Origin of the sequence: Sphingobium sp. LB126, from assembly GCF_002795205.1 — a bacterium.
Lineage (GTDB): Bacteria > Pseudomonadota > Alphaproteobacteria > Sphingomonadales > Sphingomonadaceae > Sphingobium > Sphingobium chungbukense.
On the sequence record NZ_NETV01000002.1, the window covers coordinates 864,902 to 980,244 of the forward strand.

Annotated in this window: 88 protein-coding genes (2 of these 88 running past the window's edge); 45 read left to right on the plus strand and 43 right to left on the minus strand. The window is 62.0% G+C overall.

Annotation, left to right across the window (positions count from 1 at the left end):
* The 6 genes from CAF53_RS20020 to CAF53_RS20045 form a co-directional block, all read left to right on the plus strand.
* Positions 1 to 747, plus strand: the 3' portion of a protein-coding gene (locus tag CAF53_RS20020; protein ID WP_100239338.1) for an NADPH:quinone oxidoreductase family protein. The gene continues 261 nt to the left of window position 1, outside the view; 747 of the gene's 1,008 nt are visible here — the last part of the coding sequence; its start codon lies off the left edge, out of view; its stop codon occupies positions 745 to 747.
* 42 nt (positions 748 to 789) lie between these two features.
* Positions 790 to 1,815 carry an NADP-dependent oxidoreductase gene (locus tag CAF53_RS20025; RefSeq protein WP_100239339.1) on the plus strand — a complete coding sequence of 342 codons (1,026 nt, stop codon included), beginning with the start codon at positions 790 to 792 and terminating at the stop codon, positions 1,813 to 1,815.
* Positions 1,816 to 1,880: 65 nt separating this feature from the next.
* A complete protein-coding gene (locus tag CAF53_RS20030; RefSeq protein WP_100239340.1) occupies positions 1,881 to 2,783 on the plus strand; it encodes an SDR family NAD(P)-dependent oxidoreductase in 903 nt (300 codons plus the stop codon).
* A 43-nt stretch (positions 2,784 to 2,826) separates the two neighbouring features.
* Positions 2,827 to 5,307 (plus strand): CoA transferase, encoded by a 2,481-nt coding sequence (locus CAF53_RS20035; RefSeq protein ID WP_100239341.1) that lies wholly within the window; start codon positions 2,827 to 2,829, stop codon positions 5,305 to 5,307.
* Between the two features lie 43 nt (positions 5,308 to 5,350).
* Positions 5,351 to 5,980 (plus strand): glutathione S-transferase family protein, encoded by a 630-nt coding sequence (locus tag CAF53_RS20040; protein WP_100239342.1) that lies wholly within the window; start codon positions 5,351 to 5,353, stop codon positions 5,978 to 5,980.
* A gap of 68 nt (positions 5,981 to 6,048) precedes the next feature.
* Entirely contained in the window at positions 6,049 to 7,020 is a 972-nt protein-coding gene (locus CAF53_RS20045) for a nitronate monooxygenase family protein (RefSeq protein ID WP_100239578.1), read from the plus strand.
* A 54-nt stretch (positions 7,021 to 7,074) separates the two neighbouring features.
* Here CAF53_RS20045 and CAF53_RS20050 read toward each other — a convergent pair whose 3' ends face one another.
* From CAF53_RS20050 to CAF53_RS20060, 3 genes are all read right to left on the minus strand, one after another.
* A complete protein-coding gene (locus tag CAF53_RS20050) occupies positions 7,075 to 8,862 on the minus strand; it encodes a CocE/NonD family hydrolase (RefSeq protein ID WP_100239343.1) in 1,788 nt (595 codons plus the stop codon).
* A gap of 176 nt (positions 8,863 to 9,038) precedes the next feature.
* Positions 9,039 to 11,279 (minus strand): TonB-dependent receptor, encoded by a 2,241-nt coding sequence (locus CAF53_RS20055; RefSeq protein ID WP_100239344.1) that lies wholly within the window; start codon positions 11,277 to 11,279, stop codon positions 9,039 to 9,041.
* 199 nt (positions 11,280 to 11,478) lie between these two features.
* A complete protein-coding gene (locus tag CAF53_RS20060) occupies positions 11,479 to 11,958 on the minus strand; it encodes an Lrp/AsnC family transcriptional regulator (RefSeq protein WP_100239579.1) in 480 nt (159 codons plus the stop codon).
* A 116-nt stretch (positions 11,959 to 12,074) separates the two neighbouring features.
* On the opposite strand from CAF53_RS20060, the gene alr reads away from it, so the two are divergent.
* Entirely contained in the window at positions 12,075 to 13,202 is a 1,128-nt protein-coding gene (alr, locus tag CAF53_RS20065; RefSeq protein ID WP_100239345.1) for an alanine racemase, read from the plus strand.
* The gene (locus CAF53_RS20070) at positions 13,199 to 14,464 is read left to right on the plus strand and encodes a D-amino acid dehydrogenase (RefSeq protein ID WP_100239346.1); all 1,266 of its coding nucleotides are present in this window, start codon (positions 13,199 to 13,201) and stop codon (positions 14,462 to 14,464) included. The genes alr and CAF53_RS20070 overlap by 4 nt, the downstream gene beginning before the upstream one ends.
* A gap of 183 nt (positions 14,465 to 14,647) precedes the next feature.
* Here the strand turns inward: CAF53_RS20070 and CAF53_RS20075 are convergent, their stop codons facing one another.
* Entirely contained in the window at positions 14,648 to 15,154 is a 507-nt protein-coding gene (locus CAF53_RS20075; RefSeq protein WP_046764412.1) for a MarR family winged helix-turn-helix transcriptional regulator, read from the minus strand.
* Between the two features lie 119 nt (positions 15,155 to 15,273).
* Between CAF53_RS20075 and CAF53_RS20080 the strand changes: the two genes are divergently transcribed.
* Entirely contained in the window at positions 15,274 to 16,173 is a 900-nt protein-coding gene (locus CAF53_RS20080) for an alpha/beta hydrolase (protein ID WP_100239347.1), read from the plus strand.
* Positions 16,174 to 16,294: 121 nt separating this feature from the next.
* Complete coding sequence (locus CAF53_RS20085; RefSeq protein ID WP_197707493.1) at positions 16,295 to 17,956, plus strand: FAD-dependent monooxygenase; 1,662 nt, start codon at positions 16,295 to 16,297, stop codon at positions 17,954 to 17,956.
* Positions 17,957 to 18,035: 79 nt separating this feature from the next.
* Here the strand turns inward: CAF53_RS20085 and CAF53_RS20090 are convergent, their stop codons facing one another.
* From CAF53_RS20090 to CAF53_RS20105, 4 genes are all read right to left on the minus strand, one after another.
* The gene (locus tag CAF53_RS20090) at positions 18,036 to 19,082 is read right to left on the minus strand and encodes an aromatic ring-hydroxylating dioxygenase subunit alpha (protein WP_100239349.1); all 1,047 of its coding nucleotides are present in this window, start codon (positions 19,080 to 19,082) and stop codon (positions 18,036 to 18,038) included.
* A gap of 43 nt (positions 19,083 to 19,125) precedes the next feature.
* Positions 19,126 to 20,160: an aromatic ring-hydroxylating dioxygenase subunit alpha gene (locus tag CAF53_RS20095; RefSeq protein WP_100239350.1), complete on the minus strand. Its 1,035-nt coding sequence runs from the start codon at positions 20,158 to 20,160 to the stop codon at positions 19,126 to 19,128.
* 99 nt (positions 20,161 to 20,259) lie between these two features.
* Positions 20,260 to 21,183, minus strand: coding sequence for a fumarylacetoacetate hydrolase family protein (locus tag CAF53_RS20100; RefSeq protein ID WP_100239351.1), 924 nt, complete (start codon positions 21,181 to 21,183; stop codon positions 20,260 to 20,262).
* Positions 21,184 to 21,320: 137 nt separating this feature from the next.
* The gene (locus CAF53_RS20105) at positions 21,321 to 22,244 is read right to left on the minus strand and encodes a LysR substrate-binding domain-containing protein (protein WP_046764292.1); all 924 of its coding nucleotides are present in this window, start codon (positions 22,242 to 22,244) and stop codon (positions 21,321 to 21,323) included.
* A gap of 232 nt (positions 22,245 to 22,476) precedes the next feature.
* On the opposite strand from CAF53_RS20105, the gene CAF53_RS20110 reads away from it, so the two are divergent.
* The 4 genes from CAF53_RS20110 (at position 22,477) to CAF53_RS20125 (ending at position 28,355) form a co-directional block, all read left to right on the plus strand.
* On the plus strand, positions 22,477 to 24,102 hold the full coding sequence (locus tag CAF53_RS20110; protein ID WP_157801314.1) for an FAD-dependent monooxygenase: 1,626 nt from the start codon (positions 22,477 to 22,479) through the stop codon (positions 24,100 to 24,102).
* Positions 24,102 to 24,908 carry an alpha/beta fold hydrolase gene (locus CAF53_RS20115; RefSeq protein ID WP_100239353.1) on the plus strand — a complete coding sequence of 269 codons (807 nt, stop codon included), beginning with the start codon at positions 24,102 to 24,104 and terminating at the stop codon, positions 24,906 to 24,908. The genes CAF53_RS20110 and CAF53_RS20115 overlap by 1 nt, the downstream gene beginning before the upstream one ends.
* A gap of 35 nt (positions 24,909 to 24,943) precedes the next feature.
* Positions 24,944 to 25,726: an SDR family oxidoreductase gene (locus tag CAF53_RS20120; RefSeq protein ID WP_157801315.1), complete on the plus strand. Its 783-nt coding sequence runs from the start codon at positions 24,944 to 24,946 to the stop codon at positions 25,724 to 25,726.
* 382 nt (positions 25,727 to 26,108) lie between these two features.
* Positions 26,109 to 28,355, plus strand: a complete 2,247-nt coding sequence (locus tag CAF53_RS20125; protein ID WP_100239355.1) for a TonB-dependent receptor — start codon at positions 26,109 to 26,111, stop codon at positions 28,353 to 28,355.
* A gap of 312 nt (positions 28,356 to 28,667) precedes the next feature.
* On the opposite strand, the gene CAF53_RS20130 is transcribed toward CAF53_RS20125, so the two are convergent.
* The 4 genes from CAF53_RS20130 to CAF53_RS20145 all read right to left on the minus strand — a co-directional run bounded on the left by CAF53_RS20130 (position 28,668) and on the right by CAF53_RS20145 (position 34,079).
* Positions 28,668 to 29,867, minus strand: coding sequence for a cytochrome P450 (locus CAF53_RS20130; RefSeq protein ID WP_046764294.1), 1,200 nt, complete (start codon positions 29,865 to 29,867; stop codon positions 28,668 to 28,670).
* Positions 29,868 to 30,107: 240 nt separating this feature from the next.
* Complete coding sequence (locus CAF53_RS20135; protein ID WP_046764295.1) at positions 30,108 to 32,366, minus strand: TonB-dependent receptor; 2,259 nt, start codon at positions 32,364 to 32,366, stop codon at positions 30,108 to 30,110.
* A 60-nt stretch (positions 32,367 to 32,426) separates the two neighbouring features.
* Positions 32,427 to 33,389 (minus strand): fumarylacetoacetate hydrolase family protein, encoded by a 963-nt coding sequence (locus tag CAF53_RS20140; protein WP_100239356.1) that lies wholly within the window; start codon positions 33,387 to 33,389, stop codon positions 32,427 to 32,429.
* A gap of 90 nt (positions 33,390 to 33,479) precedes the next feature.
* The gene (locus CAF53_RS20145; RefSeq protein WP_100239357.1) at positions 33,480 to 34,079 is read right to left on the minus strand and encodes a VOC family protein; all 600 of its coding nucleotides are present in this window, start codon (positions 34,077 to 34,079) and stop codon (positions 33,480 to 33,482) included.
* A gap of 316 nt (positions 34,080 to 34,395) precedes the next feature.
* Here CAF53_RS20145 and CAF53_RS20150 point away from each other — a divergent pair, with 316 nt between their 5' ends.
* The 8 genes from CAF53_RS20150 (at position 34,396) to CAF53_RS20185 (ending at position 41,917) form a co-directional block, all read left to right on the plus strand.
* A complete protein-coding gene (locus CAF53_RS20150; protein WP_046764416.1) occupies positions 34,396 to 34,695 on the plus strand; it encodes an antibiotic biosynthesis monooxygenase in 300 nt (99 codons plus the stop codon).
* On the plus strand, positions 34,695 to 35,777 hold the full coding sequence (locus CAF53_RS20155) for an amidohydrolase family protein (protein WP_197707494.1): 1,083 nt from the start codon (positions 34,695 to 34,697) through the stop codon (positions 35,775 to 35,777). The genes CAF53_RS20150 and CAF53_RS20155 overlap by 1 nt, the downstream gene beginning before the upstream one ends.
* The gene (locus tag CAF53_RS20160) at positions 35,774 to 36,826 is read left to right on the plus strand and encodes an aldo/keto reductase (protein ID WP_100239358.1); all 1,053 of its coding nucleotides are present in this window, start codon (positions 35,774 to 35,776) and stop codon (positions 36,824 to 36,826) included. The genes CAF53_RS20155 and CAF53_RS20160 overlap by 4 nt, the downstream gene beginning before the upstream one ends.
* A gap of 211 nt (positions 36,827 to 37,037) precedes the next feature.
* Positions 37,038 to 37,742, plus strand: coding sequence for a CoA transferase subunit A (locus CAF53_RS20165; RefSeq protein WP_100239359.1), 705 nt, complete (start codon positions 37,038 to 37,040; stop codon positions 37,740 to 37,742).
* Positions 37,743 to 37,752: 10 nt separating this feature from the next.
* Positions 37,753 to 38,397: a 3-oxoacid CoA-transferase subunit B gene (locus CAF53_RS20170; RefSeq protein ID WP_100239360.1), complete on the plus strand. Its 645-nt coding sequence runs from the start codon at positions 37,753 to 37,755 to the stop codon at positions 38,395 to 38,397.
* A 64-nt stretch (positions 38,398 to 38,461) separates the two neighbouring features.
* Positions 38,462 to 39,625 (plus strand): thiolase domain-containing protein, encoded by a 1,164-nt coding sequence (locus CAF53_RS20175; protein ID WP_100239361.1) that lies wholly within the window; start codon positions 38,462 to 38,464, stop codon positions 39,623 to 39,625.
* 15 nt (positions 39,626 to 39,640) lie between these two features.
* On the plus strand, positions 39,641 to 40,810 hold the full coding sequence (locus CAF53_RS20180; protein WP_100239581.1) for an alpha-hydroxy acid oxidase: 1,170 nt from the start codon (positions 39,641 to 39,643) through the stop codon (positions 40,808 to 40,810).
* 96 nt (positions 40,811 to 40,906) lie between these two features.
* Positions 40,907 to 41,917 carry an amidohydrolase family protein gene (locus CAF53_RS20185; RefSeq protein ID WP_100239362.1) on the plus strand — a complete coding sequence of 337 codons (1,011 nt, stop codon included), beginning with the start codon at positions 40,907 to 40,909 and terminating at the stop codon, positions 41,915 to 41,917.
* Between the two features lie 82 nt (positions 41,918 to 41,999).
* Here the strand turns inward: CAF53_RS20185 and CAF53_RS20190 are convergent, their stop codons facing one another.
* From CAF53_RS20190 to CAF53_RS20200, 3 genes are all read right to left on the minus strand, one after another.
* Positions 42,000 to 42,365 (minus strand): antibiotic biosynthesis monooxygenase family protein, encoded by a 366-nt coding sequence (locus CAF53_RS20190; protein ID WP_100239363.1) that lies wholly within the window; start codon positions 42,363 to 42,365, stop codon positions 42,000 to 42,002.
* Positions 42,362 to 43,261: a VOC family protein gene (locus CAF53_RS20195; protein WP_242443536.1), complete on the minus strand. Its 900-nt coding sequence runs from the start codon at positions 43,259 to 43,261 to the stop codon at positions 42,362 to 42,364. The genes CAF53_RS20190 and CAF53_RS20195 overlap by 4 nt, the downstream gene beginning before the upstream one ends.
* A 495-nt stretch (positions 43,262 to 43,756) precedes the next feature.
* Positions 43,757 to 44,485: an FCD domain-containing protein gene (locus CAF53_RS20200; protein ID WP_100239364.1), complete on the minus strand. Its 729-nt coding sequence runs from the start codon at positions 44,483 to 44,485 to the stop codon at positions 43,757 to 43,759.
* A gap of 113 nt (positions 44,486 to 44,598) precedes the next feature.
* Between CAF53_RS20200 and CAF53_RS20205 the strand changes: the two genes are divergently transcribed.
* Genes CAF53_RS20205 through glcF form a run of 3 tightly spaced genes read left to right on the plus strand, consistent with a single transcriptional unit; the run spans position 44,599 to position 48,573 of the window.
* Complete coding sequence (locus CAF53_RS20205; RefSeq protein ID WP_100239582.1) at positions 44,599 to 46,080, plus strand: FAD-linked oxidase C-terminal domain-containing protein; 1,482 nt, start codon at positions 44,599 to 44,601, stop codon at positions 46,078 to 46,080.
* Positions 46,081 to 46,082: 2 nt separating this feature from the next.
* Positions 46,083 to 47,252 carry a glycolate oxidase subunit GlcE gene (glcE, locus tag CAF53_RS20210; protein WP_242443538.1) on the plus strand — a complete coding sequence of 390 codons (1,170 nt, stop codon included), beginning with the start codon at positions 46,083 to 46,085 and terminating at the stop codon, positions 47,250 to 47,252.
* Positions 47,242 to 48,573 carry a glycolate oxidase subunit GlcF gene (gene glcF / locus CAF53_RS20215; protein ID WP_100239365.1) on the plus strand — a complete coding sequence of 444 codons (1,332 nt, stop codon included), beginning with the start codon at positions 47,242 to 47,244 and terminating at the stop codon, positions 48,571 to 48,573. The genes glcE and glcF overlap by 11 nt, the downstream gene beginning before the upstream one ends.
* Before the next feature lie 145 nt (positions 48,574 to 48,718).
* Here the strand turns inward: glcF and CAF53_RS20220 are convergent, their stop codons facing one another.
* From CAF53_RS20220 to CAF53_RS20230, 3 genes are all read right to left on the minus strand, one after another.
* The gene (locus CAF53_RS20220; RefSeq protein ID WP_100239366.1) at positions 48,719 to 49,348 is read right to left on the minus strand and encodes a TetR/AcrR family transcriptional regulator; all 630 of its coding nucleotides are present in this window, start codon (positions 49,346 to 49,348) and stop codon (positions 48,719 to 48,721) included.
* Positions 49,345 to 50,346 carry a nitronate monooxygenase family protein gene (locus CAF53_RS20225; protein ID WP_046764309.1) on the minus strand — a complete coding sequence of 334 codons (1,002 nt, stop codon included), beginning with the start codon at positions 50,344 to 50,346 and terminating at the stop codon, positions 49,345 to 49,347. Before CAF53_RS20225 ends, CAF53_RS20220 begins: the two co-directional genes overlap by 4 nt.
* Before the next feature lie 169 nt (positions 50,347 to 50,515).
* Positions 50,516 to 51,853, minus strand: a complete 1,338-nt coding sequence (locus tag CAF53_RS20230; protein ID WP_197707495.1) for an alginate export family protein — start codon at positions 51,851 to 51,853, stop codon at positions 50,516 to 50,518.
* A gap of 450 nt (positions 51,854 to 52,303) precedes the next feature.
* On the opposite strand from CAF53_RS20230, the gene CAF53_RS20235 reads away from it, so the two are divergent.
* Positions 52,304 to 53,776: an MFS transporter gene (locus CAF53_RS20235; protein ID WP_242443539.1), complete on the plus strand. Its 1,473-nt coding sequence runs from the start codon at positions 52,304 to 52,306 to the stop codon at positions 53,774 to 53,776.
* An 838-nt stretch (positions 53,777 to 54,614) separates the two neighbouring features.
* Here the strand turns inward: CAF53_RS20235 and CAF53_RS20245 are convergent.
* Both CAF53_RS20245 and CAF53_RS20250 read right to left on the minus strand, forming a co-directional pair.
* On the minus strand, positions 54,615 to 55,769 hold the full coding sequence (locus CAF53_RS20245) for a YdcF family protein (RefSeq protein ID WP_100239586.1): 1,155 nt from the start codon (positions 55,767 to 55,769) through the stop codon (positions 54,615 to 54,617).
* 11 nt (positions 55,770 to 55,780) lie between these two features.
* Complete coding sequence (locus tag CAF53_RS20250; RefSeq protein WP_100239368.1) at positions 55,781 to 58,261, minus strand: TonB-dependent receptor; 2,481 nt, start codon at positions 58,259 to 58,261, stop codon at positions 55,781 to 55,783.
* 127 nt (positions 58,262 to 58,388) lie between these two features.
* Between CAF53_RS20250 and CAF53_RS20255 the strand changes: the two genes are divergently transcribed.
* Positions 58,389 to 59,501: an ROK family transcriptional regulator gene (locus CAF53_RS20255; RefSeq protein ID WP_100239369.1), complete on the plus strand. Its 1,113-nt coding sequence runs from the start codon at positions 58,389 to 58,391 to the stop codon at positions 59,499 to 59,501.
* A 38-nt stretch (positions 59,502 to 59,539) separates the two neighbouring features.
* Here CAF53_RS20255 and CAF53_RS20260 read toward each other — a convergent pair whose 3' ends face one another.
* Genes CAF53_RS20260 through CAF53_RS20275 form a run of 4 tightly spaced genes read right to left on the minus strand, consistent with a single transcriptional unit; the run spans position 59,540 to position 64,156 of the window.
* Positions 59,540 to 60,670 carry an NADH oxidase gene (locus CAF53_RS20260; protein ID WP_100239370.1) on the minus strand — a complete coding sequence of 377 codons (1,131 nt, stop codon included), beginning with the start codon at positions 60,668 to 60,670 and terminating at the stop codon, positions 59,540 to 59,542.
* 29 nt (positions 60,671 to 60,699) lie between these two features.
* On the minus strand, positions 60,700 to 61,872 hold the full coding sequence (locus CAF53_RS20265; RefSeq protein ID WP_100239371.1) for an acetyl-CoA C-acyltransferase: 1,173 nt from the start codon (positions 61,870 to 61,872) through the stop codon (positions 60,700 to 60,702).
* A gap of 46 nt (positions 61,873 to 61,918) precedes the next feature.
* A complete protein-coding gene (locus tag CAF53_RS20270) occupies positions 61,919 to 62,695 on the minus strand; it encodes an SDR family oxidoreductase (protein ID WP_100239372.1) in 777 nt (258 codons plus the stop codon).
* 6 nt (positions 62,696 to 62,701) lie between these two features.
* The gene (locus tag CAF53_RS20275; RefSeq protein ID WP_100239373.1) at positions 62,702 to 64,156 is read right to left on the minus strand and encodes an aldehyde dehydrogenase family protein; all 1,455 of its coding nucleotides are present in this window, start codon (positions 64,154 to 64,156) and stop codon (positions 62,702 to 62,704) included.
* 239 nt (positions 64,157 to 64,395) lie between these two features.
* On the opposite strand from CAF53_RS20275, the gene CAF53_RS20280 reads away from it, so the two are divergent.
* The 7 genes from CAF53_RS20280 (at position 64,396) to CAF53_RS20310 (ending at position 74,082) form a co-directional block, all read left to right on the plus strand.
* Complete coding sequence (locus CAF53_RS20280) at positions 64,396 to 65,658, plus strand: TetR family transcriptional regulator (RefSeq protein ID WP_100239374.1); 1,263 nt, start codon at positions 64,396 to 64,398, stop codon at positions 65,656 to 65,658.
* 228 nt (positions 65,659 to 65,886) lie between these two features.
* Positions 65,887 to 68,217 (plus strand): TonB-dependent receptor, encoded by a 2,331-nt coding sequence (locus CAF53_RS20285; protein WP_100239375.1) that lies wholly within the window; start codon positions 65,887 to 65,889, stop codon positions 68,215 to 68,217.
* 78 nt (positions 68,218 to 68,295) lie between these two features.
* On the plus strand, positions 68,296 to 69,825 hold the full coding sequence (locus CAF53_RS20290) for a class I adenylate-forming enzyme family protein (protein ID WP_242443540.1): 1,530 nt from the start codon (positions 68,296 to 68,298) through the stop codon (positions 69,823 to 69,825).
* A gap of 39 nt (positions 69,826 to 69,864) precedes the next feature.
* Complete coding sequence (locus CAF53_RS20295; protein WP_100239377.1) at positions 69,865 to 70,755, plus strand: SDR family NAD(P)-dependent oxidoreductase; 891 nt, start codon at positions 69,865 to 69,867, stop codon at positions 70,753 to 70,755.
* 193 nt (positions 70,756 to 70,948) lie between these two features.
* On the plus strand, positions 70,949 to 72,028 hold the full coding sequence (locus tag CAF53_RS20300; protein ID WP_100236968.1) for a transposase: 1,080 nt from the start codon (positions 70,949 to 70,951) through the stop codon (positions 72,026 to 72,028).
* A 602-nt stretch (positions 72,029 to 72,630) separates the two neighbouring features.
* Entirely contained in the window at positions 72,631 to 73,038 is a 408-nt protein-coding gene (locus CAF53_RS20305) for a RidA family protein (protein WP_100239378.1), read from the plus strand.
* Between the two features lie 144 nt (positions 73,039 to 73,182).
* Positions 73,183 to 74,082, plus strand: a complete 900-nt coding sequence (locus CAF53_RS20310) for a LysR family transcriptional regulator (protein ID WP_100239379.1) — start codon at positions 73,183 to 73,185, stop codon at positions 74,080 to 74,082.
* Between the two features lie 133 nt (positions 74,083 to 74,215).
* Here the strand turns inward: CAF53_RS20310 and CAF53_RS20315 are convergent, their stop codons facing one another.
* Entirely contained in the window at positions 74,216 to 75,226 is a 1,011-nt protein-coding gene (locus tag CAF53_RS20315) for an alpha/beta hydrolase (protein WP_157801316.1), read from the minus strand.
* On the opposite strand from CAF53_RS20315, the gene CAF53_RS27180 reads away from it, so the two are divergent.
* The gene (locus CAF53_RS27180) at positions 75,225 to 75,497 is read left to right on the plus strand and encodes a hypothetical protein (protein WP_157801317.1); all 273 of its coding nucleotides are present in this window, start codon (positions 75,225 to 75,227) and stop codon (positions 75,495 to 75,497) included. The genes CAF53_RS20315 and CAF53_RS27180 overlap by 2 nt on opposite strands.
* Positions 75,498 to 75,611: 114 nt before the next feature.
* On the opposite strand, the gene CAF53_RS20320 is transcribed toward CAF53_RS27180, so the two are convergent.
* From CAF53_RS20320 to CAF53_RS20365, 10 genes are all read right to left on the minus strand, one after another.
* Positions 75,612 to 78,062, minus strand: coding sequence for a TonB-dependent receptor (locus CAF53_RS20320; RefSeq protein WP_197707496.1), 2,451 nt, complete (start codon positions 78,060 to 78,062; stop codon positions 75,612 to 75,614).
* Positions 78,063 to 78,234: 172 nt separating this feature from the next.
* Positions 78,235 to 79,155, minus strand: coding sequence for an alpha/beta hydrolase (locus CAF53_RS20325; RefSeq protein WP_100239382.1), 921 nt, complete (start codon positions 79,153 to 79,155; stop codon positions 78,235 to 78,237).
* A 55-nt stretch (positions 79,156 to 79,210) separates the two neighbouring features.
* Complete coding sequence (locus CAF53_RS20330; protein WP_100239383.1) at positions 79,211 to 80,707, minus strand: NAD-dependent succinate-semialdehyde dehydrogenase; 1,497 nt, start codon at positions 80,705 to 80,707, stop codon at positions 79,211 to 79,213.
* 10 nt (positions 80,708 to 80,717) lie between these two features.
* Positions 80,718 to 82,463: an acetolactate synthase catalytic subunit gene (locus CAF53_RS20335; RefSeq protein ID WP_100239384.1), complete on the minus strand. Its 1,746-nt coding sequence runs from the start codon at positions 82,461 to 82,463 to the stop codon at positions 80,718 to 80,720.
* A gap of 355 nt (positions 82,464 to 82,818) precedes the next feature.
* Entirely contained in the window at positions 82,819 to 83,586 is a 768-nt protein-coding gene (locus CAF53_RS20340) for an IclR family transcriptional regulator C-terminal domain-containing protein (RefSeq protein WP_100239385.1), read from the minus strand.
* A gap of 69 nt (positions 83,587 to 83,655) precedes the next feature.
* Complete coding sequence (locus CAF53_RS20345; RefSeq protein ID WP_100239386.1) at positions 83,656 to 84,462, minus strand: 3-ketoacyl-ACP reductase; 807 nt, start codon at positions 84,460 to 84,462, stop codon at positions 83,656 to 83,658.
* 66 nt (positions 84,463 to 84,528) lie between these two features.
* Positions 84,529 to 85,491 (minus strand): cyclase family protein, encoded by a 963-nt coding sequence (locus CAF53_RS20350; RefSeq protein WP_100239387.1) that lies wholly within the window; start codon positions 85,489 to 85,491, stop codon positions 84,529 to 84,531.
* Between the two features lie 49 nt (positions 85,492 to 85,540).
* Entirely contained in the window at positions 85,541 to 86,968 is a 1,428-nt protein-coding gene (locus CAF53_RS20355) for an aldehyde dehydrogenase family protein (RefSeq protein WP_100239388.1), read from the minus strand.
* A 27-nt stretch (positions 86,969 to 86,995) separates the two neighbouring features.
* Positions 86,996 to 87,850: an alpha/beta hydrolase gene (locus CAF53_RS20360; RefSeq protein WP_100239389.1), complete on the minus strand. Its 855-nt coding sequence runs from the start codon at positions 87,848 to 87,850 to the stop codon at positions 86,996 to 86,998.
* Between the two features lie 59 nt (positions 87,851 to 87,909).
* Positions 87,910 to 90,363 (minus strand): TonB-dependent receptor, encoded by a 2,454-nt coding sequence (locus CAF53_RS20365; RefSeq protein ID WP_157801318.1) that lies wholly within the window; start codon positions 90,361 to 90,363, stop codon positions 87,910 to 87,912.
* A 273-nt stretch (positions 90,364 to 90,636) separates the two neighbouring features.
* Between CAF53_RS20365 and CAF53_RS20370 the strand changes: the two genes are divergently transcribed.
* Together CAF53_RS20370 and CAF53_RS20375 are read left to right on the plus strand one after the other, a co-directional pair.
* On the plus strand, positions 90,637 to 92,259 hold the full coding sequence (locus tag CAF53_RS20370) for an AMP-binding protein (RefSeq protein ID WP_100239391.1): 1,623 nt from the start codon (positions 90,637 to 90,639) through the stop codon (positions 92,257 to 92,259).
* A 5-nt stretch (positions 92,260 to 92,264) separates the two neighbouring features.
* The gene (locus tag CAF53_RS20375; protein ID WP_046764333.1) at positions 92,265 to 92,894 is read left to right on the plus strand and encodes a 2-hydroxychromene-2-carboxylate isomerase; all 630 of its coding nucleotides are present in this window, start codon (positions 92,265 to 92,267) and stop codon (positions 92,892 to 92,894) included.
* A gap of 234 nt (positions 92,895 to 93,128) precedes the next feature.
* On the opposite strand, the gene CAF53_RS20380 is transcribed toward CAF53_RS20375, so the two are convergent.
* Positions 93,129 to 95,537 (minus strand): TonB-dependent receptor, encoded by a 2,409-nt coding sequence (locus tag CAF53_RS20380; protein WP_100239392.1) that lies wholly within the window; start codon positions 95,535 to 95,537, stop codon positions 93,129 to 93,131.
* 429 nt (positions 95,538 to 95,966) lie between these two features.
* Between CAF53_RS20380 and CAF53_RS20385 the strand changes: the two genes are divergently transcribed.
* Genes CAF53_RS20385 through CAF53_RS20395 form a run of 3 tightly spaced genes read left to right on the plus strand, consistent with a single transcriptional unit; the run spans position 95,967 to position 99,252 of the window.
* Positions 95,967 to 97,301 (plus strand): LLM class flavin-dependent oxidoreductase, encoded by a 1,335-nt coding sequence (locus tag CAF53_RS20385; protein WP_100239393.1) that lies wholly within the window; start codon positions 95,967 to 95,969, stop codon positions 97,299 to 97,301.
* Positions 97,298 to 98,878, plus strand: a complete 1,581-nt coding sequence (locus CAF53_RS20390; RefSeq protein ID WP_100239394.1) for an FAD-binding protein — start codon at positions 97,298 to 97,300, stop codon at positions 98,876 to 98,878. Before CAF53_RS20385 ends, CAF53_RS20390 begins: the two co-directional genes overlap by 4 nt.
* Positions 98,875 to 99,252 carry a ferredoxin family protein gene (locus CAF53_RS20395; RefSeq protein WP_046764337.1) on the plus strand — a complete coding sequence of 126 codons (378 nt, stop codon included), beginning with the start codon at positions 98,875 to 98,877 and terminating at the stop codon, positions 99,250 to 99,252. The genes CAF53_RS20390 and CAF53_RS20395 overlap by 4 nt, the downstream gene beginning before the upstream one ends.
* Before the next feature lie 353 nt (positions 99,253 to 99,605).
* Here the strand turns inward: CAF53_RS20395 and CAF53_RS20405 are convergent, their stop codons facing one another.
* Together CAF53_RS20405 and CAF53_RS20410 are read right to left on the minus strand one after the other, a co-directional pair.
* A complete protein-coding gene (locus CAF53_RS20405; protein WP_100239396.1) occupies positions 99,606 to 100,412 on the minus strand; it encodes an alpha/beta hydrolase in 807 nt (268 codons plus the stop codon).
* Between the two features lie 55 nt (positions 100,413 to 100,467).
* Positions 100,468 to 102,084 carry a CocE/NonD family hydrolase gene (locus CAF53_RS20410; protein ID WP_197707497.1) on the minus strand — a complete coding sequence of 539 codons (1,617 nt, stop codon included), beginning with the start codon at positions 102,082 to 102,084 and terminating at the stop codon, positions 100,468 to 100,470.
* Between the two features lie 230 nt (positions 102,085 to 102,314).
* On the opposite strand from CAF53_RS20410, the gene CAF53_RS20415 reads away from it, so the two are divergent.
* The 3 genes from CAF53_RS20415 to CAF53_RS20425 all read left to right on the plus strand — a co-directional run bounded on the left by CAF53_RS20415 (position 102,315) and on the right by CAF53_RS20425 (position 106,618).
* Entirely contained in the window at positions 102,315 to 104,519 is a 2,205-nt protein-coding gene (locus tag CAF53_RS20415; RefSeq protein ID WP_197707498.1) for a TonB-dependent receptor, read from the plus strand.
* Between the two features lie 45 nt (positions 104,520 to 104,564).
* Positions 104,565 to 105,788, plus strand: a complete 1,224-nt coding sequence (locus CAF53_RS20420) for a serine hydrolase domain-containing protein (RefSeq protein ID WP_100239399.1) — start codon at positions 104,565 to 104,567, stop codon at positions 105,786 to 105,788.
* 98 nt (positions 105,789 to 105,886) lie between these two features.
* A complete protein-coding gene (locus tag CAF53_RS20425; RefSeq protein ID WP_157801319.1) occupies positions 105,887 to 106,618 on the plus strand; it encodes a helix-turn-helix transcriptional regulator in 732 nt (243 codons plus the stop codon).
* Positions 106,619 to 106,712: 94 nt separating this feature from the next.
* On the opposite strand, the gene CAF53_RS20430 is transcribed toward CAF53_RS20425, so the two are convergent.
* The 4 genes from CAF53_RS20430 to CAF53_RS20445 all read right to left on the minus strand — a co-directional run bounded on the left by CAF53_RS20430 (position 106,713) and on the right by CAF53_RS20445 (position 111,913).
* Positions 106,713 to 108,365, minus strand: a complete 1,653-nt coding sequence (locus CAF53_RS20430; protein WP_100239401.1) for a fatty acid--CoA ligase — start codon at positions 108,363 to 108,365, stop codon at positions 106,713 to 106,715.
* A 69-nt stretch (positions 108,366 to 108,434) separates the two neighbouring features.
* Complete coding sequence (locus CAF53_RS20435) at positions 108,435 to 109,406, minus strand: VOC family protein (protein WP_100239402.1); 972 nt, start codon at positions 109,404 to 109,406, stop codon at positions 108,435 to 108,437.
* Positions 109,403 to 110,398, minus strand: coding sequence for a fumarylacetoacetate hydrolase family protein (locus tag CAF53_RS20440; protein ID WP_100239403.1), 996 nt, complete (start codon positions 110,396 to 110,398; stop codon positions 109,403 to 109,405). Before CAF53_RS20440 ends, CAF53_RS20435 begins: the two co-directional genes overlap by 4 nt.
* Before the next feature lie 12 nt (positions 110,399 to 110,410).
* Positions 110,411 to 111,913 (minus strand): bifunctional 3-(3-hydroxy-phenyl)propionate/3-hydroxycinnamic acid hydroxylase, encoded by a 1,503-nt coding sequence (locus CAF53_RS20445; RefSeq protein ID WP_100239404.1) that lies wholly within the window; start codon positions 111,911 to 111,913, stop codon positions 110,411 to 110,413.
* Positions 111,914 to 112,371: 458 nt separating this feature from the next.
* Here CAF53_RS20445 and CAF53_RS20450 point away from each other — a divergent pair, with 458 nt between their 5' ends.
* Positions 112,372 to 114,150 carry a tetratricopeptide repeat protein gene (locus tag CAF53_RS20450; protein ID WP_100239587.1) on the plus strand — a complete coding sequence of 593 codons (1,779 nt, stop codon included), beginning with the start codon at positions 112,372 to 112,374 and terminating at the stop codon, positions 114,148 to 114,150.
* Positions 114,151 to 114,311: 161 nt separating this feature from the next.
* Positions 114,312 to 114,479 (plus strand): DUF6771 family protein, encoded by a 168-nt coding sequence (locus tag CAF53_RS27600; RefSeq protein ID WP_197707499.1) that lies wholly within the window; start codon positions 114,312 to 114,314, stop codon positions 114,477 to 114,479.
* Between the two features lie 170 nt (positions 114,480 to 114,649).
* Here CAF53_RS27600 and CAF53_RS20455 read toward each other — a convergent pair whose 3' ends face one another.
* Positions 114,650 to 115,343, minus strand: the 3' portion of a protein-coding gene (locus CAF53_RS20455) for an MBL fold metallo-hydrolase (RefSeq protein ID WP_046764347.1). The gene runs 176 nt beyond the window's last position; 694 of the gene's 870 nt are visible here — the last part of the coding sequence; the start codon falls outside the window, past its right edge; the stop codon is at positions 114,650 to 114,652.

Genomic DNA, 115,343 nt, shown 5'->3' on the forward strand with positions numbered 1-115,343 from the left:
ACCTTATCCCAATCCAGCGGGGGTCTTGCCGAATATGCGGTTTGCGATGCCAAGGACGCGTTCAGGATTCCCGAAGGACGGGATCCAGTAGAAGCCGCCGGGCTTCTGCTCACCTACGCCACCACCATACATGCCCTGGCGGATCGCGGCGACCTGAAAGAGGGCGAGACCTTGCTGGTCCTCGGAGCGGCCGGCGGCGTCGGCCTTGCGGCGATCGAAGTCGGGAAGGTCATGGGCGCTCGCGTCGTGGCCGCGGTATCCAGCGAGGAGAAAGCCAAGGTCGCCCTCGCCGCCGGAGCGGATGATGCCATGGTCTACGATCGGGCGCCGTTCGACAGGGATCAGGCGCGCGCATTGGGACAGGCATTCAAGGATTTGGCGGGGCCGGAAGGCGCGCATGTCATTTATGATCCGGTCGGCGGCGATTATGCCGAACCGGCACTTCGCTGCGTCGCATGGGAAGGCCGCTATCTGGTCGTCGGCTTCCCCGCCGGCATCCCCAGAATTCCCCTGAATCTGCCGCTTCTCAAGTCCTGCGATATTCGCGGCATTTTCTGGGGAGGTTTCGCCCAGCGCGCGCCCGACCATAACCGGCGCAACGTCATGCGCTTGATCGACTGGTGGAGCGCCGGCCGGATCAGGCCAAGAGTGGATCGGGTCTTCCCCCTTGCCCGGGGAGGCGAGGCGATCGCCAGGCTGGCGAGCCGATCCGCCGTCGGAAAAGTCATCGTCGCGATGGACGCCTGATGAAGAAGATGTCCTGAGGCGAACCGTTGGAGAAGCCCTATAATGAGCAGTAAATTTCAGGCGTGGACGCTGATCGCGCGACCGGAAGGGTTGCCGACCCGCGATCTTTTCGAGCTACGCGACTTTGAGGACGCGCCGCTCGCCGATGGGGAAGTCAGGGTTCGCAACGACTGGCTCACGGTCGGCCCGGCCATGCGGGTGCGGATGTCCGCGCAAACGCGCGGATATCTTCCGCCTTATGCGTTGGGCGCCCCGATACCGGGATGGGCGGTGGGCGAAGTCATCGCTTCGCGCGCCCCCGACTTCAAGCCGGGGGACATGACCCTTCACCAATTCGGCATGCGCGACTTCGGGCAAGGACCTTCGGCCGCGTTCGAAAAGCTACCTTCGATCGGTTCGCCCGAAGATTATCTGAACGCCATGGGATCGACAGGCTTCGTCGCCTATTTCGGATTACTGGAAATCTGCAAGGCGGAGCCGGGCGAAACCCTTTTCGTGTCCGGCGCGGCGGGTGCAGTCGGCAGCACGGCCGTGCAGATCGGCAAGGCCATCGGCCTGAAGGTTATCGCCTCCGCCGGCGGCAGCGACAAATGCGCGCTTCTCAGGAACATCGGGGCAGACGCCGTCATTGACTATAAATCACCCGGATCGCTGGACGAAAAGCTGGCGGCGGCCGCGCCCCAGGGCATCGATGCCTATCTGGACAATGTCGGAGGCGATCATCTTGACGCTGCGCTTGCCAACGCAAACCCGCGAGCAAGGTTCGCGATCAGTGGCATGATCGGCAGCTATAACCAGGACCAGGTCGCCGAGACGATGCGCCACCTCAACCGGATCGTGACGCAACGGATCCGGATCGAAGGCTTTCTGCCCTATTCCGACCGCGCCGACCTTCTCGTCGCATTCCGCGAACGGATGGCGGCGTGGATCGCGAAGGGGACGGTTCGCCCATGGCAGGAAGTCCGCACTGGCCTGGGAAGCGTACCGAACGCCATCCAGGACCTTTTCGCCGGAGGTTTCACCGGCAAACCCCTTATCCGCCTTCATGCCGACGTTGCGCCCCTGTGAAGGGGTTTCGTCGCCCCCATGCCGCCGCCGCAACCGGCGGGCATAGTCATTGCAAAGGATGATCCATGACAGCCTCCCGCATTTCCCTCTCCCCTCGCGTCGCTCTTGTCACGGGCGCGGGACAAGGGCTGGGGCGCGCCCACGCCCTCGCGTTGGCCCGGCACGGCGCCATTGTCGCGGTGAACGATCTGTCATGTGAGGATGCGCAAAGCGTTGCACAGGAGATTGTGGGATCGGGTGGACAGGCGATGGCGTGCCCTGCCAACGTCGCCGACCCGGACTCCGTGAACGCGATGATCGATAGCGTCATGACCCGCTATGGACGGATCGACATCCTCGTGAACAATGCGGGCATCCTGCGCGACCGGACCTTCGCGAAATCGACGATCGAAGATTTCCGCGCCGTGATCGACGTGAACCTTATGGGATCGGTCCACTGTACGCACGCCGTGTGGAACCTGATGCGGGAACGGCAATATGGCCGGATCGTCTTCACCACCTCTTCGTCAGGACTATACGGGAATTTCGGTCAGGCCAATTACAGCGCGGCCAAGATGGGGCTGGTCGGCCTGATGCAAACATTGGCGATCGAGGGGGAACGCCATGGCATTCATGTCAATTGCCTGGCCCCCAGCGCCGCGACGGGCATGACCAGCGGCCTTTACGACAGCGGCGACCTTGCTCGTCTCGGAAGCGGCATGGTGGCTCCCGCCGTGGTCGCGCTGTGCGCGCAAGAGGCGCCGACCCGCGCGATCGTCCTTGCCGGTGCCGGCCGCTTTGCCCAGGCCCATGTCACCATGACCAGGGGCACCTATCTCAACGGCGAGCAGGATATCGCAGCCGCTGTCCTTTCGCATATGGACAGGATCGGCGACCGCGACGGCGATCATGTGCCCGCATCCGGGCCGGAGCAGCACCAGATGGAGGTCGCGGGGCTGAAACACTTCGCGAATGTCCCCCTCATCTGATGCTCTTGCAGTCTTCATCCTTTGGCGTCGGAAATAATATGGCATGACCCGATATGGCGAAGGGTTTCTGAAGCCCTACAAAGTGCTCGACCTGTGCGATCATCGCGGCCTGTTGGCCGGCCATATGTTCGCGCAGATGGGCGCGGACGTCGTGCAACTGGAACCGCAGGGCGGCAACCCCGCGCGTCGGCTTCCCCCCTTCGCAGATAGCTGGCCGTCCGGGGAGAATTCGCTATTCTGGGCGGCCTATGCCGCCGGCAAGCGATCGATCGTCGCAGATCCCGGTGCGGAGCCCGCACTGTGGGACCAGCTCCTGCAATCATGCGATATCCTGATCGAGTCCGCCACGCCGGCCGGAGGTCGCCCCTCCTGGCTCGATCCCCGCGCGCTGGCGGAGCGCTATCCGCGCCTCATCCATATCTCGATCACCCCGTTCGGACTGGAAGGACCAAAGCACGACTGGCCGGACAGCGACATCACCCTTTGGGCCGCGGGCGGTCCCATGTGGCTGACGCGCAGCCATGACGACCGGCCGCTTCGCATCAGCGTTCCGCAATCCTATCTGCACGCCGGGGCGACGGCCGTGGGCGCCGCCCTGATCGCGCTCGCCGACCGGGTCAGGAGCGGAATGGGCCAGCATGTCGATCTGGCCGTTGTGCAGACCCTTCCACAATGCACGCTCGGCGCGGTGCTGGCGGAGGGCGTGGGGCATGACGACTTCGTGCCGCGCCCAAGACCCGGCGGCGAACCCGTACTGGACCTGAGCGGCAGCGGATCGGTGACGCGAAAGTCCAAATGGCCGCTGTCCGACGGAATGGCCGAGTTGCACCTGGGCATCGGACCCGCCGCCGGCCCGGCATCCAACAAGCTGATGGCCTGGATGCGCGAGGAAGGCTGGTATCACCCGATCTACAGCAACTGGGACTGGAGCGGGCTGCACGAGCGGATCATCGGCGGGGAGATAGGCAGCGCGGACCTCGATTCCGTCCGCTGCTGGGTGCAGTCCTTTCTCGACACGCGGCGCAAGGATGAACTGGTGGAGGTCGCGATCCGCCGCGGCGTTCGCATCGCGCCGATCCTGACCATCGCTGATCTCATCGACAGCCCGCAATTCGCGGCGCGGGACTTCATGGAGACCATCGAGGGCCCCTGTGGCCCCTACAAGACGCCCGGAGCCTTTGCCCGTGGCTGCCCCGACGCTTTCGTCCCGCCTTCCCCGGCGCCCCGGCTGGGCGAGCACGACGCGGAAGTCCGCCGCCAATGGACGGGCCAAGTGGCGGCTCCCGCGCCGGTCCCCGATTTCGGCGAGGCTGGTGATGGGCCGCTGGCGGGGCTGAAAGTGCTGGATCTTGCCTGGGTCGTGGCGGGACCGCTGGTCGGCCGCACCCTGGCCGATTTCGGGGCGACCGTCGTCCGGGTCGAATCCTCGCGCCGGGTGGAAACCGCCCGTGTCATAGGACCGTTTCCGAACGGCGATCATGACGTGCAGCAATCCGGGCTGTTCGAAACCTGCAATGCGGGAAAACTGGGACTGTCGCTCGATCTCTCCAAGGCTGCGGCGCGCCAGGTCGTTCGCGACCTCGCACAATGGGCCGATGTCGTCGTCGAATCCTTCACCCCCGGCCAAATGGCCAAATGGAACCTGTCCTATGACCAGTTGCGTGACGTGAACCCCGCACTGGTCATGGTCAGCACGTCGCTTTCGGGACAGGATGGACCTCATGCGCATTATTCCGGCTATGGGAACCATGGCGCGGCGCTTTCCGGCTTCCAGCATATCGTCGGCGAACAAGGCGGCCCTCTGGTCGGCCCTTACGGCCCCTACACGGATTTCATCGCGCCACGGTTCGGGCTGACTGCCCTGCTGGCCGCCCTGGATCATCGGCGGCGCACCGGGAAGGGATGCCATCTCGACATATCGCAGATCGAGGCAGGCGTTCAGTTCCTGGCGCCGCAGGTCGCGGCCCATTCGGTGACAGGCGCGGTGCAGGCGGCGATGGGCAACAGAGACGCCGCCATGGCGCCCCATGGCGTGTTCCGTGCGGCGGGCGACGATCAATGGATCGCCATCGCGGTGGAAAATGACGCGCAATGGCGGACATTCGCGGAGTTGATAGGCGGGGCGGCCCTGGCCGCCGACCACCGCTTCGCGACCGTGGAAGCGCGCCACGGCCATGTCGAGGCGCTTGAGCAGATCGTCGAGACGTGGACGAAGGACCAGAATGTCGAATGGCTGGAGAAGAGTTTGTGCCTGCGCGCCATCCCGGCCCATCGGGTCCAGTCCATCTACGGACTCGGCGCCGACCCGCAAATGCGCGGTCGCGAGCATCTGATCCGCATCGACCACCCCCTCTCCGGGACGACCATGATAGAGGCGGCACCGTTCCGGATGTCGCGCACGCCTGCGCGATACGCGGTCTGTGCCCCACCCTATGGCCGCGACAACGACCATGTCCTCGCCGAAATACTTGGCTACGGGAAGGACAGGCTCGAAGCGTTGGCGGAAGCGGACGCGTTGATCTGATGGCCAGCCGAATCACGACGCGCCAACGGCACGAGGAATCGCTGTGATCGAATTATATCATTGCGACGGCGCGCGATCGTTTCGCGCGCTCTGGATGCTGGAAGAGCTTCACCTCGAATACAGGCTGCACATGCTGCCCTTTCCACCCCGGTTCCGCGCGCGTGAATATCTTGAGATAAACCCGTTGGGCACCATCCCGTTCATGATCGTGGATGGGACGGGGATGAGCGAGTCCGCGGCGATCGTGCACTATCTGGCCGATACGAACCCGGAGGCAGGATTGTCCGTCGCTCCGGTCGATCCTGCCTATCCCGATTATCTGAACTTCCTCCACATGGGCGAAGCGACACTGACTTTCCCGCAGACGCTCTACCTGCGGTACACCGTGCTGGAACCGCAGCATCGCCGCAATCCACAGGTCGCGGGGGATTATCGACGCTGGTTCTTCAAACGGCTCGATGGCGCGATGCGCATGATGGCGGGACGAGACTATGCCTGCGGGGATCGCTTCAGCGCGGCGGACATATCGATGGGCTATGCCATCAAATTCGCACGCGCCCTTGGCCTGGGCGACGATCTGCCACCACCCGCCGTCGACTATTTCACACGGCTCGCGGCGCGCCCGGCCTATCGGCGGGCCCTCTCGATCGAGCAGGAGAACGCCGTGGAGTGACGGAAACCTCCACGCTCTCGCTGCGCACCAGGCGGCGCCTCACACATTCACCAAGCCGGGACATCACAATGCAGACGCGCATCACCCAATTATTCGGTATCCAATATCCCATCATGCAGGGCGGCATGCACTATGTGGGCAAGGCCGAACTGGCTTCGGCCGTGTCTGAGGCCGGCGGCCTGGGCATACTCACCGCGCTGACGCAGCGGACGCCCGCCGATCTGGCGGCCGAGATCGATCGTTGCCGCGCCATGACCGACAAGCCCTTTGGCGTCAATCTGACATTCCTGCCGGTCGTGAACGCTCCCGACTATCCTGGCTATGTGCAGGTCATCCTGGACAAGGGCGTCCCGGTCGTGGAAACGGCCGGCAACAATCCCGTCGAATATCTGCCGATGCTGAAAGCGGCGGGGGTGAAGGTCATCCACAAATGCACCGCGATCCGACATGCGTTGAAGGCACAGGCCATCGGCTGCGACGCGGTGAGCGTCGATGGCTTTGAATGCGGCGGGCATCCGGGCGAGGATGACGTGCCGGGCCTGATCCTGCTGCCTCTCGCTGCGAAGGCATTGTCGATTCCGTTCATCGCGTCCGGCGGCATGGCGGATGGCCGGTCGCTCGTCGCCGCGCTCGCGCTGGGCGCCGACGGCATCAACATGGGCACCCGCTTCGTCGCGACGCGGGAAGCACCCGTGCATGATCGGGTCAAGCAGGCGATCGTGCAGGCAGGCGAACGCGACACCCGGCTTATCATGCGCGCCCTGCGCAATACGGAGCGGGTCTTGCGCAATCCTGCCGTCGACCGGATTGTCGACGTGGAGCTGGCCCTCGGCGACGATGTGCGGTTCGAGCATATCGCCGAGCATGTCGCCGGCGTCTATCACAGGGTAATGGTCGAAGGCGAGGTGGAGTCAGGAGCCTGGAGTTGCGGCATGGTGGCGGGGCTGATCGACGACGTGCCCACCGTCAGGGACCTGATCGACCGCATCGTCGACGAGGCGAGAGCCATTGCAACGGAGCGCCTGAAGGCCGTCTTCTGACGGCACCGCGAGCAACATCGTGCGGCCGCCGCCGCGCGACGCCGGCGAGGTCGCTCAATCCGTCGCCGGGATGATCGGCAGCAAAATGCGGGAAGGATGCGCATCGTCGTGGAGCACATGCTGATGCGCGACCTTGGCGTCGGCCAAGGTGCCGCCCCATTCATCCCAGATATTGAGGTTCCGCGCCCAACGCGGGAAACAGCTGCTGGTGACGTCCAATCGCAATCGGTGCCCCGCCTTGAACAGGTTGCTCGTCGGCAGAAGTTCGATCCGCAGCAGATAAGGCCGGCCGGGTTCCAGGGGCGCTGCTGAAGCGAGACCCTCCGGATCGTCGCGATACCGGGCGCGAAGGATGCCATCGGTGATGAGGCGCGCGGTCCCGTCCGGATGAACGTCGATCAGCCGGGCCACGAAATCGGTGTCGACCACGTCCGTCATGATCCACAACTCTACCCAGGGCGTGCCGGTGACCTCGATATCCTCCAACAGGATATCGGACCTGTAGACCAATATGTCATCGCGCTTCCCGATCGCATTCTGGTCGCTGCCCCCCGGCACGCAGGTCACGCCAAACACGGCGCCGCCGCGCGTCGGCACGGGGTCGGCCGGATCGTAGATGAAACTGTCGGGTGCTCCCCCTGCGCCCGGCCGGGTCGACAGGGTGCCGTCCCCTCCGCTGGAATTGGCGCGACCGCCGCTGGAGAGATACCAGGGCGACACCTGAGTGCGCGCGATCGGCCATTCATATTCGTCGCGCCACCTGTCCGCGCCCATCACCCAGATTTTGACGGGCGCGTCCGTGTCGGCACCCTCATCCAATGCCGTGAAATAACGGGCGGCCAGCCCCATATGACCAAAGGGGTTGAGCGCCTGGATCGCGGCCGAGCCGGGCGAAATCCGTTCGCCGGTCATCTTGCCCTGGGGATGATGCGCCCAGGGACCGACGATCAAGCGGCTTTTCGTCCGCGCCGCATCGCTACCCCCCCTGGCGCGCATCCCAACGAACTGATCGATCGAACCCCTGATGAATATGTCGTACCACCCAGCGACGACCAGCGCCGGAACGGTGATAGCCTCATAATCGTTCGCCCGCATCGTCGCGGCCATACATGGGGCATTGTTCCCGTCCGCCAATAGGTCGAAAAGCTGGCCGCCCAGCGCGCTGCTTGCCACCGGCTCGAAGCCGCTGAGCGGAAGATGGACGTAGCCATGGTCCCGCGCCAAGGCTTCGAGCGAGGCACTCGCCCGTGCGATCGCCTCGCTCCTGGCTTCCGGAGAGTCCCACTCGCGGCGCAGAATGGCTTCGAGCCCGATCATCGTCCACCAATAACCGTTCAGTTCAAGTTCGAGAACGCCGCCGCAATAGATGAAGGACCGCTTGAACGGCCCCACCGGGACGATCGGATTGATGGCATGGAGCGAAGGCGGGCGTTCGGCGGCCGCCGCCCATTGCACGAAGCCGAGATAGGAAGGCCCGCTCATATGGACCTTTCCATTGGAATAGGGCAGCGCAGCCGCCCATTCGATCGCTTCCGCGCCGTCCCTCCCCTCGTCGACCCAGGGACGGAAATCCGCTCCGCCGTCCGATGTCCCCCGCCCCCGCACATCCTGGATGATCGTCACATAACCATGCCGGGCGCCGTGCGTCAGGTCTGTCGTGAAGCCCGGCGCCACGGCTTTGCCGTAGGGCGTCCGCGCGAGGATGACAGGCCACTGCCCCTCACCTCCCGGCCGGGCGATATCCGCCCGAAGAACCGTTCCATCGCTGAGCCGGCACGGCACGTCATAGTGGATGATGACGTCCTGCGGCACTGCAGGCCGGTCGGCGGATGGCATATTCATGAAAAACCCCGGCAATGTTGCACCGTCATCATCCTGATCCAAGGACGTCTCGGCCTGTACTCGAAAGGTCGCGCTCCGCCGAACGCCGAAAATCCCGGCCGGCAAGGCATGGGCTCTTCATGCAGCTTAGCCGACCAGGATCTTCCGTCACACAAATCCGAAACGTTCACGCTCCACTAGAAATGATAGCCAAAGGACATGCCCAGTTGACGCCCCGGCTGATATTGGCCGAGCGCGAGGGAACCGATGATCGAAGACACGACGATGACGTTACCCTTCACCTGCTCGTTCGTTACATTCTTGGCGAAGAGGCTGCCCGTGAAGCGTCCGTCTTCACTCTCATAGTTCAGGAACAGGTTGAGCTTGCCCACCGCCTTCTGCGAGGAGATGGGAAGGTTGAACTCGGTGAAATATACGCGCGATTTCCAGTCGTAGCGGGCGCCCAGCGTGACCTTCCCCGACGCCAGCGGAACATCGTAATAACCGCCCAGGCTGCTGGTATATTTCGGCGACTGGGGCAGCGCGTTTCCGGACAGGTCCAGCGAACAGGGAACCGTACCGACTCCCGTCCCCGGATCGCAACTATTGGGCCGGGAAGAATCCGCTGTCCGGAACTCATCGAAGGTCGCATTCAGATAGGCGGCGGACCATTCGATCCGCAGCGCATCGTTCAGGCGAAGCGATGTTTCCAGCTCCGCGCCATAGACCGTCGCCTTGGCGGCGTTGGTGACGGAGGAGGAGACACCGACGATCTGGTTCACCTGCAAATCGTCATATTTCATGTAAAAGATCGCAAGGTTGGCCTGCAAGGCCCGATTGAAGAAGTTGCCCTTCAGTCCGGCTTCATAGTTTGCGTTCGTCTCGGGCCTGAACGAAGGTGCCAGCGTACCGGCGGAATATCCGCCGCCTTTGAACCCTGTCGAATATTTCAAATAGCCATCGAGCGTTTGGTTGAACGCGTAGGACGCACCGATTTCATAGGTCAATCTGTTCCAGCTCGACGATGAAGACTGGAGCGTCCCTCCGTTGATGAAGTTGTTGTACTGCACGATCGATTTCTTGTCGTGCGTGTATCGCAAACCGGCGAACAGTTTGAAGTCCGGCGTGAACGCATATTGCGCGCGCCCGAAAGCAGCATAGGACGTCGTGATCAGCGGAACCGCGCCGCCGAACACCGTTATGTCGTTGAGGACGACGCCGCCACCCAACGGCGCCTCGGCAATGGGAACCTCGATCGCCTGCTCCAGACGTTCCCGAAAATAGTTCGCACCCAGCAGATAGGTGAACGGCTTGGAATTGTCCGAGGTGTAGATCAGTTCGTCATAGGTCTGCCGGGCCTTGTTGGTGAAGGAGGCATAAGTGTCCTCCGCGGCCGTGCCGTCGCCGTCCGACACATTGACGAGCTTTGAGTCGGCGTAGGACAGGAGCGCTTTCAGATTGCCGCCGCCAAGAGCCCAGTTGAGGGTGAGGTTGGTGTTGAAGGAATGCACCTTCCGATAATTGATGTTCGCGAACACTTCCCGCTTGCCGACATCGCCGCGCGACTGGCCGATGAGGATGGAGGGCAGCGGGATGGTCGGATCGGGTGTTCCCTCAAGGAAACTCGCCGGCCCGTTCGAATCGTCATTCGCATATTCCACCAGCAGGCGCGCATCGAACATGTCCGACGGCTTCCACTTGATCTGGCCGCGCACCGACTGGTTCTTGGCATCGTCCAGGCGGTTCGGCCCATTGGGAAGGAGGTTACGGGTATAGCCGCGATTATAGCTTTGCTGGGCCGCGACCCGACCGCTCAGAGTACCCGATTCATTGAGCGAACCGTTGATGAAGCCGGAAAGCTGGAACAGGGCGGGATCGACCCCCGCCGTCAGATCGACACCATAATGGGTTTCAGCCGTCGGCTCGTTCGGCACCACGTTGATCACGCCGCCCGTCGCATTGCGCCCGAACAGCGTGCCCTGCGGACCGCGCAATATCTCCACCCGCGCGAGATCGAGGAAGGTGGCGAGGGTCAGGGACGGCTGACCGATGTAGGCGCCGTCCGCGTGAATGGCCACGCCCGAATCCTGGCCTGCGTTGATCTGCTGATTGCCGATACCGCGGATCGTGATGTTCGAGGAATTATAGGAATTGCCGATCTGTATGTTCGGGCTTGGGCCGACAAGGTCGTTGAGGCTCTTCGTCTGCGCCGCTTCCAGCTTCTGTCCCGCATAGGCAGACACGGCGATCGGCGTTTTCCGAACCGTATCGCTTCGGCGTGACGCGGTCACGATGATATCACCCAGGCTTTGCCCGGATGCATCCCGCGCGTCTTGCGGTGCTTCGCCATGCGGACGCGCTGGCGACATTGTGGTCTGTGCGATCGCCGCGTGCGACACGAATGCCCCGCAAATGGCGACAAAATAGGAACCTCTCATTTTCCCCTCCTTATCTTGTGCCCCTTTTTAGAAGCTTTCCATGTTCCCCCGGAATGATGGTTCCTTACAAAGGGCGGGTGTTATTTTCACGCAGCGTCGCGGTTTGCAGGATTGACAACGGGAAGGCACGATTAAGCCGAAATTTATCACATGATTTCAGTCCACCGCTCGGCGGTCACTTTGACGAACCGGATCGGCCCTAAAATCGCTTACCTCTTTTCGATCGCGGTGGGCCCAGGGCGTCACGCATGGCGATGCTGCTGTTGATACGGGTGACGCCGGGCATTCGGGACAATATCTCGCTGTGGATCGCCTCATAGGCGGTGACGCTTTCGGTCCGCACGCGCAGCCAGTAATCCACCCCTCCCGTCATCAGGAAACATTCGCGGATTTCCGGACATTGCCGCACCGCATGTTCGAAACGGGCGAGATAATCTTCGGTCTGGCGGTCCAGCGTCACCTGCACCAGCACGTCGACGGCACGGCCTTCCTGCTCGATGGGCGCGGTGACGATGGTATAGCCGCGGATGACGCCGGCATCCTCCAGCAGGCGGATGCGGCGGTGGCAGGCCGAAGGCGACAGACCGACCTCCGCAGCGATCTCAGAATTGGGTCTGCGGGCGTTCAGGCGCAGCAGGCGGATGATCGAGCGATCCGTGGCGTCGAGCGATTCTGACATTTGTTCGATTTCCTGTGAATGATCATCCAATAATTCGCCATAAATAGATTATTCTTCGAATATATGGGAGCCCATTCGTATAGCGTCGCGATAGCTTTCCGGCGAGGGGAGGCATCATGTCGTCTATCGATACTGCCGGAGCCGTGCTGCGCATCGATCTGGAAGCGCTGGCCGAAAATTATCGGATCATCCAGCGCCAGGTCGCGCCCGCGACGGTCGCGGGGGTGATCAAGGCCAATGGCTATGGTCTGGGCGCCGAGCATGTCGCGGCCACGCTGATGGATGCGGGATGCCGTCATTTCTTCGTCGCATTGCTGGGCGAAGCGGTAGCGCTGAAGCCGGCCTTGCGGGACGGCGTTTCGCTGTTCGTGCTCAACGGCCTGCAACCGGGGGCGGAAGGTGATTGCGCGGCAATCGACGCGATCCCCGTGCTGAACTCCCTCGATCAGATAGTGCGCTGGGCGCGGCAGGCACGGACGCTGGGGCGGCGCCTGCCTGCCGTGCTTCAGGTCGACAGCGGCATGTCGCGGCTGGGACTGTCACCGGAGGAAGTCGCAACCCTTGTTGCCGAGCCTGAGCGGCTGGATGGCATCGACCTGAAGCTCCTCATGAGCCATCTGGCCTGCGCCGACGATCCCGACGCGGCGTTCAACGACGAGCAGCGCGAGAATTTCGAGGCCCTGGCCCGGCATTTCCCCGATGTGCCACGCGCGCTGGACAATAGCGGCGGCGCTTTCCTGAAGCGCGGGCATTTCGACCTGGTGCGGGCAGGGATCGCACTCTACGGCGGGGCGCCGCAGGGCTCCCCCAATCCGATGCGCGCCGTGGTCGCGCTGGAGGCGCGGATCACCCAGTTACGCAATGTTCCCGCGGGTGCGGGCGTCGGTTATGGCCTGACCCATGGCTGCGACCGGCCCACGCAGATCGCGACCATTCCGGTGGGCTATGCCGACGGCTGGCCGCGTCATCTGAGCAATGTCGGCTCTGCCTTCATCAAGGACATCAGAGCGCCGATCATCGGGCGGGTGTCGATGGACAGCATCACGCTGGACGTGACCGATGTGCCCGACATCTTGCTCTATCCCGGCGCGCCGGTGGAACTGTTGGGACCGCATCAGACGATCGACGCGGTCGCCGACGATGCCGGGACCATTGCCTATGAAATCCTGACCCAATTGGGGCAGCGCTATTGCCGCGTGGTGGACGCGGCGGCTGTCCCCCATAAGCGGAGCATCACAGCATGAAGGTCGTTATTCTCGGCAGCGGCGTGATCGGCGTCACCTCCGCCTGGTATCTGACGCAATCCGGGCATGAAGTGACGGTGATCGACCGGCAGGATGGCCCGGCGCTCGAGACCAGCTTCGCCAATGCGGGCGAGATTTCGCCCGGTTATGCCTCGCCCTGGGCGGCGCCGGGAATACCGATGAAGGCGCTGCGCTGGCTGTTCATGAAGCATGCGCCGCTGATCCTGCGGCCGCAGATCGACATGGCCATGCTGCGCTGGATGGCGGCGATGCTGGGCAATTGCAATGAGCGATCCTATGCGATCAACAAGAGCCGGATGGTGCGGCTGGCGGAATATAGCCGCGACCGGCTGATAGATTTGCGGCACGAGACGGGCATCGCTTATGATGAGCGGTCGCAGGGCACGTTGCAACTGTTCCGCGAGCAGAAGCAGTTGGACGGCATAGCCAAGGACATTGCCGTGCTGAAGGCCGACGGTGTGCCCTTCGAAGTGCTGGATGCGGCGGGCTGCATCGCGGTGGAGCCGGGGCTGGCGGGCAACGGCGTGCCGTTGGCCGGTGGGTTGCGACTGCCCAATGACGAGACCGGGGATTGTTTCAAATTCACCAATGCGCTGGCCGATATGGCGAAGGCGAAGGGCGTGACCTTCCTCAACGGGCGGACCGTCGGGCGGATCGCGGTGAAGGACGGCCGGGTCAGTCATGTCGAAACCGACAAGGGTCATATCCATGCCGACGCTTTCCTGGTGGCGATGGGAAGCTATTCGCCCTTGATGCTGGCGCCGCTGGGGATCAGGCTGCCGGTTTATCCGGTGAAGGGCTATTCGATCACCGCGCCGATCGTGGAAGAAACGCGAGCGCCGGTGTCGACGCTGCTCGATGAAAGCTACAAGGTCGCGATCACGCGGCTGGGCGACCGGATCAGGGTCGGCGGGATGGCGGAGCTGTCGGGCTATTCCAAGGGTCTGCCCAAGGCGCGGCGGGATACGCTGGAATATTCTGTGGGGTCGCTGTTCCCCGGCGCGAGCGATCTGTCGCGTGCCAGTTTCTGGTCCGGACTGCGGCCGATGACGCCGGACAGCACGCCGGTGATCGGGGCGACGAAAATCCCGAACCTGTTCCTCAATACGGGCCATGGCACATTGGGGTGGACCATGGCCTGTGGGTCGGGCCATGTGATCGCGGACATCATCGGCGGGCGGAAACCGGCCATCGAAACCGCCGACCTCGCCATCAGCCGCTATTCGGCATCGACCGTCTAGATTAGGGTGTGTGGCAGCGTCAGCCGATGAGGCGCGCTTCTCTTCTGGCTCCTCGCAGATGCAAGGAGCCAGAAGCGACTTCAAATTTCTGTATCTTGGCCAGTGTCAGGGCGTCCTCCCGGCAATCGCCATGAACTGCGCGATCTTGATCGACATGAGCGGGACGAAGCGGCGGTAACGATCCTATTCTTGCTCATCGACGACAGGTCGGGCCTGTGTCCGATAGGTCGCATCTTGCGCGATCCAGCCAGGGGTATCCAGCCGAATGGGCGTGGAACCCACAAGCCTGGCCAGAATTTCTTCGAGTTTCCGAAGGTCGGCGCTGCCGATCTCCTTTTCCCATTGGGCCCGCAATTCCTCGAAAATCGCCTCGCCCTGCTTCATCATGGCATGGCCGCGCGGGGTGACTTGCAGGCGCTTGCGCCGTGATACCCCGGCGGTTTCGAATGAGACATAGCCGCGCTGTTCCAGCATCGCGACCGTCTTGGCCGCCGCCTGTTTGGTCACCGCCAGCCGACGGCCAAGTTCAGACGCGTTGCCCGCGCCCCCCGCGATCGCCCGGAGTGCGAATTCATGGGCGGGCCGCACATCGTCGAACCCGCGCCGGGACAGTTCGGCGGTCGCGGCATCGGCCATCGAGCGAAAACCACCAAGGAGAAGCAATGCGAGGTCTGCGCCGGATCGAGCCATCGCCCCAAGCATAAGGTGGCAGCAGAAAAAGACAATATAGTTGTCGAAAAGCCATAGACAACGACAACATGGTTGTCTATTTAAAAGGACAACCATGTTGTCTAACGCGGAGACCCTCCATGCCTATCGAGCCCATCGGCAGAACGCTGCCCGGCGTCACCCATCACCGCATCGCCGTTAACGGAACCGAGCTTCACTATGTATCGGCGGGGAGCAGCGGATCACCCATTCTGCTGGTCCACGGATTTCCCGAAAGCTGGTGGGCGTTTCACAAACTTCTTCCCCTGCTGGTGGAAAAGCATCGCGTTTTCGCCGTCGACCTGCGAGGCTTCGGTGATTCCGATTGCGCGGAAGCCGGGCATGACAGCAGGGTTGCCGCGGAAGATCTTCATGCTCTGGTGCAGGCGCTGGCTGTTGGGCCTGTCCATCTGACCGCTCAGGATATTAGCGGTGGGGCCGCTTTCCGCTTTGCCGCCACCCATCCGGGCGATCTTCTCAGCTTCACGGCGATCGAAATGGGTCTGGCCGGGTTCGGGCTGGAAAATTTCGCCGATGTCGCCAAGGGCGGTGCATGGCATATCGGCGTCATGGCGGCTCCCGGCATTCCGGAAATGCTGCTTGCCGGGCGTGAAAAGGCGTTTCTTGGCGACTTCATGTTTCCCGCAATGTGCGCCACGCCGGACGCGATCGGGGAGGAGGATATTGAGGAATTCGCCCGCGGCTATACGCGGCCGGATGGCTGGAGCGGCGCGGCAGGCCTTTATTCCTCCATGCTGAAAGAGGGCGGCGAGATGGTGGAAATCGCGCAATCTCGAACGCTGGCCGCACCTGTCCTTGCCGTCGGCGCGGGCGGCGGCGGGTTCACCGCGCACACCATGACGAACGCCGCGCCCGGGCAGCAAATCCGCTCCGTCTTGTTGGAGGGGGTTGGCCATTATGCGGCGATGGAGGCGCCTGAAAAGGTGGCGGATGCCCTCCTGGACTTCATAGAGGGCGTCGAAGCGGGGAAATTTTCCTGAATGCATCCTCGCGGACGCACCAGATGATACTCGGCAAAGATCGGATAGCCATTTTTGCTATCCTCCTAAGCCGCGTGTTCCATCGTAGAAACGCCGGTAGAAACAGGACAGGATTATTGCGGTGGAGAGTGGGGATATAAATCCGGCGGTCATCATTGTCGGCGCCGGTCCATCCGGGCTCTCGCTGGCGGTCGAGCTTGGAAGCCGCGGCGTCTCATGCCTCGTCGTCGAAAGGAACGATCGCACCGGCTATGCGCCCCGTGCCAAGAACTGCAATGTCCGCACCCGGGAGCATTTCCGTCGCTGGGGCATTGCCGAACGTCTGGCTGACGCCGCCCCCTTCGGCATCGATTACCCGGCCAATGTGCTGTTCGTCACGCGACTTGGCGGTCATCTGATCACCCGTTTCGAAGATGCGTTCGACGGCAATCGGAAGCGTGACCATCGCTATTCGGAACATGCGCAGTGGATCCCGCAATATAAGGTCGAAGCCGTGTTGCTGGAACATCTGCGTTCCCTGCCCTGCGTGACTGTCGAATTCGGGCAGGAACTGGTGAAGATCGCGCAGGACGGCTCAGGCGTTTCCGCACATGTCCTCAATCTGGAAACCGGCACCATGCGCGAGCTTTCGGCTCAATATCTGGTGGGAGCGGACGGCGGCCGCAGCACCGTGCGCGAGCAGGTCGGCATCAGGATGGTCGGGGATTACGGGCTTTCGCGAAACAACATGACCATCTTCCAGGCGCCGGGCCTGGCGGACGCGCAACCGCATGGCCCCGGCATCCAGATATGGCAGTGCAACGACGAAGCGCCCAGCTTCATCGGGCCGATGGACACCGACGATCGCTGGTTCTTCGCGCCGACCGGCATCGCGCCGGATGCGGTGTTTTCCGAGGAGGATGTGCTGGGCATGATCCGGCGGTCCACCGGGCTCGACCTGCCCTATAAAATCCTGAGCAACGAAATCTGGACGATCCACCGGCTGTTGGCCGAACGCTATTCCAGCGGCCGGGTGTTCCTGACCGGCGACGCCTGCCATCTCCATCCACCCTTCGGCGGCTTCGGGATGAACATGGGCATATGCGACTCCGTCGACCTGGGCTGGAAGTTGGCCGCCACAGTGCAGGGCTGGGGCGATTCCGCCTTGCTCGACACCTATGAAATGGAGCGCAGGCCAATTCACCATTATGTGCTGGACGAGGCGGAAGCGAACCACAGCCTGGCGCCCAATCAACTGGCGCGTGAAGGGATCGAGGAGGATTCCCCACGCGGCGAGCAGGTGCGCCAGGAAGTGGCGGAACTTATCTGGGCGACCAAGCGGCCCGAATTCTACAGCCTGGGCGTCGTGCTGGGCTATCGTTACATGGACTCACCCATCATCGTCGAAGAGACCAGCCCGAAACCCTGGAACAAGGCGATCGATTATACGCCGTCAGCCGCGCCGGGCAGCCTTGCCCCGCATCAATGGCTGGAAGACGGCAATTCGCTTTACGATCATTTCGGGCAGGGCTTCACCATGCTGGTACTCGCGCCCGAGGCGCGGGCCGAAGCCGGGAAAGCGAGAGAGCAGGCCGAGCGCCTCCATATACCCTTCGAGATGTTCGAGACGTCGGACAAGGCGGTGATCGACCTTTATCAACAGCCGCTCGCCCTCATACGCCCCGACCAGCATGTCGCCTGGCGCGGAACCACGGTTCCCGATACGCTGATGTCGACCGTCACCGGCCATATGTTCGGACGAAACCGCAAGGGTCGGGCGCAGCTCACCCAAGCCGCGTCATAAGGGTTGGCGGCGAGCACGCAAATCCCCCCCTCGCCGGATGTCTCACCTGCCGTTCCGACGGCGACGAGACATTCGCGGGTCACTGCAAGGCCGACTCCATCGCTTTCTTCTCCGCTTCGACAAGACGGCGATAGATGCGGCGGGCGCGGGTCGAGGCATTGTCGATCGAAATCAGGGCCGGACCGCATTCGAGAAGATCGGCTTTGCCGATCCGCGCCTGCTGCGCCTCGATCATAGGCTTGTCCTCGCCCCCGAACGCCATCGCCAGCCCGGCGGCGATACCCTGGTTATATTCCGCATCGTCGGTGCGGTAATTGCGTGAATTACAATAGAAATAATGCGTCGTCGTGGCGGTTTCGGGCGTCATGACATGCGCGTTGCGTGTCACGATCTCCACACCGGCCATGCCATTGGCCGAGGTCAGAATGCCATCCAGCAGCATGACGCCCGAAGGATGCCAAAGAACCTCCGTCGTCATATCCACCATCATGTCGGGATCCGGCAGTTCCGGTTGCCAGATCGGTATGGCCTTCTCGTTCTTCGCCGACCAGCGGACGAAAACAGTGTCTCCCCGCTCTTCTACCTTCACGCCCGCGCGCGTGAAAGACCCGCCTCCCAGAGTTTCCGCATGCAGATAGTCGCCGTGGCTGAGGTCGAGAATATTGTCTTCCAGCAAGCGATGGTCCGCCGCCGTCGGCATATATCCCCCACTGAAAGCGTGCCGCGGCGCGCTATCGGCAAAGGACAGGTCCGGAATAGCATCCTCATCCGCGCGATCCTGTTCCCCCATCCAGATCCAGAGCGCCTTGTGGCACTCCGCCAGGGCATAGGCTCTTACCGCCAGCGCGGTCGTGATGGGGCCGTGGGGGTTATGGATGCACCGCCCCGTATTGCCGTCAAATGCCAGGCCATGATAGCCGCAACGCACGATATCCCGCTCGATCCGTCCCATGCTGAGCGGCGCGAGGCGGTGGGCACAGCGGTCGACGAGAGCCCGCGCTCTGCCTTCTCCATCGCGCCAGAGAAGGAGTGGCACATCTATGATCGTTCGGGTGAGGTTCGAACCGGGCGGAAGTTCATCCGCCCAGGCCGCCATATACCAGCAATTTCTCAGCCACTCGGCCATTCGCTCTTCTCCTGCTCATGCCGGTCCGGAAAAGGCCTAAGGATCAGTTCCGCGCTTCCTCGGCAGCGATCATCCTCGCCAGCACCTGACGAGCCCGCCCCCCACCGGCGTCGCCCGGCAGCAATATCGGCTGGAGCGACATGAAGTCGGCGTCGCCGATCATGGCCTGCTGCGCCTCTATCACCGGCAGATCCTCCTCGAGGAACGGGCTGCGGACAGCCTCCGTCTGCTCATCGGCGCGTCGCTGCGCGCCCTCCCCCATGCTTCTGGGACAGCACATCCCATAGAAATAATGCGTCGTCTTTTCGGTTTCCGGGGTGAAGAAATGGACGCTGGGTGCCTCACGCCCCTCCTCGCGCGGTCGGCCGGTCGGCGTCGCCCCACTATAGAGTTCGATCAGGGCCGGCGCCTGCCAGCGGCAGTCGAGCCAGCGGTCGGCCGGCGCCCCCGGCTTCAGAAAGAATATCTCCTCCAGAAAGGAAGGCAGGCTGTCGTTGCTGATGAACCGCTTCGACCAGACGACATCGCCTTCCTGAGACGAGGATGTCTTGCCCCGCCGGACCGCCTCGGTGGAAAAGAGCGGGTGCAGGAATTCGATATGGCTGAGGTCCATGATATTGTCGGACTCCAGCTCATAATGGGCGTTGACCTTGAGGTAGCCGTGGCCGACGGCATAATCGTCCGGCTCCAGGACCGGAAAATCGGGCACGGCGGCAGGGTCTGCCCTTTCCGGATCGCCCATCCAGATCCAGACGATGCCGTATTTCTCCGTGGTCGCAAAGGCGGGCACCCTCGCCGCCTTGGGGATCGCGCCGTTGCCCTGCGGGTTGAACATGCAAGCGCCATCCGCACCGAAGCGCAGGCCGTGATATTTGCACTCGACGGCATTGCCGACCTGCTGGCCGATGTGGAGCGGGGCGAAACGGTGCGGGCATCGATCGCCAATGGCATGGATCTGCCCATTCTCGTCGCGGAAGAAGAGTATATGCTCACCGATGATCTGGCGATGAAACAGCTTTCCCTGCTCGATCTCCTCCGGCCAGGCGGCCATGTACCAGATATTTCTCAACGCCCGCATTGCTATCTCCCTGCTGGCTCTGGCTCTAGCCGCCATGATCGAAACCAGTCCCGTCCAGCTTTTTCATAATGAAGAGGCGCCATCCAGCGCCTCTTCCCATTACACCGGTTCGCTTGAAAGCAGTTTTTGGATTCTGCTTTCCTCCAGATCGGGAAATCTCTTGGCCCTGCTCTCTATGACCTTGTTCTCGATCGCGCCGATATTCTCGATCTCGCACCGCACGACATCGCCCGGCTTGAGATGCATTTGGGGAATCATGGCGTGACCGACACCCTCGGGCGTTCCGGTCAGATAAAGGTCGCCCGGTTCAAGCTCGAACGCGGTCGAGAGATATTCGATCTGCTCCCAGATAGAGTAGATCATATCGCTCGTATTGCTTTTCTGGCGCAGTTCGCCGTTCACATAGCAACGCAATTCCAACTTGTGCGGATCGCCGATTTCGTCAGGCGTCACGATCCAGGGACCGATCGGGCCGAATGTTTCGAAGGATTTGCCGATCGTCCAGGTATTGGCATGCAACTGCCAGTCGCGAGCGGATACGTCGTTCGCCACGAAATAACCGAATATGTGGCCCGGCGCCTCCTCCGGCGATACATAGCGGGCCGCCTTGCCGATCACGAAACCCAATTCCACCTCATAATCGAGCTGCTTGGTGACGCCGGGATCGATGTCGGCATGGGGCGGAGACACGCAATTGGTCGCCTTGTTGAACCAGACCTGAAAGCGGGGTGGCATCACGCCCAGGCGTACGCCCTCCTCGGCATGTTTCTTGTAGTTCATGCCGAGCGCCATGAAATGGCCGGGACGCTCGATCGGGGCAAGCAATTTCACGCCTTCCAGCGCAACCGTTGGCTGAGCGGTGGCCAGCTTGTCGGCAAGCCTGGCAAGCGCCTCCGGCCCAGCGGCTGCGAGCTGTCGCATCTCGACGAATTCGGGAAGGAGGTCGGCCATGCGAACGATCCCATCACCGGATACGACACCGATCACTGGCTGCCCGTCTGCCTCGAAGCGTAACAGTTTCATGCGTAAGCTCTCCTCGTTTATCTTACAGGGTTCGGATCGCTTGTAACGGATCCGCTCGATAACGAGGCGATCAGAAAGTGGGCGCGCTGATACCTGTACCGGTTCTGGTTTCCGGCACTCGCATCATGAACGGCAAGCTAAAGATCCTGCATCTGCATGTTCAACGTATAATTGTGCGCGGCCTTTCTGATGAGGTCGCTCAACCGCTCGGCAAGCGGCGTGAGGGGCAGGCCCAACCTGTATACGAGGCAAATCGGATCGGAGGATAGAGGCGGAATATTTTCCAACGGCGCGCAGAATTGGGCGATCGGCATCAACTGGAACATCTGATCGGGCAGGAAGGTCAGCAGATTCGTATTGGCGACCGTCAGCAAAATAGACAGCATCGAAGAGGATTCGACCGCCACCTTCGGCAGAGGCAATCCCCGCGCGGTGAAGATTTCCTCCAGATCGCTTTCGGCGCTTCGATCGTCGAGCGAAGGGCGCACCCAATTGGCGCCGACCAGATCGTCGAAGCTCTTCGCATCCAACAAGGGATGACCTCTGCGAGCCGCGATGCGGCGATCATGTTGCATGAGAAGCTCGACGGTAAATCGTTGGGAAATACTGTCCTTCTGTATCGAACCGATCCAGAAATCGAGCGTGCCCTCCAACAGTTTCTGCTCGACCGGCTTGAACAAAGTCACCTGCATCTTGGTGACCGCATCCGGATATTGGCGGTTGAACGTGGAAATGGCCGGCGGCCACAGCGTCATGCAGGTCAGGGGCGACAGGCCGATCGACACTTGACCGGTATAGTCGCCGGCCCATTGCGACACTTCTTCCTTGGCGCGCTGGATTTCGCTCTGGACGCTCTCGATCCGGCGCACGAACCTTTCGCCCACCGGCGTCAGCGTCGCGCCTTTGGAATGACGCTCCAGCAGAACCTGGCCCAGTTCATTTTCCAATTCCCTGATGCTTCGTGTTATGACGGGCTGCGCGATGTTGAGATGCCTGCTCGCCGCGCGGAGGCTGCCAGTCTGAACAACGGCAAGCAGATCCCGGAAATGGGTGAGTTTCATGTCTTCTCCCCTATGTCATTTTCGTCATTGATACTGATTCGCTGAACGCAATGCGAGTTTTAAGTTCCTCGTGCAGCGGTCGCAGGTATCGCGAAGCTTCTCTTGTCATCTGGTAGCGGCCCTTGGCGCCGACTAGCCACAATGCCGTCGGCTAAGGCCAATGCCACCGAACAGATGGGCGCAAAAACCTGGCTCCGCAACAGCAAGACCGGGATTGCAGTGGAGGGTGATCGTGGACAGCAAAGCGAGTGAATATCAGGTTATCGTCGCGGGCGCAGGACCCTGCGGCATGGCGGTGGCGATCGAGCTGGGGCTGCGCGGCATCCGCACGCTGATCTGCGAACCTCGCGCCTTCACCGACTATGGCATCGCCAAGGTGAACCTGGTGAATGGCCGCTCGATGGAGCATTTCCGTCGCTGGGGCATTGCCGATCGCCACCGCGCCAACGATCCGGTGCCTTCCGAAGTCGCCCGCGACCTTGTATTCTCCACCCGAGCCAACGGAAAGATCCTGTTCAAAGCCGAGGGCGCCTATGAATGGCGCGAACGCATGCCGATCGCTTCGGAAACCCCGGAATGGGCGCCGTTCGAGGCTATCGAGAAGACGCTTCGCGACAGGATCGGTGAACTCGGCACGGTGACATTCATCGAACATTCCAAAGTGATCGATTTCACGCAGAATGGCGATGGGGTCGAAGTCGTCTACGAAAAGGACGGAGAACGGATCACGGCGGGCGGCGACTATTTCATCATCGCCAACGGTCCCCATTCGCCGCAGCGCCGCAAGATCAACCTGCGGCTCGAAGGCGGCACGTTGTTCGACAATATTTCCTGGCGCTTCCATGCCCCGGAACTGAAGACTTTGTTCAAGGACACGCATCTCTGTTCGATGACGTTTTTCCTGAACGAAGACGCCTATGGCGATATATTGGTGCCCTATGGCAACGATTATTGGGGATATTACGTCTCTCCCATGCCGGAGGACATCGACCCCATGGACTGGTCCAAGGTCCGCGAGATGATGTTCCGCTCGGTCGGCCAGCGCTTCGAGACGAGCGACGAGCGCGGCTGGGTCTGGGGCAGCCATGCGCGCATGACGCGATCCTTCCATTTCGGCCGCGCCTTCCTGATCGGGGACGCCGCGCATCTGACCCCGCCCTTCGGCGGCTTCGGCATGAACATGGGCGTGGGCGATGCCGCCGACCTGGGGTGGAAGTTGGCCGCGATGCTGGAAGGTTGGGGCGGACCGAACCTGATGGAGAGCTACACGCTGGAGCGCTATCCGGTGTGCAAGTTCATCATCGAAGGATCGGCCCATAACAATACGGTATGGGGCAAGGCGATCGTCCGCCCGCATATGGAAGAGGATAGCGAGCGCGGCGAACAGATACGCGAGGACATCCGCAAATTCATCGTCGAGGAAAAAACGCAGCAATTCCGCAGCCACGGCGCGCAGTTCGGCTATCGCTACGCCGGTTCGCCCATCGTCATGGGCGACGGCGCCGAACCGCCGCCGATGACCTATGGCGATTATGTGCCCTCGTCAGTGCCGGGCTGCCGCGCGCCGCATGTGTGGCTGGGGAAAGACGATTCCCTTTACGATCATTTCGGCTGGGGCTTTTGCCTGCTGAAGCTGGATGCGCGGGCCGACACCGCGCCGCTGGAAAGCGCCGCGGCCGCGGCTGGCCTGCCGCTCAAGATCCTCGATCTGTCCGACCGGCCGGACGTCGTCGAACAATATGAGCGCAAGCTGACGCTCATCCGCCCCGATCAGCATGTCGCCTGGCGCGGGGACGAGGCACCCGACGATTGCGCCTATCTTGTCGACGTCGTGCGCGGCGCCGCGAGTTACGTGTGATGAAGGCGTATAAGCTCGACATCGGCGGTATCGACTATGCCTGCGTCGAGGCGGGGGAAGGACCGCTGCTGCTGCTCTGCCACGGCACGTTCGGGGGCAAGCGGCTCATGTTCCCTCAGCTCGAATATCTCAGCCGCCATTTCCGCTGCGTCGCGCTGGACTGGCGCGGGCATGGCGGATCGGGCCATACGCCCGGCGGCTGGACGGCCAACGATCTGGTGGAGGATGTCGCCGCGATCATCGGCGCCCTGGGCGAGAAGCGGGCGATGATCGCGGGCGTTTCCCAAGGCGGCGCTGTCGGCATGCGCGTTGCGCTGAAATATCCGGAGAAGGTGCGCGCGTTGGTGAATATGTGTGGGGGACCGGGAGGTCCTCCGCCAGCGGCGATCCGGCGTCTTTACGACCTTGCCGCGTTTTTCGCGGAGGAGCGGGACGAAGCCGTGCGCCGGGCAGCGGTGGTCGAATTCGCCGCCAGCTATTTCCACGCGCCCAGCTTCATCACACGCGAGCCGGAACGCTTTGCAGAGGAAGTCGACGTCATACTCTCCCACCCCCGCGAAAGCATCAGGCTGCTTCCTTGCGTACCGGAGAGCTATGTGGACATCACGCCCCGGCTGGGCGAAATCGCCTGCCCCACCCTGATCATCTGGGCGTCGGAGGAGGCGCGGAAGACGATGGGCGCCGATCTGGCCGCCGCCATTCCGGGCGCGGAACTGGTGACGATCCCGGATGCGGGCCACCATGTGAATGTGGACCAGCCCGAAGCGACGTCGGAAGCGATAGAGCGATTTTTGCTCCGCCACTGAATGAGCGAAGCGGGATGGTTCGACAGGAGAGCGGAATGGCCACAAGCGGTGATATTCTGGCAGGCAAGACCATTATCCTCATCGGCGGCGGAGGCGATATAGGAACGGCGACGGCACGGTTGCTGCTGTCGCGCGGCGCCGGGGTCGCGCTGTTCGACCGTTCGGCCGAAGCCCTGGAAAGGCTGCGCGCCGATGCGGGTGGGTCCGACAGGCTGTTTATCAGATCATGCGACGTCACCGATGAAGCAGACGTCCGATCCCGCTTTGCCGACGCGCACAGCCATTTCGGCGGCGTGCACGGCATCGTCAACGCGGCCGGCATCGAAGGGGCGCGCGGCCCGATCCACGAATGCGCGACCGCAATGTTCGACGCCGTGATGGCGGTGAACGTGAAAGGCGTTTTCCTGGGCATGAAACATGGCATCCCGCTGCTCCGGGAAAGCGGCGGCGGAGCGATCGTCAACGCCTGTAGCACAGCCGGCATCAAGGGCGTCGAGGGCATGGCCCCCTATGTCGCGAGCAAACATGCGGTGCTGGGACTGACGCGGAGCGGCGCGCTGGAATGGGGGCGCTATGGCATCCGGGTCAATTGCGTGGCGCCCGGCCCGGTGCAGGGGCGAATGCTGGAAGCGATCTATGCCCGGCATGCCGCCGACCCCAATTGGCCGAGCCTGGAGAGCCGCAAGGCGCTGAACCCATCGGGGCGCTTCGCCCGACCGGAAGAGATCGGTGAAGTCATCGCGTTCCTGCTGTCCGATGCGTCCAGCTTCATCAACGGAGCCTGCTATTCCGTCGATGGCGGCGTGTCGGCGCTTTGATGTATCGTCCATGCGCCGGCTGTTGATCGATGGCGGGTCCGAAGAAGCAATCTACGCTGATCGCATCGCTCCGCTTCAGGTATCGCCAAGTGTTTATTGCTATCTGACACCGCCTCACCTCTGGCGATAATATCTTCCACAAGACCAGTCCCGGATCATCGACGGAGGGTGAATGGCAGGAGGCTGCTTTCCCGCATTTGCCGGTTCGCAAAGTTCATCGAAGCGCCTACCGCTTGGGTGACGCCTCAGACTGACCAAGCGACTTATGAAGTTGGCGACGCTGGGCGCCATCCCGATGATGCGCATGCGCAGATCATTGGTGAACCCCATCTTTTCAGATATTTATCACGACCAACAGAGACAATAAACCGGGAGGACCTGAATGAAACCAATATTTCTTACAACGGCATGCAGCGTCGCCTTGATGGTGCCGGCGGCTCAAGCGCAGGATCAGACGACCGCCACCGCGCAGGCGATGCAAGGTGCCGAAGGCAAAAGCTCCGATCTGGGTATCGCAGACATCGTGGTCACTGCGCAGCGCCGATCCGAGCGCTTGCAGGATGTTCCCGTCGCGGTCACCGCAGCCACAGGTGATCGGCTGGCCGCGGTCGGCATTCAATCCTCGCAGGATCTGAGCGTCATCACCCCAGGTCTCACCATTCCGCAAACGTCGGGCTATTCCCAGCCGCGTATCCGCGGCGTCGGCACTTCGTCAAATGGGCCGGGCATCGAAAATCCCGTCGCCACCTATATTGACGGGGTCTACATTGCCAGCGCGCCCAGTTCCCTGCTGACGCTCAACAACATCCAGCGGGTCGAAGTACTCAAGGGGCCTCAAGGCACCCTGTTCGGACGCAATGCGACTGGCGGCCTGATCCAGATCGTCACCAAGGACCCGACGCATGACGCTGGCGGGGCGGTCAACCTCTCCTATGGCAATTATCAAACGGTCATTGCGGACGCCTATGTCACCGGCGGGCTTTCCGACACCATCGCGGCCGACCTTGCGGTCCGCTACGAACATCAGGACAAGGGCTTCGGCACCAACCTGTTCAACGGCAAGGAGGTCGGCAAGCTGGACCATGATTTCGCCGGGCGGATGAAGCTGCTGATCGAACCGAGCGAGCGGACGCAAATCCGCCTCGCCCTCGATTATGAATCCCGCGACAGCGACCGCGACATCCAGCATCTGGACACGACCCAGCAGCCCTTCAGCCCCTTCTATCTCGGTTTCGGCCCCTTCCCGCTGGGCGGCACCTACGACGTCAACCAGAATTATGAATTCCGCAACAAGCTGGAAGCGGGCGGCGTCTCGCTTCAGGTCGACCACGATCTGGGCGGCGTCGCGCTGAAGAGCATCACCGCCTATCGGAAATCGAAGTTCCAGTTCAACCTGGACCTGGATCTGCTGCCGATCGATGGCTTCACCGCATTCAGCATCGCCAAGTTCAATCAGTTCAGCCAGGAATTGCAGCTTTCCTCCAATGACTCCGGTCCGCTGAAATGGGTCGCCGGCCTTTATTATTTCCATTCGAAGGATGGTTGGCAGCCGATCGACATCGGCATCGGGCCGCTAGTGAATGTTCAGGCGCCAGGCGTTCCGTTTCACGTCATCGACGAGAATTATCAGAAGACCGACGCCCTCGCGGCCTATGCGCAGGCAAGCTACGAGATATTGCCCCGTACGAACCTGACATTGGGCGGCAGGTACAATTATGAGCATAAGAGCGTCAGCGGAACGGAATCCTACACGGCGTTCGGCGCGCCCGCGGGAAGCGTGCCCTTCCCGGACACATCGCCTCCCGCTTCCGTGCCGACTAAGGCGACCTTCAAGCGCTTCAACTATCGCATCGCGCTCGATCATAAATTCGGCCCGGATATTCTTGGCTATATTTCCTATAATAGCGGGTTCAAGAGCGGCGGTTTCGTGCTTGCGAAGCGCGATGCCCAGCCGTTCAAGCCGGAGGACATCAAGGCGGCCGAAGTCGGCCTGAAGACCCAGTTCTTCGATCGCCGGGTGCGCCTCAACATCTCCGCCTTCCATTATGATTACAAGAATATCCAGGTGCAGCGGTTCGACGCCGGCAGCCAGTTGATCTATAACGGCGCCAAGGCCAGAATGTACGGCGTCGATCTGGATGGCGAGATCGTGCTCGCACATGGCCTGTCGCTGAACGGCGGCCTTTCCTACATCCATGACCGGTTCAAATCATTCCCCCTGGCGGATTCCAATGCGCCAAGGCCGGGCTGCCCCACCCCACCGCTGGGCGGCGTCGTGCAGTGCGAAGCGGCCGGCAACAAGCTGGCCCAGACGCCGACCCTGTCGTTCAATATCGGCGGCGATTATTCTATCGACACCAGCATCGGCACGTTCGCGCTGAATGCGACCTATTTCCGCCAGAGCAAGGTCTATGCGGCAGCGGATAACATCGCCTTTCAGAAAGCTTATGACCTGATCAATACGTCGATCTCCTGGACCGACAAGAGCGATCATGTCACGGTCAAATTGTGGGGCAGGAATCTTGGCAAGACGGTCTACACGACGTCCCTGATCGAAGGCTTCACCGGGCTGGACGTCGCTTACGGCTATCCTCGCACCTATGGCGTGACCGCCGGTTTCAAATTCTAGGGCATCGTGCGCGAAAACGGGAACCGGTTTTGCGTTTAGAGCGGATTCCGATCTGATTGAATCAGATCGGAATCCGCTCTAAGTCTTTTATTTACCGCGATTTCTTAACCGTCAGATGATGCCATCTGACTGGAAATCGCTCTAAAAGGATGCGATGAGAAAGAAGTAGAGAGCGCGACTTGCGTCCGATTTACGCAGCGCGCTCTCGGTCAGGAGGAACCGGACCCTTTCCCTCTCACCGCAAGCGCGGCGGGATGGATTTTCTTTGGCAAGATCGGCCACAAGAAAACGAACCGCCTACCGCAATTTGCCTCAGGCCGGATCGACGTTCAGGATAAGCCGGTCACGGCCACGGATCAGATTGTGCATGACCATCTCCTCCTCGACGAGATGGAAACGCTTCACGCGCCGGACCAGCACGTCGAGCATCGTCCGGATTTCCAGTTTGGCAAGATGCATGCCGGCACATAAATGCATGCCATAGCCGAAGGCGACATGATCCCGCGCATCGCGCGCGATGTCGAATTTTTCCGGATCCTCATACCGCCGCTCATCGCGGTTGCCGCTGGCATAGACCATCAGCGCCCAATCGCCCCTATGCATGTGGGCGCCGCCGTCCATATCATAATCCCGCGTCAGTCGGCGGCCAAATGCCCGCACGGGCGATTCCAGCCGCAAAGCCTCCTCGATCGCCCTGTTCTTCAATTCCGGATCACTGCGCAGCCGGTCCCATTGTTCCGGATGCCGGGCAAAAAGCGACAGGGCATTGCCAAGTCCGTTGATCGTCGTGTCGAGGGCTGGGCCCGTATAGTCCATCATCATCTTTCGGGCCTCGTCATGCGACAGGTCGCCCGCATCGGCGGCGCGGAACAGCCCCGCAGCCCATCCCTGCGGGTCGAGCGCCTCGCGCGGCAGGTTGTGCAGATAGGTGAAGGCCTCGATCGCTATCTCGATACCCGACAATGTTCGGGGATGTCCTTCGGGACCGAGCGCGTCGAAAAGCCCACCCGCCCAACGCAGCATGTTTGCCTTGCCCTCGTCCGTCAGGCCGACAAGGTCCGTGACGACCGTCAGCGGCAGGAACTGCGCAAGCTCGGGGATCGCATCGAACGCCCCCTTCGCGACGAGTTGGTCGACCCTCTGCTCGGCAAGCCCAGTCAATCGGTCCTTCAACGCGTTCAATGCGCCTGGCAGCAGCGGCCGGTTGAACACGCGACGCAGGCGGGCATGATCCGGATCGTCCGAAAAGATCATCACGCCTTCGCTGTTCTTGTTAGCCTCGGCGTTCATGCCGATCCCCGCCGTGGACGTGAAGGCTTCGGAAGCAAGGAGCGCCTCGCGCAATTCCTTGTGCCGGACGATCGCCCAGCATTCGTGGCGGGCGAGCCAGACCGCGGGGCCCAGATCGCGCAACTGATCATAATAGGGATAGGGGTTCGAAACGACCTCGTCCGACCAAAAGTCGATTTCGGAAACTGGAGTCCTGCTTTCGGTGGGTTGCGACACTTCCATGGCATCAATCTCCTGTTTACATGGCGATCAGGCGTGGGGTCCGTTGCGATCACATTGAATCGGAACAGGCCCCGTTATCCTTTTTTGCGCGATTTCCGAGCCGGGATATGTTCCATTTCATTCAAAATCACTCCAACAAACGACAATGTCGATCAGGACCCTTGATCCTGATCGACATAGGTTGAGAGCCCCGCTCGTCCCGCTCCATTTCAAGGAACACAGAGACCGGGAATATTATATTCAGAACGTCCTGGTCACGCTCAGGCCAAAGGTACGGGGCGCACCATAAGCAACCGTTCGAGAAAAGCCGAGCAGGCCCAAATTGGTGTTTGCCCCGGCGAAATAGGTGTCGTCGGTCACATTCTTGATGAAGGCGGTGGCCGACCATGCCGCGCCGGGTGAGGTCCAGCCGAGATAGAAATTCACCATGGTCCGGGACGGTTGGGACATTTCGACCGTGTTGAAGTGATTGAAATACACCCGGTCGAACCACGTCACATTGACACGCGGCGTGATGTCCCCGAAACCGGTCCCGATCCTGTATCCGACTTCGCCGCCCACCTGATATTTCGGTGCGTCAGGCAATTGGTTGCCCTTGAGGTTCTGCGAGCCCAGGTCGGCAAAGGCCGGATCGATGTCCCTGAATTCCTTGAACTTGCCATCGAGATAGGCCGCGTTGAGTTGCAGCGTCAGCGCGTCGGTGGGCTTCGCCGTAATTTCCGCCTCGATACCGCGAACACGCGCCTTCGTGGCATTTTTGGTGACGATATTGATCCCGTCGATGATGCTTTCCTGCAAATCCTTATAGTCATAGTTGAACGCCGACAGATTGATGCGGAGCCGACGGTCGAACAGGTCGGCCTTGATCCCCGCCTCGTAATTGGTCAACTTTTCCGGCCGGAATGCCGGTTGTATGCCACCGACATTATAACCGCCCGCCTTGAAGCCGCGCGAATAGGTGGCGTAGAGATAGATGCCGGAGCCCGCCTTGTAGCTGAGCGTGACCTTGGGATCGAACGAGTCCCAGCTTGCCGACTGCGAACCCGCGCCGTTTCCGAACAGGCCGTTGGCGGGGTCGAATCCCGGACGAAGGGCATTGTCGAGTATGAAGGGGCTGAGAACGTCCACCTGATGCTGCTCGAAAATCACCTTCTTCTCGTCGCTGTAGCGTGCGCCGACGTCCAGCTCGAGCTTTTGGGTCAGTCGGATATTGGCCTGCGCGAACACCGCCTTGGCATTGGTCTTCACCCGCCCGTAGGAACCGTAAAATTCGTAAAGCGCATCGGGATCGACCAGTCCGTCGACGTGGAATGCGGCGCCGAATACGCTGCCCTTGAACGGCACCTGGTTGGTGGCGCTGTTCCGTTCATGGAAATAATAGGCGCCGATGATGATGTCCGCGAAATCGCCAATCTTCTGGGCCAGACGAAGCTCGGTCGAGAAGACGTTCGATGCCTCGTCGATATACATTTGCGACAACTCGGCGGCGGACCCGTCGATATTGGTCCTCTGCGAAGCCGTGAAGTGACGATAGGCGGTCAGCAAGGTCATGGTCGTGCTGTCCGACAGGTCCAGGTCCGCCTGACCCGAAAAGCCATAGGTCTCGATCCGCCGGCGCGGGCCGAAACCGGCGGCATCCTGCGGATCGTCCGGAACCTCCGCGCCCAGCAGTTCGACCGATGTCGGAATGGCCGAATTGCCCCGCCCGGCATAGCGATAGCCGCCGTCATTCTCTCGCGAAATGCTGTAATCGCCGGTCAGCCTGACCGTGAGCGTGGAGCCGGGATCGAACTTCAGCCTTGCGCGGACGCTGCGGGAATTCTCGTCATTCACGTCCGCGCCGGTCGTAATGTTCCTGCCATAGCCGTTGCGGTCGACGGTCCGGAAGGAAATCCGCGCCTGGACCGTCGGGGACAGCGGGCCGCCCACCGCGCCTTCCGTGCCGATCAGGCCATAATTGCCGACGCTGCCGGTAAAATAGCCGTTCAGGCTGTCGCCCGGATCACGGCTGAGCACATTGATCGTTCCGGCGATCGCGTTGCGTCCATAAAGCGTTCCTTGCGGCCCGCGCAGCACCTCCACGCGATCTATGTCGTAGAAGCCGAGCAATGCCGCCTGGTTCCGCGCCAGATAGATGCCGTCCTGATAAAGTGCGACGCGCGGTTCGCCACCGGGGGAAATGGCATTATAGCCGATACCGCGAATGGAAATCTTCGCATCGCTGCTGACACGATTGAAATTCAGGTTCGGAATATTGGAACTGAGGCTTTCGATATTGGTGATGTTCTTCTCGCGCAGCGCTTCGCCGCCCACCGCCGAAATCGCGATAGGCGTGGTCTGCACCGAAGACAGGCGCCGCTCCGCCGTGACGATGATGTCGATAATTCCGCTTTGCGCGGGCCCGGTCTGCGCTCCGGCGGATTGGTCTTGCGCGATGGCCGCGCCGTGCATCGCCACCGATACGATCGCGACGGTCGAAAGCAAAATCCCTCTCATCATTTCCCTCTCCCCTGTTAGGGTCCGTTTTCATTATCGTTTGGTTATCGAGTTGGATCGGAACTAGTGCGCGCGAACCACCCGGTTCCTAAGAATACCGATCTTCTCGACCTCCAGTTCGACGGTATCGCCCGCGGACAAGGACCGCCCCAGCTCGAAACCGCAGCCGCCCAGCACTGTGCCGGAGCCAAGCACCTCGCCGGGCAAAATGGTCTTTTCACGGCTGAATTGCGCGATGGCGTCTTCGAACTTGTGATACATGGAACCGGTGTTGCCGCGGGTCCATTGCTCGCCATTGATCGTCGCGGTCATGACCAGATCATAGGGATCTTCCATCTCGTCCGGCGTGGCGATGCACGGCCCCAATCCCCAGCTCCCCGGAAAATCCTTGCCCTCGCCCGGCCCGTTCATGGTGTACATCAGCGGCATCTGCACATCGCGGGCCGACCAGTCATTGAGAATGGTATAGCCGAAGATATGCTCTCTCGCCCTCTCCCGCGAGACATCCCTGGCCGGTCGGCCGATGACGCAGGCCCATTCCAGTTCGAAGTCGATATAGTCCGAATAGCTTGGCCACAATATGTCCACGCCCGTCCCGCTCACCGACGTGTGGTCCGCGTTGTAATAGACGCACTGCTTCTTGAAAGTCGGGTTGAGATGATATTTGCCGGACGCGATCAACCGATCATAGGCCGCTTCGGGATCGCCCTCCTCGGCCGCCGCCCGTCGCGCCATCTGTTCCAGTACGATTTCCATATGCTCCAGCATGAGGCTGCAATCGCGCAGGCGGACGGGCTGTGGCAGCGGCGCCAGGATCGACACATCCGCCAAGGCGCGCAGGGCGCTGGCATCCGCTTTGCCGATTGTGGCGCGCGCGGCGTCCCACGCCTGCGGACCTGCATCGATCAGGATCTGCATCGACGCGAATGCCGGAACCGGGTTCGCCGCCGCCAGATCGAGCAGCTGGTCCTCCACCAGCGCGCCTAGCCGCTGTCCGTCCTGATTGGCAAAGGTAACCAGCTTCATGACAACTCCATGGAGTAGGGTTTTCGAACCCGCCCCCGGCAGGATCGAATGACATCTCGCCCGCGTCAGCGCCGATACGGCGCGCTGCGACTATTCGGGAAAGGGCGGCGGCATGACTTTCGCGATGTCGACGCGCCACTGCCGGATCGATTTGAAACCGGGACTGGAACGGCACATATCCTCGGTTTCCCGAATGATCTCTTCGTCGCTCTTGTTCAAATCGAGCGGGACGTAAAATGGCTGGTCGGCATACCAGTCGGTATCGACGAAGAATTCGATATAATTGCCCTCCGGATCATGCGCGTAGACGCTCCACGCATTGCCGTGCGTCGCGGCGGTGATCTCCGTCGCGCTGCTTGCTTCCAGCCGATTTTTCATGTCGCGCAAGTCGGCAAGGGACGGCATCTTGAAGGAGATCTGCTGGATGACCGGCCCGAATTTGGGATTGATCGTGTTCCTGGGCAAATGTACCGGGCGGCCGTTCGTCAACACGATCTGGTGATGGTCCTCCGGATCGCGCGACATGAAAACGACCTTGAGATCGCCGAAATCGCCCTGGTCGGTAATCGCAAAACCGAGCACATCGACATAGAAGCGCGCCATCATGTCCACGTCGGTCGCGACCAGGCCGATGTGCGAAAATTTCAGCATCGGCGGGGATTTTGCGGTAGCTCCGGCTTCTTGTGTCATAGCTCTCCTCCCGGCTGCTTGTCGCATGCCGCCTGTCCTCTCTTCTATGCAGACGGCGAAGAGCCGTCAGATGAGAAGTCCCCTACCCCGATACCCAGAATAGCGACCTCGCCCTGCCAATGCTCGATTTTCCGCGTGAAACAGCGGCGCGGCATCCGGCCTCCGTCCGCGGCGGGATTGGCTTGCAGAACCTCGCACCCCTGATCCAGGTATCGGCCGTCCCATTTTCTGATCGCCTTCCGGCCGTCCGCCTATTTTAATGAATGACCAACGCAATCCTGCGGAGCGGAATGTTTGGGAAGAGGGCTATCGGAAAATGGTCATAGAAAATGCTGTCATCGCCGTCGCGCCCGACCACGCCCCCGCTTTCGAGCAGGCCGTTGGCGAATGCGTGGAGATTTTCCGCGCAGCCGATGGATGTCTTGGCATGGCGCTCGACCGCATTGTCGATCAGCCGGGCCGATACAGGCTGCTGATCAAATGGGAAAGCAAGGCCCACCATGCGCCCCAATTCTGGGAATCGCCCGGCTTCCGGCAATGGCGGACGCATGTGGCGCATTTCTTCCTCGAAACCCCGATGCTCGAATATAATGAGCCAGTCGAGAATTATTTCTGATGTCATCCCTCGCCCAGCGCGAAGGGTCCGGCGACGGCATGAAATCCGAAGGGATGGACAGGCCCGACGAACAGCCGCTCTTCCCGGACCTGCCCGTGATCGACAGCGCTCATCATCTGGTCGACCGGGTCAGCGACGCCATCGCGCCGGTTCTGGGGCTGCGACGTTTCCTTATCGACGATTATCTCGATTATCTGGGCAGCAGCCATCATGTCATCGCGTCGATCGCAACCGAAGGCCTGTCCATGTATCGCGCGACCGGGCCGGCGGAACTGCGCTGCGTCGGAGAGACGGAATTTCTCAACGGGCAGGCCGCCATGGCGGCCAGCGGCCTTTACGGGCCCTGCCTGGTGGGGGCCGGCATCATTGCCGCCATCGATTGCCGAAGAGGCGACTGGGTGTCCCGCATATTGGAGCATCAGATCGCGGCGGCGCCGCAACGGCTGAAGGGCTTTCGCCAGTCCGCCCTGTGGGATGCTGACCCGTCGATCCTTGGCGGCATCTTCGATTGCGGGGAAAGCCTCTATCGTCAGGACGAATTTCTCCGCGGCTTTGCCCATATTGCGCGGTCGGGATATTGCTTCGACGCCTTCGTTCTCGCCCCCAAATTGTCCGATGCGCTTTTTCTCGCCTCGCGCTTTCCCGATGCGCCGATCGTCCTCAACCATGTCGGTCAGCCGATCGGCATAGGGGCGCATGGCGGGCGCCTTGCGGAAGAATTTCCGCAATGGCGGCGCGACATGGCCAAGATCGCGGCCTGCGAGAATGTTTCGGTCAAGCTGGGTGGGCTGGGGTCCTATCTGCTGGGATCGAGCCTGTTCAGGGCGCAGCCGCCCGCAAGCTCGGAGCAAATGGCCGCGCAATGGCGGCCCTATGTGGAAACCGCCATCGACCTGTTCGGGGCCAGCCGCTGCATGTTCGAAAGCAACCGCCCCACCGACGATGTCGGCGGCTTCGGTACGCTGTGCAACGCCTATAAGCGCATCACGGCAGGCTGCTCCGCAGACGAGCGGCGCCAGATTTTCGCCGGCACCGCGAACCGCATCTATAATCTTGAAATCGAGGAGCTTTCCCGGCCATGAAATATAAGCAGATGGGATCGACAGGCCTGTTCGTGTCCGAAATTTGCCTTGGCGCCATGACCTTTGGCGGCGATCCGGATGCGCAGGCCTTTCGCGGCATGGGCCATATGACCCAGGCGCAAGTCGACGCCGTGGTCGGACGCGCGCTGGACGCCGGGGTGAACTTCATCGACACGGCGGACACCTATTTCCAGGGCCAGTCCGAACGCATGCTGGGTCAGGCGCTCAAGAATCTGGGCGTTGCGCGGAAGGATGTGGTCATCTCCACCAAGACGTCCGGGATCGTGGGGAGCGGCCCGAACGACCGGGGCGCATCGCGAGGGCACATCATGGATGCGGTCCGGTTCAGCCTGGAGCGGCTTCAGACCGACCATATCGATCTTTATCAGATTCACCAGACCGATACCGTCACCCCGCTGGACGAGACCCTGCGGGCGCTGGACGATCTGCGCAGCCAGGGGCTGATCCGTTATTTCGGAGCGTCGAACTGGCATGGCTGGCGGATCGCCCGGGCGATCGGCATCAGCGAAGCCAGAAATTACGGCCGGCTGGAAACGATACAGGCCTATTATTCGATAGCCGGGCGCGACGTGGAAAGGGAAATCGTGCCGCTGATCGAGGCCGAGGGACTGGGCCTGATGGTCTGGTCGCCACTGGCCGGCGGGCTGCTGTCGGGCAAGTTCGGGCCGGGCGCCCCCGCGCCGGAAGATTCGCGGCGCGCCACGTTCGATTTCCCGCCAGTCGATACGGAGCGCGCATGGCCCATCGTCGCGGTCATGCGCGAGATTGGGGATGCGCGCGGCGTATCCGTGGCGCGGGTAGCGCTGGCGTGGACGCTGGCGAAGCCGCATGTGATGTCGGTCATCATCGGCGCGAAGAACGGCGATCAGCTTGACGACAATCTCGCCGCGGTCGAGTTGGCCCTGTCGCCCGAGGAGATGAAACGGCTGGACGATGTCAGCGCCCTAAAACCGGAATATCCCGGCTGGATGCTGACCTTCCTGGGTGATAGCCGGATACCCAAGCCGTTCGAGCCAAAGCGGCAATGAAGGGAACGGTGCCTCTCTGAAGGCCGATTCCACCTATCCCATCCAGGTCGCGCACCATTTCCAGGTATCGCGAGACTGGAATCCTCATCTGACGAGCGGGCGTTTGATGCCCTAGTCGCCAGGCATGGCGAACGCCGCCCCGCCAAGGCCCATCCACCTGCATGAAGGGGCATGGCTCCTATCCGACCGGGACGAGGAACGAAGAGGAAGAATGACGAACAAGGTCTACAGGGATTCAGCTTCGGCGCTGACCGGCCTGCTGCGGGACGGCATGACGATCATATCGGGCGGATTCGGCATATGCGGCATTCCGGACTCACTGCTCGCCGCCATCGAGGATTCCGGCGTCAGGGATCTGACGATCGTCACGAACAATCCCGGGCTGGACGGCATGGGCGTCGGCCGGCTGGTGAATACTCGTCAGGTCAGGAAGCTCATCGCCTCCTATGCCGGGGAGAATGCGACCTTCGCGAAACAGTATCTCGCGGGGGAAGTCGAGCTGGAATATTGCCCGCAGGGTTCGCTGGTCGAACGCATCAGGGCGGGCGGTTCGGGCATTCCCGCCTTCTACACGCCGACCGGTGTCGGAACCCAGGTGGCCGAAGGCAAGGAAACGCGCCTCTTCGATGGGCGCGAATATCTGCTGGAGCGCGGGATATTCGGTGATCTGGCCGTGATCCACGCCTGGAAGGGCGATAGCGAGGGCAATCTGGTATACCGGATGACCGCGCGCAACTTCAATCCGGTGATGGCAACAGCGGCGAAGGTGACGGTCGCAGAGGTCGAGCATCTGGTGGAGCCGGGGGAGATCGATCCCGATCACATCATCACCCCCGGAATCTTCGTCAAGCGCATGGTGCAAGTGCCCGATCCCTACAAGCACATCGAAAAGCGCACCGTCCGCCAACGCGCCTGAGAGGAAGAACATGCCCTGGAATCGCGAACAAATAGCAGCCCGAGCCGCCCAGGAACTGAAGGACGGATTTTACGTCAATCTGGGCATCGGCATTCCCACGCTGGTCGCCAACATGATCCCGGAAGGCGTGTCGATCCAGCTTCATTCGGAAAACGGCATGCTCGGCATGGGGCCGTTTCCCTATGCGGGCGAGGAGGATGCCGACCTTATCAATGCGGGCAAGGAGACGGTCACGAAGATTCCGACCACGTCCTTTTTCGACAGCGCGATGAGCTTTGGCATGATGCGCGGCGGCCATATCGACATCTCGATCCTGGGCGGCCTCCAGGTGTCGGAGAAGGGCGACCTCGCCAACTGGACCATCCCCGGCAAGATGGTGAAGGGCATGGGCGGCGCGATGGACCTGGTTGCCGGCGTGCCGCGCATCGTCGTCGTGATGGAGCATGAGGCGAAGGGCCAGTCCCGGATCGTCAGCGAATGCACATTGCCGCTGACGGGCAGGCAGGTGGTGGACCTGGTCATCACCGATCTCGCCGTGTTCGAGGTCGATCCCGCGCAGACGCCGTCGCTGAAGTTGATCGACCTGGCGCCCGGCGTTTCCGCCGGAGAGGTCAGGGAGAAGACCGGCGCGGCTTATGTCGAGGCCCTGAACTGAACGGCACACCGGACCGGCGCCGATCCGCCATGTCGCGGAACTGAAAAGACAAGGATGAGGAACGATGGAAGCTGTAATCGTTGGATGGGGACATTCGAAATTCGGCCGCTTCGACGCGCTCGGCCTGGAGGACCTCATCCATTCGGTCGCCAGAGAGGCGATGGAATCGGCGGGAATTGAAGGCAAGCATGTCGACGCCGTCTGGCTGGGGCATTTCAACTCCGGCCTGGTGCCCGACACATTCTGCTCGTCCATGGTGCTGAGCGCGGACCCCGGCTTGCGGTTCAAGCCCGCCAATCGCTGCGAAAATGCCTGCGCGACGGGTTCGGCGGCGGTCTATGCCGCCATCGACGCGATCCGCAGCGGCCGCGTGCGGGTGGCGTTGGTCGTCGGCGCGGAGAAGATGACCCATCAGAGCACCGCCGGGGTCACGCGCGCGCTGGCCGGCGCCGGCTACCAGAAGGATGAGGCGCATGTCAGCTTTCCGGAAGTGTTCGCCCGCTATGCGCACGCCTATGCCCACCATCATGGCGATCCTGTCGAGGCGATGGCGCATATCGCGGTGAAGAACCACGAGAACGCGCTGCTCAACCCCCTCGCCCAGATGCACCGTCCGCTGGAGCTGGACTATTGCCTCGCCCCGTCGGAGAAGAATCCGATGATCGCGCCGCCGCTCAAGGTCACCGACTGTTCGTTGATCTCGGACGGCGCGGCAGCACTGGTCATCGTATCCGACGACATGCTGTCCGATTTTCCGAAGGCGGCCGGTTTCCGCGCCTGGCAACAGGTCAATGACTATCTGCCGATGGCGGCCAAGGACCCGATCGCCTTCGCCGGTCCCAGGCGGGCGATCGCTCAGGCCTTTCGGCAGGCGGGGGTCACGGTGGACGACATCAGCCTTGCGGAAGTGCATGACTGCTTCACCATTGCCGAGCTGATGATGGTCGAAGCGCTGGGCCTCACACAACCCGGCAAGGCACGCGAAGCCGTGATCGAGGGGCAGACGCGGCGGGGCGGAAAGCTGCCGGTCAATCTTTCCGGCGGCCTCAAGTCGAAGGGGCATCCCGTGGGCGCGACCGGCGTGTCGATGCTCGTCACGGCGGCCCGGCAGGTGCTGGGCGAAGCGGGCGACATGCAACTGCCCGGGGCGTCGCTGGCGCTGACCGCCAATATGGGGGGAGACGCGGTCGCCACTTATGTGTCAATCGTGGAAGCGGTCAAAAACTGACGCCGGATCGGCATGATGACGAAAATGATTACCTGCATCGAGGATTTGCGGCTGCTCGCAAAGAGACGCGTGCCCCGCATGTTCTATGATTATGCCGATTCCGGTTCCTGGACCGAAAGCACCTACCGGGCGAACAGCCGCGACTTCGAAGCCATCAAGCTTCGGCAGCGCGTGGCGGTCGACATGACCGATCGCTCGCTTGCGACCACCCTTGTGGGGCATGACGCCACCATGCCGGTGGCGGTCGCGCCGGTGGGCATGCTGGGGATGCAGCATGCCGATGGCGAGATACTCGCGGCGAGGGCGGCGGCGAAGGCCGGCGTGCCCTTCACTCTCTCCACCATGAGCAACTGCTCGATAGAGGATGTCGCCCGGCATAGCGACCGGCCCTTCTGGTTCCAGATCTACGTCATGCGCGACCGGGACTTCAGCGACAGGCTGATCGACCGGGCCAAAGCGGCCGGCTGCTCCGCCCTCGTCCTGACCCTCGACCTGCAGATTTTGGGACAGCGCCACAAGGATATCCGCAACGGTCTCAGCACGCCGCCCAAGCCGACCCTGGCCAATCTGCTCAATCTTGCCAGCAAACCGCGCTGGTGCTGGAACATGGCGCGCACGCCGCGTCGCTCGTTCGGCAATATCGCAGGCCATGTCGAAGGCGTCGCGGATATCGGCTCCCTGTCGTCCTGGACCGCCTCCCAGTTCGATCCCTGCCTGAGTTGGGACGATGTGAAGCGGTTCCAGGACAGGTGGCAGGGCAAGCTGATCTTGAAGGGCATCCTCGACCCGGAAGATGCGGACAATGCCGCAAGGACCGGGGCGGAGGCGATCATCGTCTCCAACCATGGCGGCAGGCAACTGGATGGCGCGCCTTCGTCGATTTCCGCCCTGCCCGCTATCGTGGACGCCGTGGGGGACAGGATCGAGGTACTGATGGACGGCGGCATCCGGTCCGGCCAAGACATCATCAAGGCCATTGCCCTTGGGGCCAAGGGCATCCTGCTGGGCCGCTCCATCACTTATGGGCTGGGCGCGATGGGCGAGGCCGGGGTCCTCGTCGCGCTCGACATTCTCCGCAAGGAGCTGGACACGACCATGGCGCTCTGCGGGCTGCGCGACATCAAGGATGTCGACGCGCGCATCCTTGCCTCTGCCCCGCTTCAACCCGAGTTTGCGAGGCGGTGATCCCAAGGAATTCGACCCACGGTGCCGGACACCGGAGAGAAAATTCGTTGGAAACGGGCGCCGCCCTGTGCACAGGCACCATGAAGGAGAAAGCAGATGCCGATCCCTGGCGCAGCCTATAGCGAGCCCCCCCTTTCCCCGCATATTCCGCTTGTCGACACGCACCATCACTTCTGGGGGGAAGGCCATTTCGGCGCGGCCCGTTTCGGTTCGTTCCTTCCCGAGGATTTCATCGCCACGGTCGGCAGCAGCGGCCATAGGCTGGCCGCCACCGTCTATGTCGATTGCGGCTGGGCCTTCCGGGGCAGCGGGCCGGAGCATCTACGCTGCGTGGGCGAAACGGAATATGTAGAGACGGTCGCCGGGCAATTCGCTTCGACCGATAGCCCGGCCGGGCAATTATGCGCGGGCATCGTCGGCAGAGCCGACCTCATGCTGGGTGATGCCGTCGCGGACGTACTGGAAGCGCATCTGGAGGCGTCCCCGAGCCGGTTCCGCGGCATAAGAGAGTTGGTGGCCCATGATCCCGATGCCTATCAGGCACTCAAAATTCCGCCCGGAAAGCTATTGGACGCCCGTTTTCGTGCGGGCTTCGGCCGGCTGGCCCCCCTGGGCCTGAGCTGCGACCTGTTGTGCGCCCATGGCATGCTGGACGATGTCGTCGGCCTGGCCCGCGCCTTTCCGGACACATCGATCATCCTCGACCATCTCGCCGGGCCGGTCGGCATCGGCCGGTTCAGCGGCAAACGGCAGGAGGTGCTGGCGAACTGGCGGAACAGGATCGAAATCCTCGCCAGATTTCCCAACATCTCCATCAAGCTGAGCGGAGTGGGCGCGGATGTCATGGGCTTCGGATGGCACCATGGCGGCAGCGCCCCGGACAGCGCGACGGTTGCCGACGCCATATCCCCTTATATCCATGCCGCGGTGGACGCATTTTCACCGTCGCGCTGCATGTTCGGCAGCAATTTCCCGGTCGACCGGCAATCCTTCAACTATGGAGTGATGTGGAACGCCTTCAAGCGCGCCGCCACCCGCTACTCCAACGAAGAGCAGCGCCAACTCTTCCTCGGCGCGGCGGCGCGCATCTATCGCCTGGTACTTTAGGCGTAAGGGGAGGGTCTGGAGCGTACGCTCCAGACCCTCCCCTTGCCTACTTTCCCACAATCCCATGCGACGGGAAACCGCTCTAATAGCGCAGCTTCGTCTCGCTGTGCTGAAGCCGCGGCGGCTCGGCAAAATATTCGCCGACATTGCCGCGCCATGCTGCAAATGCGGGCGAATTTCGGAAAATTTCCATATGATGGGCCAGCGTCTCCCATTGTATCAACAGCACGAAGACCCGCGGGTCTTCGATCTGATGATGAAGCTCAAGTCCGATAAATCCCGGAGCATTCTTGAACAGCTCCTCCGACGCCTTGACCCCTTTCATGAAATCGTCGGCGGTTCCCGGTTTGACCTTGAATTCCACTATCTCGGTAATCATCCGTTCTCCTTTCATGACGACTAAGCCGCTTCCCTTCTTACCTCGGGGTGGAAGACGTCGGGTCTTCATTCCAACTCGAAATTCCGCCCGAAATCCTCCGGCGGTTCCCCGCCCCAAAGAGTGAATCTGTCGTCCCGGCCATAGTCCTTCGGCTGCCAGTCGCAATCCGCAGGAATATAGTCCATGTCGGCGGAATATTCGCTATGGCTGCCCCAGGGATCGGTGGCGTAGTAGAAATAATTCGATCCCACCACATGCCTGCCCAAACCCCAACCTTTGTGATATCCGCTTTCCTGCATCTGTTCCGCGCCAAGGCCGACGTCGTTGATCGATCCGACGTCCCAGCTACAATGGTGAAAACCGGGACCGCCCGACTTCACGAAGGCGAACATATGATGCTCGCTGCCATGTGGACCATGCAGAAAAGCGCAAAAATCGCCTGAGCGGTCGGAAAGTCGCATGCCGAGCACTTTGGTGTAGAAATCGATCTTTTCTCCGACATCTGTCGTGTAGATCGCGACATGACTAAGGCGTCGCGGCCTGACACACGCGACATCTTTGCGTGACGGACAGGCGGCCACGCCTGCCCGGCCCGACATATCCGCCATACCGAAAACCGCCTTTTCCGTGGGGGATGATCGGGGTCTGACAGCGACTTCCACCCTATTGCCGTCTTCATCATGAAACCAGACGCCATCGTTTTCGCTCCCGGACGGCGGTGCGATAAGCGGAATGTTCAGCTGTTTGAGCCGGTCCCGAAATCGGTCCAGATCATCCTCATATATTCCAAACGACAAATGATCAAATTTCTTCCGTTTGCCTTCGCGCAACACACCCCAGCGATGCAAGCTGTCAAAGGTGTAAAGGCCCATGGCATCACCTTCCGCGCGAACCTCCAGTCCAAAAGCCGAATAAAATGCCGCCGCCTCGGCAAGATCTGGCACCGTGAAGGCAAAATGGTCCATGGAATGGACGCCGAGATAGTTGAACCGCCGCGCTTCCATCTGGGTGGACGATTTCTCAGTCATGGACCTATCTTCACCTCTCATCTAGTATATCTATCCTTCAATCCCCACCCGTTCGTATTTTTTGATTGACGGGATCGATCGCATTTGACCCGATTTGCTGATCTTCAAAATGAATCTCGTCTCCATAAATCACGGAGCCATAAGGGTAAGATGACGATTTGCGATTGGCGATACCCGAAATTCATCCTTCCGGTTATCTATGAAATCTGGAATTGTTTCGGCCACCCGTCAGCGGGCGCCTGACACGTCGATGGGCGGGGAGAGTTTTATCACCATAAAGCCCACCACCGATCCCCAGTGGCCGACATGATCACCAGCCGGTGGACAAAATGATAAATGGCGTAAGCCCTGACCGCTAGATTGCCGCGGTCCCGGCTGACCATGATGATGATCTGAATGATGAAGTGGACGGCCGCATCGAATCGCGAAATATCATTGGACCGCGAACAGATCTTTCGCAGCTTCTCTCAGATGGCTCTTCGAGAGCGATTTGGCAAGATCCGCGTCGCGGCCCATGATCGCTTGAACCACAGCATGATGGTCAGCATGGTATCGGTGCCGCTGAGCAATGGTTAACTTCCGGCGCTTCAATTCCTTCCACGCAGGTTCGATGCGCGCGTTATTGATCTCATGATAGATGTCCGCAAGCAGTCGATTTTTTGTGCTCAGCACGATCTGCATGTGGAGGAGCGCATCGATTTCTTCGAACGTTTCCAGTTCTTGCGCCAAATCCGCCTCGGCGAGATAGCGTTCCATGAGGTTGAGGTCTTCCCGCGTCGCCCGCACGGCGGCCATGGCGGCGGCAGTGGGCTCGATCATGGAACGCACCTCCATGATCTCTACCGGGCTGGCGCGGCGAATGAAGTCCGTCAGCAGCGATCGGCGTTCCGGTCGCAGATGGCCCTCGCCTTCCTCCATCGCGAGATCCGAAGAGACATAGGAGCCGCGCCCGACGTGGCGAGTGATCTTCCCTTCCAACTCCAATATCTTGAGGCCCCGTCGCAAGGTGTTGCGCGACGCCCCCAATGTCTCGGCCAGTTCGCGCTCCGTCGGCAGACGGTCACCAGGCAACCAGACGCGATCCCGGATATTCCGCTCGATCAGATCGATGATCGCCTGATCCGCGCTGCTCTTGCGCGCCAGGTGTGTCGGTCGGTGCATGCCATATCTCCAGATAGGCCGCTTGACAGCAGGCCGATTCAGCCCTTACCAAATTGGATCAATAATGCAAGAATTGGATCTACATTGGATCAGGAAACCGTCCCGTGCTGAAGATGCCCGCACCCGATGCGCTGGTGCTCAGCCGCCGGGAGGAGATCGTCGCAGCCCTGCGCGCTATCGTGCCCGGCGAGGGCGTGATTGCACAGGCCGCGGCACTACGTCCCTATGAGAACGACGGCCTGACCGCTTATCGCCAGCCGCCGATGGTCGTCGTCCTGCCCGAAACGGTGGCGCAGGTTTCAGCCATCCTTAGCTGGTGCCATGCGCAGGGGGTGAAGGTGGTGCCCCGCGGCGCGGGCACGTCGCTGTCCGGCGGCGCGCTGCCGCTGGCGGACGCGGTGCTGATGGGTATGGGCAAGTTCAACCGCGTGGTGGAGGTCGATTATAACAACCGCCTGGCCATCGTGCAGCCGGGCGTCACCAATCTCGCCATTACGCGCGCGGTCGAAGATCGCGGCTTTTACTACGCGCCCGATCCGTCGAGCCAGATCGCCTGCACCATCGGCGGCAATGTCGCGGAGAATTCCGGCGGGGTCCATTGCTTGAAATACGGCCTGACCACCAACAACGTGCTGGGCATAGAGATGGTGACGATGGCGGGCGAAGTACTGCGCTTGGGCGGCCGGCATCTGGACCCCGCCGGGTTGGACCTGCTGGGCGTGATGGTCGGGTCCGAGGGACTGCTGGGCATCGTCACCGAAGTCACTGTCCGCATCCTGCCGCGCCCGGAGACGGCGCGTGCCATGCTGGTCGGCTTTCCCTCTGTCGAGAGCGCGGGCCAGTGCGTCGCCGACATCATCGCTGAAGGGATCATTCCCGCCGGCATGGAGATGATGGACCGCCCCGCCATCCATGCCGCCGAAGCCTTTGTGAAAGTCGGCTACCCGCTCGACGTGGAAGCGTTGCTGATCGTCGAGCTGGACGGTCCCGCCGCGGAATGCGACCATCTGATCGAGGAGATCGCACGGATTTCCGGCCTAAACGGGGCGATGACCTCCCGCATCTCCACCAGTGAGGAGGAACGTGCAGCCTTCTGGGCAGGGCGCAAGGCCGCCTTCCCCGCGGTGGGCCGCCTCTCGCCCGACTATTATTGCATGGACGGCACCATCCCCCGCCGCCGCCTGCCCGAAGTGCTGCGGCGCATGGCGGAACTGTCGGAGCAGCATGGGCTGGGCGTCGCCAATGTCTTTCACGCGGGCGACGGCAATCTCCACCCGCTGATCCTCTATGACGCCAACAAACCGGGCGAACTGGAACGGGCGGAGGAGTTCGGCAACGACATCCTCCGCCTCTGCGTGGAGGTGGGGGGCGTGCTGACCGGCGAACATGGCGTGGGAGTCGAGAAGCGCGACCTGATGCCGGAGATGTTCAGCCAGACCGACCTCGACCATCAGCAGCGCATCAAATGCGCCTTCGACCCCGAACTGCTGCTCAATCCGGGCAAGGTGTTCCCGACCCTGCACCGCTGCGCGGAACTGGGCCGGATGCACGTCCACCGGGGCGAAGTCCCCTTCCCCGAACTGCCGCGGTTCTGACCATGCACCATCAACCCACGAGCGCGGACGACCTTGCCGCGATCATAACCGACGCCGCCGCGCGGGGCGCACGCTGCGAGATACGCGGCGGCGGCAGCAAGGCCGGCATGGGCGCGCCGCGCGATGCGGAGGTCATCGACATGCGCGGCTTTACCGGCGTGGTCGATTATGATCCGCCCGAACTGGTGTTGACTGTCCGTGCGGGCACGCCCCTCGCCGAGGTGCAGCGGATGATCGCGGGAGAAGGGCAGATGCTGGCCTTCGAACCGTTTGACCATGGCCCGTTGCTGGGCGGGGAGCTGGGACAGGCGACGATCGGCGGCGTGGTGGCCGCCGGTGTCGCCGGGCCGCAACGCCTGACCATGGGCGGGGCGCGCGACCATCTTCTCGGCGTCACCGCCGTCTCTGGCCGGGGCGAGCGGTTCGTGGCGGGGGCAAAGGTGGTGAAGAACGTCACCGGATACGACCTGCCCAAACTGATGGCGAACAGTTGGGGCCGTCTGGCGGCAATGACCGAACTGACGCTGAAAGTCCTTCCCCGCCCGCGCGCGACCAGTACCATGGTCCTGGAGGGCCTCGACCATATCGCCGCCGTCCGCGCCATGGCCTGCGCCATGGGCAGCCATGCGGAGATCGGCGCGGCGGCGCACCTTCCCGGCGCGGAGGGGCGGCGCGCGCTGACGCTGCTGAGGGTTCAGGGCTTCGCGCCTTCCGTCACCGCCCGCTGCGCGATCTTGCCCGACCTGCTGCGCGATCATGGCGCGGCACGGTTGCTGCCGGAGGAGAAGGCCGCAGCGCTGTGGGATGCCGTGCGCGATGTAACGCCGCTGGCCGACGCGCCGACATTGTGGCGGATCAGCTTGCCACCCTTCTCCGCGCCCGCGCTGCTCGACCGTTTCGCGCTACTCGGCGCGCGCTGGCTGTTGGACTGGGCAGGCGGGCTGGTCTGGCTCGCCCATGACGGCGATGCGACCGAGATACGGAGCGCCGCCGCGATGGCGGGGGGCCACGCCATGCTCATCCGCGCACCGGAGCCGATCCGTGCCGCTATTCCCATGCAGCACCCCCGCCAGAGCGGCGTCGCCGCGCTGGAGGCGCGGGTGCGCCGCTCCTTCGATCCCGCCGGTGTCTTTGAGACCGGACGCTTTCTGGACATGCCCCATGCGGACTGACTTCTCGCTTGAGCAACTGGCCGACCCCGCCACCGCGACCGCAGAGGCCGTGATCCGCAAATGCGTCCATTGCGGCTTCTGCACCGCGACCTGCCCGACCTACGTGCTATTGGGCGACGAGTTGGATAGCCCTCGCGGCCGTATCTACCTGATGCAGAACATGCTGGAGCAGGAAGCGACGCCGACACCCGATGTCGTCAAGCATATCGACCGCTGCCTGTCCTGCCTGTCCTGCATGACGACCTGCCCGTCCGGCGTGAACTACATGCACCTCGTCGATCATGCCCGCGCTTATATTCAGGAGCGTTACCGGCGACCATTGCGGGAACGGCTGATGCGCGGCCTGCTCGCCGCCGTGCTGCCCTATCCCGGACGCTTCCGTTTCGCTCTCGCCCTCGCCCGGCTGGCGCGGCCCATGACGCCGCTACTGGACCGGATCGGGGCGCTGAGGCCGATGGCCGCGATGCTGGCGCTGGCCCCGCGCAGAACCGCCCCTGCCCCCTCCCGCACGCCCTCTGCACCACCGTCGCCAAGGGGCCGAGTCGCCCTGCTGCAAGGCTGCGCCGAGCCGATATTGAAACCCGAAATCCGCGCCGCCACCGTTCGCGTCCTCAACCGCGCAGGCTATGCCGTGACCTTCGTGGCCGGTGAGCAATGCTGCGGCGCGCTCGTCCACCATATGGGCCGGGAAGAGGCCGCGTTGGAGGCCGCCCGCAACAATGTCGACGCCTGGACGCGGGAAATGGAAGGCGACGGACTCGACGCGATCCTCATCACCGCCTCTGGCTGCGGCACGACGATCAAGGATTATGGCCACATGCTGCGCCTCGACCCCGCCTATGCGGAAAAGGCGGCGCGCATATCCGCCATCGCCAGCGACATCAGCGAGTTTCTCGACGCGGTCGACCTGCCCGTCGGCGACGGGCGGGGGCTGTCCGTCGCCTATCACGCCGCCTGTTCGCTTCAGCATGGTCAGAAAGTCACCCAAGCGCCCCAGCGGCTCCTCACGCGCGCGGGTTATGCGGTGCGCACGCCGCAAGAGGCGCATCTATGTTGCGGATCGGCGGGGACGTACAACATCCTCCAGCCCGTCATCGCCGGACAGCTAGGGGATCGCAAAGTCGCCAATCTTGCCCGCCTGAAGGCGGATGTGATCGCCACGGGCAATATCGGCTGCGCGATGCAGATCGGGGTGAGATCTTCCACGCCCGTCGTGCACAGCATCGAACTCATCGACTGGGCGACGGGAGGTCCAGCTCCCCGCGCCCTCGCTTCCCTCATTCCCCCAGCCGGAGGTCGACTCCATGGCGCGCCTCGCTGATGCGATCGGCAAGGCAGCAGGCGCGCTCGCCCCTTGACCTCTGGAGCCGCAAGATCGCCGACATGGCGGCGGAGCATCGAGCAACTGGAGATCGCTTTCGACGCATGGAATTAGGCGTGGGTCGCAGGGATCGGCCGACGCAGGCCTATCGCGTCAGCCCATGCGCATCGCGGACGGCCGCCACGGCGAGGTGGTAGAGCTGCTCGGAGTCCTCCGCGCTGCCGATCAGCTTGCGAAGCTCAAGGCTCACCACACCGTGCATCGCCGCCCATAGCAGATAGCTGATCCTGCTCGCTTCTCCGGCCCGGTCCGGGACAAGACAGAGCCTGACCGTGTCGCGCAGCGTGGCGAAACTGGTCCATGCCTGGCGCCGGCTTTCGATCGGCGCCTCCCAGGCCCGGCCGAGATCGCCGAACATGACATTGTAGAGCGCGGCTTCGCTCAGCGCGAAGGCGCGATAGGCGCTGATCAGCTTGTCCAGCCGAAGAAACGGATCCTGAACTTCCCCATGCGCCTGGAAAGCGCCAGTCAGGCCGGCGAAGCTGTGGAGATAAAGGGCGTTGAACAACCCGTCCTTGCCGCCGAAATGGGTGTAGATCATCTTCGTCGATGCGTTGACCGTTTCGGCTACGCGCCGAACGGTCAACGCCGATGGCCCCTCCTCGCTCAACACCACCGCGGCGGCGGCCAACAAGGAAGCGCGGGCGTCCGTCTCCATGGCCGCACGCGCGGCCCGGACATCACCCAGACGCCTGACTTGCGGAGCAGAGCTCATGCCAGGGCGGGTTCCATATCAGCCGCGCCTATCAACCCACCCAGGCGCTGCCGGATCAGCACTTCAGCATCCGCCATGATCCGGCCGATCAACTCCGCACAACTCGGAATATCGTGGATCAGACCGACAGCCATGCCGCAGCTCCAGGCACCAGCGTCCATATCACCATCGACCATCACCTTGGGATAGACGCCCGCGACGAGATCATGAATGTCGTCGATCGTCAGGCTGTCGCCCTTCTCGCGCTCGATCTCGATAAGCTTGGCCACGTTCGAATTGTTCAACACCCGCTCGGTATTGCGCAAGGACCGCATGATCAGCCGGGTGTCAGTCTCGGTCGCTTCCAGCAGGGCTTTCTTGACATTGGCGTGGACCGGAGCCTCCTGCGTCGCCAGGAAACGGGTGCCCATGTTGATGCCGTCCGCGCCCAGCGCCAGCGCTGCGACCAGGCTGCGCGCGTCGGCCATGCCACCGGACGCCAGAAACGGAATGCTTAGCCGATCGGCCGCGCTGGGCAGCAGGATCATGTTCGGAATGTCATCCTCACCGGGATGGCCACCGCATTCGAAACCGTCGACGCTCACGGCGTCGCACCCGATCGATTCAGCCTTCAGCGCGTGCCGCACCGACGTACATTTGTGGATGACTGTTATACCTGCCGATTTAAGGGCGGGCATATAGGCTTCCGGGCTTCGGCCGGCCGTTTCTACGATCCGCACGCCGCCTTCCGCGATCGCCTGAATATATTCGGGGTAGGGCGGCTTGCTGAAGGTCGGCAGGAAGGTCAGGTTCACGCAGAACGGCTTGTCAGTCATATCGCGACAGCGCGCGATTTCACGGGCCAGCAACTCCGGCGTTCGTTGGGTGAGGCCGGTGATCGTGCCCAGGCCACCCGCATTGGAGACGGCTGCGGCGAGTTCGGCCAATCCGACGAAATGCATTCCGCCCTGCATGATTGGCTGCTCGATACCGAAAAGCTTGGTTATTCGCGTCTGCACGATGCTCTCCCTGATGACTCGGAAACGTTGTTACCATAGGATACATTGTTTCTTATTCCATTGCAACCCGACCAAATGGCATCAAGGCGCTCGTTCATCGTTGGGCATGTGGCGATCAGGGTCAGGGTGGTTTTTTCGCGCTTTCCGGCAAGTTCAAGAGAACTGCGTCTCAAAAACTCGCGGTCAGATTGAACGAGGTGTACCGGGTCCAGCGATCGACGGGAGCATTGGGCGCATCGCGCAGGAAACGACCCTTGGCGAGCAACAGGCCGTCAAATTCGAAGCGAAGCCGGGCGGGCAGGATCCAGTAGCGAACACGCGCTTCAACCTGATGTCCGGCGAAACGTCCTGAACTTCCACTGGCATCACGGACCCCTGTGGACGAGAAGCTGTCCTCGCGGGCCGCCAGCCACATCGGGCGATAGACCGCGAACCAGTCGATCCGCTTGCCGGGCGTGGCTTCGATCCGAAGGCCGGGCGTCACGATGTTGGCACGGGCCAGCGCATTGTAGAGGCCAGCGGGCGCAAGGTCGGCGCGCCGCATGCCGAAAAGCGTATCGAAACGACCGTAGCGCCTGCCGGATCCGTCGCCGCTGGCATAGTCGAATTCCACCGACAACCGCGGCTTCCACGCTCCCGGAAAGCTGTAACCCACGTCGGCATGGACGAAACCGGCGGACACCGACTGGGTGGAGGCTGTCGCTGCAAGCGACGTGCTGACCCTGCCTGTCTGGTAGAACGCCTCTACCTCAAAATCAAAGGCGCCGCTGCGTGGATCGGCTATCAGTCGGCCACCGAATATATCGAGTGAGCGGTCGCGCGTCGGCCGGTTCGGTCGATCGCGCTCGCCAAGATGAAAATAGCTCATTTCCGCCATGGCGGTCCCGATTGCCTTGGCCCTGCTGACCTGCCCGCCCCAAAGCACGAGGTCGAAGCTCTCCCGATCAAGACGAACCCGTGCATCCCGCACGTCCGCAGGATCATCAGGCAGCCGGACCTGGGGGAGCATGTAGATGAATGTCGCCTTCCACCCCTTGCCGACAGCGGTATCGGCGCGAAGGCCGGTATAGCCGTTAGTGGTGTTGCGATAGTCATCCGCGGCGACCAGTCTGCGCGAGCCAAGGTTCAGCGTCATTCGTCCCGCGGTCAGCGTCAGCTTCGACCCAGAACCAAGCGCGTCGTCGAAATCGGCCGCCACATAGGCCTGCACCGGCTCCAGCGCATTCACCTCGTTTGTGGAGACGGGCGTGCCGGGGCGATCGCCCCATACCCGGCTGTCGAAAATCTCGACGCCGATGCGAAGATCCTGGCGCCGATATTCTGCAAGAATGTTGGTCCGCAGATTGACGAGGTCGTCGCTGCTGTTGAAACCCGCACGGGCCTGGCCAGTGATCGCCTCATATCGCAGGCGGGTAGATCCATGAATTGCGAATGTCCCATCCTCTGCGTTCGCCGGGGACGGGAGGATGAATGCGATGAGGGAGACATTGACGAAACGAACAGGCATGCGGCGTCCTTCACAGAAATGGACGCGAATTTGGGCGTGAGGCCTGAAGGGGAATCGCGGTCCCCGGCCACCTTCAAAGCCAAAAACACTGGTCGGGGTCAAGGCAATATATCCTTGCCGGGTGGATATCCCGAAATATGTTGGTCTGACCGTAGCTGGCGCAAGATTGCCGCGCCCGCGTCCGTCATCGCGCAGAATGTCTCCTTCATAGGGTAAGGTTGCGTGTTGTTCGTTCATGAGGGCTGCGAATCCGGAACGATCGGGCAACTGCCCATGGGGTGCGCTGCGGCATGAGGCAGCCGGCCCGCCCGACCCGTCACCTTCCTTGAGCGGGAAATCGTTCTTGTCCAATCCTGCCCTCCCCTGTCGCAGGAATGAAAGAAAAGGCTTCTAGTCGCATCGCGTCCCCGCAAAGCCCATGCGGATACGATCATACGGGAAATGCGGGTGATGCAGAAACTGGCAGAAGGCCGCATGATAGCCTATGCTTCGGGTAATTTCGGCAAGGCGCTGGTGTTCGGCGGCGCGGACATCACGATGCTCTTCCTGCTGACCGACGTGTTGGGCCTGGGCGGCACAATGGCGGGATGGCTGATGTTGGCGGCGCTGTGCGGCGACCTCGTCTTCGATCTCGTGGCGGCCCGGCTGGTTATCCGCCTGCGGCATGCGGGCAAGGGCTATCGCTGGATGGTAGCAATCGCGGCGACACCCTGCGCACTGGCCTTCGCCCTTCTCTATGCGATACCGGCGTTCGGCGCGCGGCAACTGTGGGTGCTGGCGGCCGCGCTGCTGGTGTTTCGCGGCGCCTATGCGGTCGTCGACGTGCCCCATAATGCGCTGATGGCGCAGGTCACCAGCGACAGCCGCGCGCGCGGCCGCGTGTCCGGTTATCGATTGTTCTTCAGCACGGCCAGCGCACTGGTCGTCGCGACCCTGTTGACGCCGCTGGTGCAGCGGGCCGGCAGCAATCAGGCATTCGACCGGTTGGCGCTGACCGGCGTGGCGGCGGGGGGCCTCTTTGCCGTGACCATGATCCTGTGCGCCTGGACCTCCGGCAGCGGCGCGTCCCGGCAAGCGCGGCAAACCGCAGGACAGGATGGCATCCGTGTGCCCCTGCGCGATCCCATGGTGATCGGCATGGGCCTGCTCGCCTTGCTGACAGGCTTTGCGGCGCCCGCCTTCGGACGAATGCTGCTCTATACGGGCCGCTATATCGTCGATCGTCCCGACCTCGTCCCGACATTGCTGATGGCGCTGACGGTCGGACAATTTACCGGCGTCATCCTGTGGACCGCATTGACCGGTCGGTTCAGCAAGAGCGTGCTGCTGGCCATGGGTCATGGCGTGAGCGCGAGCGGCCTCGCCGCCTTCTCCTTCTGTCTGCCCTGGCCCATTGCACTGATTGCCTGCGCAGCAATTATCGGCTTCGGTCTCGCCAGCGTCTTCATGCTGCCATGGGGGCTACTGGCCGATGCCGTCGACGTCGTGGAATGGCGGCATGGCCGGCGGTTTGAGACGGGGCTGTTCGCCTATTATCTTGTCATCGTAAAGGCGAGCGGAGCCGCTTCGACAAGCCTCATCGGCTGGACGCTGGGCTGGCTCGGCTATGTTCCCGGCCAGCCGCAGGCGATCCCGGTCCAGGCAGGCATGATCGGCCTGGGCATCGGCATTCCGCTGCTCGGTAGCCTGGTCGCGATACTGCTGATGCGGCGCTTCGACCTCGGCCACGCACGGCATGGCCGCCTGCTTGTCCTGCTGGATCGGCGCTGTCAGTCGGGCGCCGACCCGGTCTCAGGATTGAAGCGAGGATTGGTGAAATCGAGCGGTGCCGGCGTGACCTCTGCCGGCGGCTGGGCGCTCTCCGCCCAGGCGCGGCAGAGCATGTCGCGCAGCATGGACGCGCCGGCCGCCGTCCGCTCATAAACCATCGCGCGCACATCCTTGTCGGCGAAGTCGGCAAAGCCATTGCGCTTTTCCAGCATATAGAGCGCCGCAACCTTATCCCCTGCCTCGTCCAGATAGGCGAGGACAGCCTCGAACATATCCCCGCCGCGATGGCCGGGCGCGCCGATGCGCGGCGCGATGTCGCCTACGGTCAGCTTCATGCCGTCGACGAACCGGCTTTCGAACCGGCCATGCACGCTGCGGTCGGTGGTGAAGCCCCTGGGATTGTCGCCCCTCCAGCCGTCCGAGTGGATCGAGTCATGCATGGGTTGCGCGCCGTCGCCGATATAATGGCCGAGGCGAATGGTATCGAAGGCGCAATGCTGTTCGGGGATGGACGCATCCCCGCCCTCGGCCTGCGCCTTGCGGACATGGCGCATGCACACCACCAGCCGGTCGTAGGCTTCGATCGCGGCATAGGGCAGAGTGCCGGTCCAGCGGACATTGGTGCGCGCGGCGGTCGCGGGATCGCTCTCCCGGATCGCCTCATGGCGCTTGTAGAGCGCGATCACGAACTCATAGCGTGATCGCGGAATCGGTTTCAGGAAAGTGAACTGCTCGCGGAACCAGCCATGATTGGGGTCTTCCTCGATCTTCGAGAAATTCTCCGAATCCCCCCGCCAACTGTCGGGCAGGGAGGCGGATGCCGCGATATAATCGACATGCTTGCGCAGGAAAATCGGGCCATCGTCCGGTATGGCCTCGATCGCGGCGCGGTCGATCACGCCATGGGCGGTGCCGCCCCAGGCGTGCGCAACCGTGGGGGCCATGGCAAGAAGGGCGGCAAGGGCAAGGAAACGCATAAGGCAGCTCCGTATCAGGGGTCCAGCGGATCGCGCGGATCGATCCGTGCGGAGAGTCGGCTGGGGCGAAATGCCAGTTCCGTGGGCGAAAGGCGGCGGCCGATCCGGCCGGGCTGATAGCCCAGTTCATCGGCATTACGCTTGGTGAACTGCACGCTTTCGATCATCGCGCTCTGCTGCGGATTGCAGACGATCAGCGCGTCGTCGTCCAGCGGCGCGCCCATCGCCATCAGCAGCCGCGACGCGTTGCGCAGGTTCGTCGTGGTGTGCCGGGCATAGGGCTCGATCAGGATCGCATCGGCGGGCACGCCATAGCGCTCGATCAGCGCCTTACGCATCTCCTCCGCCTCGGCAAAGCGAGTCGCGCGCGGATGGGCGCGACCGCCGGTGACGATGATGAAGGGAATGTCACCCTGTGCGAAGCGATTGGCCGCCAGCCGCAGGTGATATTTGCCATAGGGGCTGAGCGGCATGCCGTCGATTTCCGGGCCGACGCCGGTCAGGATCATCGCGCTGAAGCGATAGCGGCGCCAGTCGAGCGTCTTCGCCCGCGCCATGGCGGACGCATTGGCGCCCCCCATCAGCGGCTCATAGCCGATCGCATCGGTACGGTCGCTGACGTCCAGCAGCGCCAGCGCATAGTCGATGCTGGGGTCAAGCGTCTGGGCGGACAAGTCCCGCGACGTGCGCGATAGCCAGTCGGCGGCCTGAAGGCGCGCCTCCCGCTCCTGCGGGTCGATCATGCCCGCGCCGTCAATCCGCGGATAGGCAGGGACTTGCCCCAGTCCATAGGTCCGCACGATGGCGTTGACGCCTTCGATTTCCCGTCGGATCTGTGCGGATGCGCCGTCATCGGCGGCCGAAAGGTCGGTCAGCGCCGCAACGGCCCGACCCATCGTTGCGACCTCCGCCGCCGTCCAGATCATCGCCTGCGCTGCGCAGCCCAGATCGGGTTCGCAGGCGGCGCGCCGGTCCTGCCGGGCGCGGAGCAGGGTGGAAACGCCCGCCCCGCCCTTGAGCCGTTCCAGTGCTGCCGGGTCGTGCCCTACCGCGTCGAGGAGCGGGAAGAGGCGCTGCGATAGTGCCTCCGTCACCGTGTCGCGGGCTGCCCCGGCGCAAGCCGGGGCAGGAGCGAACGCAACCGCCGCCGCAGTCAGCAGGCTTGCCATGCTCCGCCGCATCACCAGCTCTTGCTGATGACGAAGCGGACGTTGCGACCGAAGATCGGGCGACCGTAAATCGCCTCCGAACTGCCTTGCCCGCTCAGCGAGTCCGTGCGGGTGTTGCCTTCGGTCAGGCCGTGGGCGTTGAACAGGTTGTCGCCCACGATCTGCATCTGCCAACTGCCCCGGCGCGCCGTGATGCCCGCGCCGACCGTACCATAGGCGGGCAGCGCGGTATTGTTGTAGAGGTCGACGAAGCGCTTCCCCATATAGGTGTAGCGGCCGTAGATGGAGATATCCGTGTCGTTCGTCCGGAAATCGAAGCTGGGACGGATATTGCCGTAGACCTTGGGCTGGCGCACGATCTGGTTACCCTCCGCCTTTTCCGGATCGGCGCCGGTGGAGCTCTGGAAATTCTTATATTTGGGATCGCTGATGGTCAGCGCGCCGTTCAGCGAGAACCAGTCGGTCAGCGCCAGCTTGCCGTCAAACTCCACGCCCTTGACCTGCGCTTCGCCGATGAAGGGCACGTTGACGTCGTTGCGGCCCGTGGTCGGATCATAGGCAAGGAAGCTGGCGTTCAGCGGATCGAAATTGGTGTAGAAACCGGTGACATAGAGGTAGGAGCGGCCGAAGGCGAGCTTGAGGCCTGCTTCGAACTGATCGGCCTTGGTCGTGATGATGGTCGGGTTGATGCTCATCACCGTCTGGACGTTGGGCGGCGTTTCCAGATGCGAGGCGCGGCCATAGACGCCGACATGGCTGGAAAAGTCGTAATTGGCGCCGACCGTCCAGTTGGTGACGTTGGGCTTCCGCTTCTGATTGATGATGACCCCGGTGAAGGCCCGGGTGCTGTCGTCTGCCAGCGTGCTGGTGTCGCCCAGATTGGCGGCCTCGGTCAATGCCGCCCAACCCTTGTAGCTGTAGCGTTCGTGACGAATACCCGCGTCGATGCGCAGACCCGGCACGATTTCCCAGGTGTCGTTGGCATAAAGCGCGAACATCTTAGCATCGCTGTCGCCCTGGTTGAGCGTTGCGGCGTAGTTGAGCACGCCATTGTCGGTCACCCGGCCGATCTCCGTGCCCGCCGCATTATAGGCGACCAGATCGAGCGTGCGCGGCTTGCCGGCGACTTCGATCAGGTAATTCTGGTAGAGGGTGCGGCTGTCCTCGCCATAAAGGCTGGCATAGACGCCGAGCTTCAGGTCATGGCTGCCGATGCCGGTCTCGAACTTGCGGGCGACCGACAGGTTGGCTTGGCCCGAATAGAATTTGGAGTGGATGTCGCGATACTGGCCCTGCATGACCAGACCCGATGCCGCATAGGGATCATAGACGGTGTTGGTGCCGGCGAGCGTGTAACCGAAACGGCTCACGACGCCGAAGGCGGCGGTAGCGCGGGCGAGATAGCCAGCCGCGAAGCCGTTGCCGTCAGCGGGGTTGGTGGTCGAATAGAAGGCGGTGAAATCGAGCTTGCCCTGTGTGTAGCCAGCCTTGCCCGACACCAGCCAGCCGCCGAACTCGCCATCATATTGGACACCGAAATTGACCATCCGCATATGGCGGCCATCGGACAGGTCGCTGGTGCGACTCTGTATCCGGCCCGTGCCGTCGCGATACAGGAGGTTGACGTTGCGCAGCGCCGGCGAGTTCATCGTGCCGTCGAAATAGTCGATATATTGGTCCAGCGAGACGCTGGGATTGCGCGGATCGCTGGTGGGGATCGGCAGATAGAAGACGTTGTGGTCGTTCACATAGTTCAGGTTGAACTTGATCGATCCATTGTCGAAATCATGCTTGATGTTGGCACGGATCTGGCCACCCTTGTCATTGGGAAAGCCATTGTCGCGATAGCCGTCATGCTGGCGGATGAAGCCGCCGATCGCATAATAGGTGCCCTTGCCCAGCGGCCCGGCCTGATAGGCATCGAGGCGGTAGAGGCCGGTGTCGCCCAGCGTCAGTTGCGCCTTGCCGCGTGGCGTGTCGCTGCCGGTGACGGTAATGGCATTGATGATCGCGCCCGAATAGCTGGCATAGACCGGCGCCGGGCCGCCGCGCACGACCTCGACATGGTCGGTCATCAGATCCTGTTTCAGGATCGCGTCGCCGCGGAAGAAGACACCGTCATTCTCGTGGAACAGCGGCAGGCCGTCCTGCTGGAAGCTGACGAAGCCGCCATCATTGGGCAGGCCGCGGATACGGTAGATATTCTGCACCTCGCCGCCGGTGATTTCGGTCTGAAAACCGGGCAGCTGGCCGATCAGATCGGCGAAGTTCACCGGCGCGATCTTCTCCACATCCTCGGGCGAGATGGTGTTGATCGCATAGGAGACATCGAAACGGCGTTGGGCGCGGGTCGAGCCGGTGACGATGATATCGCTCGGCCCGCTGCCGGCGTCGGCCACTTTTTCGGCAGGCGCCATATCCTGCGCAAAGCCAGGCGAGAAGGAACAGAGCGCCGCAAGCGCGGTGCCGGTGGCAAGGACGGTCTTGAACATCGGGAGCCCCTTTTTGAGTGGTCGGGGGCTCCCATGACGTTGCCATATGACATTTTTAATTATTGTTGTGAAAATAAATAAAGCCGCATAACGGGTCGTCGATTTTCCTTCCGGGGCCGGTTCAGCCATGCAGTTTCCCAATTTGGACAAGGATCAGCGGCGCATTGTCCACCGGCTCCGCAAGTCCGGGCCCCTGTCACGGTCTGCGCTGGCCACCGAACTGGAAATCAGCGGCGCCGCGCTGACCCGCCTGTCGCGCGACCTGCTTGGCCTGGGCCTGATCGAGGAAGTGCCGGGGGCCGAAGCGCAGGGGCGCGGGCGGCCCGCCATTCCGCTGCGCCTGGCTGCGCATGGCGGCTATGCAGTGGGTGCGACGGCGCATAAGGGATTTCTAGAAATCTGCCTCGTCGACTTCACCGGCGCCACGATCGCAACCCACCATCAGGCGGTCGAGCCGATCGATCCCCACGCTTTCGCGCAGAAGGTGCGGCGCATCACCCATGAGCTGGTGGATCGGCACGGCCTGCTCGGTCGGCGGATGCTGGGCCTTGGCGTGGCCGTACCGGGCCCGTCGCTGTCGCCGGCGGGCGATCGGTGGAGCGTCGTCGATGTCCTGCCCAACTGGCGTGATGCGCCGCTCCGCGACATAATCTTCGCCGAAATGGGATGGCCGCTCTGGATCGAGAATGACGCCAACGCGGCCGCCATCGCGGAATATTATCTGGGCAATCTGCTCAAGGATTTCACCACCATCGTCGTGCTTCTGCTGGGCTTCGGCATCGGCTCGGGGGTCATTGTCGACGGCCGGCTGGTGCGCGGACAATATGGCGTCGCCGGGGAAATTGGCTGCCTGTTTCCAGGGCACCTCCCACGCCCCAGCCCGCTGGACCTGTTGTCGATGCTCCGCAGCGCCGGTTGCGAGCTCCGCTCGGTTGCCGACATCGACTTCGCCGCAGCAAATCAGGCGCCCACGATCGAAGCCTGGCTCGACCGCGCTGCCGTGCAATTGCAGACGATATGCAATACGGCTTTTGCCTGGCTCGATCCCGGCGCCATCGTGCTGGCTGGCACCTTGCCTCCGGCTATCCTCGAACGGCTCGCCGATCGCCTTCATCGCGCCGAGCTGGTGACAACGGTGCATGACCGCCGGCCGCCGGTACAGATTTCCCGTCTCCATGGCTCGCCAATCACCCTGGGCGCGGCCCTTTTGCCCATTCACGCCTTGTCTGCGGATGTATGAACAATCTGCGCCTGATATGATCTACAACGGCCCCGGCCTTATAGACCGTCGAACAGGACAAGATATTTGTCGCCTGTCTTCTTCTGCATCAGGCCTTCCAGCACAACCGGGTCCAGCAGGTCGGTCAGGTGGATTTGCCGAGAGAAATGCGTGGCAAATGTGGAATCATATTCTCTCGAAATGCGTGACAGCAGGCGTGTCCTGACATCCTCGCCCGCGCGCTTCAGGAAATGGGTGATCAGAAATGAGCCAACGGACCAGGCATAGCCATAGTTGCGGTCAAGGCCGGTCTGGGTGAGGTCAAGCGAGCCGTATATGTAAACCTGCTTGGGCACATCACTGCCGTAAAGGCTGTAGGATGGACTGAAACGAAGTTCGGACGCTTCCATCGCCTGGAGGAGGATGTTCGTCATCCGTCCTCCCCCTATCGCATCGAAAGCGATGGTGGCTCTGGTCTTGGCGACCGCAGCGCGAAGTTGTGCGTTGAAATCCGGTGCGCTGCTGTCGATGACATAGCGGGCGCCAAGGCCGTTCAGCACGGCAACCTGTTGCTCTCCGCGCACGATATTCACAAGGTCGATGTCATCGGACTTGCAGATCTTGATCAGCATTTGCCCCAGACTTGAGGCCGCGGCGGTATGGACAAGCGCGCCATGGCCCTCCATCCGCATCGTCTCCACCATCGCCAGCGCCGTGAGCGGGTTGACAAACAGGGATGCCCTCATCGGCGCAGGCACGCCCGCTGGAACGATCAGGCATTCCTTGGCAGCGATGGTCCGGTAGCATGCAAACATTGCTCCGCCGAAAATGGCGACCTGGCGGCCCAGCATATGGGCGGCATCCGGTGCGGCCTCAACTACCGTACCCGTTCCTTCATTGCCGACGCGCAGCGGAAGGCCGATGCGGCCTTCGAAAGGGCGGGTCTTCCTGTTCAGCAATTCCGCTGACAGGCGCTTCTGCTTCCCGCCCCCCGTACTGCTTGCGGTGGCAAGATCCGCCGAAGCGAGCAGCAACCCCATGTCGGATGGATTGACCGGAGCGGCCTCCATGCGCACGCGCACCTCACCCGGCGCGAGGGCTGGCAGCGGCTCCTCTGCCAGCCGCAGTTCCAGTGTGCCGTCGGCGTTGATCGTCGAGCGCAGGGTCAGATTGGTGTTTTCGGGGCTCATGCTCCCTCCCTCCCATGATGTGCCAGGTGTCAGACGACCTCGAAAAGGCCTGCGGCTCCCATGCCGCCCCCCACGCACATGGTGATGACGACATAATGCGCGCCTCGGCGTTTCCCCTCGATCAGCGCGTGGCCAACCATGCGGGCGCCTGACATGCCGTAAGGATGACCGATCGAAATGGCGCCGCCGTTGACATTGAGACGTTCATCCGGAATGCCAAGCTGGTCGCGGCAGTAGAGAAGCTGGACTGCAAAGGCCTCATTGAGTTCCCACAGTCCGATATCCTCCATTTTCAGACCGAACCGATCCAGCAATTTGGGGACGGCGAAAACCGGCCCGATGCCCATCTCGTCGGGCTTCGTCCCCGCCACCGCCATGCCGACATAGCGCCCCAGCGGTTCGAGACCACGCCGCTCCGCCAACGTCGCGTCCATGACAACGACCGCCGCCGCTCCATCCGAAAGCTGGCTGGCATTGCCTGCGGTGATGACGCCCCCGTCGATCACCGGCCGCAGGGAGGACAGCCCCTCTGCCGTCGTTTCGGGACGGTTTCCTTCATCCTGGTCGATCCGCACGATCCGGCGCGAAGTTTGACCGCTCGCCTTGTCCAACACCGTCATTTCGGTCTCGACCGCCATGATCTCACGATCGAACCGGCCCTCGCGCTGCGCTTGCGCCGTTCGTTGCTGAGACTGGAGCGCGTAGGCATCCTGCGCGTCACGGGAAATCTTGTACCGCCGCGCCACGGTCTCGGCGGTGTGGAGCATAGGCATATACATATCCGGCACCATGGCTTCCAGCTCCGGGTCGGCCGTGATCCGCAAGGCGTCGGTCTGCACCAGCGAGATGGATTCGACGCCGCCCGCAACCACTATGTCCATGCGGTCGACGATGACCTGCTTGGCCGCCGTAGCGATGGCCATCAATCCGGACGCGCATTGCCGGTCGATCGACATGCCCGCAACGCTCGCCGGGAGCCCGGCGCGCAACGCCGCGGTCCTGCCGATCGTCGCCTGATGCCCTTGCTGAAGCGCGGCTCCCAGGACAAGGTCGTCGACCTCGGCCGGGTCGATCCCGGCCCGCGCCACGGCCCCGCGGATGGCGTGAGCGGCCAGGGTGGGGGCCGGCGTGACGTTGAAGCTTCCTTTATAAGCCCGGCCAATGGGGGTCCGGGCCGCCGATACGATCACGGCGTCACGCATGATGCATTCCTTGTGAAGTTGGAAATTTCTGCTCGATGGGGGGGCGTCAGCCCGCCGCGCTGGTCACGCCGCCGTCGACCACCAGGGTGGTCCCCACCAGATAGTCACCCGAGCGCGCCGCCAGATAGAGCGCCGCCGCCTGCATATCCTCATCGCTGCCGATACGCCCCGCCGGGATCATGGGCAGGACCGAAGCCAGATCGTCCCGGGCGGCACGGTTCAATTCGGAAGCGAAGGCGCCGGGCGCGATCGCCGTCACGCAGATATTATCGGCGATCAGACTCGTCGCCATCTTGCGGGTCAGATGAATCAGCCCGGCCTTGCTGGCCTGATAGGAATAGGTTTCGTTGCTGCTGACCCGCAATCCGTCGACCGAAGCGATATTGATGACCTTGGCGGGCCGCACGGCCGCCGCCGCGCGCAGCGCCGGCAACAGGGCCTGGGTCAGGAAGAAGGGACTGCGCAGATTGAGGTTCATCACCTTGTCCCAGCCATTTTCCGGGAAAATATCGATCGGCGCGCCCCAGGCCGCACCGGCATTGTTGACGAGGATATCGAGCTGCCCTTCCCGCGCCGAAAAGGCGTGAGCCAAGGCGCGCGAGCCCTCGACACTGGCGACGTCCTGCGGCAAGGCATGGCAGACACCTCCCTCGCTCATGATCTGCTCGGCCGCCTGGTGACAGGCGTCGGCCTTGCGCGAGGAGATGTAGACGCGGGCGCCATGACGAGCGAAGGCTCTGGCGATCATCAAGCCGATACCGCGCGATCCACCCGTGACCAGCGCGACCCGCCCCTCGAGGCCGAAAAGATCGGAAAGAGTCATGCGCGCTCAGCCCAGAACGGGGGCCGACATGGTCTCTTCGACCAGTCGGGCGGCCTTGTCATAAGGCGACCAGAAGAGGTCGACATTGACCTCTCCCTTCTTCACCACGACGCCGCGCGGATTGGAAAACTCGCGGAACCCGTCCTCGCCATGATGGCGGCCCATGCCGCTGTTGCCGGTCCCACCGAAACCCAAGGAGGGAAGGCCGCCCTGGATGGCACAAAGATTGACCGCCGCGCCGCCGGTCGTCGTTTCGTCCAGCACCTGTGCGATCTGATTCTCATTCTCGCTGAACACATAGACGGCAAGGGGCCGCTCACCCGCATTGATCCGGTCGATCACATCGGCCAGCCTGTCATAGGGGATGACCGGCATGATCGGGCCAAAAATCTCCTCCGTCATGACGGCGGTATCGGCCGGCGGATCGATCACCAGATGCATCGGCATCCGGCGGGTTTCGGGATCGGTCGCGGCGTTCTCTTCAAGAGTGACGACCGAGGCGAGGTTGGCGACCTCGTCCAGCATCCCGGACAAGCGGGCGAGATGACGGTCGGAAATGATGCCGGTGCATTCACTGGTTTTGGCATAATCCGGCGCGACTTCGGCCATGAAGGCGCGCGCATGATCGGTGAAGGCCGCGACATCCTCCCGGGGCACATAGACATGGTCGACCGAGATGCACATCTGGCCGTTCTTGATGATCTTGGTGCCAATGACCGTGTCGACATTCTCCCGCGTGACTGATCCGCAGGTCATCACCGTCGGGCATTTTCCGCCCAGTTCCAGCGTCACCGGCGTCAGGTTGGACGCCGCGGCGGCCATGATCTCGCGGCCCACATTGGGACTGCCCGTATAGAGCAGATGATCGAGAGGAAGTTTCGAAAAGGCACGCGCCAGATCCAGACCGCCCACGGCGACATAGGCAAGGTCGGCAGGAAAATATTCGCCGATCATGATCTTGAGCAGTTCGGCGCAAGCCGGCGTGTAATCGGACGGCTTGATCATCACGCGGTTGCCCGCCGCGAACATGTCGACCATAGGCCCGAGCGCGATGTCGAAGGGGAAGTTCCAGGGCACGATATTGCCGATCACGCCCTTTGGCTGGGGCTGGATATAGACTTCGGACCGGCCCATCAGCGCCGGGTCGGCATGACGCGGTTGCGGACGCATCCATTCTTCCAGATGATCGAGCGCATATTGTGCGCGGCCCAATATGCCGAGCATTTCGATCAGATCCGACGCGCCCTTGGGGTGCGAGCCGAAATCCGCGGCGAGCGCGTCATGAATGGAATGGCGATAGGCGCGGACCATGTCCATCATGGTCTCTATACGGGCTTTCCGCGTGGAGGCGGTCGGAGCCCGATCAGCGGCAAACGCTGTCTTCTGCGAGGCAAACGCCGCGTTTAGTTCGACGATGGCCAGGTGGTCGGATATGTCCGTGTTGTTCTCGATGATCGCCATGACAAGCCTTCCTCAATCCTGCTGCCCGTCGTGCGGGTCGGTATTCTTCGCCGCGACGCGGCTATCTGGTCCCCTTTTCCGGAACCGAGATCGCTATTTGGCTATCACGCCCCTGACGCCCTTCGCTACATAGTCCATTGTCCAGTAAATTTTCTTGCTCGATGACATAAATAGCGGGACATGTGAGGGATCAAGCCATTCATGGTTGAGCATATTATGGAAAGTTGTACAATTTTCTTATGGCTGAAGCACGGACAGAGCGGCTCGATAAATCGAAGATGCGGCGTGAGGAGATACTCGCCGCTGCGACGCGACTCTTCAATCGCAGGAGCTTTGCCGGAGTGACGCTCGACGCGGTCGCGGCCGAAGTCGGCGTGACGAGCGGAGCACTTTACCATCACTTCGCCAACAAGGAGTTGCTGGTATTCGAATGCCTTTCCCGAGGCATCACGCTGTATCGGGAGGAACTTGCCCGCGCGATGGAGCAAGGGATAGACGGATTGGAACTGGTCCGCCGCTTCGTCCGGGGGCGGCTGCGGCCCGGCGAACCGCGCATGATCGTCTTTTCCGACCTCAATGCGCTGCCGAAAATCCATCGCGATGCCGTTCATCGCGGCCGCATGGAGAATGTCGAGCGCCTTGCCAGGCTGATCGCGACCGGCATCGCCGACGGCACGATCGCGCCGCGCGACCCGCATATGTCGAGCCTTGCGGTCTTCGCGGTGCTGGACTGGATGCCGCATTGGTATTCGGAAAACAGCTATTATACGCGACAGGAGGCCGCCGACGCCATCGACGACCTGCTGACCCACGGCGTCCTTGCCCGGCACATCCCGGAGCCGGAATGGCTATGCGAGCCCTGGGATGTGGAACAGGCGATCGAAGAACTGACGCCGCGCGCGCGGCGTGCGCTTCGGCGCGAAAGGATTTTGCGCACCGCGTCGCAAAGCTTCAATCAATATGGCGTGGTCGGTTCCTCCATGGAAGCGATCGCCAATGACGCCGGGCTGACCCGTGGCGCGGTCTATCATCATGCGCCCGACAAGATGACGCTGCTGCGCCTGTGTCTGGAACGGGCCTATCGGCGCGAGGGCGAACTGCTGGACCTGGTCCTGCGCAAGGTCGAGGCGGAAGCCGATCCGGTGCGGCGGATCATCGCCGAGGAAGTCTATATCATGCGCGCCATGGTCGCCCTGCACGAGAGCAGGATAGGGCCGAAGATCAACTTCCAGAACGTCGCCTTCCTCAGCCCGGACCAGCGCCGCCAGATGTCCGGATTGCATGAGGAGGTGGTGGGCAAGAACCGTGGCCGTTATGCTCGCGGCATCGATTCCGGCTTATTCCGAAAACTGGACATGGCCTTCATGCAAGAAATCGGCGCTGGCCTGCGCAACAACTCTCCGACCTTCTTCACCATGTCCCCGGAGCAGCATGGGCTGGACATTGCAGACTTATGCGCACGCCTGTTTCTATTTGGACTGAAGCCCAGACTTATGCGCTGAAATGGGCTGTTCCATCGGCCCATCGATGATGTGGACCGGCATCCGCCGCGCGGTTCGCTTCCCACATTGGACAAGCTCCATATCCTGATCTGATAACTGGACAACATACTATGTTTTATGCGTCGAGAGCCGATCCTATGATCTGCTCGACGGTCCGGCGCTTCGATCGAGGCAACGTGACCAGGCGCATAAGGGCACCAGCGGGGCTGGGCCGGTCGGAGGGGACAGATGCACTATTTTCGAACCATTTCGCTTTTCCTGGCGACATCCGCCAGTATCGTGTCGATGGCGTCGGCACAAACCGCCGCGCAAGCGGATAGGGCCACGGACAGCCTGCCGGGCGACATCGTCGTCACCGCCCAGAAGCGCGAGCAGAGCATGAACAGCGTGGGCCTGTCGCTTCAGGCGTTGAGTGGCGCGGACCTGCAGAAGCGCCGGATCGACAGCGCAGCCGATCTGGTGAAGGCGGTGCCCGGCTTCACCTTCACGCCGTCGCCCTATGCCACCCCCGTCTATACCTTGCGCGGCGTCGGCCTGTATGATTCCGGGCTCGCGGTGGCGCCGTCGGTCAGCGTCTATATGGACGAGGTTCCGCTCGCCTATCCGATCATGACGCTGGGCGGCACGCTCGATCTGGAACGGGTCGAGGTGCTGAAGGGACCGCAGGGCACATTGTTCGGCCAAAGCTCTACTGGTGGTGCGGTCAACTATATCGCGGCGAAGCCGACATCGACCTTCCGCTATGGCGCGAACGGATCGCTCAACCAGTTCGGGCAGGTCGATCTGGAAGGATTTGTCAGCGGGCCGATCTCGCCCACGCTGGGCGCGCGCCTGGCGGTGAAGACGCAGCAGGGGGGCGCGTGGCAGAAAAGCACGTCGCGCGACGACAAGCTGGGCGACGCGCGGTTCCTGACGGGGCGGTTGCTGCTGGATTGGGCGCCGAGCGACACGCTGAAATTCTCGTTCAACGCCAACGGTTTCATCGACAAGGGCGATCCCCTGGCGCCGTCGCTGATCAAGGTCGCGCCGACCAATCCGGCGTTGATCGCGCCGGGATTCGACCAATCGAAACCGGCGCGCAGGCCGCGCGACGCGGACTGGCCGGAGGGCTATCCCGATCGCGACAACAGTTTCTACCAGGTCGCGTTGCGGGGCGATCTGAACCTGAGCGACAGTGCCAAGCTGACGTCCATCACTTCCTATCAGAAGGCGAAGGCCGACGAGCAACTGCCCTTTTCGGGTACGCCTTTCCCCTATCAGAACATCCTGCATTTCGGGTTCGTCAAATCCTTCAACCAGGAACTGCGCCTGAGCGGGGACAGCGGCCCGCTGAACTGGATCGTCGGCGCCAGCTATGAGCATGTGAAGTCGGACGATCATATCCGTTATGACCAGCGGATCGTGTCCAACCGCGTGATCATCCCCGGCCTGCCCGCCTATCAGGACGCGCACGCATCCATCGCGCAGAAGAACGAGACCTATGCGTTTTTCGGCAATCTGGACTATCGGCTGACCGACCGCCTGTCGGCGCGGGCCGGTCTTCGCTACACGCACAACAAGACGACGGGCGTCGGATGCACGTTCGACGACCTGCCGTCGAACGAACTGGGCTTCCTGTTCGAGGCCATTCAGGCGAGCATCAAGGGGTCGGCGGTCCCGATCGCGCCGGGGGACTGCGTCACGCTGGATGACAATGTCAATCCGGGGCCGGTCCCGCTGCGCCTGTCGGAAGGCAATGTGTCCTGGCGGCTGGGCCTGGACTATAAGCTGGACAACGGCACGCTGGTCTATGCGACGGTCAGCCGGGGCTTCAAGCAGGGCATTTTGCCCAATGTCGCAGCGGTGCAGTCCGCCCAATATGATCCCGCCGTACGCGAGCGGCTGGACGCCTATGAGGTCGGGGTGAAAGCCCCGATCGCGGGCCGCGCGCTACAGGTCAATGCGTCCGCCTTCTACTATGACTATAAGGACAAGCAGATCCGTGGCACCGTGCTCAACGCCTTCGGTAAGCTGGAGCGGGAGATCAACGTGCCGAAATCACGCGTGTTCGGCCTGGAGGCGGAAGTGCAGATGCGTCCGATCCGGGGCTTGAACGCGTCAGTGGGCGCCACCTACCTGGACACGAAGATCACCAGCAGCATCTCCACCATTCCGGGCACGTCGGAAACCTATAATTCGGACGGCGTGCAGATCGACGCCAAGGGCGCACGCATACCCTTCGCACCCAAATATACGGTGGTCGGCGATGCCGAATATGATTGGGCCATCGGCGGCGACACGCAGGCGCTGGTCGGCGGCGGGCTGGTCTATCACAGCGCCGACAATGGCAGCCTGGCGACGAAGGCCGTGCCGGCTACGGAATTCCGCATCAAACCTTATACGGTGATCGATCTGCGCGCTGGCCTGCAGGCCGCCGACGGCCGCTGGCGGGGGACGGTGTGGGTTTCCAATGTGTTCAATGTGCTGCGGTGGAACACGGTGTTCCGTACCATCGACGACTATTTTCGCTATCAGGACAGGCCACGCACCGTGGGCGTCTCGATCAGCTATCGGCCCTGACATGACGGCGCGCGCATATTGGCAGGGTCCTTCTCAGGAAGCCATGACGGGGCAGCAGGCAGGTTCATGAGCAACGACGTGATTTTTCTATCCGAGCTGATCGCCGAGCACGCGCGTTCTGCCCCCGAGCGCCCGGCCATCCTCATTGACGATCGTCACATCGGTTATGGCGAGCTGGATGTCCTGGTTGACCGGGCAGCGGCCTCTCTGCGGCGGGATGGAGCGGGGCGGGGCGATCGCATGGCGATCTGCGCCGCCACCAGTGCCGAATATCTTATCGCCTTCCTCGGAGCGCTGCGAAACGGGATGGCAGCGGTGCCGCTTCCGGTCGCGGCCGCGGTGGGCCAGTTGGACAGGATGATCCGGGACAGCGGCCCGACCCATTTGCTTATCGGTGCGCCCTGTCCGGCCGAACTCATTGCAGGATTGAAGGACAGCGATATCCGCGTCATCACCTTGTCGCCCGATCTTCCCGGGGAAGCATGGGCGCGCTGGCTCGCAGCCGAGGGCGGGCAGGGTCAGCCCGTCCCCCGCCCGGACGCCGACACGGAATTCAATCTCATCTATTCCTCCGGCACGACCGGCGCGCCTAAGGGCATCGTGCATTCGCACCGCTTCCGCGCGGGCGTCTATTCGCAGGCGCAACTCCTCGGCTTTGACAGCGATGCCGTCATGCTGATCTCGACACCGCTGTATTCGAACACCACGTTGACGGCCGTTTTCCCGACGCTGGCGGCAGGAGGCACCTTGCTGTTGATGGAAAAGTTCGACGCAGAGCTTTTCCTGAAACTGTCGGAGCGGCACCGGGTCACGCACGCTATGCTCGTCCCGGTCCAGTTCAGGCGAATTCTGGCGAGACCGGACTTCGACAGCTTCGATCTTCGCGATTACCGGATGAAATATGTCACTTCCGCCTATCTCGCTGCGGAGGAGAAGCGCGAGATACTCGATCGATGGCCCGGTGGGCTGATCGAATTCTACGGCCTGACCGAAGGCGGTGGATCGACGCTCCTGTTCGCGCATGACCACCCCTCGAAACTGCACACGGTCGGTTACCCAGTGCCCGGTCATGATGTCCGGTTGATTGGGGAGGACGGAAAGGAGGTCGCAGCCGGAGAGGTGGGCGAGGTCGTGGGCCGTTCGGCATCCTCTATGACCCATTATCACGGTCGCCCGGACTTGACCGAGGCTGCCCGTTGGGTGGGACCGGACGGCGCGCCTTATTTCCGGACGGGGGATCTGGCGCGCTTCGATGCGGACGGCTTCCTTGTCATATGTGGTCGCAAGAAGGATATGATCATTTCCGGGGGGTTCAATATTTACCCCAGCGATCTGGAGACCGTGCTCCTGGGTCATGAGCAGGTCGCCGACGTCGCGGTCGTGGCCGTCCCGTCCACACGCTGGGGTGAGACGCCGGTCGCCTTTGTCATCGCGGTTTCGCCGGGCGTCGACGCCGATGCGATCCGAGACTGGGCAAATGACCGACTGGGCAGGATGCAGCGAATCCACGCCCTGGTGCTGACGGATGAGCTGCCGCGCAACGCATTGGGGAAGGTGCTCAAGGCGCAGTTGAGCGAGCATTTTGTCACCATGCATGGGACGGCGTGACGCGCGCGACATCGCGATGATTTTGAGGGGAATGGTGTGATGACAAATAGTTTTGCGGGTAGGCGGGCTCTGATAACCGGAGCCGGCACAGGATTAGGGCGTGCCTATGCCATCGGCCTCGCGCGACTGGGCGCTCAGGTTGTCGTCAATGATGTCGACGAGCGCGCGGCGGGTAATGTGGCGAACGAGATCCTGACCACGCAGGGCACAGCGATGGCAATCGGCTGTTCGGTCAGCGATCCTGCCGGCGTGACGGACATGGCGGACCGCATTAACCGCGAATGGGGCGGCATCGACATCGTCATCAACAATGCTGGCATCCTGCGCGACCGTACTTTCTCCAAGATGACCATCGAGGATTGGACGGATGTGCTGACGATCCATCTGAACGGTGCCTTCCTCGTCACCAAGGCCTTTTGGGACGGAATGCGCGAGCGCAACTATGGCCGTATTCTCATGACCACTTCCTCAAGCGGTCTCTTCGGTAATTTTGGTCAATCCAATTATGCGGCCGCCAAGCTCGGGCTGGTAGGGCTGGCGAAAACGCTGTCCCTGGAGGGGGAGAGATACGGGATCATCTGCAATTGTATCGCGCCAATCGCCGCTACCGCCATGACCGAGTCCATCCTTCCTGACGAGATGATGCCGATATTCGAGCCCGAACTCGTGGTTCCGGCTGCGCTGCATCTCGTCAGCGATACCGCGCCTCGCAACGTGATTATCGGCGCCGGAGGCGGGTATATCTATGCCGCTAACGTCACAATGACCCAAGGCATGAAATATCAGAACCAGGTCATGGACATCGGCCAGATACGGGAAAATTGGGAGGGCATCACATCACGGATCGGGGATATCGTGCCGCAAAGCGGAAATGCCCAAGTCGATGCCGTCCTGTCCGGACACGGGCATGGTCTGGCCGAACCCCATTGAGCGCAATTTTCCTTGGCGCAACCCGCGTATAACGCTTAGAGCCATTCAAGAGATGAACCCGTGACGGGCTTTCCGTCAATCATGGCGCCAACCGACTATTTTCCGCTTTCCGCAAGCTGGAGACCCGCAAAAACCGGTAGCGTTTGGACGGCTATAATGATTCACTGAGGGCGCGCGATCACGGAGGCCAGCTATGGATCCCAAGTCCCTGTTCAGTTTGAGCGATCACCTTGAGGCATTGAGCAAGGAGGGCGATCCGCTTGAGGTTTTGCAGGAGACGGTGGATTTCGAGTATTTCCGGGCGTGGCTGGTCGAAGGACTTGGTTATGGCGATGGAGCCAAAGGCGGACGCCCACCCTTCGATCCGGTGATGATGTTCAAGGCCCTGATCCTGCAGGCGCAGCATAATCTATCAGACGCCCGGATGGAGTTCATGATCCGCGATCGGCTGAGTTGGCTACGGTTTCTGGGACTGTCGCTTGGGGATCGCACGCCGGATGAGAACACGATCCGGCATTTTCGCAATCGCCTGACCGAGACGGGAACGCTCAAGCGGGTGATGAAGGCCTTTGACTGGCAACTCCAGAAGAAGGGCTACATTCCAATGTCCGGGCAGATCGTGGACGCCTCGCTGGTGCCTGCACCAAGACAGCGGAACACCGAGGGCGAACGTGAAGCGATCAAGTCGGGCAAGAGCGCCAGAGATATCTGGCCGGACGAGCCGAACAAGGCAGCACAGAAAGATACCGACGCCCGCTGGACCCTCAAGGTCGGCGGGAAAGTTCGGTATCGGGCGGATGGGACGCCGCTCCCCATGATCGCCCTGCCGGTCTTCGGCTATAAATCTCACATCAGCATCGACCGACGCTTCGGCTTCATCCGAGGCATGGCGGTGACTTCGGCGTCAGCGGCGGACGGGCGTCTTCTCCGACAGGTCGTCAGCACGGACAATACCAGTTCCGAGGTATGGGCTGACAGTGCCTATCGATCCAGGCGCAACGAGAAGTGGTTGTCGGATCAGATGCTCACGTCCCGCATTCATCGCCGCAAACCCATGGGCAAGCCGATGTCGAAGGCAACCGCACGGGCCAATGCCGCCAAATCCTCGATCCGTGCACATGTCGAGCATGTCTTCGCGCATCAGAAGAACCGGTTCAACCTGTTCATCCGCACCATCGGCCTGGCCCGCGCTGAGGCAAAACTGACCCTTTGCAACCTGGCCTACAACTTCAACCGCCTGATCTTCCACGAACGCCGGGAATGCAGGGGCTGACTCTGTCTGCAAGCCAGCCAAACCGGCGAAAACAACGCCAGGCATCGTGGAAATCGCTCCGAACGATGCCGTTCTTGCGCCCCGAAGCCTCGACGTCATCAAACCAGCCCGCTTCGCCAGAAATTACCCGGTTTTTGCGGGTCTCCAGCTCGCTCGGGTCTTTGCGAAACGCCCCCTCGCCCAGGCAAGATATTTCTCTTCCCCGCTTCCCGGCGGATCGAGGCGGTGTGCCTCGCCTGTTCGTCCATCAGATGGCGCAGTTGCGTTGTCGAATTTAATTCGACACTGATTCGACAAAAGGTCGTTACAGGACGGAGCAGAAATGGCTTAATCTTCCTGCATTGGCGAACGGAAGATTCCGAGCAGAGAGATAAGAAGAGGCGTGCGCAATTACGGGTATATAGCGGCCTTGCATCTAGCAGTATCAGCATTTGGAATTGCCGACTAAACAGACGTCGCTCAAGCCCGGGAGGAGTCGAAGGCATCCGATCCGGTCAACAGCCGCACGTAAACCTGCTCCAGGCCAATCCGCGTACATTGGCCGCGGCGGCGAAACGAACTTCTGGCATCCGATTGCAATTCATAACAAGGCGAGACCTGAGATGACAACTGACATTAGCCGTATGAACCCCCCGTCCCTGCCCGACGCGGGCGCAGCGGGCTATTCGCAGATTTCCATCGTGGAGCCGGGTAAGCTCGCCTTCATTTCCGGTCAGGTTGCATGGTCCGTCGATGGCCAACCCATCCCTTCCACGCTGGGCGGACAGGCCGAGATTGTCGTACGGAACTGTCGCGCCGCGCTGCGGGCGGTCGGCGCCACCGCCAAGGACATCGTGATCGCGCGGGTCTACATGACCGATCTGACGGACGAACGGCTGGGCGAACTGTGGCCGCACGTCCATGCCCTGTTCGACGGGAACCAGCCGAGCCTGACGGGCATCGGCGTCGCCGCACTGGCCGGGCCCGAACTGCAACTGGAAATCGAGATGACGGTACGCATACCCGGTTGAGGGGAGCAATAGCCGCCGATTTCCGGTTCTTGACGATCCGGTTCATCATGTGCGACGGGCATATGCCTGTCGCACATGTTTTTATATACCGGACCGGGTGGGCATCCGCGCCCCGCTTGATCGTCGAACGAGGCGCAAAATCCGATGTCGCGTAGCAAATTGAACGACATTCTCGTCTTCATGGCCATTGCCGACGCGGGAAGCTTCGTCAGCGGGGGACAGGCAATGGGACTGACCCGGTCGGCCGCCGGCAAGGCCATTGCCCGCCTGGAGGAACGACTGGGGGTCAGACTGCTGACCCGGACCACCCGAAAACTCAGCCTCACCGATGAGGGACGCGCCTTTTACGACCATGGCCTTCGGATATTGGCGGCCGTGGACGAGGCGGAATCCAGCGTTGCGGGCAACGCAGGCACACCGCGCGGTTTGCTGCGCATGACCATCCCGGACGCCTTCGGCCGCTTGGTCATCCTTCCACTGCTCAAGGATTATATGGAGGCCTGGCCCCATGTGCAGGTGGAGGTCTCCCTCACCGATCGGGTCGTGGACATCGTCGAGGAAGGGTTCGACCTTGCCATACGCATCGGCGTCACCCATTCTGACAGTCGCCTCATCTCCCGCGTCATTGCCTCGTACAAGGTTCTGATGTGCGCGTCGCCCGCTTATCTCGAACGGCACGGCGAGCCTGTCACCGTCCAGGACCTTGCCCAGCACGAATGCCTGTTGTTCAGCAGCAAGACGCGAAAACAGGCCTGGCGCCTGCGGATCGAAGACGGAAGCGTCGTCAGGGCAGCCGGTCGTAGCCGCCTGCGGCTGGACAGCGGCGAAGCTATCCGGGATGCCGCAGCGCAGGGACTGGGGATCGCCTTGCTGCCGGAATTTCTGGTGGAACGACATATCGCAACGGGCAGCCTGCGCCCGGTTCTTCCCGGCATCCATGACTCGGTCAATATCGTGCTGATATATCCGAGCAGGAAATTCATCGAACCGCGCGTTCGCACCTTCATGGACTGGATCATCCGGAACATGGCCGATCGCAACTGATCATCCGGCATGGGGCTGGTCGCCGCTACGATCGCCACGAAGCCCGACGAGTTTTGAGCGAGCCGGCTGGCGGGCGGCCCTGATTTGACCGACCGATGCCATTCCGCTGCCGACTCCGGACAGGCCGTAGCGGTCAGACGATAACGTGCCGGTTGAGGAACGAGCGGACAACGGCATTGAATTCGACGGGATTCTCGATCATCGGATAATGGCCCGTACCATCCAGTATCGCGACTTCACTCCCGGCGATGCGGCCTGCGGTGGCATCGACCTGTTGCTGCGTGACGAGCCAGTCGTCCGAACCACGAATGAGGAGCGTGGGATCGATGATGTCGCCCATGGCTGTCCTTTTGTCGAACCCTGCATAGCCGCCGAGGTCGGCTCGCATGATGTCGGGCGTGGATCGGCAGAGTTGCCATATCACTTCCCGCGCCCGGTCGGGTGAGGTGCGCTTGCCGGTCAGCGACTGGGAATAGCATTCCAGCAACTGGTGCCCGTTGACCATCAGCATATCGAGAACGAAATCGTCCAGGCCCGGCGTATGGTCCGCTCCCTCGCAGGAAATGACGGCAGCGTAGCGCCCCGGCCGCCGCGCCGCGAGTTCCAGTACCAGATTGCCGCCCATCGAACAGCCGATGATGACGGGACGATCCAGACTCAGCCGCTCGATAAAGCGTTCGTTGAATTCGGCATGAGCGGTCAAATCCGATAAAGGCCCCCGCTCCGGCATCATGCTCTTACCGTGCCCCGGCGCGTCGACGGCGATCACGCGATAGCGGTCCGACAGAGCGGCCAGCACGTGACGATACATCAGGCTGTCCTGACTTGCCGCATGGATGCACAGAATTGCAGGGCCGCTGCCTGCCTCTTCATAATAGATGTCGGTCCCGTCCAGTTCGAGATAGCGCCCTGTCCTCGCGCACGGAGGGGACAGAGGCGCGGGGGAAAACTGCCGCGGCGGTCGCGTTCCACCGCTCCTGGCAATGGCATCGAAGAGAAGCCAGAAGATCTTGACGTTGCGCATGACGAACACGGGGTCGCCCTCGACAGTCATGACGCCGTACCCGGGCGTCAGTGCCTGAAACCAATCGAGTTCGCCTGCCGCCACCTGTTCCCAATCCCTCCGTGGACCGGACACGCTCATGGCCGTTTCCCTGTCACCCGTCCCCACTGTCGAAAGCGCGCCGTTCCGAATGTCCAAGATGATCGAAGAGATTCCATCGGATAGCCGGATCGCCATCGAAAAATATTTCGCTGTTGCACGCCACTCGCGCGAAGAGTCGAGCGCAGCACGCACCGCTTCCGCTCTGTCGAACGTCCAGAAACCGGTTTCCATATCGTCGCCTCAACCAGGAGAAAAGCGGGCCGACCGTAAGACCGACCCGCAGGTGAGATCAGAGCGGTTCCTGATCTGATTGAATGAGATCGGAAACCGCTCTATTTCTTTCTTTTACCGCGATTTCTTAACCGTCAGATGATCCCATCTGACTGGAAATCGCTCTATTGCGCGCTCCTATTCCGTCCGGACGTTACATGGAGTAACGCAGCGTCAGACCATATGTGCGCGGCTCGTTGTACACCGGGAAATAAAAGCCCAGGCTCGACAGGTCGTTCATATCGGTGAGGTAACGCTTATTCCCGACATTGCGCACGAAGGCAGAGATGTCGAAACCCGAGCTGTGCTGTATTCCAGCGTTCAGGTTCACTTCCCCACGACCTTCGCTGATCATAGGCGAAACATTGTTCGGGCTGAAATAGACCTTGGACTGGTATGAGAAGTCCGCACCGATGCGGGCCGTCCAGTCCGCACTGAGTTCGGTGCTGTAGGTCGCACCGCCCGTCAACTGCCAGCGCGGAGCCTTGTCGAGGCTCTTGCCCTTGAGATCACCGCGGATGGCATCCATGAACTTCGCATATTCGGCATGCACATAGGCCGCACCGAAATTCAGGTCGAGGCCACGCACCGGTCGCGCGTGGATATCCACTTCAGCGCCGTAAATCTCGGCGTCCGCATTCTGCAGCCGCTGTAGCGGCACGCCGCCATTGGGATTTCCTTCAATGCCGAACACCTGCATGTTGCGGTAATCATAATAGAAGGCAGCCGCGTTGAAGCGTAGACGGCGGTTCAGCAGATCGGTCTTCAGGCCGACTTCAAAGGCATCGATCGCCTCGGAATCGACCGCGTTGAATTCCAGATCGTTGAACAGGGCGCCTGTATTATAGCCCCCCGCACGCACACCGCGCGAATAGCTGGCGTAGGTATTGACGGTCGGCGTCGCCTGGTAGGCAAGCGCGAGACGCCAGGTCGGCTTTCTGAGCGTCGTCACCCGTCGAGCCGGGCCATCCACCGCCAGACTTGCCGGGTCGGAATCGACGAAGCCGACGAGGCGCTGTGTCAACCGCGCCTGCGAATTGCTGTCCGCGTTTACCGGGCCGCCGTAGGTCTGGAACCGCAGCTTTTTCTTATCATCGGTGTAACGCAGACCGGCAGTCATGGTGAGCTTGTCGGAAAGCTGATAATCGAACTGCGCAAAGATGGCCTTGCTGGTCGTGCGTTGGGCGAAATCGCGCTCCAGATAGACAACCGGGATGCTGGGATCGAAATAGGGCTGTGTGGGGTTCGGATTGAACATACGCAGCACGCTGAAGTCCGTCAAACTGTGCAGAGTTTCGCGCAGATAATAGAGGCCGGCAACCCACTTGAGCGGTCCGTCGCCATTGGAAGCCAGACGCAGTTCCTGGCTGAACTGTTCGGATTTCTCGGTCCAGATCGGGCTGGAGGCGACGGCAAAGGGCGAGTAATCCTGGTCCTGATTAAGCTTGCGCTTGTTCCAGACATAACCGGTGACGGACGTCACGCTGATGCTGTCGCCCTTCCAGCTCATCTGCAAGCGATCGGCAAAGTTTACGAGAGATTCCGAATTGTTCAGAACATCGGTGTTGAACTCGTCGATATTCTCATTTGCCCGATAACCGCTGATCGGGTTGACGCAGATCGTGCGGGCGAGGATTTCAGGACCAGTGCATGGACTATTTGCGGTGGGATTGAAGGTGCCGAGCGACTGGTGCCCCAGCGCCGACGATTTGCTCTTGCCGCCCTCGATCTTGTTATGAATTTCGATCATGTCAGTCGGCGTAAACAGAAATTGCAGGCGTCCGGCATAGCTATTGATGCCGTTGATATCGCGGCCATCCTGAAGATTCACGGCCCAACCGTCGCGCTTCTTGATGGTGACGGATGCGCGCGCCGCGAGTTTATCGGGAATGATTGCGCCGCCGCCAGCGGCATCGAAGAAGATCTGGTCGAAACGTCCGCCGGTCAGTGATGCAGAGAAATCCGGCTTAAAGGTCGGACGCTTGGTGGTATAGTTGATGACGCCGCCGGTCGTGTTGCGGCCATAAAGCGTGCCCTGCGGCCCTTTCAGCACTTCGACCCGATCAACGTCGAACACGGCGAAAAGCGCACCGACGCCCGAGTTGAGAAACACTTCGTCGACTGTAATGCCGATCGCACCGGACGATGCGGCGTTATAGTCATTGACGCCGACGCCGCGCAGGAAAATCGTCGGGTTCGACGCCTGGAATAGCTGGTTGATCTGGAGACCTGGCACCGATTTGGTCAGGTCGAGACTGTTGCGGACGCCCTGCTGCGCCAGAACATCGCCACTGAGCGCCGTAATGGCGATCGGAACCTTCTGAACATTTTCGCCGCGCTTCTGAGCCGTGACGATAATCTCGGCGATGCCGCCATCGTCGGTGGCGGCTTCCTCTTGCGCAAACGCCTGCCCGGCGGGACTGAGCGCGAGCAGCGCCGCCATGCCGATGCGGCTGGCGAACGCCTTGATGTGATTACGCTGTGCCAACATATATCCTCCCATTCTGTTCATTGCGTCACTCCGCTCGCTTGTCTCTCGAGCGTGCAGCCAGGCTTTGGTTTCGACCGGAAACCGGGATGAAACCAAGGGTTCGCCAAGGCGCACACCCTGACGTTGCGAAGCACCTCCGCTCGCTCCGAATCCGATTTCCTACCTGTCGAGATGACGGGTTTTCATTGTTCCGCCGACGGACTCCCAAGCCCCACCACTCGGCGAGTATAGCACAAACTATCTTAAAATATCAAATATCAAATTTAATTCATATATTGAAATACCGTCAAAACAAGCGGTCGAGAAAAGCGCAGCCATTCTCGAGCGCCTGCCTTCCTTCGGGCACGATGCTGGAAAAGACCGGCCAGACGTGGAACATGCCTGGCCACACTTCCAGGCTGGTGCGCACGCCATTCTGGGCAAGGTGATTGGCGAGCTGGATACTGTCGTCCAGCATCACCTCACTTTCGCCAATCTGGATGAGTAGCGGCGGCAATCCGCGGACGTCGGCATAGACCGGCGAGGCGTCCGGATCGTTGGGCCGGATCGATCCAAGGGCGGCGCGGGCCATCAGCACCAGTATGTCCCGCGTGCAGAGCGGATCGATGCCGTCACGCGTCCGGTAGGACGGGTTATTCATCTCCAGATTGCACCATGGCGAGATCGCAACGCCACCTGCCGGGAGAGGAATGCTCGCGCGCTTCGCGCGCACCATCAGGGACACGGTCATCGCGCCACCGGCGGAATCCCCGGATATGGCAATGTGGCGCGCATCACCTACCGTGTCGACCAGCCATTGGTAAGCGGTGAGACTATCGTCCAGCGGCGCGGGAAAGCGGTGTTCGGGCGCTAGGCGGTAGTCCGGCATGTAGACGCGGGCCCCCAGCATTTTCGCATAATGGCCGACTATACCATGATAGCCGTCCGGCCCACCGCTGAAATACCCGCCGCCATGGAGGTAGAGTAGCGTGCGATTGTCCTTCGCTCCCTCGGGCGTCGCAAGAACGCCGCGCACGCCGCCCATATCCACTTCGGAAAAACGAACTCCCTCTGGCGCCGGATCGCGGGCCAGAAAATCATTGTAGCGCTTGCGCAGGTCGGCAACGACGGCCGGATCGACGGCTTCCTCCATCAGCAGGGGAGCGAATTCAAATGCAATCGCCTTCCAGTCCTCGATGCGTCGCAGCGTTGCTTCATTCAACGGCATATTCTTTTCCTCTCACCACAGGTCCGCGCCAGCCCATCGAGCGCGGCCCGGCATTTCAGGCGACCTCCATTTGTCCAATTCCCGCATAATGGGTGGTCAAATATTCCTCGATTCCTTCGACCCCGCCCTCGCTTCCGATGCCCGAATGCTTGATGCCGCCAAACGGCGCGGCGGGATCGGAAATCAGGCCGGTATTGATGCCCAACATGCCTGCCTCGATCTGCTCCTGCAGGCGCAGAGCACGGCTCAGGTCGCGCGTATAGGCGTAGGATGCGAGCCCATATTCTGTCGCGTTCGCCTGTTCGATCGCTTCCTGCTCGCTCGCGAAGCGGCTGATTGCCGCAACCGGGCCGAATATCTCTTCCGAGGCGATGCGCGAGGCCGGATTGATGTCGCACAGAATCGTGGGCGGATAAAAATAGCCTGGCCCGTCGGGAACGAAGCCGCCGATGATGAGCGTCGCCCCGTCTTCGATAGCCTCGGTGACCAGCCTGTGCACATCCTCGCGCGCCTTGCCGCTGATCATCGGACCGACGACATCATCTTCATCGGTGCCGCACCCCATGCGAAGCGAAGAGAATTTCGCGTGCAGGCGCCGCGTGAACTCGGCGGCCAGGGTCTCATGAACATAGAAGCGGTTTGCGGCGGTACAGGCCTGTCCGATATTCCTGAGCTTGGCCTGCATGGCGCCTTCCACCGCGGCGTCGAGATCGGCATCCTCGAAGACCAGGAACGGCGCATTACCCCCCAACTCCATCGACGTGCGCAGGATGTTGGCGGACGCGGCCGCCAACAATATGCGCCCCACCCGTGTCGATCCGGTGAAGGAGATTTTCTTCAGCCGTTTGTCTGCAAGCAAGGGCATCATCACGTCGTTCGACCGGGTCGTCGTGACGACATTGAGCACGCCGTCGGGCAGCCCGGCTTCCTGCATGAGCGACGCGAACAGCAGGGACGTCAACGGCGTCAGTTCGGCCGGCTTCAGGACCATGGTACAACCCGCGGCGACGGCTGGTCCCACCTTTCGGGTGATCATGGCCAAGGGGAAATTCCATGGCGTGATGAGCAGGCATGGCCCAACCGGCCGTTTGCTGATCAGGTGGCGCAAACCGCCGTTCGGCGCCACCTGATAGCGACCATGTACATGGGCTGCCTCTTCGGAAAACCAGCGCAGAAACTCCGCCGCATAGGCGACTTCGCCTCGCGCCTCCTTAAGCGACTTGCCCATTTCCAACGAAATCAACAGGGCAAAATCGTCCGCCCGCCCGATCAGAAGGTCAAAGGCGTGCCGCAAGATGTCGCTGCGCGCGCGGGTGCTTTGCCCTGCCCAGCCCTTCTGCGCCCGATCGGCGGCAGCAAGTGCGTCCATCGCGTCCAATGGCGATGCGTCAGCGGCCGACGCTAGCGGAGCGCCCGTGGCCGGGTCATGGACCGTGAACGAACGGCCCTCGACGGCCTTGATCCAGCGTCCGCCGATAAACAACCCGGATGGCAGGGACGCGAGCAGGCTCACCTCCCTTTCCGCCACAGCCGCTGGCTCATCATTGCTCATGCCTGACTCCTCACGCCTGCTCTAACGGGCGCGACGGGCGTGGCGCGGGCTCGATATCCATCTTTTCCTCTTGTCCATCAAAGATGCGCAGCGGCCCTATCGCCGTGGCACTGCTGATGACATCGAGCACAGTGACCTTCCCCGAATTCATGGCTTTTTCAAGCGCCGGGGCGAAATCGGCGGGCTCCTCGATCCTTACGCCTTCAGCGCCGACAGAGCGGGCGACCGCGGCATGATCGACCTCGACAAAACCGATCCCGGTTGTCGTGCGACCAAAGCCTAGTGCTTCGCCATGCTTCTGCATCACGAGCTGGGAATTGTTGAGCACGATAAGCGTGAGTGGAATATCCTCACGAACGGCCATTTCCAATTCGGCCCACACATGGGCAAAACCGCCATCACCGACAATGCCAACCACCCTCGCGTCCGGACGCGCCAATTTGGCGCCCATCGCATAGGGCAGGCCCCACCCGAGACCGGCCAGTCCGCGCGGCGTGAGCATGCGTTGCCCGGCGGCCCGCGCGGTCAGATAGGCCGTCACCCATACGGACGAATAGCTGGCATCGGCAACGACGATGTCGTTCGGCGTCAGCAGCGCATCGAGATCGCCCATCAGCCGCTGCGGCAACAAAGGCTTTTCATCGGACTGGAGCTCCGGCGCGATCGCCTCGAGCCGCTCTTCCCGTGCCTGCACGATGGCGGCCTTGAGCGGTACCGCCGCACTCCGGCGCTTCGTCAAGTCCTGGGCCTTGAGCGCCTCCGTCAGATCGCCAATCGCCGAGCGCGCATCGCCCAGCAGTCGCACGGCCTCATAATTGCGGCTGATTTCCTGCGGATCGACATCGATATGGATGTAGGTCGCATCGGGCGAGGTCAGCGACCAGGCATCCGTGCCGTTCTCGTTCGTGCGCGTGCCGATGAACAGGACGACATCGGCATCCCGCATCAAACCACGATGCGCGGCGGCCGGACCATTTTTGCCGACGATATTGGCCGCGACGCCCATGGACAGCGGATGGGTTTCGTCCACCGCGCCCTTGCCCATGAAGGTCGTCGCCACGGGAATTTCGACGACATCGATCAGCGCGGCCAGCTCTGCGGTCGCCTGCGCGCCGTGAACACCGCCCCCGACGATCGCGATCGGCGACGTGGCGGTCGCCAGCAACGCAGCCGCCTGCTGAACGGCGGCACCCTCCGGTCGCGGCCTGTCCAGCGGGAAGCTGCCAAGATCCTGCTTGCGTGCCGTCGTCCTGGGATGGGACGGCTGCATCAGCATGTCCTTGGCCAGCAGCAGAACCACCGGTCCGGGGCGTCCGCTGTTGGCGGCAATCATCGCGAGATCGACATATTCCGCGGCGCGATCAGGATCGTCCAACCTGCGGATCCACTTCGCGCACCCGGCGAAAAGGGCGAAATGATCATATTCCTGAAAGGCATTGCGATCGCGTTGCGATGCGGGCACCTCCTGCACCAGGACCAGCATGGGGACGGACGCCTTCAACGCCTCCGCCATCGGGGCCACCATCAGCGACGCCGCCGGACCGTTCTGCGCAGCAACCACACCAATGCGACCGGAAACGCGGGAATAGGCGTCGGACATGGCGCCCGCCGCATTCTCAGTCCGATACAGAAGCTGGCGAATGCCTGCCTTTTCCACCGCCAGCATCAGCGCCGTCGGGTTGCTTTGCGCAAAAACGCTTTTGACGCCGTGGCGCACCAGCGCGTCGGCTATCGCGTCTGCAACACTATCAGCCATGCAACATCCTTTATTTCATTATTTGATTTTATTGCATTATATGACAGGCAATGCAGGCTGTAAAGTGTCACATGGAAATAATGAATTATTTCATATAATGAAATATCTTTGCGGGATACACCGGGGATAGCGGCGGCGGCGCAGGCCTGCTGCTCAAAGGAATCGAGCTTGGCGGTCGCGATGACGACCGACGCGCGGGGCACGGTTAACCGAGAAGCGATCGGCCCTTCATCGTGCCGCTGCGCAAGGCGGCTTCGGCGTCACATCCGGCGCCACCGACGCGGCACGCCACGGTCGGAAATACGACCGGGATCGGACAGACACGCGTCAGGAAGGCAAGAAAGCGGTCGAACCGCTAACCTGCGGGAATGTTTTTCAGCAGGGCATTGGCATCGGCTGCCGCATTTTGGATCGCGCTGAAGAATTTTTCACGTGCGTTTTCGAGCCGGAAGGTCGGCGTCACGATACCGATCGCTCCGAAAATCGCACCGGACGAATCGAAGAGCGGCGCACAGATGGCGATGATTCCCTGCTCGGTCTGTTCGTCGGAGGCCCAGCCGCGTTCCACGATCTGCGGGAACTCCTTCTCAAGCGTCTTGACGACGCCCTTGCGCTGCTTTTCCGGCAATGGGGAGACGCTGGCGTCCAACATCGCCGCGCGGGTTTTGGGATCGAGATGCGCCAGCACGACCTTGCCGGACGCTCGCTGATGCTCGTTGCCCCGCAGACCGACGCTCAAACCCGAAACCCGGAGCCGATGCGACCCTTCCACAAGCAGCTTGAGGACCACATTATTGTCCTCCCGGCGCGAGAACACCGCGCTTTCCATCGTCTCCGCCGCAAGGCGCTTGACGATTTCGGACAAGGACTTCTCGATATCCTGAAAACGCTGATAACCGCGGATCAGCACCTCGACACCGCCCCCCAATTCCAGCCCGCCATGCTCATTGCGCTCGATATACTGTTTGGCCGCGAGCGTTCGCAGCAGATGATAGCAGGTGGTGATGTTGAGGTTCAGGGCAGCCGAAACATCCTTGATATTCGGCGGCGTTGCTGCGTTCGCCACATATTCCAGGAAGGCGATCGCGCGTTCTACGGTTTGCAACGTGTAATTGTTGTCCATACCCCTGCTCTAGAACAAATGCCCTGTTCCGAGAACGCATTTTTTCAATTAATGAACTTTCGCCTGCGCTCACAGAATCCGCGCAATGTTGAGCCCACCCGCCGTCCAGATCGGCTGGCCGGTCATGTAGGGGAGCGCGCCCGCCGCCAGCGCCGCCACGGCCTTGCCCACATCCTCCGGTTGCCCCTGCCTGGGAAGAGGCACGACGCCGTCCGCGATCAGCCTGGCGATCGTATCGTTTCCGACCTTTGCAGTCATCGGCGTTTCCATCAAACCGGGCCGGATTTCGTGGACATGGATTCCGGCTGCGCCCAGCCGGGCCGCGAAGAGCCTGGTGACCATGGACAGGGCCGACTTGGTGACGCAATATTGCGAGCGGTCGGTGAAGGAAAGCTCGGCGGCTATGGACGTTATGATGATGATCGACTTGTAGCTTTCCGGCGCAGCCTTCCCCGCCGACAGCAGCGCCTTCGCGAAGGCCTGCGTCAGAAAAAATGTGCCGCGCAGGTTGATGTCGATCGATTTGTCGAACGCATCAGGCTGCAATTCCAGCAGATCGGTCAGGGGGCGCGCCGCAATGCCGGCATTGTTCACGAGGCAGTCGAGCCTGCCGAAATCGGCATCGATCGCATCCAGCACGGGGCCGTGACGCGCCAGATCGCTGATGTCCATCTGATAATAGCGGCAGCGTCCCCCTGCCGCTTCGACCTGTGAAAGCTCGGCCGGCATGACGGGCGCATCGGGCAGGTCCACGATCGCCACATCGAACCCCGACTTGCCCAGTTCCAGAACGGCGCCCAGGCCCAGCCCTTGCAAGCCCCCGGTGACGATCGCGACGGGGCGAGTTCCAGGACGATCATGTTCCATGTCTGACATAGGGGTTCTCCGGCTATCCGTCCGCCCGCGTCTTTCGCGCGAGCGGCGAACGGGTTCATTCGGCTTTTACTTGATGACGACGGGATTGACCGGTGCCCCGGTGCCGTTCACGACCTTGAGCGGCGCTGCGACATAGAGGAAATCCCACTGGCCGTCCTCGGCGCAATCCGCAGCCAGCTTGCCCAGCCCCGCCAGTTCCGTGAACGTCACACCCAGATTGCGCATGAGCGCTCCATGAAGGATGAGCAACGCACCGTTTACAGGGTCGACGGTGACCTCGTTGGCGATGGTATCCGTCACCAGATTGGGAATCTCCATCTTGTGGAACCAGTCGACCAACTCGGGGGAATAGGTCAGGCCCGGCTCTATGAAGTCCTTGTAGAATTCGTCGGCGCCCAGCCGGTAAAAGGATTCGAGGAAGCCGGTCCGGATGACGACGATATCGCGCTTGCTGATTTCCGTGCCCTGCACCTCCGCCGCTTTCAGCAGATCTTCGTGCGTGAAGGTCTCGCCCTTGTCGAGACACTCCTTGCCGCGCAGCCGGGCCATGTCGAGCAGGACGCCCCGCCCGACAACGCCCTTTTCCCCGATCGGCTGCACACTGGCTTTGTCGAGGCCGCCGATGGTCGATCTGGCATCATATCCGTTGTAGAGTTGCCCGTCATACCAGACGTGACCCAGCGCGTCATATTGCGTGGAGCCCTGGAGATAGGCGGAAATCATATCGTCGGCATAATGCTGGCCGCCAGGAAACTGGGGAGCCTTGCCGCACAGCCAGTGCCCCTCATCGATCACCTGGCTGCGTTCGGCGCTCCTGCGGCCCGGCCATACCGGATCGCCCTTGGGATCCGCCATGGGCAACTGCAAGGTGAACACCTTGCCGGATCGCACGGAGCCCAGGGCGGCGAGCGCCTGCTGCGGCCCCAGATAATTGAGCGCGCCGACTTCGTCGCCAGTGCCCCATTTCCCCCAGTTCTTCGGAGAATCCTTCAACAATTCCGATACCGCGGGAGAAACCTCATGCGTCATGTTTCTATCTCACAGTCATTAGGGTAGCGGGCACTGGGGCAGCGGGCGTTCATGCGGCAGGGGTCAATTTTCTGCTCGTCATGGTTTGCGTGTTGGTGAACTCCAGCAGGCCTTCCATCCCGTGCTCCACACCCACGCCGGACTGCTTGTGGCCGCCAAAGGGCGCGTTGGGAAGGAATGCGAACATCTCGTTGATCCAGACGGTGCCGGTCTGCAAACGCTGGCCGATCTCCCGCGCCTTGTCGACATCGTTGGACCAGACCGATCCACCCAGCCCGGACTCGCTGTCATTGGCGCGCGCGATCACATCGTCCAGATCATCATATTTCAGCAACGGCAGCACCGGGCCAAAGGCCTCTTCCGTCACCACGCGCGATTTCTCCGGCGGGTTGTCGACGATCGAGACCGGAATGAAATAGCCTGGGCCATCCGGCACTTCGCCGCCCAGCAGGAATTTCTGCCCATTGGCACGCGCGTCATCGAGCAAATCCTTGACCTTTTCGAACTGCATCCTGTTCTGGACGGGGCCGAGATCGACGCCCTGCTGCGAACCATCACCGACGGTCACGGTCCTGGCGAACTCGACCAGCTCGCGCGCGACCGCGTCATAGATGCTGGAGTGGATATAGAGGCGCTTGATCGCGACACACACCTGCGCGCTGTTGAAAAACGCGCCCCAGAACAAAGCCGGCGCAATCGCCTTGGGATCGACATCGGGCAACACGATCGCGGCATCGTTGCCGCCCAGTTCCAGCGTCACCCGTTTCAGCGTCTTGGCCGCGCTCTCCATCACGCGCTTGCCGGTGGCCGTGGACCCGGTGAAGGAGACCTTGCCGATATCCGGATGGTCCGTGATCCACTGTCCCAGCTCATTGCCGCCGGAAACGATGTTGAGCACACCGGGCGGCAGGATGTCGAGCAGCAGTTCACCGAGCTTCAGCGTGGTCAGCGGCGTGAAGGGCGATGGCTTGAGCACCATGCAATTGCCCGCCAGCAGCGCCGGCGCCATCTTCCAGATCGCCATGAGCAAAGGCGCGTTCCACGGCGCGATCGCACCGACGACACCGATGGGCGTATGACGCACCTCGACCCGTCGTTCCTCGCTGTCTTCGATCACCTCGACGGGCAGGTCGAACTGGGCCACGCCATGGCACCATTGAGAGGCTGCATCGACTTCCCATTCCGCGCCGCCATGGGGACGCCCCTGCTCGGCGGTGAAGATCCGGGCCAGCTCGGCCTTGTTTTCCTGCAATCGACCGGCGATCGCGAGAATTTTCTTGCGCCGATCGTCCATGGAGAGCGCCGCCCATGCGGGAAAGGCCGCCTTCGCGGCGGCCACCGCCTCATCGAGCTGCGCCTTGCTGGCGTCCGGCACCGTGGCGATGACTTCCTCCGTCGCGGGATTCAGCACGTCGAGGCCAGCGCCGCCGGTGACTTTCCAGCCGTTGATGGTCATCACGAAATTGTCGAAGCTCATCGGGCAGTTCCTCTCTGTGTTCCGGGATCAAGCGCCAGCAGGAGCGGGCCGTGTTTCGAGAGCGCGCTGAGCGCTGGCCATGAAATCAAGCGTTGATGGGATGACGACGTCCGGCACCTCTAGGATCGGGCTGTGTCCCACCCCTTCGAGCCTTGCGAGCTTGGCGCCGGGAATATTGTCCACAACTTCATGCGTCCATTCCTGCGGACGCGCGACATCCTCGTCGCTCAGATAGACAAGCGTCGGCGCCTTTACCTGGGGAAGCAGCGATACCGCGCTGGGCCGCTCCACCACGCCATGCATGGCGGCCCAGGTAGAGGGGGCAAGCCGTCCGATATGCAGGCGCCAGTGGTCAAGCATCGCCTGCTTTTCCGGATTCGACCGGGTTGTCGCGCCGAACATGATGGACATCATCATGTCCAGATCGCCACCGACAAAGCCGGTGGCATAGGTCCGGTCCAGCAGGTCCGTGAAATGGGCCTTCTGATCGTCCGGCTCACCGCGCACGGACGACCCCATCATCACCATGGAGGCGCACAGATCCGGTCGGCGCGCCGCGATCCGAACCGCAACGTCCCCGCCCATCGACGCCGCTATCAGATGAACCGGCGGCAACCCCAGTGTCTCGATCAGGGCGATCATGTCATCCGCGCAGCAATCCATGGTCACCACAGCTTGGGTAGAGGGCGCGCTGCTGCCTTGCCCGCGGAAGTCCGGACGGATTACCCGGAATCGCCCCTTGGCCGCAGGGACGAGCGCGTCGAACATCCGCCCGTCCAGAAAGAGAGAGTGGAGACACAGGATCGGCGGCAGATCCGCTTCCCCCGTGTCATCGACCCAGAGGATCGTGTCGCGCACCGGAATGCCTGTGCCACCATCCATATCCGAACTCTCCTCTTTCCTGTCTTCCTGCCCATGCGCGCACAATGGCGCGATCACGCTCAGAATTTATAGCCCAACGTTACACCATATTCGGACGGACGGCCCGTGTAGCGGACGATAGTGTCGAACGCGCGCAGGCTGTTCGTCCAATAGTGCCTATTGGTGACGTTCCGGCCCCAGACCGACAGCTTCCAGCGCTCGTCGGGAGCCTGCACGCCGGCCCGAAGATCAAGCGTCGCATAGCCGTTGATCGTCGCGTCCTTCTTGTCCTGCCCGCCCAGTTGCGGAGAACCGTAGCTCTTCGTCTGCGCGCGCACGCCCCCGCCCAGGAACGCTTCGACCGTCCCGGTCAGGGAGAACACATAATCCAGGCTTGCCGATCCGGCCAGCTCCGGCGCGAACGGCAGACGAGCGCCCTTGAACGAACTGAAGACCGGGAACAGCAATCCACCGACATTCTGCGCGCCGACAATGCCGTTGAACGTCTTGATCCTGGTGTTCAGATAGGTTCCCGCCAACCGGACGGTCAGGCCACGCGTCGGCACCAGCGTCATGTCCATCTCCGCGCCCCAGATACGGGACTTGGGGATGCTCACCAGCTTTTCGAGGGCACCGAACAGCGGATCCACCGTCTTGCCGCGCGCCTGCTTGTTGGCATAGTCATAATAGAATGCCGCCCCATTCCACACGACGCGATTGCCCAGCAGGTTGGATTTGAAGCCGAGTTCATAGGCCGTCAGTTTCTCCTGCGGGACAGGATAGAATTGCTCCTGGCTGGCGGCATTCACCAGTGGGAACGCCCCGCCCTTGAAACCCCGGGATATGTTGGCATAGATCAGCAAGTCGTCGTTGGGCTTGAAGTCGATGCCGACACTCCAGGGGACATTATCTTCCTTGAGCTTGGCTTTATACGTGCCCGATACACAGATGTTGGGATCGACCGACACCGATTGCCCCGGAATCACGGGAGCATAGGTGACACCGGGACAGAATAGCGGCACATAGACCGCCGGCATGAGGACATTGAAAAAGTCCGTCAGGCCGAGCGCGCCGGGGATAGGTTCGACATAGCCCGGCGTGTCGTAAACCCGGCTGGCCGCCGTCCGGCTGGAATCGGTATAGCGGATGCCGGCCTTCAACTTCAGCCGCTCGCTGAGGTCATATTCCATGTTACCGAACACGGCCCACTGCTTGAAGACCTGGCGCGTATCGAGCGTGTTGGCGGTAAAGCCATCGCGAAAACCGGTCGATGCAAACGGATAGATTGCATCGATCCGTTCATAACTGGCCGTGCGCTGATAATTGCCGCCGACCATCCAGCGCAGCCCCGACCCGACATCGTTGCCGGCAAGCCGAAGCTCCTGACTGAAGTCGTTGGCGTGGGCGGGGTTTGCGGCCTGCTCGAAGGCCGGAAGATCCGTGCCAGAATAGGAGGACGCCTTGCGCTGACGCAGATTGCTGTAGGCGGTCAAGGACGTGAGGGTGATCGTGTCGGACAGGTCGATATTGGCCGTCAGCGCCGTCTGGTAGAAGCGGTCGTCGCGATAGGGCCGGTAATCGGGGTCCCAGTTCGCCGCGCGGTTGTTGTCGGGCGCGCCCGGAATGAGAAGCAGGGCGAAATCGGGAGGAACCACCTGGCCGAAGGTGACGGAGCCGACGGGAGCCTGAAGGTCCGCGGGCGTGGTTTGCCGCGCGAGCTGCGGCGCCTGCGGATCGGACTTGTTCAGCCAGCCGTTGAGATTGAGGACGAAGCCCATCCCCTCGCCCGGTTGCCAGTCGAGCAGGATGCGGCCGGCAAGTTCATCGGTCTTGCCGAGCCTGTCCCTGCGGGTATAGCTATATTGCCATTCGTCGCCCTGGCTGACCTTGACCGCGATACGCCCTTTCAGCGTGTCCGACAGCGGCCCGCTGATGTGCGCCTCGCCACGGATCGTGTTGAAACTCCCGAAGCCGAGCTCGATACCGGCATCCAGATCGTTGGTGGGCTTGGCTGCGATGAGGTTGATCGCGCCGCCGGTCGCGTTGGTGCCGAAGAGCGTGCCCTGCGGGCCCTTGAGCACTTCGACGCGCTCCAGATCGAACGCCGTGAGCGCACCGAACGCCGGAACCGCAAGAGGCAACTGGTCGATATAGAGCGCAACGTCGGGCGCGGCACTCAGGGTGCTTTCGAAGAAGCCCACGCCGCGAAGCGTATAGACCGGCGTTCCGCTCGGGCTGGGGGTGATGTCCAGGCCCGGAACGACCTTGGCCAGATCCGTCACCGCGTTCACGCCCGCATTGTCGAGCGCGGCGCCATCAAAAGCCGAAACGCTCAGTCCGACGTCCTGTAGCTTCTGCTCGCGCTTTTGCGCCGTCACCACGATTTCCCCAAGCCCTCCATCTTCCTGGGGCACGGCGGGAGCTCCACCCTGAGCGAAAGCGACCGCGGGCATGACGAGGGAGAGTGCGCTGCACAGGCCGAGCCGCCGCAGGGGGCCGGTTTGAAAAGGGGTGCGCGAGCGTCGGTTAATCATATTCCCTCCTTCAGCGTGGCCGCTGCAAGCCATCTTCTTGAATGGGGCGTTCGTACCAACACCCTCACGATAGGTCAATATATGAATTTGTGCATATATTGAAATAGACGGAAACGTGGATGAGCTCCCCATATCCCGTGCGGACCAGGCTGGCGATCCAATGGGGATTATTGCATTATATGAATATTTTTGTATATTTGATATATCAGCCGGCCAGTTGTTCGTGACAAAAGTGAGCCGGAGCGGAAAGATCTGACCGGAAAGGACGCCATCATGCCCTCTGCCGCCACGGCCCGAAAAACGCTGTCCTCGTCTTGCTATACGGCTGATCTGACTGCCGTCCTGATCGAGGGGACGGTCGGTGACGCCCTGAACCGAGCGGCAACATCCTATGGCGACAGAATCGCCCTGATCGATGGTCAACCCGACAGAGCGTCACAGCGTCGATGGACGTTCCGGGAACTCGCCGCCGAGGCGGAACAGGTGGCGCGCGCCCTGCTCACCCATTTCAGGCCGGGCGAGCATGTCGCGATTTGGGGCAGCAACAGCCCCGAATGGGTGCTGGTGGAATTTGGCGCGGCATTGGCGGGCCTCGTTCTCGTCACTGTGAACCCCGCCTATCTTGAACATGAACTCGCCCATGTCCTGAAGCAGTCGCGCGCGCGCGGCATCATCGTTCAGGACGAATATCGGGGACGACGACTTGGCGATGTTCTCAGCGGGGTGATGCATGATCTTCCGGAATGCGGCACTGTCGTCCACCTGTCCTCGTGGAGGGACTTCCTGTCGAACGCTTCAGGCGGCGCACTGCCGCATGTCTCCCCAGACGACATCGCGCAAATCCAATACACGTCAGGCACGACCGGCTTTCCCAAGGGCGTGTGTCTCACCCATAGGGGGTTGAGCAATAACGGCCGCCTGTTCGCAGAAATTCTCGGCGCAGATGCCGGGGACATATGGATCAACCCCATGCCGCTATTCCATACCGCGGGGTGCGGGCTCGCCACGCTGGGCGCGCTCCAGACCGGCGGAACCCAGGTGCTACCGCCCGAATATCATCCTGCCCACATGCTGGACCTATTCGAGCAGGAGAAAGGGTCGATCATGCTTTGCGTTCCCACTATGCTGATCCGCATGCTGGAAGAACAGGAAATACATCCTCGCGCCCTGTCGTCCTGGCGATTGGTCGCCCTGGGCGGCGCTCCGGTTTCCCCCGAGTTGGTCAGGCGCGCCGAAAGCCTGGCGAACGTGGATGTCACCATCGGATACGGCCAGACGGAGGCGTCGCCCTATCTCACCCACACCCTGCCCCGCGACCAGCATGCCGGATGGCAGGAAAGCGTTGGCAAGCCCCTTCCCCATACCGAGGTCAAGATCGTCGATCCCGCCACGGGTGAGATCCTGCCGATCGGTGGGTCCGGCGAGATTTGCGGGCGCGGATATGGTATCATGACCGGCTATTTCGATGCCCCGGACGCCACCAGGGCGACGATCGATGACGAAGGCTGGCTGCATAGCGGCGACATTGGCAGTATGGACGAACAGGGCTATTGTCGCGTACTCGGGCGGCTCAAGGACATGATCATCCGCGGCGGGGAAAACATCTATCCTCGCGAGGTCGAGAATGTCCTCATCACCCATCCCGCCATCGCTGACGTCGCCGTGGTCGGGATGCCCGACGATGACTGGGGAGAGACGGTCGCCGCCTGTATCCGCCTCTATGACCCCAAGGCTTCCCGCCCCACCGATCTCGAAGCCTTCTGCCGCAAGCATCTGGCGGGATACAAGGTGCCCCGGCGCTGGCACTTCCTCGAAAGCTTTCCGCAAACCGCATCAGGCAAGGTCCAGAAATTCGCGCTGCGCGATCTTTTGCTCAACGAAGCGGCAGGAGACTAGCGCAGATGGCAAAAGCGGAAAACACCGGCAATCAGGATTCCATCGATTTTTATTTCGATTTCATTTCACCGTTCGGCTGGATCGGCGCGGAGCGGATCGGAACGCTGGCGCGCCGATTCGGTCGCGGCGTTCGTTGGCACCCCTTTCTTCTCAAGGCGACCGTCGTCGATACGATGGGCCTTCCCCCCTTACTCGAAACGCCGCTCAAGGGCGATTATTTGCGCCGCGACCTGCCGCGCAGCCTGCGCTATCATGGTCTTGGCATAGCGGAGGCCCCCGTCTTCACCTTCTCATCCGTCGTCGCCGCGCGTGCCACACTCTGGGTCCGCGACACCGCTCCTCAGAGGACCGAAGATCTTGTCCTCGCCCTCTATCGGGCGCACTGGTCGCAAGGCCATGACATTTCGGAAATCGATACAGTGCTCGCCATCATCGGGGAACTGGAGTTGCCGCAGCATGATGCAAGAGCGGCTCTTCAGTCGGAGACCATCAAGGCCGCATTAAGAAACGAGATCGCCGACGCCATCGCGGCGGGCGTGTTCGGCTCTCCTACAACGATCATCGATGGCGAAATGTTCTGGGGATCCGACCGCTTGGACATGATGACGCAATGGCTCGAGACCGGAGGTTGGTGAAGCCATCCTCGCGCCCGCCACACGAGAGGTGCCCGCTCGGCTGACATTTGGATCATCTTTTGCGCGGCATCCGTGTTGCCGAGGGTCTCGCGCGACCATATGTCATGAGTGATGGTCACACATATCTCGACACGGGCCGACCCGCGAGCCTCCTGAACCCGCGGGCGCGCTGTCCCGCTTCCCCGGCAAGTTCGAGGAAGGGCCGATCGAGGAAGGACCGACCGCTCTCATCCTTCAATATTTATAGGCCGCCTTGAAGAAGATGGTCCGGGGCGCATTTTGCGCGCCCTGGACGAGCTGCGTTCCCGCAAAGGGGCCAGCTCTGAGTGGAGTGCCGACCGGAGCCAGAGCGGAGAAATAGAAGGCGTTACCGACATTGCGAGCGGTCAGCGTGAAGTCCCACCGCCGGTCCGCGGTGGTGAAGCCGATGAAAGCATTGACGAAATGCTTGTCACCGATGCGATATTGCGGGCTGTTGAGCAGGTCGGAGAAATAGGATGTCTGCCAGTTGATGCTACCGCCCAGCTTGATCGTGCCGACCCCGCCGATCGGGATGCCATAATCCGCCGAGGCGAAATATTGCCATTCCGGCTGTCCCGAAAACGCTTTGCCGGTGTAGTTGTAGGCAGGTATAGTTCCGAGGGCCGGCGCCGAATAGTCGTCAAACCGTGTCTTGAGGTAGGTAACGTTCAACGCCAGCGACAGATTATCGACAGGCTGTGCGGACGTCTCCAGTTCGAAGCCCTGGGTATGCGCCGATGGCGCATTGCCCCGCGTGCTGACATAGGTGCCTGAGATCGGGCTGAAGGCCGATACCGCCGTCTGGAGATTCTTATAGTCGTTGTAGAAGCCCGTCAGGTTGACGCGCAGGTGACTGTCCAGCCAGTCGCTCTTGAAGCCGCCCTCAAATGTGTTCACCGTTTCGGGTGCATAGGGCAGCGCGGTCGCCAGATTGAGGGCGCGATTGTTGAATCCGCCTGCGTCAAAGCCTCTCGAATAGCTTGCAAACAGGAAAATGGCGGGCGTGACCTGATAGGAGATGCCAGCCTTGGGCGTGAACGCATGCCAGGTCTTCCTGTTGAGCACCCCTGCGTTGGTGAAGTTGACCTGGGAGGCGGCGACGTTGACGCCAAGAGCGGGGATCGCGCCCCCTGTCAGAACCTGTGGATAGCGCGATGGATCGATCGGGTTGCTGTCGAGATCATAGTTGAGGCCCTGAAAATCGAAGGCGCGGCGTATGGTGATGTATCGCCCGCCCGCGGTCAGGGTCAGCCGGTCGGTCAGACGATAGTTGGCCTGTAGATAGGCTGAATAGTTGCGGGTGATGGTTTTGCCGATCTGGTCGAAGGGTGCAGCGAGCAGCGAAGTGTCCGACTGCGGCAGACCGGTGACATAGCCGATGCGGTTGCTGCGAAAATTTTCGAACAGATAGTAAAGGCCGCCGGTGAAGTCGAAGCGGTTCCAGTTGCCCTGCAATTGCAGTTCCTGGGTGAAGCTCTTCTGCTTGTAGACGATGTAGTTGTCCGAGATGTCGATCCGGCGGGGCTGTGCGCTATTATAGGGGAGCAGATTCTGCCCGTCATTATTGTAATTGACCGGATCCTGATCGAAACCGCGCAAAGCCGTGATCGAATGAACGGAAAGATGGCGGTCCAGATCATAATCGATCCGGCCGGTGACACCCCCGGAATGGGATCGGTTGATCCCGAAACGCCCGGCGTAGCTGACATTGTCCTTGAAGGCGGAGAATTGCGTCGGACTGAACAAAGTCCCACCGGTGATGGCACCCAGGCCGGTCAAGGCGGGATTCGTCGCATTGTAGGTGGTCGCGACATATTGCGCAGCCTGCGAATGATCGATCGTGCCGTCGGCCGAGAGCGTGAGCTTCAATCCGCTGGAAGGCGTGAAGACCAGTTTGACGCGCCCTCCATCTGTATTCTGGTCGTTGACGCGGCGCTGGAGCGACGGGTTCCACGTATAGCCTTCATGCTCGTCATGCGCGAACGCGATGCTGGCGGCCAGCAGGCCCGGCACCAGCGAACCGGCGACATAGGCATGCGCGTTGAAGGTCTTGTAATTGCCGTAGCCCGCATCGAACCTCAGATCGAGGCTGTCGCCCGGTGCGCGCGTGATATAGCGGATCGCGCCGCCGGCCGAGTTCGCGCCGAACAATGTGCCTTGCGGTCCCCGCAGCACCTCGACCCGCTCGATATCCGTCAGGTCCGACATGCCATTGATGGCGCGCGGCAGATAGACGTCGTCGATATAGACGCCGACCGTCGGATCGAAGATCGGATCGCTGTTGCCGATGCCGCGAATGAAGAAGGTATTGGTCAGCGGCGTAATGCCGGTTGGCGGCGTGTAAAGCCCCGGTATCTGCCCGGCGAGATCGCGGGTCGTCAGGACATTGTGATTGCCGCGAAAGACCTCGTCGATCACGCTGACAGCCACAGGAGTGGATTGGAGCCTGGTTTCCTTGCGGGTGGCGGTGACGACGATGTCGCCAAGACCGCTGCCCGCATCAGGACCCTCCGCAGGGACGGCCGTTTCATTGGCCGACGCAGGCGCTATCGACAGGGCTGCGAGCGAAACGATGGGCAGGGCCGTGGCCGCGAGCAGCCATGCCCGGTTGATGACCGGCATATTATATCCTTCTTTGCTAAGGCTTTGGGCGTGGCGCGCTAAGGGCAGCAACTCACAGGATCAGGCACGCGGCAAGACCTGCCGGCCGAGGATCGCACCTCTATAGTGTCTCATCTGAACGGTTGAACCCCCACGGCTTATGCTCTCGCGGAAACACTATTAATTTAGTAGATAATGTATAATGAACTTTGCTGTGCCGGAGAGAAGATCTGCTCAATCGTTGAGCTTTGCTGATTGGATTAGAAGACCCGCTCATCGACAAGGCGAAGGCGGATGGCCGCACCGGTCAGCCGCCCCATGCAGCGCCTGGATTCCCAACTCGTGCACATGTTCGCTTTGAACAAACTCAGCGGTGGTTGAGCAGCTCTTGTTATTCCCGGTCTTTCCAACTCCCTATCCTCGCCCTCCAATAGTTTCAGGAGGATCGACATGGCCAAACGGCAATTGCATCTGGGCGCGATACTCGAAGGGGTCGGGGCCGATCATCATAGCTGGCTCGACCCCGACTTGCCGGGCGACGCCAGTATCGACATCAACTGGTATATCGAGCATGCGCGCCTCGCCGAAGCGGCGAAGTTCGATCTCGTTTTCATCGTCGATTCTCCCTACATCACGCCCGAAACCGCGCCGCATTTCCTCAACAGGCTGGAGCCGCTGACACTGCTGTCGGCGGTGGCGGCATCGACATCGCGCATCGGCCTCGTCGGCACGCTCACCACATCCTATTGGGAACCCTACAACGTCGCGCGGCAGTTCGGGTCACTAGACCATATCAGCCGGGGCCGCGCAGGCTGGAACGTCGTCACCACCGGTCTTGAAGGCGCGGCTCTGAATTACGGACGCGACGCGCATTTCGAACATGGCGTGCGCTATGCCCGCGCACGCGAGTTCGTGGAGGTGGTTCAAGGCCTGTGGGACAGTTATGAGGACGACGCTTTCCCACGCGACCGGGCAAGCGGCGTCTTCCTTGATAAGTCGAAGCAGCACCGGTTGGATCACAAAGGGGCGCATTTCTCGGTCGCCGGGCCACTGGCGCTCGGCCGGTCGCGACAGGGGCAGCCGGTGATCTTTCAGGCGGGCGACAGCAGCGAGGGCCGCGCATTGGGCGCGGCAATTGCGGAGGGCACCTTCGCGGCATCGCAGGATTTCGAAAGCGGCCGCGCTTATTATGCCGACCTCAAGGCACAAGCGGCAGCACTTGGACGCAATCCCGATCATATCGTCGTGATGCCGGGCCTCGTTCCGACGATCGCGGAGACCGACGAGGAAGCGCGCGCCATCGCCGATGCGGCGCAAGGGGCGCTGAGTGTCGAGAAGCTGCTGACGCAGGTCGGGCGTCTTTTCAACTATCATGACTTCTCGAAATATGATCTGGACGCGCCCTTCCCCGACCTGTCGGGTGTGACGCTCAACAGCTACAAGGGTGGGGCCGAACGCGTCATCCGTGTGGCGGCGGAAGAGAAGCTGACACTGCGCCAGGCGGCCTATCGCTTCGGCCAGTGGACCTCGCCCTTCGTCGGATCGCCCGAAACGATCGCGAACGAGATCGAGCGCTGGTTCGTCGGGCGCGCAGCCGACGGGTTCAATCTGCGCGTCACGCGCCCGCGCGACTTCGCCTTGTTCCGGGAGAAAGTCGTACCGATCCTCCAGGAACGCGGGCTCTTCCGACGCGACTATGCGCATGACACGCTGCGCGGGCATCTGGGGCTGCCGGTGCCGGAGCATCGCCATGTCCAACCGCCCGTCGCCATCGCGGCAGAATGAACGACATCCAAGCCCATCGGTGCGACGTCCTGATCATCGGCGGCGGCATGGCGGCGGCATGGGCAGCCATCGCCGCTGCGAAAACGGGTGCGATCACCATCATGGTCGACAAAAGCTATGTCGGCACCAGCGGAGTTACGGCGACGGGTGGCCCCAACCACTGGTGGGTGCCGCCTGATCCTGGAAAACGGCGCGAGGTGATCGAGCGGAAGTTGGCCGCCGGACTGGGCCTTGGCGATCCGGAATGGATGGAGCGGGTCATCGACACCACCTGGCGCACCCTGCCGGAGCTTGCCCCCTATTATCCATTCGGATCGGACGGCAAGGGCGGGCGCTATTATAGCGGCGTACGAGGGGCAGAATATATGCGTGCCCTGCGCGCCTATGCTCTGGCAGCGGGCGCGCGGATCCTGGATCATCATCCTGCGACGCAGTTGCTGGTGAACGGCGACGGCGCGGTCCGGGGTGCGAGGGGACATGCCAGGCTGATCGGACGGGATTGGGAGATACAGGCAGGCGCGGTCATCATGGCGACGGGCGGCTGCGCGTTCCGGTCAGGCTTGCTTGGCAGTCATGGCAATACGGGTGATGGCTATCTGATGGCGGTGGAAGCCGGGGCGGAACTATCCGGCATGGAGTTTTCCATCCAGTATAGCGTGTCGCCCGCCTGGGCATCGACCCGCACTCTACCTTATGGAGCGGCACGCTATTATGATGTGGATGGAGAGGAAATCGTCCAGCCTCCCCGCGGTCACGCCCATTTCCAGGCACTGGGCGCGGCTTTGTTGACGGGGCCGGTCTATGCCGACCTGATCGACGCGCCGTCCGCATTGCCTCCGGTCCTGCACGACATCCAGCCTTTTACGCCGCCGCCCTTCGTCCGAAAGGGTGTCGACCTGTTCAAGGAGCGTTGGCCGATAAAATTGTTCGGCGAAGGAACGATAAGGGGCAATGGCGGGCTACGCATTCGGGACGGGAATTGCCGGACGAACGTGCCGGGCCTCTTCGCCGCGGGCGATGCGGCAACGCGCGAGTTGGCGACGGGCGCCATCAGTGGCGGCGGGGCGGTCAATAGCGCCTGGGCACTGACATCGGGACAAATTGCCGGAGCGGCGGCGGCGAAGGAAGCTCTTGCCGGAAGAAGGCGCACCATGGAGCGGTTGCGATCCGCCGCTTCAGCAGCCATCCATCCGGTCGCGGCCGAACGTCCCGTCGACCGCAAGGCGATAGAGGCCGACATCGACCATCACATGAACGGCTACCAGCACGCGCTTTGGCGCAGCGAGCGGCAATTGACGGACTCGCTGAAGGTGCTTGACGCGCATTGGCGTGCTATCCGCGATCATGGCCGGGCCGAGGGCCTATCGCTCGTGTCGCTGCGGGAGACGGCGGCGATGACCGCCACGGCGCGCTGGTGCACGGCAGCGGCGCTGTCGCGACGGGAAAGCCGTGGCATCCACGTCCGCATCGATGCACCTGAACTCGATGCCGGAAGCGGTGCGCGGCTGCTGACCGGTGGACTGGACATGATCTGGACACGGCCGGAGCAGCAAAGATATGCCGAGGCAGCAGCATGATCACGCACATCTTCGAAGACCTGTGCGACAACTGCAACGATTGCGTCGCCATATGCCCTTCGCATGTGTTGGATGCAGGAGAAGGCGCTCCTGTCATCGCCCGGCTAGACCAATGCCAGACCTGCTATATGTGCGAACTTTATTGCGTTTCCGATGCCATCTATGTGGGGCCGGACGCCCACGCTGCCGAAATCATCGACCCGGAGGCTATCCGCCTGTCCGGGCATCTGGGCCGCATTCGTCACGACCATGGCTGGGACAGACCGGACGCGCCGGGCCATCTTGATCATTACAGGCTGCTGGGACCACTGCTCCAGGAAGGGATCGAGACCGCAGAAAGTCGATACCAGACGCTGAAGACGGATGGCCTATAGCTCCCTTGCTTCAGAACTGCTGGCTGGGCAACTGCGGTCCGCACCGGCAAAGAGCATATACAGAAATCTTGGCGCACGATAAATCCGTCCGTCTTGTGGAGAGACGCCTGTGAGTGAAGTCGATCGACGCAGCCTCGTTGCTGGCTTGATTGCGGGAAGTTTTGCGGGCGTGGGCGCATCACGCGCGGCGGCGCGAGACATCATCATGCCCTTCGCCAATGGCCTGCGTCCGCTTGTCGCCTATCCGCAGAAGCGGCCTTTGATCCGCCTCACCGCCCGTATCTTGGCGCGGCCTATGGCGCTTCGTCACCAGAACATGAAGTCTCGTCCTTCGGAGGAGTCACGAGCGAAGGTCAGTAAGAGGGAGGATCGGCGAGGAATGCGTCGATTTCCCTGGCCACGATCAGCGCACTCTCGATCGGGAGCATATGCCCCTCGGTAGAATAGACCACCTCCTTGCACCGCGGCAGCTTGCACGCCATGTCGTGCTGGATGGCGGGCGGGACCACAGGATCGGCCTCGCCACGGATGAGCAGGGCCGGCGCGGCGACATCCTTTAGCTGATCGTCGATCGAGAACAACGGATTGGCTGCCTGGAGCGCCAGGTGAACGCCGCTGTCGAGCGAGGTGACAGCGTCGAGCGTGGCTTCCGTCCACGGGCTCGGTTGACGCACGAACATCCCGTCGAATCCCGGACGCAGGACATCGCGATTGCGACCATTCTCGATCATGAATTTGAGCGCATCCACTGGATCGCGCCGGTGATCGGCCGGTCCCGGGCACAGCAGGCAAAAGGCCGAAAATGTTCCCGGACGGCGAATTTCCGTGAAGAGACCGACCGGCGCACCAAAGGAATGGCCGACGAAGACCGGCTGATCGAGGCGCAACGTTTCGACAAAGGCGACAATATCGTCGGCCAGTGTCTCGAACGACCAGTCGGCCCATGAATCCCTGGAGGCACCGTGGCCGCGCAGATCGAGCGCATACACCGCATAGCGCTTCGACAGACGCGTCAACAGTTCCTCATAGAGCGGGCCGGTCGAACGCATCGCATAGCCGTGGACAAAGACAAGCGCCTTCTTGCCATTCTCCACGCCATAGGTGGAATAGCCGAGTTCCACGCCGTTCAGCTCAATCCGTTTCATCATTTCGTCGCTCATGACAGCCTCTCAGCAATTCCGCATTTTGAAGTATCGGCAGATCCGTCGCGTCGGATCAGACAAATGGGACGAGTAGATGCGAAGGGTGATGCGGGCCGGTAAGAATTTCATGCCGGCCCTGATTGACGCTGTCGTCATGCCCGAAGCGTGAAAATTCAACGATGTCACGGCCGCTTATGGCAAGCCGCAGGGTTTCGCCGGGCTCGAAAAGGGTGCTGGAGGGCAAGATCTCCAGCTCAACGGGAACGACTTCGCCGGGGCGCAGCTTCTCCGTCCGTTCCAAGCTCTGGAATGGCCGCCACGGTCTGGATCGCAGCGGATCGAGATGCCGTCTCGACGCGCGCAGCCAGCCGAGCGCCACCACGCCCGATCGGAACCCGTCCTTGCCACAGAAAAACACTTCCTGCCCGTGGCGATCAAATTTCCGGACGGCCGCGAACAGATCAAGATCGTCGGTATCTTTGGCGCATACCCATAGTTTGAGCACCATGGGGCCAGTCACTTCAGTCCGGCGGTCGAAGGCGAGGTCGAACTCTATCGACTGCTTTGCTTCGGAGTCATAGGCAACGGACCCGGTCTGCCCCGGCATGGACGTGACGAGCGCCTTACGCGCCGGGTCCAGATATATCGGCGTGAACTTCGTGCTCTCAAGCGGCCAGGCGGTCTCGCTGCGAACCTCGACCCGCTCCTTGGTCGCGCGCACTTCCAACCGGACACGCGGACGGTCTTGAAAACCATTATCTTCGCCCTTGAGGAAATGGTCGAAGAAGGATTTCTGCCACTCGACCGCTTCAGGGCTGTAATAGACTTCCCATTTGTTGCCGCCATGCGTGTAGAGCCATTTCTGTTCCGAGGCGATACGCATGAACCCCTCGATCGAGCCCCGCGTATGCAGGCCGTGATCGGACCAGGACGCGCAGATGAGCGCGGGCACATCGATATTCTCAAGCTCGAACGGATGGCGCGCGGTATGGTCCATCATCGCGGGTCCGGTCTCTGCAATGCCCATGCCGGCTCCGCGGGCAAGCGAACCGGCATAATAGCCGCCCAGAAAGCGGGTTTCCGGCACGCCACCCGGCTCTATGACATCGCGCAGGAAATCGCTCGCCCCTTCCCACGGAACAATGGCTTTCAGGTGGGAAGGTCTTGTCTTGGAGGCGACCATCCACTGGTTGCAGGCGAGATAGGAAACACCGTGAAGCCCGACCGAGCCGTTGCTCCATGGCTGAACGCCTGCCCACTCGATCAATTCCGCATAGTCATACGCGTCTTCCTCGGAGTAGACGCCGGGTTCACCCTCCGACCCATAATAGCCGCGGGGATCGGCAACCATCACGACATAACCATTGGGCACCCAGAAGCCCGGATCCGGCCCTTCCCAGGTCGTCGCCTCGCAGATGTGCATCGTGCCGACCGCCATACCCGCGGCCTTGATCTTGGGCAGTGTCGAATAGTCGGCAGGGCCAAAATCCTTGCCATAGGCCGTCACGCACATGACCACCGGATACCGGCCTTCCGCAATAGGCCGGTATATCGTCGCTTCAAGGTGAACACCGTCACGCATCCGGACGCGAACATCACGATCGACCACGATTCCCTCTGGAAGCGGATAGGTCACCGCTCCGAGATCTTGCTCCACCATGTTCGCCGCTTCATACGTCAACTCCGCCACCTGACACCTCCTCCGCATGTCCGCTCGCGCTGGGGCGGTCATCCATTGCGATCAGGCCTAGTCATGCACGGCCCTGCCGTCTGTCCCTTCTAATTGAGGACAGACGCTCGTCGCCGGATATGGGAAACCGGCCACCGAGCCAATGTGCGCAGGATCGCAATCAAAGCCGCATGCGCCAGCGGTATCGCGCCGCCAGCGCGGCTAATACAAGTCGAAAAGAGGGGATGACGATGTTTCGCAAAATCACAACGCTTCTTATCACGGCTGCGCCGATCGCGATCGGCGCCTGCCCAGCTTATGCGCAGGGGAACGCGGACGCCGGCAGTCTGGAAGACATAGTCGTCACGGCCCAGAAGCGATCTGAAAATCTTCAGGATGTCCCGGTTGCGATCACGGCTGTGACCTCGGCGCGGCTGGAAGCCACGGGTATTTCAAACGCGGCCGATCTTGGTGCCGTGACGCCGAACCTCTCCCTGACCCAGGTTGCCGGCACGATCCAACCCCATATTCGCGGTGTCGGCACCGACTTTTCCGGACCCGGCGTGGAAAATCCGGTCGCGCTCTATGTCGACGGCGTCTATATCGCGAGCGGCACGTCGTCCCTGCTCACGCTCAACAATATCGAGCGGGTGGAGGTGCTCAAGGGCCCACAGGGGACTTTGTTCGGGCGCAACGCCACGGGCGGCCTGATCCATGTCATCACCAAGGATCCCAAATATGATCCTTCGATGGCGCTGGACCTGAGCTATGCCAATTATGAGAAGCTTACCGCCAATGCTTATCTCACCGCCGGATTAGGGGATCGCGTGGCGGCCGACCTGGCGGTGCGTTACGAGCATCAGGGCGAAGGGTGGGGAACCAATCTTTTCAACGGCCGCGACGTCAACCGCACCGATCACGACTTCGCGGTTCGTTCGAAGCTGCTGTTCGAACCCGGCGACAGGACGAAGATACGCCTGGCCGTCGATTATGCCGACCGGAAGGCAACCGACGTGCAACATGCCTATCCGGGCTATCCGCAGAGCTTCAACAATCCCTTTTTCGGCGGGCCATTCCCGCTTGGCGGCGCCTTCGACACCAACAGCAATGTCCAGGGCGACAGCCGATTGCGTTCGGGCGGCATCTCGCTCCAGATCAACCAGGATCTGGGGGCCGTGGCGCTGCAGAGCATCACGGCCTATCGCAAGAGCCGATATATGTTCGAGCTGGATCTCGATCTGACGCCGGTGCAACTGATCAGTTGCTGCGGCACCGATGGCGGACCTGTTCGCGCCAGGCAGATCAGCCAGGAATTCCAACTCTCATCCACCGGCGCGGGACCGCTCAAATGGGTGGCCGGAGCGTATTTCTTTGATGCCAAGGACGGATATGACGATGTCAGCATCGAGCTTGCCGCGCCGGTCTCCTTCATTCCGGGCGTGTCCGCCGCCATCCTGCTGAACAACAGGGTGACGACCCGGTCGCTGGCCGCCTACGGCCAGGCAAGCTATGAGATATTGGACGACACGACCCTTACGCTGGGCGGACGCCTGACTCATGAGAAAAGGGAAATCAGCGGGACGGAGAGTATCGTCGCCGGGGGCGTCATCGCGGCGGTCCACCCTCTGCCTGTGGCCGGCTTTCCCGGAAAAATCGATTTTACGCGGTTCAACTATCGCATTGCGCTGGATCACAAATTCACGCCCGATATCCTAGGCTATGTCAGCTACAATACCGGGTTCAAGAGCGGCGGCTATAATCTGAACTCGTCGGCGAACCCTCCCTATAAGCCAGAGCAGATCAAGGCTGCGGAGGTGGGCCTGAAGACCGAGCTGCTGGACCGGCGGCTAAGGCTGAACATCGCCGCATTCCACTATAATTATTCCAATATACAGGTGACCAACTATGCCGGAGGTAACAGCCTGATCGGCAATGGCGCGGCTGCCAAAATCTATGGCATCGATTTCGATGCGGACCTCGCCTTGGGGAATGGATTCTCGCTCAATGGCGGCCTGGGTTATCTGCATGGCCGGTTCAGCTCTTACGACAATGCGCCCTATTTCAACGGCTTTTCTGGTTGCGTCACTGCTCCGGGAAGTTTCTGCACCCTGTCTGCCAAAGGCAATCGGGTGGGGCAATCGCCGACCTGGTCCTTTAATGCCGGTGCGAACTACAAGACCGAACTGGCTCAAGGTGCACTCGCGTTCAGCGTCCTTTACTCCTATTCGAGCCGCTGGTACGCGTCCGCCGACAATTTCGCCTTTCAGCCCGCCTATGGCCTTTTGAATGCTTCCGTCCAATGGACCGAACCAAGCGACCATCTTTCCTTACGCTTCTGGGGTAAGAATCTGACGAACGAAGTCTATGCCACCGGCATCGGCGAGGCCAATCAGGGCGTGTTCCGGCATCTTGGGGCGCCCCGGACATATGGCGTAACGCTCGGCGTGAAGTTCTGACCTGCAATCAAGCGAGCCCGTAGATCAGGGTGCAAAGGATGACTCATGCGGAGTGAAACAGGGCGTGCAGATTTTGGCGAGGTCGCCGCTTTGCTCGATGAATTGGTGGATTCGCAGCAACTGCCCGGCGCCAATGTCGTGATCCACCGGTCGGGCCAGGAGATATTCTACCATCAGTCCGGTTTCAGCGATATCGCGAACGGCACGCCCATAGCGCGAGATTCCATGTTTCGGCTCTTCTCGATGACCAAGCCGGTCATCGCTGCCGCGACAATGGTTCTGATCGATGACGGTGCACTCAGCCTGGATGACGCCGTCGTCGATCATATTCCGGAGTTTGCCGGCCTCGGCGTTTATGCGGACAAAGCCAGTGATGCCACTCGCCCCTCCCCGGCTCACATCCTGACCGTCAAACATCTGCTCACGCACACAGCCGGCTTTTCCTACTGGTTCCAGTCGGGCAATCCGGTCGGTGCGCTCTATGCCGCAGACCCCGGCATCAACCAGGACCGCTGGCGATACGATCCCCTTTTCGGAGGTCTCGATGGCCTTGCGCGTGTCCTGGGCGAGCTTCCTCTTGTCGCGCAGCCCGGCACGCGATGGCATTACAGCATGTCCTTCGAGGTTGCCGGCATCCTGATCGAGCGCGTGAGCGGGCAAAGGCTCGATGATTTTCTGAGAAGGCGGGTCTTCGATCCGCTGAAGATGGATGACACGGTCTTCTGGGTCGAGCCAGGCAAGTCTCACCGGCTTGCCTCCCTTTATCGTCCGAAGGAAGGCGGCGGCTTGGAACTGGCCGAAAGCGGCGCTGACAGCCCTCGGCTGAAGCCGGTTCCCGGTCTCGCCGGCGGCGGCGGCCTCATTTCCACTGTCGATGACTATGGTCGCTTCGCCGAAATGCTGTTGCGAAAGGGTGAGTTTGGGGGTGCGCGCATCCTGTCGGCCCAGTCAGCACACGCGATACTCTCCAATCACCTCCTGCCCGACCAACTCGAAGAGCTGCCCGAGCTCGCGAAGTGGGGCCTGGGCGGAGCCGGTGACGGAATGGGTTTCGGGCTCGGCGGCGCCGTGGTGCTTCGTCCGCCTGCCAACGGCGTACCGGCGTTTCCGGGAGAATATAGCTGGGGCGGCGGTTGCAGCACGACCTTCTGGATCGATCCGAAGCATGATCTCAGCGTCGTATTCATGACGCAGCGCTTCCCGCCTGCCGCGGATATGCCTCGGGATTTGTTGCACAGCGCTGTGTACAACGCGCTCGGGCTTGCGTGATGAGGATGGGCAAGGCAGCGGCGATTCTGTATGAAGCGTCGATGGCTATAGCAACGCAGACGAGCAATCCGCGCGGTTTGGTTTCCTTTGATGGAAGTTTGCTCGATTCCGTATCGAAGTGCATTTCTTCGATAGGTCGTGACGCGTTCACCGAATTCTTCCTCGAATTCGTGTTGCAGGTCGGTGCCGCGCAGGTCACGGCCTTCAGCTATGAAGCGGACATGGCCAACTGCCTGCTCAGCCGGAATTTCCTCTCCGAGGAGAGGGGCGGCACCTTGGCCGCTGCCTATGTCGACGGGTGGTTTCGGGAAGACCCGCTGTTCAAGCGCGCCAGAGCCATGGAAGATGGCGAATGCGCCGTCGTCAGGCTGGAGTCGCTCCTGCCCGAACTGGACGAGAAATATGTATCCATGTTCTTCGGCGCACCCGGCTTTCGAACCAAGACGGCGATCCTCCTGGCGCAGGACTCGCGCCGGATGATCCTGAACCTCTATCTTGCCCGCGATCCCAGTTCGGTTTCGTCGATCGCGCTCGATAGCATTCCGACGGAATTATACCAACTGATCGGCAGAATGCTGGCAACCCATTTCGCGCGGTTGAAGCCGCCAGAATTTCCCTTGCCACTCGCGGTTCTGTCCGAACGGGAAAGGCAGGTTTGCCTCGGCATGCTCGCCGGCCGGAAAGCCGAGGCAATCGCGGAAAATATCGGGGTAAGCGCCAACAGCGTGGTGACATATCGGCAAAGGGCTTATCAGAAGCTCGGCATATCCTCGCGAGGGCAGCTCTTCTCGATCTGCCGTATCCAGGAAGGTGGCGCCTTTTCGGCCTAGCAGGATCGTAGCCGCGGCCCGCTTCCTGCCATGATATCCAGGCTTGTGCGCGGGCGAATGAGCCTGCTCTCAAGGGTCAGCTTCTTAACTCCGGTCAGGACGATGCCCCCTCGGCATGACGGGCGCGCAGGCGTTTCTTGTCGATCTTCCCGACGCTGGTCCGCGGGAGCTGATCCACCACCTCGAACCGGTCGAGCCTGGCATAGCGCGTGATAAGCCCTTGGGAAATGGCGTAATCGACCGGGGCGTTGATGCTGTCGAGCGTCGGGATGGTGCCAGGCGTGGGCACCACCACGGCCAGCGGACGCTCGCCCCATTTTGCATCGGGCACTGCAATCACGGCGGCCTCGGCGATGCCTTCGCCTGTTGCGACAATTTCCTCCAACTGAAGGGAATCGACCCATTCACCGCCGGTCTTGACCACATCCTTCAACCGGTCCCGGATCTGCACCTGTCCCACAGAGTCGATGGTGGCGATATCCTGCGTGTGCATCCAGCCGCCCCGCCACAAAGCAGCCGTTGCCGTCTGGTCTCCGGTGTAAAGCGGGGTCAGCCAGGGAGATCGCAAAACGACCTCCCCGCGTGTCCGCCCGTCAGGGGGCACCGGGTTCATGTCTTCATCGACGATCCGCACCTCGACAAGCGGCGCCGATACGCCCGCCAGGGTCAATGCGTCGGGCACGCCCGCCTCACCCACATCGGCGGGCGGTCCGCGCCGTCCGGCGGCTGCCACGACCGGACAGGTTTCCGACATGCCATAGGCCGCGCCGAGCAACATGCCATGGGCGTGCCCCCTGGCAAGCAGGTTCCTGGTCAATGCCGATCCGCCGATCGTTACCTTCCAACCCGCCAGATCAGCGCCTTGGTCTTCCGCGGCATTGAGCACCATCTCGAGCACGGTGGGAACACAGTGGGAATAGCTGATCCTGTGAATCTCGCGGAGCGCGCAGATCGTCTGCGGCTCATAGCGTCCAGGATAGACCTGTTTCAGGCCAAGCATCGTCGCAATATAGGGGAAACCCCACGCATGGACATGGAACATCGGCGTCAGCGGCATGTAGACATCGCCCACGCCGATCCACGGGGCAGCGTCCGAAGCGCCGAACGGCGCGCTTATCGCCAGCGTATGCAGGACAAGCTGCCTGTGGGTGAAACAGACGCCCTTGGGATTGCCGGTCGTGCCGCTGGTGTAAAATGTCGTGGCGACGGCATTCTCGTCGAAATCCTCGAAGGGATAATCGGGTGATGATGCCGCCGACATTGCCTCATATTCGCCGACCGCCCAGGCCGGCACGGCGTCAAATCCGTTGTCCATGATCGCGACGATCGCCTTGACCTGGGGCAGCAAGGGCAGGAGCGCCTCGACGATGGGGAAAAAGTCGCGATGGACGAGGAGGATTTCAGCCTCGGCATGCTGCAACGTATAGGCGATCTGCGGCTGCGGCAGCCTGATGTTCACGGTCTGGAGCACTGCGCCCATCATCGGCACGGCGAAATAAGCCTCCAGATAACGGTGGCTGTCCCAATCCATGACCGCCACCGTCATGCCCGGCTTCGCACCGACGGCTTCGAGGAGCGACGCAAGGCGCCCGACGCGGCCGACAAATTCGCGGTAGCTGAGGTCGACCTGATCGCGATAGAGGATGCGCTGGTCTCCCGCTTTGGTCAGCACACCGTCGAGGAGGTGCCGGATCGTGAGGGGGACGCGATAATATTCAGCGGCAGGCTCGACAAAACGCAATGGCATCTCCCTACTCCCGGTCGCGCTGGGGCGATGCGGTGCAAACGCGGCGCTCTTTGACTTGCACTATTGCGATCACGGCAGGGTGTGTCCGGCGGCAGACGCAACCCTCAGGGAGGCACGCATGCCGTGCCTTGCCGCCTCCAGCCGCAGCCGCCGCGCCTCGGCTTTCATCTCGTCCGACAGCCAGTCGCGATCATGCCCCCACAGGCTCGGGCCGCATCGCATCTCGCTCGGTTGCCATCGATCCGGATCGATATCCCGGCCGCCCCAGCCATATTCGATCAGAAACCGGGACGGCGTTCGCATGTAGAAGGACGTCATATGATCGTTCGAGTGCCGCCCCAGCGTGGCGGCGACACGGCCCGGTTCGATCTGCGCCAGATCATAGCCCTGGCCGACGTCGTCGAAGCCGTCCAGTTCGACCATCAGATGGTGCATCCCGGCATGGCCGTTCTCGATCATCGCGAGACTGTGATGGCGGGTGTTGACGTGAAAGAAGAAGGCCTTGAAAGGCGCGAGCGTATAGTCGCTCAGCCGGAAGCCGAGCAGATCGCGATAATAAGGCAGCAATGGCTCGATCCGGCTGACGTTGAGGACCGCGTGCCCCATACCCAGCGAGCCAGTCCGGAAGCCTTCTATCGGTCGCCCCGGCACAAAGTCTGTGTTGGCGAGCGCCCGGCCATGGAAGAATTCGAGCACGTTCCCTTCCGGATCGGTCGTCGTGAAGCCGTCCGCCACTCCTCGATCTTCACAGAGCGCCGGCGGCATGGCGGAAACAGCCCTGCCGTGCGCCTCCAGCCGCGCCGCAAGTGATTGTAGCGCCTGCGCGTCGCGCACCTCCCAGCCATAATAGTCGACACCCTCGCCGGCCGCTTCGCGCACAGCCAGTCGGTGGGTTGCCTGATCCATACGCAGGCCGATCCGGCCGCCGGACAGCGGCAGCACCTGCATGCCGAGCAGATGGGTGCCGAACTGCCGCCAATCGTCCAGCGAAGCCGTGCGCGCGCCGATATAGCCCAGTCCGATGATCTCGCCGCCGGTCATCCCGCTGGCTCGTAGCGGACGACCGTTTGTTCTATCGTGCCGAAAATGCTGGCGCCCGCGACATCGGTCATGTCGATCTTCACCCGGTCGCCGAAACGCAGGAATTGGGTCTCCGGTTTGCCGCTATCGATGGTTTCCAGCATCCGGACTTCGGCCAGGCAGGACGATCCGACCGCCCGGTCCCGATTGGATACCGTGCCCGAACCGACGATCGTGCCCGCGCCCAGTTCCCGGCTCTTCGCCGCGTGGGCGATGAGTGCGGCAAAGTCGAAGTTCATGTCGTGGCCGCCATTGGGTTCGCCCAACCAGCGGTCGTTCACCCAGCTTCTGAGCGGCAATGCGAGTTTGCGCCCGTCCCACGCGTCGCCCAGTTCATCGGGCGTGACCGCCACCGCGGCGAAAGCCGTCGCGGGTTTCGACTGGAAGAAGCCGAACCCCTTGGCCAGTTCACCGGGGATGAGATTGCGCAGGCTGACATCGTTGAGGATCGTGACCAGAAGGATATGCCGGGCCGCCTCGTCCGCGCTGACGCCCATGGGAACATCATCGGTGATGACCGCGATTTCGGCTTCCAGATCGATCCCCCAGGCTTCGTCGGCGATCAGTATCGGATCACGCGGACCCGCCATGCGATCGCCGCCACCCTGATAGATGAGCGGATCATGATAGAGCGACTGGGGCATTTCGGCGTTACGCGCCCGCCGCACCAGTTCGGCGTGCGAGAGATAGGCCGATCCGTCGCACCATTGATAGGCGCGCGGAAGCGGCGCGGCCGCCGCGGCTGGATCGAAATCGAAGGCATCTTCGAGCGTTCCCGCCTCGAGCGCCTCGGCCCGCGAACGCAGCAGGGCTTCCGTTCGGCTCCAGTCGTCCAGCGCCTGTTGCAACGTGGCTGCAATATCGGGGACACGCACGGCGTGGCGCAAGTCGCGGCTGACGATCACCAGATTGCCGTCGCGTGACGAGGGGGAGCGCAATGTTGCCAGTTTCATTCTACTTCTCCGTCATTCCTTGATGCGCGCCGGCCGCGACGAAAGCAGCGCTGCGATTGCAGGCGTCGCCAGCACGGCGTTCAATTCGGGACCGCTGTTTGCGGTCGCGAGAATATATCGGTCCGGCCGCAATAATGCCGCGCGTATGCCAAGACGCGACAGCTCTTCCTCGATCCCCGGCGCTTCGCGCGGGGAGATGACTTGCAGACCCGGAACCGAACCAATCTCTCGAGCAAGTTCGGCATCCGCGACCAGCGCCATGGCATAGCCGACCGCATCGTCCATCCGGACTCCGTCGCGCAGACTGGGTTGTCCGAATATGCGCCCTCTATGCGGGCCAGCGCCGGGGCCAGGGCCGAGTTCGGAAACCAGGCTCTTCATTCTCCCCCCGCCCTCTCCAGAGGCCTGCGCCATCCGCAGCGCCGCGCCGGGATCGCTGGCGTTTATCAGGCCGCCCAACCCGACCGCCGTGGTGATATATTTTGTCACATTGGGTTTACGCTCCGACTGATAGCTGTCGAGCAGCTCGTCGTCGGCCTTGCCTCCGATCGCGAGCACGAGTTTCCAGGCAAGATTGGCGACATCGCGAATCCCGGCGCACATTCCCTGTCCCATGAAAGGGGGCGTCTGGTGAGCGGCATCACCCGCGATCCAGAGCCGCCCCCGCCGCCACCGCTCCGCCACCAGCGAATGGAAGCTATAGGCCGCCACGCGCTCGATTTCCGCCTCGTCCGGCTTGATCCAGCGCGACAGCAAGGTCCAGATGCGGTCGGGCCGGCCGATCGAATAGTCCTGCTCATCCGGGAGCAACCTGATTTCCCAGCGCCGCCGGTTTCCCGGCTGCCGTGCATAGGTCATCGACCGCTGCGGGTGGCAGTACTGAATTGAATGATCGCCAAGGTCAGGCCTGTCGCTGTTCAGCAGGACATCGACGACCAGCCATCTTTCGTGAAAGCCGTGGTCCTCCATCCCGGAGCCGATGAAGCGGCGGAGCAGGGAGCGCGCGCCATCGCACCCGACGACCTGGGCACCCCACGCCTCGATGATCTGCCCGGTCGCCATGTCCTCGTATCGGACAAGGGCTTCGTCTCCCCGGTCCTCGACCAGGAACGCCTCGCATCGCCGACGCAGTTTCACGTTGGAATATTTCAAGATTTCGTCGTTCAGTACCGCTTCCAAGGTCGGCTGATGGAAGCGGTAGCTCGCATGCCATCCATGCTGGCCGATATCCTGCGGCCGCGACCAGTCGAGCAGCAGGTTCCCGTCCGGATCGACAAAGCGCATGCCGACATTGACCCGCGCTTCCGCCGCCACGGCATCCGCAACCCCGATCGTCTGGAAGACGCGCATCACCTCATCGTCGAAGTGCACCGCGCGCGGGACATTGTAGATACCGCCATCGCGTTCCAGAACCAGCACGCTAAGGCCGGACAGTCCCAGCAGATGGGCAAGCGCAGCGCCGCTCGGTCCAAAGCCGATGATGATGACATCGAATTTCTGCCTTGTATCAAGCATGGGTAGCTCATCTCGATCTTTGCCGGATTGCATGTCGGCGTCCGCAACGGGCCAGCCGGTCCGCAATCACGCGGTCGGCCGCCTCTCGATGGAACTGGCAGATTGCGCGATGATCGTCTGTCCTCAATAAGAGGGGACAGGCCGCTCTAAGCTACGACAAGGGCGCCGAACCGAGGCAAACGACGCCTTCCCCGCCATAGATTCCCCCCTCCCACCCGGATATCCGGTCGCCATGCTTGAATTCTGCCAGCCGACATGAGGGAAAGTCACAGTTCCAGCCGTTCACCGCAGACACTGGCATTCCCTGCATGTCAGGGTCAGATGGACTGGGCGTTGCCCAGCCGCGACACGCCATCGCTGAATGTGGACGAGTTCAAGAAGAAGTCGCGCTGAAGAATCGGCAGGAATTATGATATGTAACGCGACCATCGACTGGCTCTGAATTGCAGGAGATGGCGATGAAGAGGATTGTGCATTCGCTTTCCCTCGCCTTGGCGGCGGGCATGCTGTTGAGTGTCACACCGGCCCCGCAGCAGCCATACTCATCCGGGCTGCTCGCCCTCCTCGACCCCACCACTATGGCGCGCGGCCTTTGCGGCGGCAGGGAGAGAGCCAGCGGATCGATGCGCTCCATGCTTTCCACGGCGGCGGCGCTTGTTCCATCGGCCCCCGATGCCCGCACGCCGCTCTATGACGATATGGGGAAAGTCCACTTTCCCATCACGACGGCCAATCCGATCGTGCAGCGCTATTTCGACCAGGGGCTGGCAATGGCCTACGGCTTCAATCATGCAGGCGCGATCGCGTCGTTCCGCGAAGCGCAGCGGCTCGATCCCGGCTGCGCCATGTGCTTCTGGGGCGAAGCGCTGGCCCATGGTCCCAATATCAATGCACCGATGGACCCCGCCACCAATGCGCGGGCCGTCGGCCTGGCGCGCTATGCCGAATGGCTCGCGCGCAAGGCGACGCCTGCCGAACAGGTGCTGACGGCGGCAATGATGAAACGCTATTCGGCCGATCCGAACGTGGATCGCGCCGCGCTCGATGCCGCCTATGCCGACGCCATGCTGGCAGCGGCAACGGCTGAGCCGGCCAATGACGACATCGCGCTGCTTGCTGCGGAAGCGGCGATGAACACGCGGCCATGGGATTATTGGCTGGCTGACGGGCGCACGCCCCAGCCGCGGCTGGGGGAAGCGGTCGGGCTGGTCGAGGCGGTGTTTGCGCGGAACCCCGATCATCCGCAGGCGGCGCATCTCTACATTCATCTGATGGAGAATGGGCCCGACCCCAAGCGTGCTGAAGCCGCAGCCGACCGGCTCGCAACACCGCTCGCGCCGCAGGCGGCTCATCTGGTCCATATGCCGGCGCATATCTATTATCGCGTCGGCCGCTGGAAGGATTCCATGCGCGTCAATATCGCCGCCGCGCGCGCCGACGAGGAATGGATCAGGGCAAGCGGGGACAGGGGGCTGGTCCGCTACGGCTATTATCCGCACAATGTCCACTTCATCGTCACCTCGGCGCAGATGGCCGGCGACATGGCGACCGCCATTCGCGAGGCTGGGCGGCTGGATCAGATACTCGACCCGTCCACCAGCGCGAAGATCGCGTGGGTCCAGGCGATCCACGCAGCGCCCTATTTCGCGGCGGCGCAATTCGCGGCACCCAGGCAGATCCTCGCCATGCGGGCGCCCGATGCGCGGCTGCCTTATGCCAACGCCATGCGCCACTATGCCCGCGCGCTGGCCTATGCCCAGCAGCGGAACCGGGCAGGATTCGACCAGGAGATGACGAAGCTGCGCGCGCTGCGTCTGGGCGATGGCGTGCAGCCGATGATCGACCAGGGCGTTCCCGCGCGCGATCTCATCCAGCTTGCGGAAACGGTGGCGCGGGCCCGCTGGGCTTATGCCAATCGCCGCTATGGCGATGCGGAGAAGCTCTTTCGCGAGGCCATCCTGATCGAGGACAAGCTTCCCTATATGGAACCGCCCTACTGGTATTATCCGGTCCATCAATCGCTGGGAGGCGTGCTGTATCGCCAGCGCCGTTACGACGAAGCCCTGACCGCATTCACCGCCGCCCTGGCGCGCTCGCCCAATAACGGCTGGGCGCTCTATGGCGTGGCTTCAGCGCAGCGGGCGTTGGGGCGCGCGGTGCATGCCGCCGCCGCCGAGGCTGCCTTGCAGAAGGCCTGGGCGGGTGATCCGAACTGGCTGAGGATGGATCGTTTATAGTGCAGGTTTGCAGCGATTTGTGACGTTTTGCGGTAGTCGCCGACCGGCACTGGGTCTCGATTTCCCGAAAAGACCGGCATCGATACGATCGAAGTCCGGTAGCGGTTGACCGCCTGCGCCTTTTGCTTGCCAATCCTGCGGCAATCAGCATAGCGCAACGAATGAGCGCAACCCTTTTACAGACCATCCTCAACGTGCTGGAGCACGCACCTGCATGGATCCGCCATGACCTTGCAGGCAAAGACAATGCTGCTCGTGCCCGGGCGGAGGAAACCCTCGCGGCCATGATCGAAGCGGCGATCAAGGAAAGCGACAGCGCCCGATTGTGAACGGGTCCCGCTCCCTCGGCCAGCCCTTACCCGGAATCGAGGCGCGTCTCTCCGGCGAAGATGAGCAACCCATCACCCAAAGGGCCAACCGGCAAGATTCGCGTCAAAGGGTCCTATGTCTTCCTTGAAAAGGATGGAGAAACGGCACTGCCCCTTCCCGTTCCCGAACTTCAATTCCGCTTCCACTTCACGGGGATGCGCAGATAGGTGACGCCGTTCGCGTCCGCCTCGTCGAAGCGCCCTGCGCGGATGTTGACCTGGATCGAGGGCAGCAGCAGCTTGGGCACTGACAGCCCCGCATCACGCTGCTCGCGCATCGCCACGAAATCGTCTTCGCTCACGCCGTCATGGACGTGGACGCTCGACCGGCGCTGTTCACCTACCGTCGTTTCCCACCGATACTCATTGCGGCCCGGCGCCTTGTAGTCGTGGCATAGGAACAGCCGCGTCGCGTCGGGTAGCGCCAGCAAGCGGCGGATCGAGCGGTAGAGCGTGCGTGCATCCCCGCCGGGGAAGTCGGCGCGCGCCGTGCCGTAATCAGGCATGAACAGCGTGTCCCCGACGAACGCCACCTCGCCGATGCGATAGGCAATGTCGGCGGGCGTGTGACCAGGGACATGCAGTACCTCAACCTCCAGCGTACCGATTGCAAAGCGGTCGCCATCCTCGAACAGGCGATCGAAGTCCGATCCGTCCGTCTTCAGATCGTCCATCGCAAAGACGGGACGGAAGATTTTCTGCACGTCGCGGATATGCGCGCCGATCCCGATCCAGGCGCCGCTATGCGCCTTGATGAAGGGAGCGGCCGACAGGTGATCGGCATGGGCGTGCGTTTCGAGCACCATCGCGATCCGCCAGTCGTTA

Excerpts from the sequence above, each read along its gene's own strand:
- CAF53_RS20025 (WP_100239339.1), top strand. The coding sequence starts at position 790 with ATGAGCAGTAAATTTCAGGCGTGGACGCTGATCGCGCGACCGGAAGGG.
- CAF53_RS20030 (WP_100239340.1), top strand. The coding sequence starts at position 1,881 with ATGACAGCCTCCCGCATTTCCCTCTCCCCTCGCGTCGCTCTTGTCACG.
- CAF53_RS20035 (WP_100239341.1), top strand. The coding sequence starts at position 2,827 with ATGACCCGATATGGCGAAGGGTTTCTGAAGCCCTACAAAGTGCTCGAC.
- CAF53_RS20045 (WP_100239578.1), top strand. The coding sequence starts at position 6,049 with ATGCAGACGCGCATCACCCAATTATTCGGTATCCAATATCCCATCATG.
- CAF53_RS20050 (WP_100239343.1), bottom strand. The coding sequence starts at position 8,862 with ATGAATATGCCATCCGCCGACCGGCCTGCAGTGCCGCAGGACGTCATC.
- CAF53_RS20055 (WP_100239344.1), bottom strand. The coding sequence starts at position 11,279 with ATGAGAGGTTCCTATTTTGTCGCCATTTGCGGGGCATTCGTGTCGCAC.
- CAF53_RS20060 (WP_100239579.1), bottom strand. The coding sequence starts at position 11,958 with ATGTCAGAATCGCTCGACGCCACGGATCGCTCGATCATCCGCCTGCTG.
- alr (WP_100239345.1), top strand. The coding sequence starts at position 12,075 with ATGTCGTCTATCGATACTGCCGGAGCCGTGCTGCGCATCGATCTGGAA.
- CAF53_RS20070 (WP_100239346.1), top strand. The coding sequence starts at position 13,199 with ATGAAGGTCGTTATTCTCGGCAGCGGCGTGATCGGCGTCACCTCCGCC.
- CAF53_RS20075 (WP_046764412.1), bottom strand. The coding sequence starts at position 15,154 with ATGGCTCGATCCGGCGCAGACCTCGCATTGCTTCTCCTTGGTGGTTTT.
- CAF53_RS20080 (WP_100239347.1), top strand. The coding sequence starts at position 15,274 with ATGCCTATCGAGCCCATCGGCAGAACGCTGCCCGGCGTCACCCATCAC.
- CAF53_RS20090 (WP_100239349.1), bottom strand. The coding sequence starts at position 19,082 with ATGGCCGAGTGGCTGAGAAATTGCTGGTATATGGCGGCCTGGGCGGAT.
- CAF53_RS20095 (WP_100239350.1), bottom strand. The coding sequence starts at position 20,160 with ATGCGGGCGTTGAGAAATATCTGGTACATGGCCGCCTGGCCGGAGGAG.
- CAF53_RS20100 (WP_100239351.1), bottom strand. The coding sequence starts at position 21,183 with ATGAAACTGTTACGCTTCGAGGCAGACGGGCAGCCAGTGATCGGTGTC.
- CAF53_RS20105 (WP_046764292.1), bottom strand. The coding sequence starts at position 22,244 with ATGAAACTCACCCATTTCCGGGATCTGCTTGCCGTTGTTCAGACTGGC.
- CAF53_RS20115 (WP_100239353.1), top strand. The coding sequence starts at position 24,102 with ATGAAGGCGTATAAGCTCGACATCGGCGGTATCGACTATGCCTGCGTC.
- CAF53_RS20120 (WP_157801315.1), top strand. The coding sequence starts at position 24,944 with ATGGCCACAAGCGGTGATATTCTGGCAGGCAAGACCATTATCCTCATC.
- CAF53_RS20125 (WP_100239355.1), top strand. The coding sequence starts at position 26,109 with ATGAAACCAATATTTCTTACAACGGCATGCAGCGTCGCCTTGATGGTG.
- CAF53_RS20130 (WP_046764294.1), bottom strand. The coding sequence starts at position 29,867 with ATGGAAGTGTCGCAACCCACCGAAAGCAGGACTCCAGTTTCCGAAATC.
- CAF53_RS20135 (WP_046764295.1), bottom strand. The coding sequence starts at position 32,366 with ATGATGAGAGGGATTTTGCTTTCGACCGTCGCGATCGTATCGGTGGCG.
- CAF53_RS20140 (WP_100239356.1), bottom strand. The coding sequence starts at position 33,389 with ATGAAGCTGGTTACCTTTGCCAATCAGGACGGACAGCGGCTAGGCGCG.
- CAF53_RS20145 (WP_100239357.1), bottom strand. The coding sequence starts at position 34,079 with ATGACACAAGAAGCCGGAGCTACCGCAAAATCCCCGCCGATGCTGAAA.
- CAF53_RS20150 (WP_046764416.1), top strand. The coding sequence starts at position 34,396 with ATGGTCATAGAAAATGCTGTCATCGCCGTCGCGCCCGACCACGCCCCC.
- CAF53_RS20155 (WP_197707494.1), top strand. The coding sequence starts at position 34,695 with ATGTCATCCCTCGCCCAGCGCGAAGGGTCCGGCGACGGCATGAAATCC.
- CAF53_RS20160 (WP_100239358.1), top strand. The coding sequence starts at position 35,774 with ATGAAATATAAGCAGATGGGATCGACAGGCCTGTTCGTGTCCGAAATT.
- CAF53_RS20165 (WP_100239359.1), top strand. The coding sequence starts at position 37,038 with ATGACGAACAAGGTCTACAGGGATTCAGCTTCGGCGCTGACCGGCCTG.
- CAF53_RS20170 (WP_100239360.1), top strand. The coding sequence starts at position 37,753 with ATGCCCTGGAATCGCGAACAAATAGCAGCCCGAGCCGCCCAGGAACTG.
- CAF53_RS20175 (WP_100239361.1), top strand. The coding sequence starts at position 38,462 with ATGGAAGCTGTAATCGTTGGATGGGGACATTCGAAATTCGGCCGCTTC.
- CAF53_RS20180 (WP_100239581.1), top strand. The coding sequence starts at position 39,641 with ATGACGAAAATGATTACCTGCATCGAGGATTTGCGGCTGCTCGCAAAG.
- CAF53_RS20185 (WP_100239362.1), top strand. The coding sequence starts at position 40,907 with ATGCCGATCCCTGGCGCAGCCTATAGCGAGCCCCCCCTTTCCCCGCAT.
- CAF53_RS20190 (WP_100239363.1), bottom strand. The coding sequence starts at position 42,365 with ATGAAGACCCGACGTCTTCCACCCCGAGGTAAGAAGGGAAGCGGCTTA.
- CAF53_RS20195 (WP_242443536.1), bottom strand. The coding sequence starts at position 43,261 with ATGGACCATTTTGCCTTCACGGTGCCAGATCTTGCCGAGGCGGCGGCA.
- CAF53_RS20200 (WP_100239364.1), bottom strand. The coding sequence starts at position 44,485 with ATGCACCGACCGACACACCTGGCGCGCAAGAGCAGCGCGGATCAGGCG.
- CAF53_RS20205 (WP_100239582.1), top strand. The coding sequence starts at position 44,599 with ATGCCCGCACCCGATGCGCTGGTGCTCAGCCGCCGGGAGGAGATCGTC.
- glcE (WP_242443538.1), top strand. The coding sequence starts at position 46,083 with ATGCACCATCAACCCACGAGCGCGGACGACCTTGCCGCGATCATAACC.
- glcF (WP_100239365.1), top strand. The coding sequence starts at position 47,242 with ATGCGGACTGACTTCTCGCTTGAGCAACTGGCCGACCCCGCCACCGCG.
- CAF53_RS20220 (WP_100239366.1), bottom strand. The coding sequence starts at position 49,348 with ATGAGCTCTGCTCCGCAAGTCAGGCGTCTGGGTGATGTCCGGGCCGCG.
- CAF53_RS20230 (WP_197707495.1), bottom strand. The coding sequence starts at position 51,853 with ATGCCTGTTCGTTTCGTCAATGTCTCCCTCATCGCATTCATCCTCCCG.
- CAF53_RS20235 (WP_242443539.1), top strand. The coding sequence starts at position 52,304 with ATGCAGAAACTGGCAGAAGGCCGCATGATAGCCTATGCTTCGGGTAAT.
- CAF53_RS20245 (WP_100239586.1), bottom strand. The coding sequence starts at position 55,769 with ATGGCAAGCCTGCTGACTGCGGCGGCGGTTGCGTTCGCTCCTGCCCCG.
- CAF53_RS20250 (WP_100239368.1), bottom strand. The coding sequence starts at position 58,261 with ATGTTCAAGACCGTCCTTGCCACCGGCACCGCGCTTGCGGCGCTCTGT.
- CAF53_RS20255 (WP_100239369.1), top strand. The coding sequence starts at position 58,389 with ATGCAGTTTCCCAATTTGGACAAGGATCAGCGGCGCATTGTCCACCGG.
- CAF53_RS20260 (WP_100239370.1), bottom strand. The coding sequence starts at position 60,670 with ATGAGCCCCGAAAACACCAATCTGACCCTGCGCTCGACGATCAACGCC.
- CAF53_RS20265 (WP_100239371.1), bottom strand. The coding sequence starts at position 61,872 with ATGCGTGACGCCGTGATCGTATCGGCGGCCCGGACCCCCATTGGCCGG.
- CAF53_RS20270 (WP_100239372.1), bottom strand. The coding sequence starts at position 62,695 with ATGACTCTTTCCGATCTTTTCGGCCTCGAGGGGCGGGTCGCGCTGGTC.
- CAF53_RS20275 (WP_100239373.1), bottom strand. The coding sequence starts at position 64,156 with ATGGCGATCATCGAGAACAACACGGACATATCCGACCACCTGGCCATC.
- CAF53_RS20280 (WP_100239374.1), top strand. The coding sequence starts at position 64,396 with ATGGCTGAAGCACGGACAGAGCGGCTCGATAAATCGAAGATGCGGCGT.
- CAF53_RS20285 (WP_100239375.1), top strand. The coding sequence starts at position 65,887 with ATGCACTATTTTCGAACCATTTCGCTTTTCCTGGCGACATCCGCCAGT.
- CAF53_RS20295 (WP_100239377.1), top strand. The coding sequence starts at position 69,865 with ATGACAAATAGTTTTGCGGGTAGGCGGGCTCTGATAACCGGAGCCGGC.
- CAF53_RS20300 (WP_100236968.1), top strand. The coding sequence starts at position 70,949 with ATGGATCCCAAGTCCCTGTTCAGTTTGAGCGATCACCTTGAGGCATTG.
- CAF53_RS20305 (WP_100239378.1), top strand. The coding sequence starts at position 72,631 with ATGACAACTGACATTAGCCGTATGAACCCCCCGTCCCTGCCCGACGCG.
- CAF53_RS20310 (WP_100239379.1), top strand. The coding sequence starts at position 73,183 with ATGTCGCGTAGCAAATTGAACGACATTCTCGTCTTCATGGCCATTGCC.
- CAF53_RS27180 (WP_157801317.1), top strand. The coding sequence starts at position 75,225 with ATGGCCGTTTCCCTGTCACCCGTCCCCACTGTCGAAAGCGCGCCGTTC.
- CAF53_RS20315 (WP_157801316.1), bottom strand. The coding sequence starts at position 75,226 with ATGAGCGTGTCCGGTCCACGGAGGGATTGGGAACAGGTGGCGGCAGGC.
- CAF53_RS20325 (WP_100239382.1), bottom strand. The coding sequence starts at position 79,155 with ATGCCGTTGAATGAAGCAACGCTGCGACGCATCGAGGACTGGAAGGCG.
- CAF53_RS20330 (WP_100239383.1), bottom strand. The coding sequence starts at position 80,707 with ATGAGCAATGATGAGCCAGCGGCTGTGGCGGAAAGGGAGGTGAGCCTG.
- CAF53_RS20335 (WP_100239384.1), bottom strand. The coding sequence starts at position 82,463 with ATGGCTGATAGTGTTGCAGACGCGATAGCCGACGCGCTGGTGCGCCAC.
- CAF53_RS20340 (WP_100239385.1), bottom strand. The coding sequence starts at position 83,586 with ATGGACAACAATTACACGTTGCAAACCGTAGAACGCGCGATCGCCTTC.
- CAF53_RS20345 (WP_100239386.1), bottom strand. The coding sequence starts at position 84,462 with ATGTCAGACATGGAACATGATCGTCCTGGAACTCGCCCCGTCGCGATC.
- CAF53_RS20350 (WP_100239387.1), bottom strand. The coding sequence starts at position 85,491 with ATGACGCATGAGGTTTCTCCCGCGGTATCGGAATTGTTGAAGGATTCT.
- CAF53_RS20355 (WP_100239388.1), bottom strand. The coding sequence starts at position 86,968 with ATGAGCTTCGACAATTTCGTGATGACCATCAACGGCTGGAAAGTCACC.
- CAF53_RS20360 (WP_100239389.1), bottom strand. The coding sequence starts at position 87,850 with ATGGATGGTGGCACAGGCATTCCGGTGCGCGACACGATCCTCTGGGTC.
- CAF53_RS20365 (WP_157801318.1), bottom strand. The coding sequence starts at position 90,363 with ATGATTAACCGACGCTCGCGCACCCCTTTTCAAACCGGCCCCCTGCGG.
- CAF53_RS20370 (WP_100239391.1), top strand. The coding sequence starts at position 90,637 with ATGCCCTCTGCCGCCACGGCCCGAAAAACGCTGTCCTCGTCTTGCTAT.
- CAF53_RS20375 (WP_046764333.1), top strand. The coding sequence starts at position 92,265 with ATGGCAAAAGCGGAAAACACCGGCAATCAGGATTCCATCGATTTTTAT.
- CAF53_RS20380 (WP_100239392.1), bottom strand. The coding sequence starts at position 95,537 with ATGCCGGTCATCAACCGGGCATGGCTGCTCGCGGCCACGGCCCTGCCC.
- CAF53_RS20385 (WP_100239393.1), top strand. The coding sequence starts at position 95,967 with ATGGCCAAACGGCAATTGCATCTGGGCGCGATACTCGAAGGGGTCGGG.
- CAF53_RS20390 (WP_100239394.1), top strand. The coding sequence starts at position 97,298 with ATGAACGACATCCAAGCCCATCGGTGCGACGTCCTGATCATCGGCGGC.
- CAF53_RS20395 (WP_046764337.1), top strand. The coding sequence starts at position 98,875 with ATGATCACGCACATCTTCGAAGACCTGTGCGACAACTGCAACGATTGC.
- CAF53_RS20405 (WP_100239396.1), bottom strand. The coding sequence starts at position 100,412 with ATGAGCGACGAAATGATGAAACGGATTGAGCTGAACGGCGTGGAACTC.
- CAF53_RS20415 (WP_197707498.1), top strand. The coding sequence starts at position 102,315 with ATGTTTCGCAAAATCACAACGCTTCTTATCACGGCTGCGCCGATCGCG.
- CAF53_RS20420 (WP_100239399.1), top strand. The coding sequence starts at position 104,565 with ATGCGGAGTGAAACAGGGCGTGCAGATTTTGGCGAGGTCGCCGCTTTG.
- CAF53_RS20430 (WP_100239401.1), bottom strand. The coding sequence starts at position 108,365 with ATGCCATTGCGTTTTGTCGAGCCTGCCGCTGAATATTATCGCGTCCCC.
- CAF53_RS20435 (WP_100239402.1), bottom strand. The coding sequence starts at position 109,406 with ATGACCGGCGGCGAGATCATCGGACTGGGCTATATCGGCGCGCGCACG.
- CAF53_RS20440 (WP_100239403.1), bottom strand. The coding sequence starts at position 110,398 with ATGAAACTGGCAACATTGCGCTCCCCCTCGTCACGCGACGGCAATCTG.
- CAF53_RS20445 (WP_100239404.1), bottom strand. The coding sequence starts at position 111,913 with ATGCTTGATACAAGGCAGAAATTCGATGTCATCATCATCGGCTTTGGA.
- CAF53_RS20450 (WP_100239587.1), top strand. The coding sequence starts at position 112,372 with ATGAAGAGGATTGTGCATTCGCTTTCCCTCGCCTTGGCGGCGGGCATG.
- CAF53_RS27600 (WP_197707499.1), top strand. The coding sequence starts at position 114,312 with ATGAGCGCAACCCTTTTACAGACCATCCTCAACGTGCTGGAGCACGCA.